Here is a 111870-nt window from a genome sequence, read left to right as displayed (position 1 = left end):
TGTTAAGCCTGCCGCTAGCGTTCATCCTGAGCCAGGATCAAACTCTTCATTGTATATTTTAAATAATATTAATGAATAAGTTTCAAAAGAATTTGTTCTAAACTAATAGAACGTGGTTATTCTACTCTTATTTACGCTGTCAATTTCAATATTTTCAATGAACGTGTCGAGTCGACACACACAAGTATCTTTCAACTTATTAATCTTCTCAGACTTCTTTTGTAGAAATGTTAGAATCGAACTAACTGATTTTTAGCTTAAAAATCATTCCAAAATTTCTTGATCGTTTTGCTTTAATGTATTTCTTAAAGCGGTTGCAAATATACATCTTTTAATTTGTTTTAAACAAGCTAAATTTAACTTATTTTTTACATTTTATTAATGTGATACTTACCGATATTTTAATGAGCTTTTGTTAACTTTTAAACTTATGTTTTTCCGTTAGCGGTTGCAAATCTACGCCCTTTTATTGGAACAGCAAGTACCTTTTTTTATTTATTTTTAAAGTATTTTATTAATAACTGATTTTCAAAGAATTAAACCTTAATTATTATTTATCATAAACAAAATTTGAACGACATTATAGACAAAAATATAATAATCAGTGAAAAAATAGGTTCGCTTATAACAAAAATTAATTTCCCCGTTTTTAACTCTTATTACTATCGGCACGAGCAAGATGCTCGCGATAGCGTATAAAAAACGAAACTAAATAGCTAAAAACAAACACAGTAAATAGACTTAGCCCCGATTGAAGCTTTGTTTGAGCTCTTTTTTTGATTTTTCTTCAAAAAAAAGCGAGTGCGGAAAGCGGGAAATAGCTCCAAATTATTCCGAATCATTAATTATGGAAGGGAAAAGTATCGGTGCAATTCTTTTTATCGGAACATACAAAATAGACGAAGACAAACTCTTTTCACTCAAAAAAGGAAGCGTATTATTAACCTTTCCAAAGAAAATAAACAAAACACTCAAAAGTAAACCTATTTTTAATCCGCCAAAAATACCACCAACAAACTTATTTAAAAGACCTAATGATGCAAAATCAGCAACTTTTGTTAAAAATTTACCCAACAACGAAATAATAACCAAAATTAAAATAAAAGTAATACCAAAAGAAAATAAAGAAATATACTCAGAATCCCAAGAAACACGAGAAACTAACCAATCAGAAACAAAATAAGAAAAATGAAGTGACCCATAAACTCCTCCAATCAAAGCAACCAACGAAGCAACCTCAACAAATAAACCCTTCAGCAAACCTCGAACAAATCCAAAAAGTAATAAAGAAGCAATGATAATATCAAAAATATTCATAAAATATAAATTTAAAAAAAAATTAGCAACAATCAAATAAAGCATCACCAAAAATTATACTCCAAATATACACAACTCAATCGTATCTTTGCAAACTCAAAATAAATACTCATGCACAAAGAAAGTAAACTAAAAGAAAAATGGAGTTTTATAATCAAAAATTTATCAAGCCAATTTGCCGATGGAGATGAATTAAATATAGACGCCGTTATCTACTTAATTGGCGTGCAAGAACTAGGACAAGGAAAACGTAACTTTAAAAAAGATGAAAAAGTAAACCTAATGCACATCGCTATTTGTAAACTTTTAGAACCTTACGGATACTACGAATTCGACTTCTTTGACCAAGAAGGATGGCCTCACTATAAAACACTAACAGCACTGCCAAACCTAAAACCCGGAGAACAATCCGTACTAATTAAAGAAGCTATTATTAACTATTTTGAACAAATAGAATTCTTTAAATAACTCGTTGTCAAGCTCTATAAAAATTTAAAAATATCAACAAATAACTTCACCAAAAAATAAGAACAAAATAATAGCAAAAATAAACACGGTACACTTCTTGCAAACCTCTACCTAAATGATTAGTTTTATTTTTTTAAATCAATTCAAAATAACGTGCAAAATAACGTTCAAAAATAAATATTCAAAAATAAAGAATTTAAAATAATGATGAAAAAATTACTAGCAATATTTGTATTAACAACTTCCATAGTTAGCGCGCAATATACCGTAAAAGGAACAATGACGCCTCCTGAAAAAAGTGATTGGGTTTATTTACATAAATTACAAGGAGCAAAATCGAAATTTATAAGCAATACAACAATCAAATCAAATACCATCGTTGTAGGCGGTGAAAAACAAGTATTAGGAAAATTTGAATTTACATTGCCAGAAAATGCAACTCCTGGTGTATACAGAGCAACATACAGAAATAAAGGTAACGGTTTTGTCGATTTTTACTTCAATAAAGAAAATATTGAATTTATTTTTAACCCAAAATATCCTGAACAATCTGTAGTTTTTACCGCATCTAGAGAAAATAAACTCTACAACGAATACTTGCAAGCATACGCATTAGTGCAAAATAAAATTGATGAAAATCAAGTAGCGTACATCAAAAATGGAAACAAAGAAACCAAAAAAGCATACAGAAATGATGTAAAAAAACTAGAAGACATTCAAGAAATTTATGAAAATAAATCCGAAGGAATGTTAGTACATAATTTTATAAAAGCATCACAACGTTATAATCCATCGAGTCCTATGGATAATATGGATGAATATCTTTCATCAACTGTTCATCATTTTTTTAAATATATCGACTTTAAAAATGATGCCTTATACAATTCTTCTTTCTTAGTCGATCGTATTGCCGATTATGTTTTTTATTTAAACTTTTCAGAGAATCAAGTATTACAACAAAAATTGTTAAAAGAATCGATTACAAAAGTAATGGACGAACTTCCGAACGTAAAATTAAAAAAAGCCGTTACCGAATTTCTAATTACTTCTCTAGCCGATAAACGAAATGGTGAAGTGGTCGATTGGGTATTTGAAACCTATTATGATAAATTACCTGAAGAAGAAATTGATGAAAAATTCAAAAAAGAAAAAATACAATTATTACGTGCTACTATCGGTAGAATAGCACCCGATTTTTCATGGAAAGAAGAAGGTAAGGATTTTAAATTATCAACCTTAAATGATGCTGAGCAATATTTATTAGTTTTCTGGAGTACAAGTTGCCCGCATTGTACCAAAGATATTCCTAAATTGCATAATTATATAAAGGAAAAACATGAAGAAGTATCTGTAATTACCTTTGGAATCGAAGATACCGAATTAGACTGGAATGAATTTATTAAAAACCTTCCGTACTCGCACAATGCTGTTGGAACGCATCCTACGTATAAATTTGATAACGAAACAGTTCGTAAATATAATTTATTAGGAACACCTACTTATTTTGTTTTAGATAAAGATAAAAAAATTGTTGCAATGCCAAATCAATTGGTAGATGTTAAGAATTATTTTGATAAAGAAAAAGAAAATCAGCAAGAACAAGACAAAGAACAAGACGAAAATGAAGATGAAGATGAAGATGAAGATGAAGATGAAGAATAAATACTTCTAAGTTATTCATTTAAGTTATTTCTGATAAAAAAACACCCTCGATACTTAATATCGGGGGTATTTTTTTATCAGAAATATAAAAAAGCATCTTCTATGTGTTCTATTTTGAAAGTGTTGTTTGTTTGTAAAATACCGATAATATCAAATCGAATTTCGAGGTCTATATTTTTTTGATGCACATAATGATTCATCGCATATACCAATAATTTTATTTTCTTCGGATTTACAAAATCTTGAGGATTTCCAAAATAAGTACTCGACCGTGTTTTAACCTCAACAACGACTAAAACAGCCTCTTTTTCAGCAATAATATCAACCTCTGCTTTTTTATATCTATAATTTTTTTCAAGGATTTTATAACCATTTTTCTCTAAATATTCAATAGCTAATTGCTCTCCTTTTTCGCCAAGTTCGTTATGTTGTGCCATTATGCTAGCATTATTTGAATTTTAGATGTACTATTTTATGTTGAGTAGTTACAGCAACCTTTCTCCCCATAATCAACGCTCTGTTATCGGGTTCATGACCTGCAGGAAAATTAAATATAACAGGAATATCTTTAGGAATCACCTCTAAAATTAATTGCTCGATAGCACTTCCCCAAGATGTTGAATTTTTCTTGATTTTAGTCATATCGCCCACAATAACACCGCTTACTTTTGTAAAATATCCTGCACGTTTTAAACTTTGTAACATTCTATCAATCGAATATTTGTACTCGCCTATTTCTTCAATAAATAACACTTTATTTTCTGTTGATAATTGACTATCTGAGCCTAACATCGATGTTAAAATAGCAATATTTCCACCGACTAATTCCCCTGAAAATTTTTGATTATTTTTAATATTTCTATTATATTTTGATGCTGTAATTTGATATGATAATTTTTCACCAAACAATACTTTTTTAAGCGATGCAATACTTTTTGCAATTACTTCGGGTTTATCTTGCAAACTTGTTCCCATAATTCCGTGAATCGTTTCCACGCCTAAATTATGAATATGATTATGAAAAGCAGTAATATCAGAATAACCAATGACCCATTTTGGATTTTCAATAAATTTCGAAAAATCTAATTTATCTAAAATTCGAACAGAACCATAACCACCACGAGCCGCCCAAATAGCTTTAATATTCGGATTATCTAACGCATCTTGAAAATCTTGACAACGTTCTTCATCCGTTCCCGAAAAATGATTTTCTTGCTTAAATAAATTATTTCCGTACACAACTTTTAATCCCCAACTTTGGGCAAGTTTTTTAGCTTTATCAATAACATTTTTTCTATTTTTTAAAATTCCCGCAGGCGCAACAATTGCAATCGTGTCGCCTTTTAGTAAAGATGGCGGCGTTATTAAATTCATAGTTGGTGTTTGTGAAAAAGCGACTGAAATCATTAGTAAAAAAGGAAGTATTATTATATTTTTCATCAAAATTTAGCCTGTTTTTTTAAAATTATTTTAATATTGATTTTTTAAAAAGGATAATCTATGTAAATGTACCTATTTTATAACAGTTTAAAAAATTGCTTTTTCGTACTTTTGTACTTTAATTTTAGGATAAATTTAGCATAGAAAAATGACTACACCAAAAAGATATACAGTTACAGCAGCATTACCTTATACAAACGGCCCTATTCACATTGGGCATTTAGCAGGTGTTTATGTTCCTGGAGATATTTACGCACGTTTTTTACGTGGAAAAGGAAAAGATGTTGCTTTTATTTGCGGATCTGATGAGCACGGTGTAGCAATACCAATGCGTGCAAAAAAAGAAGGCGTTACACCACAACATATTATTGATAAATATCACGGAATTATTAAAAAATCATTTGTTGATTTTGGTATTTCTTTTGATAATTATTCTCGTACTTCTTCGGAAATTCATCATAAAACAGCTTCTGATTTTTTCATCAAACTATATAATGATGGCGAATTTATTGAAGAAGTTACCGAGCAATTATACGATGCAGAAGCAAATCAATATTTAGCCGATCGTTTTGTGGTTGGAACTTGCCCAAAATGTGGGAATGAAGAAAGCTACGGAGATCAATGTGAAAAATGTGGAACAAGCCATAATGCTACGGATTTAATCAATCCTAAATCGGCAATTACGGGAAATATTCCTTCTTTAAAAGAAACAAAACACTGGTTTTTACCTTTAGATAAACACGAAGATTTTTTACGTAAATGGATTTTAGAAGGTCATAAAAGTGATTGGAAACCAAACGTTTTAGGGCAATGTAAATCTTGGATTGATGACGGATTACGTCCTAGAGCCGTAACTCGTGATTTAGACTGGGGAATTCCTGTGCCTGTAAAAGGTGGTGAAGGAAAAGTATTATATGTTTGGTTTGATGCGCCTATCGGTTATATTTCATCAACCAAAGAATGGGCTGCTCGTGAAGGTAAAAATTGGGAAGATTATTGGAAAAAAGATGATACTAAATTAGTACATTTTATCGGAAAAGATAATATTGTATTTCACTGCCTTATTTTTCCTGCGATGTTAAAAGCGCACGGTGATTTTATTTTACCAGAAAATGTACCAGCCAACGAATTTTTAAATTTAGAAGGTAATAAATTATCGACTTCTAAAAACTGGGCGGTTTGGTTACACGAATATTTAGAAGATTTCCCGAATCAGCAAGATGTTTTACGTTATACTTTAACCGCAAATGCTCCTGAAAGTAAAGACAACGATTTTACTTGGAAAGATTTTCAAGCAAAAAACAATAATGAGTTAGTAGCAATTTTCGGAAACTTTATAAACCGTGTAGTTGTTTTAACAAATAAATATTACGAAGGAAAAGTGCCAGTTGCTGGTGATTTATCAGAAGTTGATGAAGATACTTTAGCTACTTTAAAAGAGTTTCCGAATGTAATTGCGAAATCAATTGAACGTTACCGTTTTAGAGAAGCTTCTCAAGAATTAATGAATTTAGCGCGTTTAGGAAATAAATATTTAGCTGATGAAGAGCCTTGGAAAATGATTAAGGTTGATGCAGAACGCACCAAAACAATTATGAATGTAGCGTTACAAATTGCTGCTGGATTATCAATTTTATCAGAACCTTTTTTACCTTTCACTTCAACAAAGTTAAAATCAATTTTAAATATTGATACCACTTTAACTTGGAATGATGTATCAGAAAAAGAAGTTTTAATTCAAGAAAATCATCAAATTAATGAAGCAGAATTATTGTTTTCTAAAATTGAAGATGTTGAAATTGAAAAACAATTAGCAAAATTAGAAGCTACTAAAAAAGCAAATGAAGCTGAAAACAGAGTTCTTGAGCCTCAAAAAGAAACCATTGAATTTGATGATTTCACAAAAATAGACATCCGTGTAGGAACTATTACAGCAGCAGAAAAAGTAGCAAAAACTAAAAAATTATTAAAACTTACTGTTGATGTTGGGCTTGATACTAGAACAATTGTTTCGGGTATTGCTGAAAGCTTTAAGCCTGAAGATATCATTGGACAACAAGTTTCTGTAGTTTGTAATTTAGCACCACGTAAATTAAAAGGAATAGAAAGTCAAGGAATGATTTTAATGATTGATACTCCTGATGGTAAACTTGCCTTTGCACAACCTTCAGAAAAGGTAACAAACGGAGAGTTTATATCTTAAATAAAAATAACATTTTAGTATATTTGAAACCTCACTTTTAAAAAGTGAGGTTTTTTTTATTTCAAACAACTACGCTATGCAACTCATCAATTATATAATTTCTCGCTGTAAAATTTCTTTAAAATCGATTCAAAGTACTATTGAATTATTAAATGAAGATTGTACTATTCCTTTTATTGCTCGTTATAGAAAAGAAAAAACTGGTAATTTAGATGAAGTTGAAATCGGCTTAATAGTCGAATTAAAAGAGCAATTTGAAATCCTTGAAAAGAGAAAAAAAACAATCATCAAAGCCATTGAAGAACAAGATGCTTTAACCGATGAACTAAAAAATAAGATTGATAAAACAGAAAGCATTACTGATTTAGAAGATATTTATCTTCCTTATAAAAAGAAACGAAAGACAAAAGCCGAAACTGCTCGTAAAAATGGATTAGAACCTTTGGCAAAAAGGATAATGAGTCAGCGTATAAATGACTTAGAATTTACAGCATCAAAATATAAAAACAACGAAGTTTCATCCGAAGAAAAAGCCTTAGAAGGCGCACGTCATATTATTTCAGAATGGATAAATGAACGCACCGATGTTCGAAATAATATCCGTAAAGAATTAGCACGTTTTTCTGTTATCAATACTAAAGTTGTAAAAACAAAAAAAGAAGAAGAAAACGCTCAAAAATTTAAAGATTACTTTGATTGGAATGAAAGTTTTAGTAGAATCCCTTCACATCGATTTTTAGCTATTCTTCGTGCCGAAAAAGAAGGTTTTATCAGAATAAAAATTGATATAGATAACGAAAGAGCAATTCAAAAAATAGAAAATAGTGTTATTCGTTCTCGAAATAACTGTAGTGAACAGCTTGAAATCGCTATTTCCGATGCTTATAAACGTTTATTATTACCCGCTTTAACAAATGAAGCAATGGTAATTGCTAAAGAAAAAGCGGATGAAAGTGCCATAACTGTGTTTACAAAAAACTTACAACAACTTTTATTAAGTGCTCCACTGGGCGAAAAGCGAATTTTAGCAATTGACCCAGGTTTTCGCTCGGGTTGTAAAGTTGTATGCTTAAATAAACAAGGCGATTTATTACAAAACGAAACTATTTATCCACACGCACCGCAACATAAATCTGACGAAGCAATACAAAAAATAAGTGCTTTAGCTGAAAAATATAACATTGAAGCCATTGCAATTGGTAACGGAACTGCATCGAGAGAAACGGAACAGTTTATCAAAAAAATAGCTTTTAAAAATAATATTTCAGTTTTTGTTATTAGTGAAGCTGGAGCATCTATTTATTCGGCTTCAAAAATTGCTAGAGATGAATTTCCTGATTACGATATTACCGTTCGTGGTGCAATTTCTATTGGTCGTAGATTGGCTGATCCGCTTGCGGAATTGGTTAAAATTGATGCAAAATCGATTGGTGTAGGACAATATCAACATGATGTAGAACAAGGAAAACTAAAAAAATCATTAGATACTGTTGTTGAACATTGTGTAAATAAAGTAGGCGTAAATATAAATACGGCGAGTGTTTCGTTATTGAGTGCTGTTTCGGGAATTGGAATAAAACTAGCCGAAAATATTGTAAATTATCGAAATGAAAATGGTGCTTTTAAAAACAGAACTGCTATAAAAAAAGTTCCTCGTTTAGGCGGAAAAGCTTTTGAACAATCCGCAGGTTTTTTACGTATTAAAAATGGCGATAATCCTTTAGATAATTCGGCTGTTCATCCCGAACGTTACGCGTTAGTCAAACAAATGGCTAAAGATTCTGGCAATAAAATTATCGATTTAATAGGAAATAACTCGGTTTTAAAACAGTTAAAATTACAACAATACGTTACCGATTCTTACGGATTACCAACGCTTCAAGATATTGTAAAAGAATTAGAAAAACCTGGCTTAGATCCTCGAGAAAAAGCAAAAGAATTTAGTTTTAACGAACATGTTAAAACAATTGATGATTTAAAAACAGGCATGATTCTTCCTGGAATTATTAACAATATTACAAATTTTGGTTGTTTTGTCGATATCGGAATTAAAGAAAGTGGTTTAGTTCATGTTTCTAATCTTTCAAATACTTTTGTGAAAGATATAAATGAACATGTTACTTTAAATCAGCATGTACAAGTAAAGGTTTTAGAGGTCGATGTAACAAGAAAACGCATTCAATTATCTATGAATTTCTAATATCATAAAAATAAAAAAGCAAGGGGTTTTAACCCCTTGTGAACTAAATTCTTATATTATTAACATTAAACCGTAGAACCTAATAATTGTGTTGCTTCTAAAACAATCATATACGCTTCTGGATCGTGTTTTTCAACTAAATTTTTCAGTGTTACAATCCTGTTTTTATTGATGGATAAAAAAATTATATTTCGCTGATTAGTTTGCGATAAATCATTTCCTTCAATCAACGTTCCTGAAACTCCCATTTTTGCAGCGATTATCTTCTTTAATGCTACTAAATCTTCCGAAGCAATATGTACAATTTTATTCTGTTTACGTCCCGTAAGCACTAAATCAATAAATTTACTAGCTACAAAAATACTTAACATCGCCCATAAAGCCAATTCTAAATCTTTAAAAACAATTGCCGATAAAAGCACTACAAAAATATCTAAAGTCAAAATTACCGTACCAGGTTTAAAATGATACTTATCCTTTAAAATACGGGCGATAATAGCACCTCCTCCAGCAGAAGCATCTCCTTTAAAAATAAGCCCAATTCCCGAACCAACACATAATCCTCCGTAAATTGTAGCCAATAATGTATGATCACTTAACACAGGAAAATGTATTATTTCTCTAAGAAAATCAATATATATAGCTAAAGAAACGATAGAAATCATCGTGCGAAATGCAAAGCGTTTTCCAATATATTTTACACTTATTAAAAGTAATGGCGCATTGAGGACTAATAACAACATTCCTATCGGAATATTTGACATATAATTCAACACAATCGCCAAACCTGAAGTTCCTCCTGTTGCAATTTTATTTGGAGCTAAAAATCCAACAACACCAATTGCTAAAACTAAACTTCCACTAAGTATAAAAAAATAATTTTTTAATTCATTTTTCAACTTTTTAGTATTCATGTTTTATCTTTTTTAATCTTTAATTTTACGATTTACTATTTTGTAATCGGCAAAAATACCTCTAAAATTAAAGATTACAGATGTTTTTAATGTTATTAATTTAGATAAAAAAAGATATCAAATTATAGGTAATATCGTATTTTAAAAGCTTAAAAAAGTATCCCAAATGATTCTTTTTATGCGTCATTTTTAAGTATCTTCAAAAAATATTATTTATCATCTAATAATACTAATTCATTTATTACAACTTCAGTCATATATCGTTTTTCGCCTGCGGGTGTTTCATAAGAACGATACGTTAATTTTCCATGAACCAATACTTTTCTTCCTTTGGTTACATATTTTTCAATGATTTCAGCAGTTTTATTCCAAGCAACGATATTGTGCCATTGTGTATCTTTAATTTTTTCGCCTGTCGAATTTTTATAAATTTGATTCGTTGCTAATGAAAATTTAGCTACTTTTTTTCCACTTTCTAAGGTGATAATTTCAGGATCTTTACCTAAATTACCTAATAATTGTACATTGTTTTTTATGGTATTCATTTTCTTTATTTTTAGTTGTTTTTATATAATTTTATAATGACACTGCAAAGATGAAATAGCTTGTAAATTAAAATCGGTTGGTAAACAATTGTTTTCGTTTGTAAACAGATGTAAATGAATGTAAACGAATAGAATCATTTAATAATTTTAAAGATATCGTAATCAATGTATTATTTTTATTGATAAAAAAATGTATGAAAAACAGCCAAGAAAACAGAAAATGTCTAACTTGTAACGAAAAAGTAGTCGGTAGAATTGATAAGAAATTCTGTTCGGATTATTGTCGAAATAGTTATAATAATAACGTACATAAAGACAGTAAAAACTTAATTAGAAATACGAATAATCGGTTGCGTAAAAACTACAAAATATTAACTGAGCTAAATATTTCGGGTAAAACCAAAGTTAGCAGACGTACATTATTTGATAAAGGTTTTGATTTTAAATTTATCACATCATTATATGTTACCAAAACAGGAAATACCTATTATTATGTTTATGACCAAGGATATTTGATACTAGAAAATGAACTTTTCTTGCTAGTAAAACAAGATTAAAAGATTTAAAAAGAAGCCTATAGCCTGTTTAAAAATTAAAAAACTATCAATTTGAGTGATTTTTTTCCTTCAAAAAAATTGTATTGAGAACTTTTTCAGCATAAAATCAATCAAAATTTATCAACATAAAAGAATTCAAATTCTCGATACAATTTTAATTCCTTTTAGTCATTAAAATCATTCGAATTGACAAGAATTATCAAAAAAAGCCTTTAACAATGAATTTGTTAAAGGCTTTTTTTAACCTGAGCTTAAAGCTTCAAGTAAAACAGTAAGTAAAATAGCGTATTAATGAATTTTAGAAACACGCAATGTATTTACCATTCCTTTAGCTTGTACGGGCATTGACGATAAATTAATCATAAAATCGCCTGCTTTTACAAAGCCTTTTTCTTTGGCTATTTCATTAATATCTTCTAAAGTATCATCGGTACTTAAATCTCTATCATAATAAAAAGCACGAACTCCCCATAAAAGATTTAATTTTCCTAGTATTCTTTTTTCTGATGAAAATGCTAATACGTGCGATTTTGGTCGCCAAGCAGAAACCTGAAACGCCGTATAACCACTATTTGTTAAAGTTGTTATTGCAGAAGCATTCATATTATCTGCCATTAACGCAGCGTGATGACATATTGATTTTGTGATAAATCTATTGGTACGAATATGTGGTGCTTCTTGTGGCACTTTAATTAAATCTGAAAATTCAACACTTCCAATAATTTCGGTCATTTTTTGGATAACGCGTAAAGGATGTTTTCCTACGGATGTTTCTCCCGAAAGCATTACAGCATCTGCGCCGTCTATAATTGAATTTGCCACATCATTTACTTCGGCTCTTGTTGGAACAGCATTTTCAATCATGGTTTCCATCATTTGTGTCGCAATAATTACAGGAATTCTTGCTTGTTTCGCTCTTCGAACTAACATTTTTTGAATCAATGGAACATCTTGCATCGGAACTTCTACGCCTAAATCACCACGAGCGACCATTAGTCCGTCACAATATGGGATTAAAGCATCAATATTTTCAACAGCTTCTGGTTTTTCAATTTTAGCAATTACGGGAACTCTATAATCAGAATTTTGATCAATTAAATCACGTAACATTCTTAAATCTTCAGGATTTCTAACAAATGATAATGCGATCCAATCTACTTCTTGTTGTAAAGCAAAAATTGCATCTTTTTTATCTTTTTCTGTTAATGCGGGTAATGAAATGTTCGTATTTGGTAGATTAACACCTTTTTTTGAATTTAAAGCGCCACCTACAAGTACTTTGGTAACTACTTCTGTTTTTTTATCGGTAGCAACTACTTCAAATAATAACTTACCATCATCAACTAAAATATGTTCTCCTACTTTTACATCTTTAGGAAAACGCTGATAGGTCATAAAAGCTTTTTCTGTTGTTCCTATGCATTCTTCAGTGGTAAAGGTAAAAGTAGCACCTGCTTTTACTTTTACAGCATCATTCATCACGCCAACTCTTAATTTAGGTCCTTGTAAATCGGCTAAAATAGCTAAGTTATAACCATTTTCTTCATTAATTTCTCGTATTTCACGGATACGTTGTTTTACATTATCGTAATCTGCGTGCGAAAAATTAACTCTAAAAACATTAACTCCAGCTGCTGCCATTTTAGCTAAAATTTCTTTGGTATTGATTGCAGGTCCTAGCGTGGCTACAATTTTCGTTTTTTTGTTGTGTGGCATAATTTAAAATATTAAAAAATCTTTCGATTTTAAGGATTCAACCTCACTGTTATATGAGGTAATAATATATTTAAGCTTATATTTAAAGCACAAATAAGCATCGTAACAATTATTTGTTACAAGCTAAAGTACTGAATGTATCTAAATATTATGTAAATTTTATAAAAACCTTTTGCAGAAAATGTTAAGATTCTTCCATTTGAGTTTGCATGGCAAAATAGACTCTTTTAGCAGCAATTTCTTGTGCTTTTTTCTTCGATGTAGCTCTTCCTTTACCCATAATTTTGTCATCAACACTGAGTGTTACAGAAAAGTATTTTTTATTTTGATTTCCAGAATCTTCGAATGACTCGAATTTATATTTTTTCTTATTTTTCTGGCACCACTCGATAACATAACCTTTATAACTCGATATTTTACCTTCTAAGCGTTCAATATCAACATAAGGCAATATCACCTGTTCATAAATAAACTGATGACAATAATTATAGCCTCTATCTAAATAAATAGCGCCAATTAAAGCTTCAAAAATATTTCCGTAAAGATTATTACTAATATGCTCTTCAGCCATATTACTTTTTACGAATCGTATTAAGTCTAAATCTTTACCTAAGGTATTTAAATGCTCTCTACTCACTACTTTAGAGCGCATTTGTGTTAAATATCCTTCATCTCCTTTGGGGACTTTTTTATATAAATAAGAAGCCATTACAGAACCTAACATGGCATCACCTAAAAACTCTAAGCGTTCGTAATTAATAGGGATTCCTTTTCTATCAATAAGTTTTAAGGACCTATGTGTAAACGCTTTTTTATAATGAGAAAGCTTTATTGGTTTAAAATTAAGCAGTTCTTTTAACTCGTAGTAAAGATTTTTATCCTCTTTACTTGCGGGTTTAATAATACTACGAAAAAAGTTCATACGTGATTAATCTAGTTTTCTAAAAACTACACAAGCATTATGACCTCCAAAACCAAAAGTATTACTCATCGCAACTTTGATTTCTCTTTTTTGCGGTTTATTAAGTGTTAAATTTAACTCAGGATTAATATTTTCATCCACATTAACATGATTAATTGTTGGTGGTACAATACTATGTTCCATCGCTAAGATAGCAGCTATTGATTCAATAGCTCCAGCGGCACCTAATAAATGCCCTGTCATTGATTTTGTAGAATTTATATTGATATTCTTTGCGTGTTCTCCAAAAACTTCAGAAATCGCTTTTAATTCCGCAACGTCTCCTAAAGGTGTAGAAGTACCGTGGGTATTAATATGATCTACATCTTCTGGTTGTAAACCTGCATTTTCCAGACAATTTTTCATTACAGCAATAACGCCAATTCCTTCAGGATGTGGTGCTGTCATGTGATAAGCATCTGATGACATACCGCCACCTAAAACTTCAGCATAAATTTTAGCGCCACGCGCCTTTGCGTGTTCATATTCTTCTAAAATAATTGCACCTGCTCCTTCTCCTAAAACAAAACCATCACGTGTTGCGTCAAAAGGTCTTGAAGCTGTTTCTGGACTTTCATTATTTGTAGAAAGTGCGTGCATTGCATTAAATCCACCGACACCTGCGTATGTAATAGCGGCTTCACTACCACCTGTTACAATGACGTCACAGTATCCTAGGCGAATATAATTTAAGGCATCAATCATCGCATTTGCTGAAGATGCACAAGCAGATACCGTTGTATAATTAGGTCCCATAAATCCATGTTTAATAGAAATGTGTCCTGGTGCGATATCAGCAATCATTTTAGGAATAAAAAATGGATTAAATCTTGGTGTACCGTCTCCAGTAGCAAAATTCATTGCCTCGTTTTGAAAAGTTTCTAAACCTCCAATACCAGCTCCCCAAATTACGCCTACTCTTAGTTTATTGATTTTATCTAGATCTAATTTTGAATCTACAATAGCTTCATCAGAAGCAACCATTGCATATTGCGTAAATCGATCCATTTTACGTGCATCTTTCCTGTTAATGAAATCTGTTACGGTAAAGTCTTTTAACTCACATGCAAAACGAGTTTTGAACTTGGCAGCATCGAAATACGTTATAGGCGCTGCTCCGCTAACTCCGTTAACTAAGCTATTCCAATATTCTTCTTTATTATTTCCTATTGGCGTTAATGCGCCAAGTCCAGTTACTACAACTCGTTTTAATTGCATATGAATTTTATATAATTGTTATTTTTTAGCTTCTTCAATATAGCTAACTGCTTGTCCAACAGTTCCAATGTTTTCTGCTTGATCGTCTGGAATTTGGATATCAAATTCTTTTTCGAATTCCATGATTAATTCAACAGTATCTAAAGAATCTGCTCCTAAATCGTTTGTGAAGCTTGCTTCGTTCGTTACTTCGTTATCGTCTACTCCTAACTTGTCTACGATAATTTCTTTTACTCTTGATGCTATGTCTGACATAATTTGTTTGTTTTAAAATTTAAAGTCGAGGCAAAAATACAAATCTTAAGTATTAATTCTAACTTTTGCTCGAAAATGTGGTGTTTTTAATGAAAAAAAAATGAATCTTTTGCTACAAACACCGTCATTGTTAATAATTATTCTTTTTTTTGTAGTAACAAAATAATTTATTTTCCTATGAAACGCATCGTAATTCTTGCTTCTGGTTCGGGTAGTAATGCCGAAAACATTATAAAATACTTTCAAAACAGCAAAATAGCTAATGTTACTCATGTGCTATCTAACAATGAACATGCCAAAGTTTTTGACCGATGTGAACGTTTACAAATTGACGCCTCATTATTTGATAAAGAGGCTTTTACAGAAGATGACACTGTTTTATCTTTTTTACAAGTAGAAGCTGACATTATTATACTTGCTGGCTTTTTATGGCGAATTCCTGCCAACATAGTGGCAGCATTTCCGAATAAAATTATTAATATTCATCCTGCTTTATTGCCAAAATACGGTGGAAAAGGGATGTATGGTATGAATGTTCATAAAGCTGTTAAACAAAATAACGAAACTCAAACTGGTATTACCATTCATTATGTGAATGAAAATTATGACGAAGGTACGATTATTTTTCAAGCAAAAACAACTTTACTTCCTTCGGATTCTGCAGAAGATATTGCCGCTAAAATTCATTTATTAGAACAAGAACACTTTCCACGAGTTATTGAAGAAGTAATATCAAAAAATGGCTAAAAAAAAATATTACGTTGTTTGGAAGGGTAAAAAAACAGGCATTTATACTTCTTGGAATGATTGTAAAAAACAAATCACGAATTTTCAAGGAGCACAATACAAAGCTTTTGTCGATGAAAAAGAAGCCAAAATAGCGTTCACCAAAAATTATAACGATTATAAAGGAAAAGACACCAAGAAAGTTATTTTATCTGATAAAGAAAAAGCAAGCTACGGAACACCTATTTTAGAAAGTATTTCTGTGGATGCTGCTTGTTCAGGAAATCCTGGTGCGATGGAGTATCGGGGTGTTTTGACTAAAAGTAAAAAAGAAATTTTCAGATTAGGACCTTTTAAAAAAGGTACGAATAATATTGGCGAATTTTTAGCCTTAGTTCACGGAATTGCCCTTTTGAAAAATAAAAAAATGGATACCTATCCTATTTATTCCGATTCTAGAATTGCCATGAGTTGGGTTCAAAAAAAACAATGCCGCACTAATTTGACTTTTGATCAAAACAATCAAGAAATTTTAAATTTGATAAAACGTGCCGAAAAATGGCTCAAAGAAAATACCTATACAAATCCAATATTAAAATGGGAAACCAAAGCTTGGGGCGAAATACCTGCCGATTTTGGTAGAAAATAACAAAAAAATAACCAAGTATCTAGATACTTGGTTATTAACAATTTATTAACAATAAAAAACTATTTAAAACTATCTTATTTATAACTATTTAATCGCCATTTTGGTTTCTTCTTTCCAAGTTTGCACACCTGCAATTACGTTATTATTGTAATCGATTTCTTTTAATCCATCGGCTTGCCACATAAACCATTTTCCTGATTTTTTCCCTTCTTTATAATGTGCAATAGCAGTCTTGTTTCCTTTTGTATCAAAAGAAATCCAAGTTCCTTGTAATTTTTTATATTTAAAGAAACCTTGTTCTTTTACTTTTCCATCTTTATAAAAATAAGTCGCTTTTACTAAATCTCCTTCTTTTTCAAATGTTACTTCTGTGTTCTGAGCTTGCAATAATGATATCGATAATATGCAAACAACTAATATAAATTTCTTCATGTCTGTTATATTTTAAATTAATACTCTCTTTTTGATGTTACAAATATACAATAAATTTTACACAAACCAAACATTTAAGTAACAATTACATAACATTAACTTAACATTAGGATTTCAAACGAACTTTTAACTACTTTCAACTAAAAGATATATCAGCTGAAATTACTATATTTACGAGAGTATTAACCTTTTAACAAAAAAAAATATGGCGGTAATGAAAGTAATTGAAGTATTATCTAATTCTGACAAAAGTTGGGAAGATGCAACAAAGAAAGCAGTAAAACAAGCTTCTAAATCGGTTAAAAATATTAAATCGGTATTTGTACAATCGCAAAGTGCTGTTGTCGAAAATGATGAGGTTACCGAATTTAGAGTAAACTTAAAAATTACTTTTGAAGTAAAGTAATTGTATAAAAACGAACTACTATAAAGCGATTTTGTTAAAACAATATCGCTTTTTTTATTTGATTGTAAACAAGCAATACTAATTGCTTACTCTTTTTTAAACCAAATCGAATTTACATTCAACTTTATATTTTACATTTACACTCGAATTAAAAAAATCAAAAAAAAATTAAAAAAATGGAACAAAACATTGAAAAATTAAAAGACCTCTTATTTGAATATGGTCCTAAAGTAATTTCAGCATTAATTATTTTAGTTGTTGGACTTTGGATTATTAAAATGATAACTAAAGGTGCTAAACAATTAATGGTTAAGCGTAATTTAGACGAATCTTTACAAGGATTTTTCGGAAGTTTAATCGGTTGGGGGTTAAAGATATTTTTATTTATTACCGTTGCAGGACAATTAGGAGTTGAAACGACTTCGTTCGCTGCAATCATCGCTGCCTTAGGTTTAGCAATTGGTATGGCATTACAAGGAGCATTATCTAACTTTGCTGGTGGTGCATTAATTATGGTTTTCAAACCGTTTAAAATTGGTGATTATATTGAAGCACAAGGTGAACAAGGTACAGTTAAAGAGATTCAAATTTTTACAACAAAATTAAATTCTATTGACAATAGAGAAATAATTGTTCCTAACGGAATATTATCAAACGGAAATATTGTTAATTATTCTTCGGAAGAAAACAGACGTGTTGATTTAGTTTTTGGTGTCTCTTATGATGCGGATATCAAAGAAACTAAAAATGTATTATTAAGTGTTTTAAACAACACGCCATATACTTTAAATACTCCTGCACCAGCAGTTATGGTTAGTGAATTAGCCGATAGCTCTGTAAATTTCACCACTAGAACTTGGGTAAAATCTGCTGATTATTGGAATGCTCATTTTCATATTATTGAAAACGTAAAAATAGCATTAGACAAAGCTGGTATCGAAATTCCATATCCTCATGCTGTTGAAATTCAAAAAGAAGCTTAAACTTTCTTTTTTTCAGGAATAGCAATAAAATCTTTTAAATAAAAAGGTTCAAAATAAGCGACATCTTCGGTGTCGCTTTTTTGGTATTTACCAAAACTTAAAACTGCCATTTCTTTGGATGATGGAAATTTATCTTCTATAAATATAGCATTTTCATGTAAAATAATGTCTTTACATTTTGATGCTCCATCGCCTAAAAAATAAACTTTTCCTTGTGATAATTCTTCTTTAAAAGAATTTTCATCAATAATTTCGGCTTTAATTTCTCGTATTTCTTTATATTTTGAATCATAAACTGCCGAATATACTTCCATTCTTCGAGCATCTAACATCGGAATAATAAGACCGTCATCAACAGAAATATAATGTGCTAATGAATGTAAAGTTCCAATAGAAATCAAGGGTTTATCAATCGCAAAACACATTCCTTTGGCCGCTGAAACGCCAATACGAAGTCCGGTATAAGACCCTGGTCCTTTACTGACAGCAACCGCATCAATATCCTTAGATGTTAAATTTGCTTCTTTTAAAATCTCCTGAATAAAAGGATGTAATTTTTCAGCATGCGAATAATTTCCATAATTTAATTCTCTAATTGTGATTATTTGACCATTTTTAGCCAAACAAACCGAACAATTTTTGGTTGCTGTTTCTATATTTAAAATTATTGCCAATTGAAGTAGGTTTATTTATTTATTTTATTTTTTGCAAAGATACCGTATAAACAAAAAATCATATGATTAATCAACAATCGATTCTCCAAAATAAAATTTTAAGACCTTTGTTTTAAAGATATAATCGTATTTAGCGCGTATCATAGCACTTTTAGCATTAACAAATCGATTGTGAATTTGGTCGAAATCAACTTGTGTTATTGCCCCGTAATCATAACGAGTTTGTGCGTTTTTTAAGGCTTCTTTTTGTGCTGATAAAGATATTTCTGAAGCTTCAAAACTTTTTGCAGCCGCTTTTGCATCTAAAAAAGATCTTGCTATTTCTTGTTCTAATTGTAATTTTTCACGTTCCAAAACAAACTCACGTTGTTGTTTATTGATGAATGCTTTGGCAATGTTATTTTTAGTTTGAAAACGGTTAAATATTGGAATATTCAACGACAACGCAAGCATATAACTTACATTATTTTCTAATTGAGTTGAAAAACCATTCGGAATTGAAGTTACAGTATTCGTTACAGGATTTCGTTGTAAAAGTACATCGGGTTCACCAAAAACAGTAAAATAAGACGTACTTGTATTTGCCGAATACGTAAGCGTTGGCAAATAAGCACCTTTTGCTTTTTTAATCGCTAAAGTTTCATTTTCGATATTTAACAATGCTTTTTGTATTTCAGGTCTGTTTGCTACGGCTTTTGTAAACACTTCTTTTGCAGAATCATACAGTAAAATTTTCGAAGGATTTTCGATATTGATAGTAGCAATATCAAAGGCATCTGAAGAAACCTGAAGTAATTGTGCCAAACTTAATAACGCAAAATTTAAGGTGTTTTCTTGTGTTACCAACTTTTGAACATCATTTGCAACCGTAGATTCCGCATTTAAAACAGCTCCTTTGGCTACTGCTCCTGCGTCAAATTTTATAGTGATATTTTTAAATTGTTGTTTACTGATAAGAATTTGCGCCTTGGCTACCGCTAAATTTTCTTTAGCAAATAAGACATTTAAATACGCATTAACAACGTTTAAAGAAATATCATTTTCAATTTTAGCCAATTCTAAATCGTTACTTTTTACGGCTAATACAGCTTGTTTTTTAGTATTAAGATTTCTAAATCCATTAAAAATAGTTCCTGATGTTGCCAAGCCAAAGTTTGTAACGTACCTATCTTGACTGGTATTCACACCATTAAGGCCTGATGATAATCCAAAAGTACTACGATGCGAATTTTCAAAACCTAAATTTGGCAGAAAATTTCCTTTAGCTATTTCAACATCCATTTTTGCCGATTCAATAGCCGATTGCTGTTGTTTCACAGAAATATTATGTGATAATGCTTGTGAAACACATTCTTTAAGCGTCCATTTTTTTTGAGAAAAACCGACAAATGAATTGCATACAACAAGTAAAAAGACTAGAATTAAAGTAGGTATTTTCAACATAATTGTTTTTTAGTTTTTTATTTAAAAAATAACCTTTTAAAAATCTTAAAATAATCTTTATAAGATATTTAAATGACAAGCTTCGATGACAAGACGACTAAAAACAAGTTTTGTTACAAAAAAATAATTTTATCAGTAATTAATTTTTCGCACCTTTTTTATGTCGATAAATAAAATAAAATAACACGCCTACCAAAATATACGGAAACACCATTAAATAGGTAATTCCATTATTAACGCCTTCGGCAACGGTTTCATTACCGCCTTCTACCACTGCTTTACACATCGCACATTGTGCATTGACATCCACAGAAATACTCAATACTAAAATCACTAAAATTATTAATCCTTTTTTATACATAATATGGAGATATCATTAAATATACAACAACTCCCGTTACGGCAACATATAGCCATAATGGAAACGTAATTTTTGCTATTTTTTTGTGTTCTGGAAAATTACCCAAACGAGCTCTCATAAAGGTAATCAAAACAAAAGGAATTACAATTATTGATAATATAATATGCGTTATCAGAATAAATAAATAGATATATTTTAGTATTCCTTGCCCTCCAAATGAGGTCGAATCGGAGGTCATATGATACGCCACATACATCACCAAAAACAATGCAGAACACGCAATTGCCGTGGTATTTAACTGTTCATGTAATTTTTTGTTTCCCTTTTTTATAGCGATTACCGATGCGATTAATAAAACGGCTGTCAATGCGTTGATACTTGCATATATTGGCGGTAAAAAAGATAACGGTTCAACATTCGGGATTTTAACACCAAATAAAATCGCCACAGCGATTGGCACTAAAATAGAAACAAGGGTAATTAATTTTTTATATTTTTGTTCTGCTGTATTCATCTTTACTATTCTTGTTTGATATTATCTTAATCCTTGAGTAATAATTTAATATCTTGTTTTAATTCTTTGATTTGATTTCCAAAACCGTGTTCATCTAAAGCTCGATAATACATAATTGGATTTCCATATTCATCGTAGCGAGAGCGGATAATTCCATTTTTATCAACCAAAGCAAATAAACCTGAATGTTCAAAACCACCGTGTGAAACCTCTCCTTTTCCTACAAATAATTTAAATCCTTCGTTGGATAAATCATAGACAATTTCTTCAGATTTCCCTGTTAATAAATGCCAATTTTTATGATTGATACCATTTTTAAGGGCATATTTTTTTAATTGTTTTGGAGTATCAATCTCTGGTGTGATTGAAAAAGAAGCAATTCCAAAGTTTGGATTTCCCATAAATTCGTTTTGAATTTCGACCATTCGAGCATTCATAATAGGACAAATACTTGGGCAAGTTGCAAAGAAAAACTCAACAACATAGACTTTATTTTCAAAATCTTTATTGCTAATTGTTTTTCCATCTTGATTGATAAACTCAAAATCAGGAACTTTCGTAAAGGTATGTAAATCGGCCGTTTGAAAATGTTTTACAATTTTTGGCACTGAATAAATACCAAATAATAAAATAATAAACGAAATTCCAACGTATGAATAGTTATTTTTTTTCATTTGAAATGCTATTTGTTCTTCGGTCTTCACTACTATTATTTTTCTTCAATGCCATTTTGTATTCTACTAAAACAACGCTGATATCATCAATCATATCATTTTTAAGTTCGGCTACCGACCTCATATTGTATCCGAATAAATGTTGATTTTCTAAACTTTTAATGGTTGATTTTCCTCTTCTTAGATTCAGTTCTTTATCAATAATATAAGCTTTTGGCGAATGACCATTTTCATCTAAAGAGGTTCCTGTTTTAAAACTTTCATGTAAAGCTTCCATTTCTTCTGATGAAGTAAAAACAAAGTTCCATCTACTTAAATCGGTATTAACACCTAGCATTTTTTTCAAGTCTTCTACGGCTTGTTTTTGATTTTTATCAACTAGAGAAATCATTTGAAAACTTACATAATTCGAAAACTTCGTATAAATTTTTTCTTTTAAATTATAAACTTCTCCTTTTACTAAGTTGATATCATTTCCTAAAAAAGTAACTACAGTAACTCTTTTATCAAAAGAAATCGTTTTATCAATTAACGAAATATCAATAACATCTTTAGAAACTATCGGAAGTTTTCCAAAATTATGCGTTCCTAATTGTAACAAAATATAAAACAATAATGGCACTATAAATAAGGCAAATAATACCGTGAATTTTTTAATTTTTTTCATTTTTAGTGTTAATTTAAGAGCTAGTTTCAGTGCTAATTAAAGTAAAAAAAAGGTGGTTAAAACCACCTTTTTTTTTGAAATATTTTATTTGATTACCATTTTACTAATGGTGCTAATGTTTCATGCAAATAATCTCCTTCTATCAAGATAATAAATAATACATAAGAAACTAAAAATACAGCAGTCCAAACAATTGATCTTCTAAACCATGTTTTTTCGCCTTCTAAGTGCATAAATGCCCAAGCAATGTAATATGCTTTCACCAATGTTAAAATGATAAATAACCAGTTTAACCAACTCGTTCCTAAACCGTGTAAATGCAATGCGTCTGGTTTTACAATACCAAAAGCTACCTCCACAGTTGTTATAATTGTTAAGATTGCTAAAACAACCCAAATTCTTTTTTTATTTGATTCGTGTGCGTGCGCCATTTTAATGTCGTTTTTTAATTATACTAAGTAGAAAAAGGTAAATACAAATACCCAAACTAAATCTACGAAGTGCCAATATAAACCTACTTTCTCAACCATTTCATAGTGTCCTCTACGTTCATACGTACCGAGTACAACATTGAAAAATATAATAATATTTAGGATAATTCCTGACAACACGTGAAAACCGTGAAACCCTGTTATAAAGAAAAAGAAATCAGCAAAAATAGGATTTCCATATTCATTTTCATGTAAATTAGCGCCTTCAACAACCTTTGTTATTAGGGGTAATTTTGCTAAACTTTCTTCTCTTGATAAAACTATTTTTTGTTTTGTTTCAAGATTTAATTGTTCTGTTCTTATTAATAAAGAAGGATCCGCTTTAAAAGCTTCTTTAATTTGTGCTACTGAATACTGTGAAACAGTTGCTTCTTTTTCAAACCATAATCCATTTTTACGAGTATGCTCAATTCTTTCGTCTTTTCTTGGCGAATGCACAAAATCAGCTAAAGCGATTTGATGACCGTCTTTTACAAACTGTAAAATATGATTATTGGTTGTTTTCACAGCTCCGTAAGAACCGTTGATAAAATTTTTCCATTCCCAAGCTTGTGAGCCTACGAAAATAATACCGAAAATAATCGTGGCAAACATATACCAAGCAACCTTTTTTTGTTTCTTTTGATGACCAGCATCAACCGCTAATACCATTGTTACTGACGATATAATCAGAATAAAGGTCATTAAAGCTACATAATACATGGGTGCATGCACACCATGTAGCCCTGGAAAGTGTGTAAACACTTCATCGGCAATTGGCCATGAATCAATAAATTTAAAACGAGTTAAGCCATAAGCGGCTAAAAAACCCGAAAAAGTTAATGCATCAGAAACGATGAAAAACCACATCATCATTTTACCATAACTAGCGCCAAATGGTTTCTCACCACCTCCGCCCCAGGCTTCTTTCTTATCAGAATTTACAGCAATATTTGCTTCCATAAATCTTTTTTTGTTAATTTTTGTTAAAACAGTGTGCCAAAATTACGCATTTTTCATCATCTTATGAAATAGAAAAAGAAAAATAGATAAATCCATAAAACATCTACGAAATGCCAGAAGATCCCACCTAACTCAAAGCCAAGCATATCAGCTGCTGAATATTTCTTTTTAAAATGATTATAAATAACGACCAATAGCACAATTATACCCGCTAAAAGGTGCAATATATGCATAAATGTTATCCCTAAAATAAAAGAAGTCGATACCGTACTCTCAGGTCCTGTAAAAAATAATCCGACTGCTTTTAATTCATTAAAACCGACATATTGAAACCAAACAAAGCCCAAACCAAGTAATAAAGTAGCCAATAAAAGTGCTAATGAACCTTTTAAATTATTTTTCTTTAATAGTTTTTGAGATAAAATTAGCGTAACACTACTCAATATAATTAAAATAGTACTCGTATAAAATGCTTGTGGCAAATCAAAAGTAACCCAATCATCTCGTTTCATACTTACTACGTAAGCACTGGTTAGTCCTGCAAAAAACATCACCATACTAATCATGGAAACCCATAACATTGGTTTTGCTGATTTTCGTTTTCCTGCCGTTAATTCCTCTTGTAAAGTTTGTGCGCTCATTTTTATTTAGTGTAAAAATTTATCGACCACATAAATTATGGGTACGATGGTGATATAAAAAACACTGGCTAACATTAATTTTCGTGCGTCAGTATTTTCTGATGATTTATATAATTGAAAAGCGTAATACAACATCAACATTCCTAATGCCAAAATTAACACGGCTGTTAATGGATAAATATAAAAATTACCTGTTACTTTTAAAACGGGAGCTACCGACATTAAAATCATGATACAGGTATAAAAAATTATTTGCACAACAGCTCCTTTATCTTTTTTATCCATAGGAAGCATGTGTAAACCTGCCTTATTATATTCTTCAAATTGCAACCAGCCAATTGCCCAAAAATGTGGAAATTGCCAAAAAAATTGAATCATAAATAAAAAGCCTGCTTCAATACCAAAATGACCTGTTGCCGCTACCCATCCTAACATAAAAGGGATAGCTCCTGGAATCGCCCCTACAAAAACTGCCAAAGGCGTTACTGCTTTTAAAGGTGTATAAGCACTCGTGTACAAAAATATAGAAACGGCACCAAATAAGGCACATTTTGGATTAATACTATATAAAATTCCGATACCTAAAATAGTAAAAACACTAGCAATTAGTAATGCAGTACTAACTTTCATTCTACCTGCTGGTAAAGGACGATTTTTTGTACGTTGCATTAAGGCATCGATATCTTTTTCAATTACTTGATTAAAAGCATTGGAAGCACCAACCATTAAATAGCCACCAATGGCGAGCAATAAAACAATATAATAATCAATTGTTTCAGCTCCTAATAAGTACCCTGTAATGGAAGTAAAAACAACACTGATAGATAACCCGACTTTGGTTAATTGCTTAAAATCGTTAAATACTGATTTTAAAGAAGCTGTTGTATGATCGGTTGCGATGGATTTCAATATTAGTTTTATTTTTTGCAAAGATATTTCTTTCTTTGTTCAATGACAATAAAAAAAAATAGTTATCAATTTTTGATGAAATTAAAAAAAAATGAGAAAAAAATGAAAAAAGTTTTTTTTATCTAAAAAAAGGTTATAGATTTGCACCCGCATTGAAACATATGCAAAACGATCTTTAAAATAATTTTGACTACGCGAAAGTAGCTCAGGGGTAGAGCATCACCTTGCCAAGGTGGGGGTCGCGGGTTCAAATCCCGTCTTTCGCTCTGAGACTTTCTTAAAAAAATATACCAATTTTGATTGTAAAAACAATCAAAACACGCTGAAGTGGTGGAATTGGTAGACACGTTGGACTTAAAATCCAATGGCCCTTGGGCCGTGCGGGTTCAAGTCCCGCCTTCAGTACTAAACCTCGCTTTTATTAGCGAGGTTTATTTTAAGAAAGAGTCAAAAAAATAATTATAAAAATCCACTTGCTGAAGTGGTGGAATTGGTAGACACGTTGGACTTAAAATCCAATGACCCTTGGGTCGTGCGGGTTCAAGTCCCGCCTTCAGTACTAAGCCTTAACATTTATTTGTTAAGGCTTTTTTATTGCCTTTTATTTTCCTTCAAAAAAATTATCTCGAGAATTTTTTAGAGCCTATTTAAAAATTAAACAACCTGTCAGTTCGAGTGATTTTTTTCCTTCAAAAAAATTGTATCGAGAACTTTTTTAGTATCAAAATCAATCAAAATTCATCAAGATAAAAGGAATTCAAATTCTCGATACAATTTTAATTCCTTTTCGTCATTAAAATCACTCGAATTGACAAAAATCATCATAAAAAAAAGGAATAACTACGGCAAATTAGGATGAGAAACTGAAATAAAATCCCTTTGACGCATTTTTATTTTTAGAACAAGGGGTTTTAACCCCTTGTCATACCTATTTTGACGTTACAAAAATTTTTGGAATAAAATTTAAACAAGCTCTTAATTTCATCTAAAAAAAATATACTGGCAAAAAATGACGGCAAGGGGTTAAAACCCCTTGTTAAAAGGAAGTAAAAATGATAAAAATTATCATAAAAACTAAAAACTTTAGCAAATCAGGATGCGAACCTGAAATAAATTTAGGTTGACGGATTCAATACTTTTTTTTAACAGTTTACTTATTTGATCCTATAAAATTCATATAATTTTAAATAGGCTTAAAAACTAAATGTAAATTTGTTAGCGAAAATCAACAATCATCAACAGAAAATGAAAAAAAAACAACTACAAGAAACCAAAGCATATTTAATCGCTAACGGAATTATAAATCCTGAAATAGGAATCGTACTAGGAACTGGATTAGGACAATTAATCAACGAAATTGATATTGAAAAAGAAATTTTATATACTGAAATCCCACATTTCCCACAAACAACTGTAGAATCACATTCAGGAAAATTAATTTACGGAACGTTATCTGGAAAAAAAGTACTCGTAATGGCAGGACGTTTTCATATATATGAAGGGTATAATCTTTGGGAAGTTACTTACGGAATTAGAACAATGCACGATTTGGGAATTAAAAACTTATTAATTTCAAATGCCGCTGGAGCAATAAATCTTACTTACAAAAAAGGCGATTTAATGCTTTTAGAAGATCATTTAAATTTACAAGGTGGTTCTCCCCTTGCCTTTAAAGGCGCAAATAACTTTGGAAATATTTTTGCTGATATGCTACAACCCTATGCTAAAAAAATCAACGATTTATTTAAAGAAATTGCCATTGAAAACAACATACAATTACATCAAGGAACATACGCAAGTGTTGTCGGACCTCAACTAGAAACCAAAGCAGAATATCGAATGTTACAAATTTTAGAAGCCGATGCCGTGGGCATGAGCACCGTACCTGAAGTAATTGTTGCCAAACAATTAAACCTTCCCTGTGCTGCTATTTCGGTTTTAACAGATGAATGTAATCCTAAAAATTTACATCCCGTAAATATTACTGAAATTATTTCCGTTGCCAAAAAAGCAGAACCAAAAATGATTATATTATTTAAAGAAATACTCTATAAATTATAAAAAATTAATGATTATAAAAATTAGCCCTCGCCTTTTAGTGAGGGTTTTTTGTTTACTTAAATTAACTTGTTAACTAAGTTGATTTAAATTAACTTAGCTAACAAGTACAAGACCATATTTTTTAAACACCTAAAATTAAAAAAAATGAGCATTACAAATTTTGATACACTTTCTGAAGCAGTCGATTATTTAACAAAAGAAGGATTTACAGAAGACTTTAAAGCTATGGAAAACAATATCATCGCACTTTATTCAAAAAAAGAATTCAACCCAGAAAATCTTAAAATAATAAGTAAATATCGATTTGAAGGACTCAGTGACCCTGATGATGAAACTGAACTTTTTGCCATTATTGCAAATGATGGTACAAAGGGAACTTTAGTAATGTCTTATGGCGCTAAACATAATCAAAATGTCGAATTAATTAAAAAAATAAAAATATAAAAATGGCTTTTGTAGATTATTATAAAATACTTGAAATAGAAAAAACAGCTACAGATAAAGATATTAAAAAAGCATATCGAAAATTAGCTCGAAAATATCACCCTGATTTAAATCCTAATAATAAAGAAGCTGAAATAAAATTCAAAGAAATTAATGAAGCCAACGAAGTATTAAGTAATTCTGAAAACAGAAAAAAATACGACAAATACGGAAAAGACTGGGAACACGGAGAGGCTTATGAAAAAGCAAAACAACAACAAACATATTCAAATTCAGAAGGAAATAGCCAATACAGTAATCAAGATTTTTCGGACTATTTTAATACAATGTTTGGTCAAAGAAATACATCAAACAAACAAGGAAATCGAGGCTTTAAAGGACAAGATTTTAACGCCGAACTTCACTTAAATTTAGAAGATGTTTATCAAACTCATAAACAAGTATTAACCGTTAATAATAGTAAAATAAGACTTTCTATACCTGCAGGTGTCGAAAATGGTCAAGTAATAAAAATAAGCGGAAAAGGAGGTGCTGGTATAAACGGTGGACCAAATGGCGATTTATACATTACCTTTTCTATAAAAAACCACACAAAATTCAAAAGAGAAAGTAACAATCTTTATACTACTGTCGATTTAGATGTATATACCGCTATTTTAGGTGGTGAAATAACAGTTGATACTTTTAATGGAAAAGTAAAATTAAAAATTGCTCCTGAAACACTAAATAATACCAAAGTGAAATTAAAAGGAAAAGGATTTCCTGTCTATAAAAAAGAGGGACAATTTGGTGATTTAATAATTACTTATGCCATTAAAACACCTACAAAATTAAACGATAAAGAGAAAGAATTATTTTTAGAATTACAAAAATTAAGATAAAATGCCTACACAAAATTTAATACCTATCGAAAAAATTTGTTCACACTACAAAATTGAATACTCATTTTTTAACACTTTAGTTGAGGTTGGTCTTGTAGAGGTGAAAATTTATGAAGAAAACACTTATATTTATCAAGATAAAATTGGTGATATTGAAAAAATAATACGTCTTAACACCGAACTAAATGTAAATATCGAAGGGATTGATATTATTTTAAATCTTCTAAAAAAAGAAGTAAGATTACAAGAAGAAGTAACAACTCTGCAAAACAGGTTACGTCTGTATGAGAACAATTAAATTATTAAAATGCATGTCGAATAGTTAACAATGCAACACAGAAAAAGAAATAAAAGTTTAGGTTTAGCGGAATTAATTGCCATTGCCCTAGGCGGAATGGTTGGTGGTGGGATTTTCACAATACTTGGAATATCAGTAGCAATGATAGGTAATTTAACGCCAATTGCCATTATTATTGGAGGACTTATTGCAACCTTGGCGGCGTATTCGTATGTTAAATTAGGAGTCTATTATAAAGATGAAGGCGCTACCTATTCGTTTTATAAAAGAACGTATCTTAATTCTGATTTTTCGGCATCGGCAATTGGCTGGTTTATAATTTTTGGATACATTAGTACCTTAGCTTTGTATGCTTATACATTTTCATCGTATGCAATTAGTAGTACCGCTTTTGCTGATAATATTTGGGCTCGAAAAGCCATTGCTATTGGAGTTATCGGGCTTTTTAGCTTGATAAATACTTGGAGCGTAAACGGAATGGGCAAAATTGAAGATCTTATGGTCTATACCAAATTGATTGTTTTAGTTATTATTTCAGTGGTTTTAATGCAAAATGGTACGACAGATTTCAGTACTTTTATAGATAATATGGCGTTGGATGCTCAAAATGCGGGCGTATTTTCTATTTTGATAGTTGCTTCTTTAACCTTTGTTTCTTATGAAGGATTTCAGTTAGTAATTCATGCGATGGACGAAATGAAAAACCCTGAAAAAAATATTCCAAGAGCCATTTATTCGGCTATTTTTTTAGCAGTTTTAATTTATCTCGTCATTTCTTTAGGCGCTTTATTTGCCATTTCCACGGAAGATCTTATTAAAGATAAAGAATATGCACTTGCTTCTGGAGCAGGAAAAATACTAGGAAACACAGGAACAAATCTTGTTATTTTAGGCGCAATTTTAGCTTCAAGTAGTGCGGTAAGTGGTACTATTTTTGGTGCTTCAAGGCTGATGTCGGTAATTGCTAAAGACGGTTATTTTCCAAAATTTATTAGTATCCGAAAAAATAACAGCCCACAAAATGCCATTATAACCTTGGCGTGTTTGGCTAGTTTTTTAGTAATACTTGGCGGTTTAGAATTAATTCTTGAATTTGGAAGTATTACCTTTTTATTGGTGTCGTTATTAATGGCAATTGCCAATTTTAAAATAAGAGATAAGACTAATTCTTCTACTTTTTTAACAATATTAGCTATTATTGGTTTAGCCGTTGGCGGATTTCTTATTTTATATTATGAATTTACCAACAAATGGGAACAAATGATTATTATTTTAGTACTGTATATCCTGTTAGCCATTGGTGCTTGGGCATTTTCAAAGAGAAAAATTAATAAAGAAACATCAAAACTATGCAAATAACGTAGCAAAAGCTTCTTCAATTTTACCGACTAAAAGCAATTTTATCGAGTGATTTTTTGAAGATATTTTGTTATATTTTGATGCTACTAAAGTTTTATAGCCTAATTTTTCGGCTTCTAAAATACGTTGGTCGATTCTTGAAACAGGTCTTATTTCTCCTGATAAACCAACTTCGGCAGCAAAACACACATTAGGGTTTATTGCCATGTCTTGGTTGGAAGAAATAATTGCGGCAACAACGGCTAAATCAATTGCGGGGTCATCTACACGGATTCCTCCGGTAACATTTAAAAACACATCTTTGGCGCCTAATTTAAAACCTGCTCGTTTTTCTAAAACAGCCAAAATCATGTGTAATCTTTTTAAATTATATCCTGTGGTAGAACGCTGTGGAACTCCATAAACGGCGGTACTTACCAAAGCTTGAATTTCAATCATTAACGGGCGGATTCCTTCTAGGGTTGAAGCAATTGCGGTTCCGCTTAAATCGGCATCTTTTTTAGATATTAATATTTCTGATGGATTAGAAACTTCTCGCAATCCTGTGGATAGCATTTCGTAAATTCCTAATTCGGCAGTTGAACCAAATCGGTTTTTTTGAGAGCGTAAAATTCTATACGTATGATTTCTATCGCCTTCAAATTGTAAAACAACATCGACCATGTGTTCTAAAATTTTGGGTCCTGCGATATGCCCGTCTTTGTTAATATGCCCAATTAATAAAACTGGTGTTCCTGTTTCTTTGGCAAATTTTATAAGCTCTGCCGAGGTTTCTCGAATTTGAGAAACACTTCCTGGTGATGCTTCAATAGTATCGGTATGTAGGGTTTGAATAGAATCGATAACCAATACATCGGGTACTACTTCGGCAATGTTTTTAAATATTTTTTGGGTGTTGGTTTCTGTTAAAATTAAACAGTTTGAATTGCTTGCTTCTAAGCGTTCGGCACGCATTTTTATTTGCGATTGACTTTCTTCTCCTGAAACATACAGTACTTTTTGAGGAATATTCAACGCTATTTGTAGCAATAATGTTGATTTTCCAATTCCTGGTTCTCCTCCTAATAAAACAACGGCTCCTTTTACAATTCCTCCGCCTAAAACGGTGTCTAATTCGGTGTTTTTAGTAGCAATACGTTCTTCAGAATTTAGCTGAATATCTTGTACTTTTAAGGGTTTTGAAACTGTTTTCCCTATATTTTCAGGGGTTTTCCAAGTTCTTTTTTCTTCTTTTTGAATTACTTCTTCAACAATGGTATTCCATTCTTTACAGGTATTGCATTGCCCAGCCCATTTTGAATGTTGTGCGCCACAGCTTTGACAGAAAAAAGTCGTTTTTATTTTTGCCATTGGAAGTAATTTGAAGGTTTTTTAAAAAATCTTATTAATCGTATTTAACCAAGATTCAAAGTTACAAACTAATCGTTAGATATGAAGCGTTGTTTTTTAAAAGCTTGTTTAATTTTGATGTAAGAATTTTACTCGAAAACTGCGTTAGCGATTGAATGGCATGTTTGAGTAATGAAAGCGCGATCTGCAAGGGAACGCCCAAAAAATTATTGTTATTTCTTGTTCTTATTATAAAGTGGTAAAAATAGAAATGCCAAGCCTCCGAAAATAATAATCATAGCGGTTTGAGCTGTCCACATAATCCACCCGAAAGCGGTTGCGGGTTCTGCTGATATTCCAAATAATGCCAGTGCTCCTGCTACGGCAATTGGATATAAACCGATGCCTCCATTGGTGGCTGCAATGCTAAATCCGCCTGCGATAAAACCAATTAAAACACCGCCTAAAGGAACTTCTAAGCCGTCAATAGCGGGAATGGTTGCCCAAAACATACACACATACATTGCCCAAATAAACACGGTGTGGAATATAAATGCCCACTTGTGTTTCATTTTAAAAATGCTGGTTACGCCTTCGACTAAGCCTGAAATAAAGCTTTTAATTTTTAAACCAATTCCTGATTGTGCTTTTTTTACATAACGAGTTATTGCGTAAAAAATAAGGGCTAAAACACTTAAAATAATGACGATTCTTAGCGGGTCAAAATTTTTGGTAAGCAGGTTATAAATAAAATCGAATTGCAGGAAAAGCGTAATAGTAACAATGCTTAACATCATAATTACATCGGCAATTCTTTCGGCTACAATGGTTCCGAATCCTTTTTCAAAAGGAATATCTTCGTAGTTTGCCATTACCGCTGCTCGAGAAACTTCACCCGCTCTTGGCAATGCTAAATTAACTAAATAACCGACCAAAACGGCTAAAGTGCTATTGCCAAAATCAGGTTTATATCCCATTGGTTCTAACAGAAATTTCCATCTGTAGGCTCTTGATAAATGGCTTAAAATTCCAAAAAATAAGCCCAAGGCTATCCAACTGTAATTGGCGTCTTTAAAATATTGAACTAAAACATCTAACGAAATTTTAGAAACAGAATACCAAACTAAAAAACCGCCCAAAATGAGCGGTAATATAATTTTTAAAGCTTTTTTTAAATTCAAAATGTAAGAATCTAGGTAAGTGTATTGTCGGCTTCGTTAGGAAAAACTAAAGAAGGTGTAAATTTCTTTGCTTCTTCTAATTCCATAAACGCATACACGATTAAAATTAACACATCGCCTTTGGCTACTTTTCTGGCTGCAGCACCGTTTAAGGTGATTTCACCGCTTCCTCTTGGTCCTGGAATGGCGTATGTTTCTAAACGTTCGCCATTATTGTTATTCACAATTTGAACACGTTCGCCTTCGATAATTCCTGCAGCATCCATTAAATCTTCATCAATGGTAATGCTTCCTATATAATTTAAATCGGCACCTGTAACTTTTACGCGGTGGATTTTAGATTTTACTACTTGTACTAACATAATTGCAAAAATATGTTTTTAATGATTAATGATTTGTTTTTTAATAGCTTTTTGTTGATTTTTATTTTAATCGGATGTTGTCTATCAACCGAATATCGCCTGCAAAAACAGCGATAAAGGCACGACATTGACAATTAGTTTCTTTATTTTTTACTGTTTCTAATGTTTTTTCATCAGCAATAGTAAAATATTCTAACACTAATAACGGATGTTTTTTAAACTTTTTATCGACCCATTTTGTTAATTGTTCTGCATTTTTTGTGCCAAATTTTTTCTTGGCTTTTTTTAGAGTTCTATAAATAAACGGTGCAACCTCTCGGTATTCTTCGGATAAACGACTATTGCGAGAACTCATCGCCAAACCATCTTCTTCCCTAAAAATAGTACAGCCTTTTACTTTTACAGGAATCTTGTATTTTTTAACCAGTTTTTTGATAATTTGTAATTGCTGAAAATCTTTTTTACCAAAATAAGCCGTATTTGGCGTTACTATTTCAAATAATGATTTTACAATAGTTCCTACGCCATCAAAATGTCCGGTACGAAATTTCCCTTCCATTTGATGCTCTAATCCATCAAAATTAAAGGCATCAGCAGTTATGTTATCGTCATAAATTTCAGCTACTGACGGCAAAAATAACACCTCACAATCGACACTTTCTAAAAGGGCAATATCTTGGTCAATAGTTTTTGGATACTTCGCCAAATCTTCTTGGTTATCAAACTGCGTAGGATTTACAAAAATACTCACTACCGTAATGGCATTGTGCTGTTTTGACTTTTTTATCAGCGATAAATGTCCTTGATGCAAAGCGCCCATCGTAGGTACAAACCCTATTGATGTATCCGCCTTTTTAAGGCTCGCTAAATATTCTTTTAATGCTGATTTGGTTTTATAAATTTTCATGGTCTTATAGTTGGAAAAGGTGCAAAATTAGCAATTTAACATCATTATAGCATAAATTTTCGTATTTTTGCTTCTTTAATAAAAGAGACAGATTTAATGAAGGATAAGAGAATATTATATGTTTCATCGGAGGTAATACCTTATTTACCTGAAACAGAATTATCGTCTACTGCATTTAATGTTGCTAAAAACGCACATTCTAAAGGAGTTCAAACCCGAATTTTTATGCCTCGCTACGGGGTAATCAATGAACGAAGGCATCAATTACATGAAGTTATTCGTTTATCTGGTATGAATTTAATAATTAACGATATGGACATGCCATTAATTATTAAAGTCGCTTCAATTCCTAAAGAAAGAATGCAGGTATATTTCATTGATAATGAAGAATATTTTAAGCGTAAAGCGGTATATTCTGATGAAGATGACAACTTATTTAGCGACAATGACGAACGTATGATTTTCTTCGCAAAAGGAGTTATCGAAACTGTTAAAAAACTAAACTGGGCACCTGATGTTATTCATATTCATGGTTGGCTAGCCTCTTTACTTCCTTTATATTTAAGAGAATTTTATAAAGAAGAACCATTATTTACCGAAAGCAAAATTGTAACTTCGATTTATGAAAATAATTTTGATGGAGAATTAAATCCTGAATTGGCAAATAAAGTGCGTTTCGATAAAATTGACGAATCAAAAATTACAACGATTACCACACCAAATCAAATCAATATCTTAAAAAGTGCTATTGAAAATTCTGATGCGATTGTAAAAGGTAGTGAGGTGTTACCTGATGAAATTAATGATTTTATCGCTGAAAAATGTACCAAAGTTTTAGAATTTCAATCGGAAGAAACTTTAGCAGAAGCATATTTAGATTTTTACAAAGAAAACGTTTTAGAAATAAGCGAATAAATTTTACAAATGATTAGAAAAATTGGTATTTTAGGCATCAGCTTGCTGTGTTTGGCAACGATTATATCGTGTGAAAAAGATTTTAACGAAATCGGAGGTCAAGTTGTTGATAATACAAAGTTTGAAACAGGGGAACTCTTAATTGATGTAACTATCAATCCTGTTGATATCACACATGTTAGTGCCGACAATATTGGTACTGGTACAGCCACTGTAAATCAATATTTATTAGGAGTTTACAACAATAAAGACAAAAATTATAAAGGGATTACAGCAGGTATTGTTAGTCAATTAAATTTACTGACAAACCCAAAAACTGCCGATACACAAACAGCTCGCAAAACAGGTGAAATTGACTCGGTATTTGTATTGGATAAAGTGCTTCTTAAGTTGCCATATATCGCTACTAATATCACGAGCCAAAATGATGCAAAACCAACTTTTCAATTAGAAAATGTTTTAGGAACAACCAATACGCCGACATCATTAAAAGTTTTTAGAAATGAAACTTATTTAAATTCATTAGATCCAAAAAATCCAGCGAATCAAAATAGTTTTCAATCGGATGCGAGCTACCTTACTTCTGATTTATTAAATGAAAATCCAGCATTTTCTTTTATCCCAAATCCTATAGATACTGTTTTTAAAATAACACGACACTATAGCGATGGTCGCACTTTTAAAAGTGATGTAAAATTAGCCAATAAAGCTCCTTTTATCGCAATTCCATTAGATAAAAAGAAAATGAAAACGCTTTTTTGGGATAAATTTCAAAATAAAGAATTTTCTTCTAACGCAAATTTTAAAAACTATTTCAGAGGACTTGTTCTTGAAGCATCAGGAAACGATGGAGCTTTAATTCCACTTAATTTATTAGGAACAAATGCTTCAGCTACGCTAGATTTTCATTATACTATTACCCGATTCGAAAAGAAAGAAGGACAAAACGATTTAATATATAAAGATACCGTACCAAGTACTTATTCTTTTGCTTTATCAGGCGTTAGCAATAGTATTTACAAGATGACTCCTGCTCAGAAAGAAACCCCGAAAAATAATATTGCCATTCAAGGAACAGCAGGTAAAATGGGACAAATAAATACTATTGATGCCTCAAAATTAAACGAATTAAGAGCTAATAATTGGTTAATCAACGATGCTTCTTTAACTTTTTACGTCAATCAAAATATCGATTCAAATACAGAAGAAGTACCAGAACGATTATTTCTCTATCAAGAAAATGCCAGTAAAAAGGCATCACAAATAAGTGATGCTTATAAAGATACCAATAATTTTGGCGGGTTTTTAGAACTATCAGAAGATAAAAAACCTGAAAAATATACCTTCAAAATAACAACGTATATTGCCGAATTATTAAAAGCAACAACGACAGATATTGCTCCTTTATTTTTAAAAGTATATAATAATCCAACTGATAATGCTATCAAAAATAATGCACTCGATATAGTGGTGAAAGATTATAACTGGAATCCTAGAGGCGTTACCTTATTAGATGGAAATAAAACAGTAAACGGTGCAAAAAGAGCCGTTTTAAAAATATCATATTCAAAAGAAAAATAAGATAAAAATTTTAAAGAAAAATAAAAAATCACTATGTGTGGAATAACAGGATATATAGGACATAGAGACGCTTACCCAATTGTTATTAATGGGTTAAAGCGCCTAGAATACAGAGGCTACGATAGTGCAGGAATTATGATGTATGATGGTGAAAACATTCACTTATCAAAAACAAAAGGAAAAGTTGCTGATTTAGAAATCATTACCAATAATGACGAAAAAAGAAAAAAAGGAACTATCGGAATCGGACACACACGTTGGGCTACTCACGGAATCCCTAACGATGTAAATTCACATCCTCATGTTTCGCAATCTGGAGATTTAGTAATTGTTCATAACGGAATTATTGAAAATTACGACACCATAAAAAAAGAACTTATAACAAGAGGATATACTTTTAAAAGTGATACCGATACTGAAGTATTAGTAAATCTTATTGAAGAAGTTAAAAAAACAGAAGGTTGTAAATTAGGAAAAGCAGTTCAATTAGCACTTACAAGCGTTATTGGTGCCTACGCTATTGCTGTTTTTGATAAAAACAAACCAAACGAACTAATTGTAGCACGTTTAGGAAGCCCAATTGCTATTGGTGTTGGCAAAAATAACGAAGAGTTTTTTATAGCTTCGGATGCTTCTCCTTTTATCGAATATACCAAAAATGCTATTTATTTAGAAGATGGTGAATTAGCGATTATCAAAAAAGATAAAGGAATCAAAATTCATAAAATTGAAAATGACAAAGAAATTGATGCTACCATTCAAAAACTTCAATTAAGCTTAGAGCAAATTGAAAAAGGTGGTTATGAGCATTTCATGTTAAAAGAAATTTACGAACAACCAAAAGCAATTATCGATACGTATAGAGGACGAATGTTAGCCGATAAAGGCATTATTCGTATGGCAGGTATTGATGATAATTTATCAAAATTTACCAATGCAAGCCGAATAATTATCGTTGCTTGTGGTACTTCTTGGCATGCTGGTTTAGTTGGAGAATATCTTTTTGAAGATATGGCACGTATTCCTGTAGAAGTAGAATATGCTTCTGAATTTAGATACCGAAATCCAATTATTAACGAAAATGATGTGGTAATTGCTATTTCTCAATCAGGAGAAACTGCCGATACTTTAGCAGCTATTAAATTAGCAAAATCAAAAGGTGCTTTCGTTTTTGGAATCTGTAATGTGGTAGGTTCTTCTATTGCTAGAGAAACACACGCAGGTGCTTATACACACGCTGGTCCAGAGATTGGTGTTGCATCAACAAAAGCATTTACGACACAGATAACAGTATTATCATTAATTGCGTTAAAATTAGCACAAGCAAAGGGAACGCTATCAAAACCTGCGATAAATACCTATTTACAAACCTTACAACAAATTCCTGCGCAAATAGAAACCTTATTAAAAGCTGATGCGCAAATTAAAGAAATTGCAAAGGTTTATAAAGATGCTAAAAACTGCTTGTATTTAGGTAGAGGATATAATTTTCCTGTAGCCTTAGAAGGTGCTTTAAAGCTAAAAGAAATTTCATATATTCATGCAGAAGGCTATCCTGCTGCCGAAATGAAACACGGTCCTATTGCATTGATTGATGAAAATATGCCAATTTTTGTAATCGCTACCAACAAAGGACATTATGAAAAAGTGGTGAGCAATATTCAAGAAATAAAATCGAGAAGTGGTAAAATAATCGCCATCGTAACCGAAGGAGATACTACGGTAAAAGAAATTGCAGATCACGTGATTGAAATTCCTGATACTGAAGAAGCTTTTACACCATTATTAACTACGATTCCTTTTCAATTATTATCGTATCATATCGCGGTATTATTAGAAAAAAATGTAGATCAACCAAGAAATTTAGCGAAATCTGTAACTGTTGAATAAACAGTTTTTATTTTGATTATAAAGCAAAAAATTCCGAGATATTCTCTCGGGATTTTTTTTTGCTTTATTTTTCTATTTCTATTGATTTTTCTGATGCTATTTTATTTTGGATAAATGTAAGATATACAGGGAAATGATCAGAAAAACCTCCCTGATACCAAGGACCAATATACGTTCGAAATGGACTGTTTTTAAATTTTCCTTTATAAAATCGCATCCATTTTTTATTTAAAATCCCTGCTCTTAAAAAACGGTGCTTACTTTTATGTATATCAAAAAAATCTTTAGAAAAAATGATTTGATCGAATAAATGCCATTTTTTATAGTAAGTTAATGTGCCTTTTCCTTTTTCAAATAAAGGTTTCATCGGATTATATAAATCATCGGTAACTAAAAATTCACGAACACTTCTACTTGTTGGATCATCATTAAAATCACCCATAATAATAAACTTTGGATTTGCTTCTTTTGCCTTTATTTCAGCCAATACTTTACGCACGTGTTTTGCTGCTGCTATACGATTTTCAGTGGTTTCTTCCTCGCCATCTCTTCTTGAAGGCCAATGATTGACTAAAACGTGTATCAATTCGTTATTTAATTTACCTTTTACAACCAATACATCTCGGGTATAATCGACCTCACCTTCTTTATCTGTTAAATATAACGGGAATTTATCCGAAGAAAGAACCTCAAAAAAAGCAGGATTATAAAGTAATGCCACATCAATACCTCGTTCATCAGGAGAATCGAAATGAACATAGCGATACGCGTACTTTGAAATATTTTTATGATGTGTTAAATCTTTAATTACTTTGGCGTTTTCAACCTCCACCAAGCCAATTAACACAGGAGGAATTGCCGATTGATTGCTTCCTATTTGTTTTATAACATCCGTTATTTGTTTTATTTTCTGTTGATATTTTCTAGCATTCCATTTCCGCCTACTCGATGGTGTAAAATCATCATCGGCTGTTTTTGGATTATCAACAGTATCGAATAAATTTTCAACATTATAAAAAGCAATCGTAATTATATTTTTTCTTTTAGACATAGGCATAGCGTACAAATGAAATAAGTATTCATTGAAATATTTATGAAATTTTACCCGAAAGTACGCAATAAAAAAACACGCTATATAAATAGCGTGTTTTTAAATATTATAAAAAAGAATATACATCTTCTATGAAAAGAAACGATTATACAACTCCTTGATCTAACATTGCATCGGCAACTTTTACGAAACCAGCAACATTTGCTCCTTTTACGTAATCTACAAAACCATCAGCTTGCGCACCATATTCAACACAAGAAGCGTGAATATCATTCATAATTGCTTTTAATTTTGCATCTACTTCTTCTCTTGTCCAGTTGTAACGTAATGAGTTTTGGCTCATTTCTAATCCTGAAGTTGCTACTCCACCTGCATTCGATGCTTTTCCTGGTGCAAATAAGATTTTTGCATTTTGAAAAACTTCAATAGCTTCTGGTGTAGAAGGCATATTTGCTCCTTCTGCAACACAAATTACGCCGTTTGCAACTAATGTTTTTGCTTCTTCACCGTTTAACTCATTTTGAGTTGCACATGGTAAAGCGACATCACATGTAACGCTCCAAGGTCTTTCTCCTGCAAAGAATTTTGCATTTGGATATTTCGTTACATATTCGCTAATTCTAGCTCTACGAACATTTTTAATATCCATAACGAATGCTAATTTCTCAGCATCAATTCCATCAGCATCATAAATATATCCTGAAGAATCTGATAACGTAACTACTTTTGCGCCTAATTCAGTTGCTTTTTCAGTAGCATATTGTGCAACGTTTCCAGAACCTGAAATCACAACAGTTTTACCTTCAAAAGAATCTCCTTTTACTTTTAACATGTTTTGAGCAAAATAAACATCACCGTAACCTGTTGCTTCTGGGCGTATTAAAGAACCACCCCAAGAGGCACCTTTACCAGTTAAAACTCCAACAAATTCGTTACGTAATTTTTTATATTGACCGAACATAAATCCGATTTCTCTTCCTCCAACACCAATATCTCCCGCAGGAACATCGGTATTAGCTCCAATATGACGGAATAATTCCGACATAAAAGCCTGACAAAAAGCCATTACTTCTCTATCAGATTTTCCTTTTGGATTAAAATCAGAACCTCCTTTTCCTCCACCCATTGGTAAAGTAGTTAACGAGTTTTTGAATACTTGTTCGAATCCTAAGAACTTTAAGATTGATAAGTTTACAGACGGGTGAAAACGTAAACCACCTTTGTAAGGTCCGATAGCCGAGTTAAACTCTACTCTGTACCCTCTGTTTACTTGTGTTTCTCCTTTGTCATCAACCCAAGCAACTCTAAACATTAAAGTTCTTTCTGGTTCAACCATTCTCTCTAACAATTTCTTTCCCTGATATTTAGGGTTGTTTTCAATAAATGGAATAACAGTTTCTGCTACTTCGTGTACAGCTTGTAAAAATTCTGGTTCATTAGCATTACGTTCTTTAACGTAATCCATAAAAGCATTTATTTTAGATTCCATAATCTAGTTGTATTATTTGTTGTTGTAATTTATTTTTAAATAATTCCGCTACGCAAATATAATTAAATTACAATCTGTTAAATTTAAATAACTAAAAAATTAACTAATTTTAGTATTTATTTATCAAAAAAACAGTAAAAAGAGTGTACAGGAAATTATCACTTACAAAAAGCGATTTATACTATTAAGTTTTGTTATTTTTTTGATGCTATATTTTATACTGATAGTTATTGCATAAATTTGATATAAAAATATTAAATTTGCATTCAAATTTTGGACAGATACAATGTTAGATAAGGTAAAAGAATTGATTGGTGATGTAAAGGCTTTTCAAGCAACTTCAAAAGAAGAAGTTGAGACTTTCAGAATAAAATATTTAGGAAGTAAAGGTTTATTGAAAGATTTATTTCTTGAGTTTAAAAATGTTGATGCAGCAATGCGTAAAGATTTTGGACAGGCATTAAACAACTTAAAAAAATCTGCAGAAGATAAAGTAACGGAATTAAATGATACTTTAGAAAGTGCTGTTGAGCATGGAAATTTTTATGGTGATTTAACGCGTCCATCAGAACCGATTAATTTAGGTTCTCGTCATCCGATATCATTAGTGAAAAATCAAATTATTGAGGTTTTTAATAGAATTGGATTTACCGTTTCTGAAGGACCAGAAATTGAAGATGATTGGCATAATTTTACGGCGCTAAACTTACCAGAATACCATCCAGCACGTGATATGCAGGATACTTTTTTTATCGACAAAAATCCTGATACTTTATTAAGAACACATACTTCATCGGTACAGGTTCGTTATATGGAAAATAATACGCCACCTATCAGAACTATTTCGCCTGGGCGTGTTTTTAGAAATGAAGATATTTCATCAAGAGCGCACTGTATTTTTCATCAAGTAGAAGGTTTGTATATTGATACAGATGTTTCTTTTGCCGATTTAAAACAAACGCTTTTGTATTTTACCAAAGAGATGTTTGGAAAGTCAAAAATTAGGCTAAGACCTTCTTATTTCCCGTTTACAGAGCCAAGTGCTGAGGTAGATATTTACTGGGGATTAGAAACAGAAACCGATTATAGAATTACTAAAGGAACAGGTTGGTTAGAAATTATGGGCTGTGGAATGGTAGATCCGAATGTATTGAAAAATGCCAATATTGACCCTACAAAATATTCAGGATACGCTTTCGGAATGGGAATTGAACGTATCGCCATGTTATTATATCAAATCCCTGATATTAGAATGTTTTACGAAAATGATAAACGTTTTTTAGAGCAGTTTAAATCAGTGATATAAATACTATTAAAAATAATACAAAAGTTGAAAAGTTAAGAATCCGTTCTACTTTTCAACTTTTTACATTTAACACACATACAAAATGAGAAAAGATATAAAAATACCAGGAGTCATGGATGTAGAAATTGCCATCACTTTAGAAAAAAATCCGCAAGATAATTTAGAGGAATGGAGCGTTTATATTATCAACAAAAAAGAGGTTGATTTAGAAATGGTCGTTATTGTTTCACAAGGATTTTCTGAAACTAAAAAAACCTCTTTATTCCGAAGAAAAATTGACCTTTTAAAAGCGAAATCATTTTCTAAATTTGAAATAATGCAACCAGAATTATTTGCTTTAGACAATCAATTTCAAGTTACTTTTTTCGAAAATAATATTTTACACGACAAAACATTTATCTTCCAAGAAGGAACAATTCAAAAAGGTTTTTTTAGACATATCGACCTTTTAAATAAAGAAGGTGTTGTTTGTAAATAATTATTTTCAAAAAACAATTACGCCATTTTTTCTTCCTAAAATAAATATATATCGTTCTTTAAAAACGATTAATTATATCTTGAAATGCAACAAAATCAAATAAATATTATTCTCACAGGCAGTACAGGAACATTAGGATCTCAAGTTTTATATGAACTCTTACAACAAGAAAATATCAAACATATATTTCTTCCTGTAAGAGAAAAAAATGGAAAATCGGCATTAGAAAGAATTCAAAAAATAGTAAATAGTGATGCTTCTCCATCATTTATTTCTGAAAATAAAAAATTAATCGCTCAAAAAATTAAAGCTTTAGAGATGGTTTCGTTTTTTAAACCTGAAACTTTTTTATCTAAAGATGAAACCAATTTTTTTATTCATTCCGCAGGAAGTGTCAATTTAACCACCGATAAATCACAACGAGATGTTGTTTTTAATGGTGTTTATCAATTTACAAAAGAGGTATTTAATACCTTTTCTTCCTTTATTACAAAATTCACGTATATAAGTACGGCGTTTAGTATCGGTAATATTGGCGGATTAATTGATAATGATTATCACGCTACAAAGAAACCGAAATACCGTAATTTTTACGAAGAAGCAAAACACACTACCGAGAAATTTTTGTTGAAAAAAGGAAAAGAAAATAATGTCGCTATACAAATATTAAGACCGAGCGTTTTAGGAGGAAATATTTTTAAAAATTCGCCTTATTTTATTTCAAATTACATGGTTTATTATCTTTTGGGGAAATTTTTTTATAAAAGCCCTTTAGCCGATAATCCTATCAGAATTGCCACCAACTTTAAAACAGGATTGAATATTATTCCTGTCGATTATGTAGCTAAAATAATAGCTAATGTCTATCGAAAAGAAATAGTTCAACTTAATATTGTGCATTCTAAAAGCACCAATATTGTTACAGGAATAGAACGAATTTTAAAAACAGTAGATTTCAATAATTTTACTTTTTTAAATACCTCAACAACAGAAGTATCCGTAGAAAATAAAAATAGATTAGAGCAAGTTTATTATAAAACTATTGGATTGCACTTAAATAAATACCTGATTTCTGAACCTTACGAATACGATACAAGCTTGTTAGCATCAATCTTACCGATACCAAAATATAATACCGAAGATTATTTAGAAAATACGATTAGCTATGCTAAATCAAAAAATTTTAAAGGAGAAGATTGGTAAGTTTTTAAACCTATTTTAAATTATTAAAAAAGCTCTAAAAAGCTATTTTAAATAATTCATATTATTCATTTCACTAAAAAACAATCGTTATGTTTACAGAAATTCAACATATAGTCGCCACATTTTCAGCATGGATTTGGGGAATCCCCTTATTAATATTGTTAATCGGTGGCGGATTATGCTTATTTATATATTCAGGCTTAGTTCCGTTTAAATATATGGGACACGCCATTGCCATTTTAAGAGGAAAGTACGACAAGCAGAATTCTCCTGGCGATTTATCACATTACGAAGCCCTATCATCGGCTATTGCGGCAACCGTTGGAATGGGAAATATCAGTGGAGTAGCCATTGCAATTTCCATGGGAGGACCAGGCGCCATTTTTTGGATGTGGATTAGTGCTTTTGTAGGAATGGCAACCAAGTTTTTCACCTGTAGTTTGGCAATCATGTACCGAGGAAAAGACGAAGAAGGAAACACAAAAGGTGGACCGATGTACGTAATTACAGAAGGTTTAGGAAAAAAATGGAAGCCTTTAGCTATCTTTTTTGCAACCGCAGGTTTAGCAGGAACATTGCCCGCTTTTCAAGCAAATCAATTAACACAAACCATTATTGATGTTTTTGATGTAAACGAATCGAATGAATTTGTGGCAAAATTATTAATAGGAATTGTCATTGCATTTATTGTGTCTAGTGTAATTTTTGGAGGAATTAAACGTATCGGAAAAGTAGCGGGAAAATTAGTTCCTATTATGGTGGTGGTTTATTTAGTTACTGTTTTATCCATTCTACTTTTAAAAATCGAAGAGATTCCGAATATTTTTTCATTAATACTTTCAGATGCTTTTTCAGGAGAATCTGTTTTAGGAGGTGCTTTAGGAGCGTTGATAATAACAGGAGTAAAACGAGCAGCATTTTCTAACGAAGCAGGTTTAGGAACGGCACCAATGATGCACGGAACCGCCAAAACAGACGAACCAATTAGAGAAGGATTAGTAGCCATGTTAGGACCTGCGATTGACACTTTATTAGTTTGTACGTTAACAGCCTTGGCAATTTTATCATCAGGAATATGGAAAGGGTTTGATGGTAACGGTATTTCAATGACATTAGTCGCCTTTGATTCGGTATTACCATATCATTTAGGAAGCATCATTTTAACCATTTGCGTCTTAATTTTCGCCTTCTCGACCCTATTTACTTATTCATTTTACGGTTATAGCTGTTTAAGTTATTTAACCAATTCAAAAACGGGTAAATATTACAATCATTTTTACATTTTTGTCATAGTAGTTGCCTCGGTTATAAAGTTAGATTTTGTAATTAATTTAATGGATAGCGCCTATGCTTTAATGGCGATACCAACGGTAATTTCAACGCTTTTATTAGCGCCAAAAGTTAAAAAAGCAGCTAGTATTTATTTTGATAAATTAAAATCAGGTGCTTTTGATTAAGTGTATTTTCTTGATTATTTTTTAAAATTTCACCCAAAAATACCAATCATAATTTATATATATGATTGGTGTTTTTTTTTGAAGCTATTTCCCGCTTTCCGCACTCGCTTTTTTTTGAAGAAAAATCAAAAAAAGAGCTCAAACAATTGCTTCAATCGGGGCTAGGAATTTGTGCTATTTTTGATTATTTGTATTTTATAATTAAGAGATTGTTTAAATTTCATCTAAAAAAAATATCAGAAGAAACAAGAAATCGCATCGGTCAACCTGAATTTATTTCAGGTTCGCATCCTGATTTGCCTTAATTCTCCTGTTGATGCGATGCTGAAATAAATTCAGCATGACGTTTATCTTTAAAATTTAAACAAGCTCTAAAGTTTCAGTCTCAAAAACCAATCCTTCAAAACCAGTATTCATAAAATTTCGGATATTTTGATGATCGGTTGCTGTTGGGTTTTCTAAAACATCAATAAAATAATATTGTGCAAAACAAGCCAAGGTTTCTTCTTTGCTTAATTGCTCTTTAATAGCAAAAGAAAGCACTTTACACGAACCTAAATTTTGAGTACTCGTATTTTCTAAATCGCCATTTTTAAATGCTGATGGTGTAAAATTGTAGTTTTCTTCAATAACGTTCATCGTATCTGAAAATTGAATGTTTTTAGGCGTATTTTTTAACGTATTTTTAAATTCTTGTAATGTCATAATTATAGATTTTAATTATCATATTGATAAAAAAGAACTACAAAAAAACAGTATCTGAGCTTAAAAAACTAAATAATAGTAATTTTTTACATACTAACAATTATCGTTAGATTTGCATATCTAAAATTCTAGAAATGTACAGAACGCATACTTGTGGCGAATTAACAGCCTCGCATATTAATACTGAAGTAACCCTTTCTGGTTGGGTACAAAAATCACGTGATAAAGGTTTTATGATTTGGGTCGATTTACGAGATCGTTACGGAATTACGCAATTAATTTTTGACGAAGAACGTACTTCTAAAGATTTAATCGAACAGGCAAAAACCTTAGGACGTGAATTTGTAATTCAAGTTACAGGTACTGTTATTGAACGAGAATCTAAAAATAAAAACATCGCTACTGGTGAAATTGAAGTGTTGGTTACTAAATTAGAAATTTTAAACCAAGCAAAAACGCCGCCTTTTACTATTGAAGATAAAACAGATGGTGGTGAAGATATCAGAATGAAATATCGTTATTTAGATATTCGTCGTAATCCTGTAAAAGATAGTTTGATTTTCAGATCAAAAGTATCTATGGAAGTACGTAAATATTTATCTGACCAAGAATTTATAGAAGTTGAAACGCCTTATTTAATCAAGTCAACTCCTGAAGGAGCGCGTGATTTCTTAGTGCCTTCTCGAATGAACGCAGGGCAATTTTATGCCTTACCACAATCGCCTCAAACCTTCAAACAATTATTAATGGTTGGTGGAATGGATAAATACTTTCAAATTGTAAAGTGTTTTAGAGATGAAGATTTACGTGCCGACCGTCAGCCAGAATTTACACAAATTGACTGTGAAATGGCTTTTGTTGAGCAAGAAGATATTTTAAATATTTTTGAAGGATTAACACGTCATTTATTAAAGGAAATCAACAATGTTGAAGTTGATAAATTCCCAAGAATGTTATATGATGACGCAATGCGTTTATACGGAAATGATAAACCAGATATCCGTTTTGGAATGGAGTTTGGCGAATTAAACGAAGTAACACAACATAAAGATTTTGGCGTTTTTAATAGTGCTGAATTAGTGGTTGGTTTCGCTGTTCCTGGAGGAAATAAATTCACAAGAAAAGAAATAGACAATATCATTAAATGGGTAAAACGTCCTCAAGTTGGCGCTTTAGGAATGATTTATGCTCGTGTAAACGAAGATGGAACATTCAAATCTTCTGTCGATAAATTCTATGATCAAGAAGATTTAGCGAAATGGGCAGAAATTACAGGTGCAAAAGCTGGTGATTTAGTGTGTGTTTTATCTGGAGATACCAATAAAGTAAGAGCCCAATTATCGGCTTTAAGAATGGAATTAGCAGAACGTTTAGGTTTAAGAGATCCTAAAGTATTTGCTCCGTTATGGGTTATTGATTTCCCATTATTAGAATTAGACGAAGAAACTGGGCATTATCATGCAATGCATCACCCGTTTACATCGCCTAAACCAGGGCAATTAGAATTGTTAGATACAGATCCTGGAGCAGTTAAAGCAAATGCTTATGATTTAGTGTTAAACGGAAATGAAATCGGTGGAGGTTCTATCAGAATTCATGACAAAGCAACACAAGCGATCATGTTTAAACATTTAGGATTTACCGAAGAAGAAGCAAAAGAGCAGTTTGGTTTCTTAATGGATGCTTTTGAATATGGCGCACCACCACACGGAGGTTTGGCTTTCGGATTAGATAGATTGGTTGCTATTTTAGGCGGACAAGAAACGATTCGTGATTTTATCGCTTTCCCTAAAAATAACTCAGGGCGCGATGTAATGATTGATGCTCCTGCTGCTTTAAATGATGCACAATTATCAGAATTAAGCATTAAATTAGATTTGAAAGAATAAGATTTAATACTCTTTTTTAAATATATTAAAAATCCCGTACTAATTTTAGTACGGGATTTTTTGTTGGATTTTAGATACTCTTCTTTTTTAAAGAACTATTTCAAAACAACCGCTTTTTCAATAAGAACATCAAAAACATAGCCAGCTCCGAAATCTTTATTCAAAATAACAGTTCCTTTTAGCGTAATAATATCACCAATTTTTACGCTTTCATTGCTGGTAACGGTAATATCATATTGCCCATTCCCTGTTGTTCCGTCTTGTAAATGGATGAAATTAACACCCATAATTCCATTATTTACCTTTACAGCTTGTCCTTTGATACTAACTTCTTTATTCTGATACGCTTTTGGATTTTCAAAAAGTTGTGCAATTCGTATTCCATTAGTTGCTTTTTCTATATTAATTTTTGATTTTCCTGTAGTAGCATTTTTCTTAATCGTTTTATTCTTGATATTATTATTGATTTTCTTTTTTTCATCTCGAATACCTTGTGCAAAAATAACACGATCAAAAGTTCGCTTTAAGGTTTTACTTTCAAAATTTCTCATTTCCATTCCACCATCATAATAATAAGTAGCGCCTATTTTTACTTGTTTTCCAGGAACGGCAATCCAATATTGTTTTCCTTCTTCTTTCTCTTTTTCTGAAACTTTCAAGTAAACATAACCTCCAGCATCTATTTTTTCAAGTACAACCACTTGATGTGTATTTGAAGACATTACTTTTTCTTCTGTATTTTTTTCTACAACAACTTTTTCTGTTATAGATTTTGGCGTTATAGCTGTTGTATTTTCTGAGTTTTTACACCCTATTAAAACACTTGTTATTACTAAAAAAATTACGGTAAAATACTTCATTATTGTTGTTTTATTTTAAAGATAAAATTACAGTTTTTCGCTAAAATTAAGCTGATTTTACTAAGAGATTTTTCATTACTTTTATCTTACAGAAAAACCTACAAAATAAATGAACGACAAACTACACCATCAAATTATAGATAATTACGATACCTTAAAATATGCCTTATTAAAAGCACAAACTTTTGATGAATCTCATTTTGGTTTTCCTGAAATTTATTATAAAATAATGGAAACCGATGCGCAAAGAGTCAACGCATTTAAAAAAGCTTTTGAGCTAAATAACAATTTTAAAGATGCTGTTGTTTGTGAAATTGGCGTTGGTACTTTGCCACTAACAAAATTGTATATGCCACACGTTAAAAAGGCGTATTTAATTGAAAACAATCCCGATTTAATCCCTTTTATCAACAAAGAAATTGAAAAATACGATTGGAAAGATAAAGTAGAAGTTATTTATGCCGATGCACTTACCGTCAATTTACCCGAAAAAGTTGACCATATTATTGGTGAATTAATGAGTATTTATTGTGCTAATGAATTTCAAGTGCAAATTTTTCAGCATATGCGTCAGTTTTTAAAATCGGATGGTAAATTATTCCCGAATAGAATTGTGAATTTCGCAAGATTATGCGAGGCTGAAATAGATGAAAATGTACACCATTATCCTGTAATGTTTACAAGGCATCAGCCGATGTTTTTATCGCAACAATTTTTAGCCAATGAAATTGAATTATTAAAAGAGAAAAAAGAAGGTGTACATTTAAGTTTTTCAGTTCCTGCTTTATTTTCGGGAACTATTAATGCTTTGTATTTAGAATCGTATGTAGAAGTTACAGAAGGTGCTAATTTTACAGGAACAGACAGTTTAATGCCTCCTACGGTTTTAAAAACCACCAATACTTTAGAAGTTAAAGCAGGCGATTTAATACACATCGATTTTAGTTTTAAATACGGCGATTCTCTTGATAAAATTAGCTGTATGCTTTCTTAATTTTTTAGTAAATATTATTTATTAAGATACGATTTCAATATCAAAACCAATAATATCTCTAACGCCTTTTTCAGCTAAATTTATCGGCTGAATAGGCGTTACATAATGCCATAAATCAGTTCCGAATTCTTTTTCTTCACCAGTATCTGCTTGAAATGCAAATTCTCCCGCTTCTAAAATCGTATTAAAAATCAGTTGTTTTTTTTCTGAAATAGCTTCAAAAATTTGAGTTTCTCCACCTAAAATATTCGTTCTGTTGATAACCAAGGCAGACACAATATATTTTGCACCATCTTCATGAACACCTTCTGGAGAGTTTTCTCCTTTTATCTGAACATCAGAAATTGTGCGCATAAAATGACTCGTAACTTTTATCTTTTGAGTAGTTGGATGAATTTCACTTATCAAAAGAAATACTTGTTTTAAAAGGCTTTTAAATAATTCATTTTCTACGGATGCTTTTGATGCTTGTTTAAAAACACGTTTCCATACTCTAAAATCAGATACATCTTGTTTAAATGATTTTGCTTCAATACGTTTTATAAGTAAATTATCAATTTGTTTTTCTGCGGATTTTTCTACGGATTTCTCAACTGTAAAAGAAGAAATATTTCGTTGTCTTGTAATTTTAGAAAGGATTAAAAATTCTTTCTTTTGATTTTCTAATAATGTATCAATCCAAGGATTTAAAACACTTTTTGGTAACTTTCCTTCAAAATAATCTTGATGTATTTTTTCTAAAGAAATTCTATCTTCTATAAAAATAGACTTTAAAAATGCCATTTGATTGTTTTTAACCAAATACACATCATCCATTAAATCAGTATCAAAAAAAGGTTTAAAAGATGCTATAAAATCGGCTTTATTGATGGCTAAATCAGTTAACGAACCAATACGAATTGGCGCTTTTATAGTTCGTTTTAATCTTGCAGATATCTCTTTTTCTGTAATCATTTTATAATACTTCTTCGGCTTCTTGAAACATCAAATATTTTTCCACTGTTTTATTTACTGGCGGTATATCTTGTTCAACAATGGTGATTAATAATTCTTTTGTTATGGGAGCAATTGCAATAATTCTGTTTGCTTGATATTCAATTATTTTTTCAAAAAGATTTCTTGCTATACGAGCATTTCCAAAATTTTTATCCTTTTTTTCATAGAGTTTTTCAAAGATAAATAAGAGTTTTTCTTTGGCATCAGCAGCTAAAACAAAATCGTTATTTTTACAAAAAAGCTCAAAAATAGCGACCAATTCTGTCGGTTTATAATGATCAAAAGTAAAATACCTATTAAAACGAGATTGTAACCCTGGGTTTGAATTGATGAAACTTTTCATTTCATCTGGATATCCAGCTACAATAACCACCAATTCTTTTCTGTGGTCTTCCATTTTTTTTAGCAATACTTCAATTGCTTCATTTCCAAAATCTTTTTTAGCATCTTTCGCCAACGCATATGCTTCATCAATAAATAAAACACCATTTAACGAAGCGGTTACAATTTCTTCAACTTTTAAAGCCGTTTGTCCAACATAACCCGCAACCATTCCGCTTCTGTCAGTTTCTATTAAATGTCCTTTTTCTAAGTATCCTAAATGTTTGTATATTTTAGAAATTAAACGTGCTACCGTAGTTTTTCCTGTACCTGGAGGTCCCATAAATACAGAATGCAACGAATTATTTACACTTTTTAATCCTTCGGCTTCTCGTAATTTTTGAACCTTTAAAAAATTCGATAATTCAGCAATTGCACCTTTAATATTATCTAAACCTACCAATTGATTCAATTCCTCTAAAACTTCTTCTAAAGTTTCATTTTCATCAATTTCAACCTCTTTTACGCCTTGTAATTTTTCCTTCGGATGCTGTAATTTATCGTTTATCTTTTTAAGAATTTCTTGTTCTTCTTCAGATACTGTTCCATCTGCTTTTGCAATTAAAGAAGCAATTCGATATAAAAAAGCAGCTGAATTTGAAAAATGTGGATTCTTTAATCGCTTTAAAATTAGCGGTAATAAAAACTCATTTTTGTAGGTATCTCCTAAATCAAAAAGAGTGGCTTCTTTTATAATTTCGATATTTTTATCAAAACTATCCGAAGCAACAAATTCATTTATTCGGGCAATACTCAAACTACTTATAATATCCTTTCCTTGTAATTTTTCAAACAAAAAAGCCAATAAAAACTTAATTCTTAGCGTTGCTACTTTATTTTCTTCACTTGTTAAATTACAAACCTTATTAAATACTTTAATAATATCTTGTAGTATAATGTGTTCGGCGGTAAATTTTACGGCATCATCGGTTTTAGTTACGATGTCATTAATTACTGTTGAAAACCGTTTGTTATTATTTAAATCGTCTGCTAAATTTTGAATTTTATCACCTTCATTTTTTAAAATTTCTAAAAAAGAAGCATCAATATCAAAATTAGTAGCACTACTTTCTTTTTGATTTACAAAGCGTTTAAACTTATCAGTAAAAGAAGCTAAATTTTTCTTTTCTTCATTTACTGATAAACCTAAATCACTCACCAAATTTCTTACTAACGATAAATGTTCTTTATCAAAAAAAAGAAATTCGTCATTTTTTAAAGCCGCAATTTCTAATAAATACGTGTTGCTTTTTGTATGAATATGTTTTGAGGTAATTACAAAATCGAAATTATTGCTATCTTTCTTTGACGAATAAAGCAATAATAAATCTTCATCTTTAATTTTCAGTTTTGAAAAATCCGCAGAAATAGCAATTATTTTTAAAGGATTTACTAATTTCCCTTTAAAGAAATAAGGCGTATCTTTTGAAGATAACTTCTTAAAAAACAGGTCGATTATTTTATACGATTTTGTACTATTCATAGACTATTGATTATTAATTTTCTGAATCTATTGCCATCATTGCATCTTCTACTTGATGTACTAAATGATCAAAATGAGGCAATCTTTTAGTTTCTCTATTTCGTTGAAAAGGCAAATCGACATTAATATGTTTTACAAAATTTGACGGTGCGTGTTTCATGATATAAATATCATCGGCTAAATACACGGCTTCCTGAATATCATGCGTTACAAACAAAATAGTTGGGCTAAATTTCTCCCAAATATTGATTAATAAATCTTGCATTTGTAACCTTGTTTTAACATCTAAAGCTCCGAAAGGCTCATCCATCAATAAAATTTCTGGATTCGACATTAAACTACGTGCAATTGCTATTCTTTGTAATTGTCCTCCTGATAAATTCGGATATTGCGCATACTTTTTTTGATGCCCATCTAAACCTACTAATTGAATCATTTCCATAGCACGTTCATCACGTTCTTTTTTAGAAATCCCTTCAAATTTCAATGCCAAACCAACATTATCTAAAACGGTCATCCAAGGTAAAGAAGAGTATTGCTGAAAAACCATACTCACCCTATTTTCTTTGCTAACAGGTTGCCCTTTTACCAAAACACTTCCTGATGTTGGTTGTTGTAAACCTGCAATATATCTTAATAAAGTAGATTTTCCACAGCCCGACATTCCTAAAATAACGGCAAATTGCCCTTGCATTGGTTTGTCTTCAATTAGCAAATCTAAATTTTGAATAATTTTAGTTTGCCCGTTATTATACGACTGCTCAATATTGCGTAATTCGATAAGATTAGCTGCCTGTTCGTTATCTGTAAATAGTAAACTCATAGTTAACGTTTGTTTTTATTAATGTGTTTGTAAGGAAACAATAGTTTATCTATAATTACAAATAATCGGTCTTGTATTACTCCGATAATAACAATGATTATTAATATTGCAAACGCCTTATCTATTCTACTTTGTCTTTTTGCTGTCCAAATTAATTCACCAATTCCACCGCCTTTATTTAGCATTTCTACAATGGTAATATATGTCCACGAAATAGCAGTTAAAACTCGAATATCATCAATTAATTTTGAAAACACATACGGCATATATACCGATTTTATGGTTTGCCATGGTGTTGCTCCTAAAGTAAAAACAGTGTTTAAATATACTTTTCGAACTTCATCAATACGTTGAACTACAACAGGAATTAAATAAACTATAATACCAAAAGCTAAAAAACTGACTTTCATTTGACTTCCTAAACCGAGCCACATAATAAAAATCCCTGTTACAGCTGTTAGCGGAATAAAACGATATGAATCAATTATTTTGCTAAACAAACCTCTAAAAAGCGGAATTAATCCTAAAAGAAAACCAACAGGAATTGCAATAATAATTGCTAATAAATATCCTAAAAGATTTAATTTAATTGATAAAAAAGTATTTCCAATAACATCATCATCTTTATTTAATTCAGGAAAAGCTTTGATTACTTTTATTGGCGAAGGTAAAATAGGATATACTTTGTTTTTAACTAAACCGTACTGTGTTAGTTTTTCAATACTTTTTGTTTCTAAAAGTGTGTAATTAGCTACTAAAAGTGAATCGCTTTCGTAGTATTTTCTATTTTCTTCGGATAAAGAAATAGGTGAGATCGTGTCGTTTTGGGTGATGATAGTTTTAGATAAAACTTCCGCTAATACAAACCAAAACAAAATAAGAATTACGCTTCCCAAAATGGTTAGCGTAATTTTTTCTTTCGATGTGAGTTCTCCTCGTAACTCAAATAATTTTTTATAGTTCATTAGTCTACAACTAATTCAAAATCGGTTCTTCTATTTTTTGCTTGACAATCTTTATTCTGATTTCTCTCGCAACCAGCAATTGGTTTATCAGGACCATTTCCTAAAATGATAAATCTATTTTTAGGCATATTATGTTGATCGATTAAATAATTAGCAACCGACTGAGCTCTTCGTCTAGAAAGCAAAACATTAGAACTTCTTTTTCCAACATTATCTGTATTTCCTTCAATACGGATGCGTGTATTTGCAAAGGCTTTTGCTATTGGCGTAAATTGTACATCTATTAATTGCTTTGCATTATCGCTTAAAATAAACTGACCAGTTCTAAAACTGATACTTACTTTTTTTGATGATAAAGATGCTTTTTTAGTTAATTTATCATTAGCTACAGAAAATTGTTTTTCTTTTTCTGAAACATGATTTGCACCAGTTAAAGAAGTTGTTTTTGTTACTAAATCTTTTGTAGAAAGTAATCTCCAACTTTTTGCACCTGAAGTATTGTATCCTAAATTTTGATACTTTACTTTCATTTTATTATATAAATTCTCTCCTGTTACACCGTTGTAATTATTATTTAATCCGAAGAAATTTTGATTATCTCCATGGGTCGCTAAACGTACATTATTAATCGCATCATAACAAAAATCTTCTGGTTGCGATAAACCTTCTGCTAAAATTTTAGCGGCTTTCTTTTTATTAGCATCCGAATTATTAAGTTCAGAAGCTCCAATCATCCAACCTTCGTATAATTCTCTTAATTGTTCTTTATTGTTTTCGATAAAATCTTTTTTAGCGACAAAAACATCAGCAATAATATGTGTTGCATTTTTAGTACTTTCTAAAACGCTAGCTCCTGCAACTTTTTTAATACAATCAGCATCATCAGGACTCCAAACAACAGCTGCATCTACAGTTCCACTTTTAAAAGCATCGGCAGCATCAATAGCACTTGGTACTTCTATAATTTTAACATCTTTTACACTGATATCTCCTGCTTCTAGTAACCAAATTAAAAACGAGTGCGATGGTGTCATTGGTGCTACTGCAATTTTCTTCCCTCTTAAATCGCTTACTTTATTAATTCCTCTACGTGCAACAATTGCATCTCCTCCACGACTCCAATCTGCTTGAAAAACAACTTGAGGTTGATATTGCGATAATCCTGCAACTTCGGTAGGAAAAGCATCAATAGTTGCCCACATTAAATCGATATCGCCATTTTTAAAAGCATCACGAGAAGCATCAAAATCATCAATTACTTTAAAATTTACTTTAAATCCGTAATCTTTATAAAATCGAGAATTTGTATTTGCTTTAAACCCTTCATTAAAATATTGTCCACCTGCATAACCTCCCCAAGTAACAACTCCGATATTTAAGACATCTTGATATCCTTCTTTGGTTTCTGAACTATCATTAGCAGTTACTTCATTTATTTTATCTTTAATTTTTGGATCTCTTAATTTATTTAGTAAGAAATAAACACCGCCAATAATTACTGCAACGATTAATATTTTGGATAATGGAGTTAATTTTTGTCCTGCCATAATTTTTATTTTAATATTATTTTTTAATTATAAATATTTAAAAGTTGAATAAATCTGAATATTGATTGTTATGATTTTTAGTTTGCTTGAAAGTTGGTGCATCTAAATCGACACTATGGCTATCGTTTACTAATAAATCTTTTTGATTTCCAAGGATTAAAGAAACACCTTCTTTTTCCCATTTATCTAATAATTCTAAACCTTCTTCTTCAAAAATTCCGTTTTGTAAATCGATAGAATCCATAAAACCGTTTGACATTTCCATAAAACGTTCCATTTCACCAATTTTCATGCTCACATCATCAGCAATTGCTTCTAAAGCTCTATCGAACATTTCTTTTTTATCGTTGTTACCTGAAATAATATTCATTGCCGATTTCATAGCGGAATGACTCGCACGTATTGCTTTACGTTCTTGTTCTTTGACCAGTACTTGGTCTTCAATATCTTCTACTAAAATTTCAGAATTTTCATACATTTTTGTTAATACTCTGTATAAAATTTCCATTTTTCTGTACAACTCATCTAGCTTTAAATTAGATTCTCTTAATCTCCCTGCTTTACGAGATTTCAGAATCATAATTCCTTTTTTATCTTTCTCTTTTGCCGCACTTGCAAGCTTTAAATTGTTATTGATATTCTTTTTATTCTCATTCATTATTTGCTGTAGCCTTCTCATTTGACCTTTTAAAACAGCAATTTGTTTGTTCATTTTCTTTAAGTTATCTTTTAAATCATCAATATAACTTTTTAAAATTCCTATCGGATCAATCAAAATAAACAAACCTGTAATCCATCGCATAAACGATTTGTACATGTAAAAAATAAGGTTACGCATTTTAGGATCTAAAATCATATAAATTAACGCTCCTAAACCTGCTAAAAGTAATCCTAAATGTAAGGTGTTTTCAACAATATTAATAAGATAAGGCAATGCTTTGTATAAAAAATACATACTCCCTCCTGCTAATAAAGCTGTAAAAAACATTCCTGTTTTTCCTTCTGGTTTTTCCCAAAAAGATTTGGGTGTAAAATTTTCCATTCTTTTATTTTATGTATTCTTTTATTTTTTGAGCATCTTGCTCTATTTGTGTTCTTAAATGCAAATAAGAAATTTTAAAATCATTTTGAGTTTTAGTAATCTTATGACTACTATCAGCTATCAATTTTTTTAATTCTTCTATTTGATTTTGATGCGTTGTAATTTCGTTTGTTAACTGCTTTATTTTTGCTGATTTTTCGTTAACAACCGCTTCAAACTGGGTAATTTCCTTTTGTTTATTTCCTACTTTAGCGACCAATTGCCCTTCAAAAGCTTTTGTAAAAGTTTTATTTTCAGTATCTAAAACGCCTATATAATGTTTTATAGTTTCTAATAAAGTCTCTAAAGTTGCGCCCATTGTAGAAGCTGCCGCATAGGTTGAACGGTATTTTGTAGCCTCGTCCATTGGAATTTTATCTAAAGCTTTTAAGGCTTTTTTAAACTCTAAATAATCAAAACCATCTAAATTATTGTTTTCAATTGCAGCTAATAATTTTTCTACAATAGCATTATCAACACTACCAGTAGCATTAAAATTTATAGGTGCTGATTTATTTATAGTACTTACTTTTTCCGCTGATGTTTTTGGTATTTCTTTTGAAACTACCTCCTTTTTCTTCTCTTCTTTACTTTCATCTTCAGTAAAAAATAGCGATTTTAAATTTTTTAACATAGTTACTCTAGTTTTAACAAATTTAAAAAAATTAACCAACTAAAAAGCCTTTATGTTCCTTGATTACTTTACCAACTTATTCCATCCTAATTTTAAAACTACTAATAAGACTAAAAATATAGCTATAAGCTGTGTAAAACTACCAATAAAGAAAACTCCTATAATTGCTTTTTGAATAAAATATGTAATTAAAAAGGTGATAAATAAGATGATAAACAGCCCTGATAATTTATCAAAACCAGGGATTTCTTTTAAAGGAAGTGTTTTTTTGATAATTAAAAACAATAATATCATGGCTATTATCGGTAAATAATACGTAACTAATTGAAGTTGCATTAAATTTTTACGCAAAAAGAAAAAGTTATAAACAACTAAAATAATACTTAAAAGACCTGGTATCGCTATAGCGTATATTAAAACGCTATACACATATAAAATTGGCGATTTAGGACGAATCATATTTGAAAATAAAAGTCCTATTAATATTATTACAAACAACAATATATAATAATTAAGAATATTACCCGAATTGGTGGTAAGTATGTTTATAAGATCGTATACCGTCATGTTTTTTCTTCTTTTATAGCTGACTTACAAATTTAGAAGAATAATAGTATTGATTCAGTTTTTATCTAAAAAATATCAGAAAACGAATAATAAGAGTCTTTATATGCGTGTTTTTTCCTTTTGATGACATCAAAAATTGGTGTAATTATAAAGGTTTACATTTGATGTGAAATTCAAAATGATACGCTATGGAATTTTTATACTTTATAATACCCTTACTCTGTTTTTATTTTATCAATAAAAATATCAACAAAAAATTTGAAGAACTCAATAAAACAATTACAGATTTACAAAAAGAAATTTTTTCAAAAAATACGGTTGTAGCTAATAAAAATATAGCATCCGAAGAAGAAAAAATCATAATTCCTAAAGTAACTAAAACAGTAAATCCAATAATTCCTACTCCTAAAAAAGAGGAAATTATAATATCTTCTGTTACTAATTCTTTAAAAACAAAACCTATTTTAGAGGATAAAAAAATAATAGAAAAACCAATTAAAGAGAAAATAAAATCAATTCCTAAAAAATCATTTTTTGAAAGATTTAAAGAGAAAAATCCTGATTTAGAAAAGTTCATCGGTGAAAATCTGATTAATAAACTTGGAATCTTAATTTTAGTCTTAGGAATTAGTTTTTTCGTGAAATATGCCATCGATAAAGATTGGATAAACGAACCTGCAAGAGTTGGAATTGGTGTTTTATGTGGTTCATTAATTATGGCAATTGCACATAAATTAAAGAAAAATTACACCTCTTTTAGTTCTGTTTTAGTTGCGGGAGCTATTAGTATTTTTTACTTTACTATTTATATTGCTTTTCATGAATATCAGTTATTTAGTCAAACTGTAGCTTTTGCTATTATGACGGTAATAACCATTTTTAGTACGCTTGTTGCGGTTTCTTATAATCGACAAGAACTCGCTGTTTTATCCTTAATTGGTGGATTTTCAGCTCCATTTATGGTAAGTACGGGAGAAGGTAATTATGTCGTGTTATTTACTTACATTGCTATTTTAAACATCGGAATATTAGGAATTTCTTATTTTAAAAAATGGCGAATTTCAACAATATTATCTTTTATATTTACAACAATATTATTCGGAAGTTGGTGTGGTTTAAAAATAGGTAGCAATACATTTTCACACACAGGAGCTTTAACTTTTGCAACCTTATTCTATTTTATATTTAGTATTACAATTGTTTTGAATAACCTTAGAAATAAAGGTGTTTTTTCTACGATAGAATATTTTATTTTAGTAGCAAATACCTTTGTGTTTTTCGGATTAGGAATGTTAATTTTAAATGATTTAGAATCAAATTTAACAGGATTATTCACCTTATTATTGGCACTTTATAACATTGCTTACGCTACTGTTTTATATAAAAAATTCGGATTAGATAAAAACGCTATTTATCTATTAATCGGACTTGCTTTAACTTTTGTTACGTTAACAATTCCAATTCAATTTGAAGGTAATATTATTACTCTTTTTTGGGCTTCGGAAGCTGTTTTATTATTTTGGTTATCTCAAAAATCAAAAATAAACACCTTTAAAATTGGTGGATTTATAATACAAGTTTTAACACTTATCAGTTTATTTTTAGATTGGGATAAATACAGCTTTACAAAAGATTTAAACGTCATTTTAAATCCGTTATTTATTGCAGGTTTAGTAGTTAGTTGTTCGTTATTTTTAACGTATTGGTTATTAAAAAAAGAGAAAGAAGTCGTTATAAAATACTTTTCTATAAATATTAATTCTTATCGAAATATCCTTTTAATAATTACAATTTTAATAACCTATTTTACGGGTATTTTAGAAGTAAATTATCAAGCTTATCAGTTTTTAAAGAACACTTTTTCTGCATTCTCTTTTCCTGTAACATATCATTTTATATTTATTACGATCGTATTATATATCGCACCAATATTAAAAAATAAAAATATTTCAAAAGGAATTTTGATTGTAGGTCTTATTTCAACAGTACTTTATATTATTAATTTTTACAAATTACCAGCAAACGAATTAATTGAAAACTTCGTAGAAAACACTGATACAAACTATGCTTTTTACTTTCATTACATTATTTTAAGTTGTTTAATTTATTTTGGATATCAACTATATAGTGCATCCGATTTATTATTTAAGATAAAACCAAAACAACGTAAATGGTTGCCTTGGATATTTACTTTTGCCATTGTATATATTTTAAGTAATGAAATAATGATACATGGTTTACATCTTTCAAATTCTGTTGATACAGTAGCTTTATCTGAAAAATTCCCTGAATCAGAAAATGATTTTTACGCTAAAAGTAATTTTGTACACAGCCAAATATCAGCGACAAAAACACAAATTATTAAAATAGGATATCCAATACTTTGGGGAGTTTTTTCTTTTATATTTTTAATTATTGGGATAAAAAAACAATGGAAAAATTTACGAGTAATAGCACTTTCTTTACTTGGATTCACTATTTTGAAACTTTTTATCTACGATATTAAAAATGTTTCAGAAACAGGAAAAATTATTGCTTTTATATTATTAGGAGTTTTAATATTGATAATTTCTTTTGTGTATCAAAAATTAAAAAAATTAGTTGTTGATGAAACCACCGAAAATAAAAATACAGATGATGAAATATAGTTTATTAATTACCTTTTTTGTTTCTCTTACTACTTTTGCTCAAAATTATACAGGTAGTATTAATTCGATAAATGAAAACGGGTTACATAAAATAATGCTACCAATAAAAGTTAGAGCTGTTAGCAATGAAAATTACAATTTTTTACGAATTAAAGATTCATTAAAAAAGGATATTCCGTATGTTTTAATTTATAATAATGATAAAAAATTCTCAACTTTTGAGCAACTTAAAATAGCATCAAAAAATGTTATTAAAGATTCTGTAACTTCAATTGTAATAGAAAATAAATCCGCAGAAAAAATAGCTAGTATTACACTTAAAATCGCCAATACAAAAATCAGAAAAAGCTATAATGTCTACGGAAGTGACAATGGTTCTGAATGGTTTGGATTAATTTCTAATCGTATTTTATCGCCTAAAAACGCACCTAAAAAAACAGCTTCAGGAAAAATATTTTTAGAGCAAACTATTAATTTTCCTTTAAATACCTATCCTTTTTTACGCATTAATTTTGATGATAAAAACTCCTTACCCATAAATATTTTGGAAGCTGGAGTTTATAAAAGTGAAATTTTTACTCAAAATGCTATTCAGATAAATCAATACAAACAAAAAGCTATTTCTACCGAAAAAAAGAAAAAGGTTACACAACTTAAATTTACGGCTGAAAATTCACATAAAATAAATAGTATTTCTTTTAAAATTGATTCCGATTTTTTTCTAAGAAATGCTAAAATTCTTGTAAAAAGAGAACGAAAAATTAAAAAACGTGTAGAAACTTATACAGAAACTATCGCTTCTTTTCAGTTAAATTCTAAAAATAAAAACTCATTTACTTTTAATAATTTAAATGAAAAAGAGTTTATTATCGAGATTCAAAATAAAGATAATCCTGATTTAGCAATAGAAAATATTCAGTTATTTCAGAAGCCAATTTATTTAATTGCTAATTTAAAGAAAGCAAATAATTACAACATAATAGTTGATGCTACCTTAACAAAACCGTCCTACGATTTAGGAAATTTCATTTCATCGACAACAAAAAACATAGCAGAAACAAGTATTACATCATTTTCTAAAAACAAAAGTAAAACCGTATTTCCTAAAAACACCCCTTTTTGGCAAACCACTATTTTTATGTGGATTTGTATTGTATTAAGTGGTGGTTTTATTATTTATGTTGCTTTTTCTTTAATAAAAGATATTGGTAATCAAGAAAATAATTAACTTTTTAAGACTTTACCTTTAAAATAACAACTTAAAAACAATTAAAACTCTACGTTAATAAAACACGTTATTGTTGATGATTTCAAGTACTTTTGCTGTAGCTATTTGCCTCTTACAAAATGAAATTCCCGAAATTTAAAAAAGCGTTTACCAAATTTTTAATTTGGCGCACCAAGAATATTTCTCAACGTCAATTTATTTATATTTTAACCATTCTTATTGGTTTTTTATCAGGTATTGGCGCTATTGTTTTAAAAAACTTAACACATTTTTTTCAACATTTATTAGAAGGAAATTTAGTGCGGTATTACCACCATGCGTTTTACTTTGTTTTTCCTATTATCGGTCTTGGAATTGTGTATTTAACCATTAAATATATTATCAGAAATAAGGTTAGCCACGGTATTCCATCTACACTTTTTGCAATTTCTAAACGCAAAGGAATTATGAAACGATATCAAATGATTGGTTCTGTTTTAACAGCCCCAATTACCGTTGGTTTTGGAGGTTCGGTAGGGCTTGAAGGACCAACCGTAGCAACAGCTGCGGCTATTAGTTCTAATATTTCTCGATGGCTTCATTTAAATCAAACAACCCGAACTTTATTAATTGGCTGTGCAGCAGCAGGTGCAATGTCTGCTATTTTTAAAGCACCAATTGCCGCCATTATTTTTGCCATTGAAGTTTTCAGTTTAGACTTAACAATCGCTTCGATGTTGCCTTTATTGTTAGCCTCTATTTCGGCAATTATAACCTCTTATTTCTTTTTAGGATCAGATGTATTACTTCCTTTTAAAATCGAAGATATTTTCACTATAAATGACGTTCCTTTTTTTATTTTCTTAGGAATTGTAACAGGCGTAACTTCCATTTATTTCACTGAAGTTTATGACCGTATTCATAATTTTTTTGACAAAATAGATTCTCCAATAAAAAGGTTTTTAATTGGAGGAATTGGGCTTGGAATTTTACTTTATTTTATTCCGCCATTATACGGAGAAGGTTTTGATACCATCAATAATTTAATCAACGGAAACCCAGAAAAGGCATTGCAAAACAATTTTATAAACCTAGACTTAACAAATGTTTGGATCGTTATATTATTGCTTTTAGGGTTGGTGTTTTTTAAAGTTATTGCCAGCGCATTAACTTTTGGTGCAGGAGGTGTTGGTGGTATTTTTGCGCCCTCCTTATTTATGGGAAGTATTGTAGGAAATGTGGTTGCTAAAACAATTAATAGCAGCGGTTTTTTTAACAATGCTGTTTCTGAAAGTAATTTTACATTGGTCGGAATGACGGGTTTAATGGCAGGTGTTTTACACGCTCCGCTTACCGCTATTTTTTTAATTGCTGAAGTAACAGGCGGTTACGAACTCTTTATTCCATTAATGATAACAGCAGCAATTTCTTATTCAATTACCAAATATGTCCATCCGCATTCGGTGTACGCAATGGAATTAGGCAGAAAAGGGGAATTAATTACTCATAATAAAGACCACGCCGTTTTAACGCTAATGGATATGGATACTGTTATTGAAAAAAACTTTGTTACCCTGCATCCTGAAATGAGTTTAGGAGCTATTGTTCATAAAGCTGTTGTAAAATCTAACCGAAATATTTTCCCTGTAATTAGCGAAGAAAACAACAAATTATTAGGCATTATTTTAGTAGATGATATAAGACCAATTATGTTTGATCAAACGCTTTACGATGCTGTTTTTGCCAGAGAATTAATGCACAACCCTCCAGCAGTTATTAACATCGAAAAAGATAAAATGACCGATATTATGCAAAAATTTCAAAAAAGTGGCGCTTGGAATTTACCTGTTATAAAAGAAGATAAATATTATGGTTTTATCTCGAAATCAAAATTATTAACCGTTTATCGAAATAAATTAATTGAAGTAACAGCTTAAAAAAATAACCAAGGTAATTTCAACAATATTTCCCTAAATATAATTCAGTTTTATTGCTGATAAAATTACCTTGGCGACTCTTTGTTTCTATTTCATCCTTTATAAATATACCTGAATTGTTAAAGAAATCATGGTGAAAATTGTTAAAATAATAACCAAAGGAAGTGCAAATTTCAGCCATCTATCATAACCAACTTTTACAATTGCCAAAGAAGCTAAAATTAATCCTGTTGGGTTGATAAACGAAAATAACCCCATTCCGTATAAATAAGTATTGACAATAATTTCACGTCCAATACCAACCGTATCGGCTAGTGGCGACATTATCGGCATGGTTAAAACCGCCATTCCTGACGAACTTGGAATAAAAAATGATAAGCCCGAATAAATAAACAATAACACGTTTGCAAAAATTCCTTTTGGCATTCCTGTAGTAAATTCACTAGCATTTTGTAAAATAGTATCGCTAATTAATCCTTGTTCCATCAATATTGAAACCCCTCGTGCGATTCCAATAATAAACGCAACACCCAACAAATCATTTGCGCCTTTTATAAAGGTTGTTACAAAATTTTCCTCCTTCATTTTGGCTAAAAAACCAATAAGGATTGCCCCTACTAAAAAGACCACAGTCATTTCTTCAAACCACCATTCTAAACGAGAAACTCCGTAAATCATTACTACAAAACAAAGCGTAAAAACAGTTAATATAATACGCAATCTTCCTGTTAAAACATGGGTATCAGAAGTACTACTTCCAAAGATATTTTCAATCATTTCTTTTTGATCGTAAATAATTGATTTTGTAGGATCTTTTTGAACTTTATTGGCATAACGTAAAATATAAATAACACAAATAACAATTCCACAAACCAGCATTAATAACCTTCCTGTAAAACCTGTTGTCCAGTTAATTCCTGCTGCATCCGAAGCAATAATAACACTAAACGGGTTTACTGTTGAACACATAGTTCCAATAGACGAACCTATATAAACACAGGCTAAAGCAACAATAGCATCGTATCTTGCCGCCAAAAATATAGGAATTAAAATCGGGTAAAAAGCAATGGTTTCTTCTGCCAATCCGAAGGTAGTTCCACCCGCGGCTATTAAACTTGTTACCACAAAAATCAACCAATATTCTTTCCCTTTTAATTTTTTTGCCAGCCATGCAATTCCTGCATCAAAAGCACCCGTAAAATTCATAATTCCGATAACACCTCCTAAAATTAACACAAACAAAATAATGTCTGACGATTGGGTAATTCCTCTTATTGGCGATTTAAAAAAAGCCAAAACTCCTTGAGGTTGCGCAGGTAATTCGGTGTAAGTTCCTGGCACACTAATCGGTTTAGAAATATCGCCTTTTGTAAATTTTTCTAAAGGAATTTTAATCCCTAATTCCGCTAATGATTCTTGGGTTGCAGGAAGTGTTTTTTGCTCTTCTAAATGTGAATATGTAAACGAATTACTACTTTTTTGATACTGCAAAGTATCAAATTTACCCGCAGGAATAAACCAAGTTAAAAGTGCCACCAAACCAGCTATTAATAACAAAATAGTATGTGGTGTCGGAAATTTAATATTTTTCAAAATGTAAAATTTTTTTTTTGATAAAAGTAAAACAAATTCAAGACACAGACAGCCCTTGATTAAATAAATAATTATAGAACAAAAACTATAAAAAAGGTTTTTTCAAAAAGTAAAACAAAAATTAAATTTCGCTTAAAAAACATACCTTTACATTTACATTTTATCTTAAAAAATTTTCATGGAAAACTCATTTAACAACAAAATTCGCGTAGGGCAATTATCAGCAACAGACCGCGTTTCTTTTTACAAAAAAACATACGCACACGTTGGTTTAGGCGTATTATTATTTATCTTTTTTGAATATTTATTATTGCAAAACGCCAGCATTGTCGAATTTGCATTATCAATGACACAAGGCTACAAGTGGCTGTTATTGCTCGGTGGTTTTATGCTAATAACCAATTATGCCGAAAGCACCGCCTTAAAAACAACTGACAAAAACTTACAATATTTAGCCTATTCCGGCTATGTATTTGCCGAAGCATTTATCTTTATTCCGTTAATTTACATGGCAATTTCATACACCAATAATTTTGAAATTATCAAGCAAGCAGGAATTGTAACCCTAGGATTATTTGCAGGAATTTCATCAATTGTATTTATCACCAAAAAAGATTTCTCCTTTATAAAAGCAGGTTTAAGCATTGGTTTTTTCATTGCCATTGCCTTATTAATTGCAGGAACATTATTTGGTTTTAACCTTGGTTTATGGTTTTCTGTAGGAATGTGCGTACTAGCTGCGGGGTCTATTTTATACCAAACCTCAAACCTTGTTCACAAATTTTCTACTGATGACTATATCCCTGCCGCCATCGGATTATTTGCTTCTTTAATGCTGTTATTTTGGTATGTTTTACAAATTTTTATGTCGAGAGATTAAAAGAACTATAAAAATTATTTGAAGCTATTTCCCGCTTTCCGCACTCGCTTTTTTTTGAAGAAAAATCAAAAAAAGAGCTCAAACAATTGCTTCAATCGGGGCTAGGAATTTCTGCTTCATTTTATATCTAGATAATATATAATAAAAAACACCTCACAGAATTTAAAAATCTGTGAGGTGTTTTAATATATAAAACTCAATTATTAAAAAAAAGAAATTAACTCAACATCATTTTGGCTCTTTTTACAGAAGCTACTAAAACGTCGATTTCTTGTTTTGTATTATAAAAAGCAAACGATGCTCGAACCGTTCCAGGGATTCCGTAAAAATTCATAATCGGTTGCGCACAATGATGCCCAGTACGAACGGCAACGCCTAATTTATCTAAAATTGCCCCTACATCATACGGATGAATTCCTTCTAAATTAAAAGAAATTACAGCAACTTTATCGCTTGTTCCGTAAATTTTTAAGCCTTCAATTTTTTCTAATTCTTGTGTTCCGTAGGCTAATAATTCGTTTTCTTGTTTGGCGATATTTTCAAAACCTATTGAATTTAAGTAATCTATTGCCGCTCCAAAAGCAATTCCACCGCAAATATTTGGCGTTCCTGCTTCAAATTTATGAGGCAATCCTGCGTAGGTTGTTTTTTCAAAAGTTACAGTTTCAATCATTTCGCCACCTCCTTGATAAGGCGGTAATAATTTTAACAATTCCTCTTTTCCGTACAATACACCAACCCCTGTAGGTCCACACATTTTATGTGCCGATGCTACATAAAAATCAGCATCTAAGGCTTGTACATCTGGTTTTATATGCGGTACTGCTTGCGCTCCATCAATTAAAACATAGGCACCGAATTTATGTGCAGCATGAATAATTTCTTTAATCGGATTGATAATTCCTAAGGCATTTGAAACATGATTACAAAACACTAATTTAGTGTTTGCATTTAATAATTCATGATATATATCCATGCGTAAAGAACCATCTTGGTTCATCGGAATTACCTTTAAAATAGCCCCCGTTTTTTCACAAAGCATCTGCCAAGGAACAATATTTGAATGATGCTCTAAAGACGATACAATTACCTCATCTCCTGCTTTTAAAATAGCTGAAAAACCCGAAGCAACCACATTAATACTATGCGTTGTTCCTGCGGTTAAAATAATTTCATACGAATGTTTAGCGTTAAAATGTTGTTGCACTTTTAAACGCGCTTCTTCATATTTATCGGTAGCTTCTTGGCTTAACGTATGCACGCCTCGATGAATATTTGCATTGTAATTTGAATAATAATCAACAATAGCATCAATAACAATTTGTGGCGTTTGAGAAGTTGCTCCGTTATCAAAATATACTAATTTTTTTCCGTGAACCTCGCGGTTAAGAATCGGGAAATCAGCTCTAATTTTATCTACAATAAACATAAAAAATAATATTTGTAACAAAGGTAGCAGTTGTATTTCAATTACAAACATCAATCAATTAAATTCTTACATTTGTTAAAACTGTTTTTTATGAAAAATTTAAAGAAAATCGTGTTATTCATCACTTTTTTTAGTGTTTTAGCACTTGGCGTTCTTGTTTATTTAAATTATCCGAAGTTAAACATACTAGCAGGATATTCGGCTAAAAACACCGCTTCCTCCGTTTTTTTGGCGGGTAGAAGTTTAGAATTTACCGATAAAAACGACAATAATTTTTCGCCAATAAATTTAACTTCGGATGAAATAAATATCGAGGAAAAATCGGCAACAGGTTCCGTTTTTGGTTTATTAACCCGAAAAGCCGTTTATCGTGAAGGTTTAGGCGCTGTTTTAATTAATGATGATTATGATATCACTAAAAAAACACCCATTCCAAAACGTAGTAAACCCGATAATACTACGCCTTTTCCGTACGGAAATGCCAATCAGAAAGACAGCATTTTTAAGAATATCAACTATAAAAAAATAGCTAAGATTATTGACACTCTTTTTGATGCAAAAAACAAAACACGATCGATTTTAGTAATTTATAAAGATCAAATTATTGCCGAAAAATATGCCGATGGTTTTGATAAAAACTCCAAACAATTAGGTTGGTCGATGACTAAAAGCATTGTCAGTACGATTGTTGGAATTATGCAATGTCAAGGCAAAATAAATATAAATGCTGCTAATTTATTTGAAGAATGGCAAAACGATGAACGTAAAAACATTGCGCTTCATAATTTATTACAGATGAATTCAGGCTTGGCTTGGAAAGAAGATTACAACAGCATTTGCGATGCTACAAAAATGCTTTTTCTAGAAAATGACATGACTAAAACACAATTAAAAAAGCCTTTAACATCAAAACCAAACGAAAATTGGAATTATTCATCAGGAACAACCAATTTAATTTCGGGGCTTATCCGCAGTAAATTTAGCACACATCAAGCATATTTAGAGTATTGGTACAGCGCTTTAATTGATAAAATCGGCATGAATTCAATGCTTATCGAAACTGATGCAAATGGTAGCTTTGTAGGTTCATCTTACGGCTGGGCAACCACTAGAGATTGGGCAAAACTCGGGCTTTTATACTTACATAATGGTCAGTGGAATGGCAAACATCTTTTTGATAAAGATTGGGTAGAGTACGCCACTACGCCTACCCCAACTTCCGATAAGCAATACGGTGCGCAAATTTGGTTAAATGCAGGCGGGAAATATGCTGATGTTCCTAAAAATATGTATTCTTTTAATGGGTATAAAGGACAGAATGTGTTTATTTTGCCCACTGAAAATTTGGTCATCGTTCGTACAGGATTGACCAAAAATGCCGATATGAATCTATTTTTAAAAGAAATAATAGCTTCAATTAAAAAATAACTAAAATAAATTAAAAAATAAATATGAACCCTTATTATTACGTACTTTCCATAAACGGATTTTTATTCTTATTCAGTATTATCTTTTATTTTTTCCCACCTAAAAAGATAAATTTAATCTACGGATACCGAACCAATAAAACCATCAAAAATGATACAATTTGGCAATTTGCCAATAGCTTTTTTACCAAACAATTTTTAATATATTCGAGTATTTCATTGGTGGCATCGTTAATTTTTGTTTCTTTAAATAAAACCATCAGCTGGCAACCTATGGCGATTATGTTATTGTCGTTAGCGGTATCGGTAATTAAAACAGAGCAAGAAATTAGCAAGAATTTTGATGACGAAGGAAATAAATTGAAGTAGCTTATAAAAAAACTGTTTTTATCTTTGGATAAAGTTATCTATTTAGCTAACTTTGTTTTAAATCAAAAGACTATTATAATTGAGTAATTTTAACAGAGAAATAGTATTTTATGAAAGTCACTTTATAGATTTTTACAAGAAACAATCACTTATTGTTAGAAAGAAAATTGACTGGACACTTTTAATATTAAAACAGACAAAAATTGTTCCCGAAAAATTCTTTAAACACCTAACCAATACCAATGGAATTTGGGAAGTGAGAGTTTCAGCAGGAAATGGAATATTTAGAATTTTCTGTTTTTTTGATAATGGAAATCTAATTGTTTTATTAAGTGGTTTTCAGAAAAAAACACAAAAAACACCCAAAAAAGAAATCAAAAGAGCAGAAAGACTTAAAGACCAATATTATGACAACAAATAAAAAAATAACCTCATTTGACGACCACTTAAACCAACAATATGGAAATCTTGGAACAGGAACTAGAGAAGTATTTGAAGAAGAATTTGAAACTTTTAAAATTGGCGTTTTAATACAAGAAGCTAGAAAAAAACAACACCTTACCCAGCAACAACTAGCGGAAAAAGTAGGAACAACAAAAAGTTATATTTCTAGAATAGAAAATAATGCTAGTGATATTAGGCTTTCAACATTAATGAGAATAATTCGAGAAGGATTAGGTGGAAGCTTAAAATTATCACTAGATATTTAAAATAAATAATGCTGTTTTTAAACGTCCTTTCTAATAAATAAAAAAGGACGTTTAAATTAGCTAAACTCACATTACTTATACTCCTCTTTTAACAAGATAACATCATCTATAATTTTTTGCATATTTTCTTCTTTTGTGCCGTCATACATGCCTCGAATTTGTCCTTTTTTATCGATTAAAACAAAGTTTTCGGTATGTACAAAATCTTGTTCTCCGCCATCGCCTTCATCTAAAACAGCAAAATAATGCTTACGGGCTAAGTCATAAATATGCTTTTTATCGCCAGTAGTTACATTCCATTTTCCATCGATAACACCTTTTGCATCAGCATATTTTCGTAATTGCGGAACGCTATCCATTACAGGGGTTACCGAATGCGATAAGAACATAATGTCGTCATCATTTTTAAAATTCTCTTGCAATTCACTCATATTATATGCCATCAAAAGACAAATTGTTTGGCATCGGGTAAAAAAGAAATCAGCGATATAAATTTTATCTTTATAATTGGCATTGGTAATTATTTCACCATTTTGATTGATGAGTTTAAAAGCGCCAATCTTATGATTTTTTGATTTTGAACGCACTGATGTATCTACCAATCGAGGGTTGATATCCGCAGGATTGTAAACAGGCAATCTATCCTCTACTTTTACCAAATGATAAAAAACAGGAACACCTATCAAAGAAAAAACAAGTAAAAAAAGCAGGGTACTTTTTGATTTTTTAAAGAATTTTAAGTCCATTGTAATTGAATTTTCAATCAAATTCAAATCAAATTTAAATTGAATTCCACTGATTTTAAACAAAAATACGACTAAAAACAAGGTTTTTATAGCTTCTACATCAAAATTTTGTTAAAACAAAACCGCATCGATACCACAAACTTTTACAACCGTATTGAAAAACGTACATTTGTCCAATTTTTAAATTTAGATACACACCTTTATGGAAATTTTAATAAAAGCAGTACAATTTATTTTGAGTTTATCACTCTTAATTGTTTTACATGAATTAGGACATTTTATTCCTGCCAAAATATTTAAAACCAAAGTTGAAAAATTCTATTTATTTTTTGATTATAAGTTTTCTATCTTCAAAAAGAAAATAGGCGATACTGTTTATGGAATCGGCTGGATTCCACTTGGAGGCTACGTAAAAATAGCGGGTATGATTGACGAAAGTATGGATACCGAGCAAATGAGCAAACCTGCACAACCTTGGGAATTTCGGTCAAAACCAGCATGGCAACGTTTAATTATTATGTTAGGTGGAGTTACGGTAAACTTTATTTTAGGGATTGTAATTTACATTTGTTTGATGTATGCTTATGGTGAAAAATTTTTACCAAACGAAAATCTTAAAGATGGTGTTTGGGTACAAAGTCAATTAGGAAAAGATTTAGGTTTACAAACTGGTGATAAAATCCTGACTATTGATGGAGAAACTATTCAAAAATTTAAAGACCTTCCGCTAGAATTTATCAACGGAAATAACTACACGATTAACAGAAATGGAACTATTCTTGAGAAAGAAATTCCTACCGATTTTATTTCAAAATTAATGGACAGGGATAAAAATGCAGGAAGTTTTATCAATATTCGATTGCCACTGATAATTGCTCAAATCGCCAAAGATTCACCAAATATTAATAGCGGTTTACAAGCTAAAGATATTGTTATCGCAATAAACGGCGTTACAATAAGGTATTTTGATGAAGCTCAAATCGAATTAGAAAAAAATAAAGGACAAGCAATTGATATCATCGTAAAAAGAGGTACTGAAAATGTAACGATTCCTGTGAGAATTAGCGAAAAAGGAAAGCTAGGCGTAAGTTTAGGACAAGTATCCGTTAAAGATTTAGAGAAATTAGGCTATTATCAATTGGCAGAAAAAAACTATTCGATTGGCGAAGCAATTCCTGCAGGAACTGTAAAAGCATGGACAACCGTTACAAGTTATGTAAAGCAATTGAAGAAGATTTTTAATCCAAGTACAGGAGCTTACAAAGGTTTGGGTGGTTTTATTTCAATCGGAAGTATTTTTCCTGCCGAATTTAGCTGGGAAGTTTTTTGGAATATCACTGCTTTCTTATCAATTATGTTAGGAGTTATGAACTTATTGCCAATTCCAGCTTTGGATGGAGGTCATGTCGTGTTCACTTTATGGGAAATGATTACGGGTAAAAAACCTGGAGATAAATTCTTAGAATACGCACAACTAGTTGGTTTTGTTTTACTGATAACATTATTGTTATTTGCCAACGGTAATGATATTTTTAGGACATTTTTTAAGTAAAATAGAATTCATAAAACACAAATAATAATACAAAAAAAGCATCGTAAAATTTACGATGCTTTTTTTTATGAATTTTAGAGAATCTTATTTAAACAAACTACTTATTTAAGTTTTCGGAAGCACGTTTTTCTAATTCAGCCTGAAATTCTTCCATTACTGGTTTTACGGTACTTTCAGGAATTTCATCAACTTTGATGTATAATAAACCATCAATGGCATTATTAAATTTTGGATCAACATTAAAAGCGACTAAACGTGCATTTTGCTTTACATATTTTTTGATAAGTACAGGCATACGTAAGGCTCCTGGTTCAATTTCGTCAATAATTTTATCAAATTTTTGCATATCGGCTTTTGTGGCATCGAATACAAAATCTTTATCGGCATCTTTTAGTTTGACTTTAAATTCTTTCTTTGGATAAATATATTGTGCTACATACGGATCATAATAATGAGATTTCATAAATTCAATCATTAACGACTTGGAAAATGCCGAAAATTGATTGCTAATACTCACACCTCCCATTAAATATTTATATTCAGGATATCGTAATGTTACGTGTACAATTCCTTTCCAAAGCAAGAATAATGGCATTGGTTTTTGCTGATAATTTTTAGCAACAAAAGCTCTTCCAAGTTCCATAGTACTTTGCATCATGGTATATAATTCTGGCTCAATTCGGAACAAGGTGTGTATATAAAATCCGTTGATTCCGTATTTTTTATAAATATCTTTTCCCAATCCCATTCTGTATGCACCGACTAATTCATTTGCTACGGTATCCCAAAGAAATAAATGGTGATAATATTTATCAAATTTATCTAAATCGATGGTTTTATTAGTTCCTTCGCCTACTTCTCTGAAGGTAATTTCTCGTAATCTCCCAATTTCGTGTAACACATTTGGAATTTCTTTAGCGGTTGCGAAAAAGACTTCATAATTTTTACTTTCTAGCAATCGGCTTCCTTTTTCTCGTAAAGAATTTACTTCTTTTAGGAATAAATCGGGAGTTCTTTGTGCTGTTATTTTTTTAACTTTCTTCGGAATTTTTAAATTTTGCGAGGATAGTATTTTTTGTGATGCTTTTTCAAAAGGATTGGCAAGCATGTATGTTTTTTTCCTGATAAATTCATAGAAAGTAGGAATATCTTTAAATTCCTCTTGATCTTTTACGGAAATTGGTTTTCCGATACGAACTTTTATGATTCTATTTTTTTGCGAAATTACTTCTGAGGGAAGTTTTGCGGTTCTTAATGTTCCACTAACTTTGGATAATAAGTAAAATAAGCGACTATTTTTGGCATGAAAATAAATAGGAATTACGGGTACTTTTGCTTTTTTGATTAAGCGTACGGCGCCTTCTTCCCATGGTTTATCGACCATTAATTTACCATCACGATAGGTAGAAACTTCTCCTGCGGGAAAAATCCCTAATGGTTTTCCTTCTTTTAGATGTAATAGTGCATTTTTAATTCCTGCAATGCTCGACTTTGCGTCCTTTCTATTTTCAAAAGGATTTACAGGCATGATATACGGTTTTAATGGCTCAATTCTATGTAATAAAAAGTTAGCAATAATTTTATAATCGGCTCTTTTTTCGATGAGTAATTTTAATAATAAAACACCATCGATTCCGCCTAGCGGATGATTCGAAATGGTAATAAAAGCGCCATCTTTAGGGATTCTTTTTAAGTCATCTTCAGGGATTTCAAATTCAATTTTGCAATCTGCTAAAACGCCGTTTAAAAATTCTAAATCAGTTTTATTTTTATTATTATCATAAATTTTATTAATAGCAGAAATGCGTAAAATTTTCATCAAGAGCCACCCTGTAAAAGTTCCGATGACTCCTAATTTATCTACTCCAATAACTTTCGCAATTTCTTTTGATGTAACTATTCCCATTAATTCAAATTTGACATAAATGCAAATATAACTGAATTTTGTTAGCTTTACGTTTTTTATTGTATTACCAACTGGGCTGTTTCGGTGTTTATTTGTCGAATAATTGCGGTTCCTTTTTCACGTATTTTTTGAAGTGCTTTTTCATCAAAATGACGAATTGTATATAGGGTTACATCTTTATAAACTTTAATGATAAAGGTTGATTTTAAGTCTTGATAAAAGCTATCAAATGTATTGTATTTATCTTCGATACACACTGAAAAACTGATTGCTGAGTTTTGAATTAGGTTTACTTTTAATTGATATTCGTCTAATTTTTCAAAAACATGGCTAATATTACTTTCGACCATAAAGGAGAAATCTTTGGCTGAAATTGACACCAAAATTTGATTTTTCTTTACAATAAAACACGGTATTTCAGGATTAATTTTGGTTCCTTTTCCCACGCAAGTTCCTTTGTTTGATATATCTTCAAAAGAGCGTACAAAAAGAGGAATATTTTTTTGTTCTAAAGGTTGAATTGTTTTTGGATGAATTACAGATGCGCCATAAAAAGCCATTTCAATAGCTTCGGTATATGAAATTTCGTGTAATAATGTTGTTTTTGAAAACACTCTTGGATCGGCATTTAAAACGCCTGCGACATCTTTCCAAATCGTTACGCTTTGGGCGTTTAAACAGTATGCAAATACGCCTGCGGTATAATCAGAACCTTCTCTTCCTAGCGTTGTTGTTGCCGTAAAGTTTTGATTACCTTCCACTATATCTGACGCTGTTTTAAGTGATGTACTTCCTAAAAAACCTTGGGTAATATAGATGGTATTTTCACTGATATTTTTATTTATTTTTTGAGTAATATTTTGAGAAGTTAATTCCCAATTAATTTTTGCGTCTCTAAAATTGGCATCTGTTTTGATACATTCTCGAACATCTATCCATTGATTTTTAATATCAATTTCTGATAAATAGGCACTTACAATATGGGTGGATAATAATTCACCAAAACCGACGATTTGGTCATATACATAATTGTAATTTTTCGAATTATTTTGAATCATAAAACCACTTAATTGGGCGAATAAAAAATCGACTTTATTAAAAATTTCATGATTTTCTTCAAATAAATCAGTTATTATTTCATGATGAAAATCTTCCACAAAAGAAATTGCTTCTTTTAAATTATCTTCTGAATTTTCTTGTTGATAAAAATAAGCGTTGATAATTTCTTCAAAAGCATTGGTCATTTTTCCCATCGCCGAAATAACGACTAAAACATTGTTAAGTCCTTGACTTCTTAAAACTCTTGCTACATTTTTTACACCATCGGCATCTTTTACCGATGCGCCTCCAAACTTAAATATTCTCATTACAAAATTGTGTTAAACTTTCGGTATCCATTTGGCAAACTCGCCATTGTTCATAAACTGTTGCGCCTGTATTTTTATAAAATTCGATCGCATTTATATTCCAATCTAATACTTCCCAAGAAACTCTTTTAAAGTCATTTTCTTGTGCATATTTCATCACGGAACCGTATAATTTTTTACCTGCTCCGATGCCTCTTTTATCTTGTGTAACCATTAAATCTTCCAAATGAATTGATTTTCCTTTCCAAGTTGAATATCGCTGATAAAAAAGTGCCATTCCGATAATTGTTCCATCAAGTTCTTGAGCTACAAAGGTTTTAAACTTCGGATTTTCAGAAAATCCATCAGCAATTAAAATTTCCAAATTAATTGCTACCGCATCAGGTTCTTTTTCAAAAACAGCTAATTCAACAATTAAATTCAAGATGGATTGTGCATCTTTTTTTACGCCTTCTCTAATTATAAAACTCATTACTTCTATTTTAAGCAAAGATAATTCTTAATATATCTTGCTAAAAAACAAATAGAAAATTAAAACACATCATTTGTATTTGTTAAAAATTTTAAAATAAAAAATTATTGTAAAACCGTAAAAAAGTTGGCATCTTTGTAAAGAACACAAAAATTTGACATGAACAACAAGCACATGACTCTAGGAGAGTTTATTATTGGATATCAAAAAGATTTTAAATACTCTTCTGGGGAATTATCTCGTTTAATCAACTCGATTCGCTTGGCGGCAAAAGTGGTTAATCACGAAATTAGAAAAGCTGGTTTAGTAGATATTACAGGCGCTTCTGGCGATGTAAATATACAAGGAGAAACGCAACAAAAATTAGATATTTTAGCTAATAATCTTTTTAAACAAACACTTATCAACCGTGAAATCGTTTGTGGTATTGCCAGTGAAGAAGAAGATGATTTTGTAATTGTAGAAGGGCAAGAAAAAACAAACGAAAACAAATATGTTTTATTGATGGATCCTTTAGACGGTTCTTCAAATATTGATGTAAATATATCGGTAGGAACTATTTTTTCTATTTACAGACGAATTTCTCCTGTAGGAACGCCTGTAACCAAAGAAGATTTTTTACAAAAAGGAAGCGAACAAGTAGCCGCTGGTTATGTGGCTTACGGAACTTCTACGATGTTAGTTTTCACCACAGGAAATGGTGTAAATGGTTTTACGTTAAATCCTGCAATTGGAACCTTTTATTTATCGCATCCAAACATGCAATTTCCAGAAATTGGTAGAATTTATTCGGTAAGTGAAGGCTATTTTACGTATTTTCAAGAAGGAATGAAACGCTTTTTAGTGCATTGTAAAGACCTCAATCAAGCTGATAATAGACCGTATACAGCGCGTTATGTTGGCTCGTTAGTAACCGATTTTCATCGAAATATGATAAAAGGAGGAATTTATATTTATCCTTCAACAACCATTACGCCTAACGGAAAATTACGTTTATTATACGAAGGAAATCCAATCGCTTTTATCTGTGAACAAGCAGGTGGAAAAGCTACCGACGGATTTACAAGAATTATGGATATAAAACCATCAGAATTACATCAACGTGTGCCTTTTTTCTGCGGAAGCAAGCAAATGGTCGAAAAAGCAGAAGAATTTATGAGTGAATTTTCTGCGGATGCAAAACCAATCTATTAAAAAATAATAAACTATAATTTTTATTTATAGTAAAATCAATTTAGAATAAGGGAAACAGTTGTTTCCCTTATTTTTTTGGGTTAAATTTACATCAGTAAAAATAAATAATTAACTCATTAAAAAACGTACAATTATGGCTTTTGATTTACCAAAATTAGGATATGCTTACGATGCATTAGAACCAAATATTGATGCACGAACTATGGAAATTCACCATAGCAAACACCATAACGGATATACTACTAAATTAAACGGCGCAATTGCTGGAACTGATTTAGAAGGGAAATCTATTGAAGATATTTTAACAAATTTAGATTTAACTAATGCTGGAGTTCGTAATAACGGTGGTGGTTTTTACAATCACTCTTTATTCTGGACGGTATTAAATCCTGAAGATAGAGGGAATTTATCTGGAGAATTAAAAAAAGCTATTGAAGCTGAATTTGGTTCAAAAGAAGCTTTTATCGAAGCTTTTTCTAAAGCAGCAGCAACACAATTTGGTTCAGGTTGGGCTTGGTTATGTGTTCAAAAAGGCGGAAAATTAGAAATTTGTGCTACGCCAAATCAAGATAATCCATTAATGCCTGGAGTTGCTTGTGGAGGAACGCCAATTTTAGGATTAGACGTTTGGGAACACGCTTATTACTTAAATTACCAAAACCGTCGTCCTGATTATATTGATGCTTTCTTTAAAGTAATCAACTGGAATGAAGTAGAAAGAAGATTTGCGGAAGCTAAATAATTAGCCTTTATTTTGATAAAATAAGCAAGTAATTTTTTACAGATAACTTCTTATGAATCATCATAAATATGTAACATAGAAAATCCCGAAATTTTAAATAATTTCGGGATTTTTTATGTTTTTAAAAAAGATAAATTAAACTAATTTAACCAACGCCATAATAACACCTAAATGGATTCCTTCATGTAAATTATTAAAAGAAATCGCCGTTTCGATAGTATCTAGGGTAAACCCTAAACTTGTTTCATAGGCGGTATATTCTTTGAAAATACCCGCTTCAAAATCTTCTTGTAAGGTATCTGGCAAGCCGATAAATAATTCTTTTACTTCTTCTAACTCTTCTTCTGAAAATGTTTGTGTAGGAAAAGTTCCTTTTCTATAATTTTCAATTAATTCATCAGCGACTAAACAATTTAACCCTGATAATTTATAGTGTAATAATTGTTGTGTTACCACTAAATGAGCAACATTCCAAGCAATATTATTACTAAATCCTTCTGGGATTTTATGTAATTGTTCTATGGATAAATTTTCAATTTTCTTTAAAACTACTGCTCTCGATTTTCTTAAAATTTCAAATTGCGTATTCATTTTTCTACTTATTTTAGCGTCGTTCAAAGATAATTATTAAACCATCGAAACCATGAAGAAAGTATATTTTTTACAAACCTGTGATACTTGCAAACGCATTTTAAAAGAAGTAAATCTTGAGGGATTTGAAAAACAGGAAATAAAAACAAATAAGATTACTGTAAATCAACTAGAAGAAATGCGAAAATTAACCGATAGTTATGAAAGCTTATTTAATAAACGAGCGAGATTATACAAAGAAAAAGACTTGAAAAATAAAGAAATTAGTGAAAATGAATATCGTGATTTTATTTTAGAGGAATATACTTTTTTAAAGCGTCCTGTTTTTATTGTTGATGATAAAATATTTATCGGAAATAGCAAAAAAGTAATTGAAACTTTAAAAGAGGCTGTAAATTAATGTTGTAAATAATTCACAAATATAATAAACCAAAAAAGTTTCATAATCTTACCGATTATGAAACTTTTGTTGGCCCACCAGGACTCGAACCCGGAATGTCTGCACCAAAAGCAGATGTGTTACCAATTACACCATGGGCCATTTAATAAGTTTGCAAATATAAAAATAATTTTTATACTTTAGTAATTTTCTGGACCTAACTTACGTTGTTAAAAAACACTTAGTTGGCCCACCAGGACTCGAACCCGGAATGTCTGCACCAAAAGCAGATGTGTTACCAATTACACCATGGGCCAATTACTTATTGCGGGTGCAAATATAACACATTTTTTAATTTGAACAAATTTTTTTTATTATTTTTCATTTAACATAATTTTATAGCACTGAGTAAGAAGCCATATCTGTTAAAATTATATTTTTGTTTTTGTTGAAAAATGAAGAGTTATTAATACTTTCGTAGTTTAGTATAAATCAAGAATCATCAGAACAATTATCGCACCAACTATGACCGAATTTAATTATAAAAAATGGAACACAATTTTAGGTTGGTTTTCATTTGCCGTGGCACTGATTACCTATACGTTAACCCTAGAGCCAACGGTTAGTTCGTGGGATTGTGGCGAATATATTTCTACGGCGGTAAATTTAGAAGTTGGGCATCCGCCAGGCGCTCCTTTGTTTCAGATGTTAGGAGCTTTTTTCGCCATGTTTAGTAATGATCCTAGTCAATGGGCTAAAATGGTTAATTTTATGTCGGGATTGGCAAGTGCATTTACCATTTTATTCCTGTTTTGGACAATTACCAATTTAGCTAAAAAAATAGCACTCAAAAATGGAAAATTCAGTAAAAATGAAGCCATCGCCGTTTTAGGAAGTGGACTCGTTGGCGCTTTAGCCTATACTTTTTCGGATAGTTTTTGGTTTAGTGCCGTGGAAGGCGAAGTATATGCGATGTCCTCATTTTTAATGGCATTATTATTCTGGTTAGGACTCCGATGGGAAGATGAAATAAATACTCCAAGAGGACATAAATGGCTAGTAATCATAAGTTTTGTTATTGGATTATCGTTTGGAGTGCATATTTTATCGCTCTTAGTGATTCCATCAATTGTGATGTTATATTTCTTCAAAACCTATCAAAATATCACCCTAAAAACAACCGCCGTTGCTACTTTAATTTCGATACTTGTACTTGCTTTTGTTTTTAAATTCTTATTTCCATTTACCCTTAAATTCTTTAGTATTTCTGAATTGTTTTTTATCAATCAAATAGGATTGCCTTATAATTCAGGAACTATTCTTGCTGGAATTGTTTTAATCGGCTTGTTTTTCTTCGGATTAAATTACACCCGTAAAAAGAATTTAGTAATGGCAAATACCTTAGTATTGTCGATACTTTTTATGATGATTGGTTTTTCATCTTGGTTAATGTTGCCAATTCGTGCCAATGCCGATACGATTATTAATGAAAATAATCCATCGAGTGCACAGGAGTTATTAGCCTATTACAACCGTGAACAATATGGAGATGCCAATGTTTTTTATGATAATTATTATTCGGTTTCTTATGATAGAACACAAGATGCCGAGCAACCTTTTAAGGATGATAAACCAAAATATGAAAAGATAAACGGAAAATATGTTATTGTCAATAAATACAAAAATATAATCCCTAATTATTCAAGTAAACACAAAGGATTTATCCCAAGAATGGTAAACCCTGCTTCCGAGCAACATTACAAACGAATTGCAGGAATCCCAGCACGAAGCAAAAGACGACCAACGTTTTTAGAAAACATAAAATTCATGATTGATTATCAATTTGGATATATGTACGGGCGTTATTTTATGTGGAATTTCGTGGGAAGACAAAACGATGCCCAAGGACATTTAGACGTTGAAAATGGAAACTGGTTAAGCGGTATCGATTTCATTGATGAAATTCGCTTAGGTTCACAACAAAATTTACCTGATGATATCAAAAATAATAAAGGACGTAATAAATATTTTTTCCTGCCTTTGATTTTAGGACTAATCGGCTTAATGTATCAATCAAAAAAAGATAAAAAGAATTTATATACCCTTGCTTTATTTTTCGCTTTTACAGGTTTTGCCATTATTTTTTACACCAATCCAAGACCTTTTGAACCTCGTGAACGTGATTATGCCGTCGTTGGTTCATTTTATGTGTTTGCCATCTGGATCGGTTTTGGCGTATTTGCGTTGTATGATTATCTAAAAAATTATGCCAACAAAAGAACCGTTGCTATTGGAGTTTCGGCAGTTTCATTATTGGCTGTTCCCGTATTGATGGGCGTTCAAAATTGGGATGACCATGATAGAAGCGACCGTTATATCGCGCAATTAAACGCACAAACTTATCTGGAGAGTTGCGATCCAAATGCGATAATTTTTACTATCGGAGATAATGATACATTTCCACTTTGGTATATGCAACAAGTCGAAGGCGTGCGTCGGGATATTAAAATTATAAATACAAGCCTTTTTCAAACCGATTGGTATATCGACCAAATGAAAAAGAAAACCTACGATGCCGAGCCAATTCCATCGCAATTAACACACGATCAATATAAATATGGAACGCTCGATATTGCCTATCATATTCCACATCCACGATTTAAAGATTCTATCATGTCGCTTAAAAACTTTATGCGATGGATGCAAAGTAGCGATAATCAAACCTATTATATTGATGAAGAAAATGATGTTAAAGAAAAATTTTATCCCACAAACAGAATTCGAATTCCTGTTAATAAAGAAAATGTTTTAAAAACAGGGTTGGTCGCTCAAAAAGATGCCGATAAAATTCTTGATTACATCGATATTACTGTTGATAAGCAAGGTTTGACTAAAAATCGAATTTTAATGCTCGATATTTTGAATAATTTTCAGTGGAAACGTCCAATTTATTTTACAGGTGGTGCCAATGCCGATGAAGAATATATTTGGTTAAAAGAGTATCTACAATTAGATGGAATGGCATATAAATTTGTGCCGATTAAAACATCAAACAAAGGAAAATCAATGTTTGCAATGGGACGCATCGACCCTGAAAAAATGTATCAAAATATTCAAAAATGGGATTGGAAAACTATCAATAATGGAAAAATTTATTTAGATGAACAAAGTAAACGCAATGCCATTTCGATGCGTAATAATTTAATGCGTTTATCCGAAGCATATTTAGCCAAAAAAGATACGGTAAAAGCCAACGAAATATTAAATTTATCTTTGGAAAAATTACCAATTACACAATTTGAACATTATAGTATTTCGTTAGGATATCCTGAATTATATTATCGCATAGGCAACCTAGAAAAAGCACGTGAAACTGCCGAAACACTTATTGATGTTTTTCAACAAAAATTAAAATATTACAGTACTTTCAAGGATAGTAATATCGATTTAATTCTAGATACTTTAGAAACTAATTTATACTTGTATCAGAATGTAATTCAGCAAATTACAAAACATGAACAAGATATCGAATATGGTAAAAAAGCTTTTGAAGGATATTTAAATCACGCTCGTTTATTCAAACATTTAATGGCAGATGAACAAGAATCATTTCCTCAAAAATCAGCAAATGATGACACAGAAAACAATAACTAAATTAATATTCTAATCTTATAAAAAAAGGCGTTATATTTTATAAATAATGCCTTTTTACTTTTTTATTAAAAAACAAAATCGCAAAAAGTTAAAAATATTTTTGCACCAAACCGATAAGCGTATTCGCATCTTGCTCGCCAGTTTGTCGCCATTGTATTTCGTTATTTTTATAGATGATAAAAGTCGGATTGCTTTTAATACGCAAAGCATTGGTAAGCGTTTGATTTTGATGCGTATCAATTTTGATAACCTTTGCCTTATCGCCTAAAGCCGCCGCAACATCTCGAAGTATTTCTAAGCGAGGTTCTAAGTCATTTAAGCCTGCATAAAAATCAATTAAAACAGGTTTATCAATATTTATTAGTTCTCCAAATTTAGCCATATTTCATAGTTTTAAGTTTTTTTCTTAGATTCTATTATTATTTTTAATTTTTTAGTTCACTTATTGATAAGTCCTTGAAATTTACCATTTTATTTTCAAACTGTTGTCAAATTTGACCTAAAAAACACAAAATATTAAACTTTTTTTAACTCGATTACAGTAATTTCTGGCCAAATCCCTACTCTTCCTGGAAAAGCATGATAGCCAAACCCTCTATTTACATTTATATAGCGTCCAAATTCTTGATACAAACCAGCCCATTGTTTATAGACATATTGTGATGGACTCCATTTTATCCAACCTGGAATTTCAATGCCAAATTGCAATCCGTGGGTGTGTCCGCTCAAGGTTAATTGATAATTAAAAGCATCTTTTTTAACCTTACTTTCCCAATGACTTGGGTCGTGTGTCATTAAAATTTTAAAATCTTCTTGCTGAATTTTTGCAGATGCTTTTTCTAAATCGCCCGCTTTATTAAAGCCTCTCCCCCAGTTTTCAACGCCGACCAAGGCTATTTTTTGTCCGTCTTTTTCGATATAGCGATGCTCATTTAAGAGTAAATCAAAGCCTATTTTAGGATGTAATTCTTTTATCGCCTTAAAATTTGCTATTTTATCTTCGGAATTTTTCCAGCTAGAATAATCACCATAATCATGATTTCCTAAGACCGAATATTTCCCAACAGGCGCTTCTAATTTTTGAAATATGTCAATCCAATCATCCATTTCATGGGCAAAATTATTGACCAAATCACCTGTAAATAAAATTATATCGGATTTTTGCTGATTTACCAAATCAACTGCATACCTTATTTTTTCTTTATTGGTAAAACTTCCCGAATGAATATCCGTAATTTGAGTAATCGTAAAACCATCAAAAGCTTCGGGTAAATCTTTAAAATTCAGCTCATAGTTAAGCACTTTATAATTATATTTCCCTTTGAAAATTCCATATAATAATCCCGATAATGGAATCGAAGCCATTGCCAAGGCTAATTTTGCGATAAAAGTTCTTCGCCCTGCCAAATCTTTGGTTTGAGAAGATGAAAAATATGAAATTCCCTTTTGAATCCATCGAAAAAAATCTTCGCCTAACAATACCAATAACATACATAACTTCGGAAGTAATACCACTAAAAGAATGCCCAAAGCAACCTGAAATTGTAAGGTTTGTCCCGAACTTCTATCCGAAGAAAGTACCACATAAAAAAAATGAGCATAGGCTAAAAAACCAATACACAACCAACCATAGCGAATAAACTTGTTTTTAGTGATTGTTTTTATCGCCTGAAAAGCATACGCTTCAAAAATAATAACAACCAATACTATAATCAAAATTGAAACCAACCATCGAGACATATTAAATATATTTTAAAGTAACACAAAGATAGCTTGATTATTGAAAATCAATTAAAAATCAACTAAAAATCAATTTTTAACGTCTTGTTAAAGTTTCGTAGCTTTACTCCCGAAATTACGCTCACTATTTTAAGGCGATTTTCTTTCAAAAAAGACATATTTTAATACACTTCAACAGGCTTAAAAAAAACTCATGGCAAATCAAAAAAGACTTTTTTTACTCGATGCTTTCGCTTTAATTTTTAGAGGATATTACGCATTTATAAAAAATCCACGGATTAACTCTAAAAATATGGATGTTTCCGCCGTTTTAGGCTTTACCAATTCGATGTTAGATGTTATCAAACGAGAACGCCCCGACCATTTAGCCGTGTGTTTTGACCGTGGCGGTTCGGTCGCTAGAACAACCGCTTTCCCCGACTATAAAGCCAACAGACAAGAAACTCCTGAGGCCATTAAAATTGCCATTCCGTATATCGAAAAAATGCTAGAAGCGATGAATATTCCTGTAATTGTAAAAACAGGATATGAAGCCGATGACATTATAGGAACGCTCGCAAAAAAAGCCGAAACAGCAGGTTATCAAGTTTTTATGGTAACCCCTGATAAAGATTTTGCACAATTAGTTTCTGAAAATATTTTTATATACCGTCCTCGTTTTGGAGGCGGATACGAAACTTGGGGAATTGCCGAAGTTCAAGAAAAATTTGGGGTAGAACGTCCTGAACAAGTGATCGATTATTTAGCCATGATGGGCGATGCCGTCGATAATATTCCTGGATTACCTGGCGTAGGAGATAAAACCGCTAAGAAATTTTTAGCCCAATATGGCTCTATGGAAAATCTGCTAGCAAATACCGCAGATTTAAAAGGAAAAATGAAAGAAAAAATAATCGAAAATGCAAAACTTGGTCTTTTATCCAAAGAACTTGCCACGATTATGTTAGACGTTCCTGTCGAATTTCATGAAGAAAATTTTGAAATGTGTCAGCCAAATATTCAAGCAACTGCCGATATCTTTAATGATTTAGAATTTCGACGTTTAGCAGACACCTTTGTTCGAATATTTACCGCCGCTGTTCCTGTAAAAGCAGGTGAAAAAGCATCCGAAGAAAATATAGCGAATAAACAAGAAACAAAAAATATTCCTGTTACAAATACAACAGGACAATTTGACTTATTCGCCACTCCTGGAACAGGAACAACCAACCAAGAAACTACCATTTCAGGCTTCAAAACCATTGAAAATACACCGCATTTTTATCAACATATAAATTCTCCACTAGCAAGAAAATTATTAGTATCTAAATTAATGCAACAAAAATCGGTATGTTTTGATACCGAAACCACAGGCTTAAAAGCCTTGGAAGTTGAATTAATCGGAATTTCATTTTCTTGGGAAAAAGGAAAAGGATATTATGTCTCTTTTCCAGAAAATCAAGAGGAAACAACCGCTATTTTAGAAGAATTTAAACCGTTTTTTCAAGCATCAACCATTGAAAAAATTGGACATAATTTAAAATATGACCTCAAAGTTTTATCAAATTATAAAATTACCGTTAAAGGAAAATTATTCGATACCATGATTGCGCATTATTTAATTAATCCTGATATGCGTCATGGAATGGATATTTTAGCCGAAACCTATTTAAACTATAAACCTGTTCCAATTATAGAATTAATTGGGAAAAAAGGGAAAAATCAACTGTCGATGCGAACTGTTGAAATCGAAAAACAAACCGAATATGCTGTTGAAGATGCCGATATTACCTTGCAATTAAAAGAGCATTTTACAAAAGAGCTAGAAAGCGGAAATGTAACCAAGTTATTTAATGATATTGAAACGCCTTTAGTCTCGGTTTTAACAGCCATGGAAATTGAAGGAATCAACTTAAATGTGCCATTTTTAAAAGAACTTTCTGTTGATTTAGGCAACGATATTGAACGTTTAGAAAAAAATATTTACCAGCAAGCTGGCGAAGAATTTAATATCGGTTCTCCAAAACAACTAGGAATTGTTTTGTTTGAAAATATGAAATTGGTCGAAAAACCGAAAAAAACAAAAACAGGACAATATTCAACCGCCGAAGATGTGCTTTCCTTTTTAGCAAAAGACCATCAAATTATTCGAGATATTCAAGAATATCGCCAATATAAAAAATTAAAAAGTACCTATGTTGATGCTTTGCCCAACGAAATAAATTCAAAAACAGGACGTATTCACACCTCGTATGCACAAGCCGTTGCATCCACAGGAAGATTAAGTTCTAACAATCCGAACTTGCAAAATATTCCGATTCGTACCAAAAGAGGACAAGAAATTCGAAAAGCTTTTATCCCAAGAGATGAAAATTATGTGTTATTAGCCGCCGATTATTCTCAAATTGAATTGCGAATAATCGCCTCATTAAGCCAAGAAGAAACCATGATGGAAGCCTTTAAAAATGGCGAAGATATTCATGCTTCTACGGCATCAAAAGTTTTTAATGTTCCTTTAAATGAAGTAACTCGGGAACAACGTAGCAACGCAAAAACGGTCAATTTTGGTATTGTTTATGGGGTTTCGGCATTCGGATTGAGCAATCAAACCGATTTATCTCGAAAAGAAGCCAAAGAATTAATTGATACCTATTATGAAACCTATCCGAAGTTGAAAAATTACATGGCAAAACAAGTCGATTTTGCACGTGATAATGGCTATGTAGAAACGGTTTTAAATCGTCGTAGATATTTAAAAGATATCAATTCTAGAAACGGAATGGTGCGTTCAGGAGCGGAAAGAAATGCTGTAAATGCCCCAATTCAAGGAAGTGCCGCCGATATTATCAAACTCGCAATGATTACTATTTATAAGCGATTTGAAAAAGAAAATTTTAAATCGAAAATGCTTTTGCAAGTACATGATGAACTGGTTTTTGACGCTCATAAAGATGAATTAGAAATTATCAAACCAATTATTAAACAAGAAATGGAAAATGCCTTTAAAATGGAAGTTCCGTTAGATGTTGAAATCGGAATTGGTGAAAATTGGTTGCAAGCACATTAAAAAATATTAAAATATTAAGGAAGCAAAAATGGAAGTAGATTTTATAGAGAATATCAATGGTTTTGATGAAAATGTAGTGCGTTTATACAACTTCAACAAAGCCGAAGCAATTAAATTTAGCGCATTGCTTCAAGAAACAATTATTGAAAAAAGACAAAAATTAAACCTCGCTGAAATTGATTTTATTCAAACCAAAAATTGTAATTTAATCTTCGGTTTATTCAATTCTGATGAAGGAATTTTAACCAAAGATAATCAGACATTTTTTTGCGTACTCACCCTTGAAGGGTTTGAAAATATGTTGAAATTAATAGCACCATTTTGCCAAAAAGAAACTAGAAGTTATCAGTATTTATATGATATTGATAATCCAACAGAATTATTATTTTGCCCAAGTGCAAGTGCATATAATGAGTAACAAAAAAAACCTCAGATTAATTTCTGAGGTTTTTTGTTATTTAATAATAAATACTTCATTCATTTCCCAATTGGCTCGTAATTTGAAGCTGTTTTTAAAATAAAGTATTGGTTCAGGTTGTTGTTTTAATAAAAAATTTCCTGTATCCCAAATAGTGTTTTTATTTTTATCGATAATAGCTCGAACCGTATATTCTTTAGGCGGTAATAACTCAAAAATTACTTTTTCAGATGAAGAAATATACTGTGTTTTTAGCACTTTCTTTTTTTGTAAAAGTTGAATAATTACAGGAAAATTTGTTTGTTTTTTGATATCTAAAATAATACTTCCGTACTCTTGAGCGCTACGTGTTTTAAATTGATATGTTAACGTATCATTGCTAGTTTCATATATATCGGTAAATCCTTTTGGCAAAACACCAAAAGTATAGCTAGTTTCTGGTGTTTTATCAAACAAAACCGATAACTTATTGATTGCTTGTTTTTTAATTTTAAAATCAACTAAAATAGTGTCTTTATTTTCTAATGAATTTAATGAAGTTAACGAAAATTTTGAGGCATCAAAAGTTACAATCGGATTATTAGTTTCTAAAAACAAGGTATCTTTTAAATGTAAAACACTTTTTATTTCTGATAAAATAACTAAAGAATCGATTTGTTTTTTACGAAAACGCACTGTTATAGTGTCTTTTAAATTATTTTTAAAGTTATTTTTAAAGTTATTTTTAAAGTTAGCTTTTAAATTATTTTTATTACTTACAATAAAAGTTAAAGAATCTTGTTGGAGTGGCGTAAACCAATAATTTAAGGTGTCTTTATCTTTTTCGTATGCCGAAAATGCTTTAAAAGAAGCAGGAACTTTTGATAATAATTCGACTTTTAAGGCTTCTTTTTGTCCTTCATATCCGAATTGAATTTTTCCTTTTGAAACTTCTTTTCCTCTTTTAAATTGATAAGATGGCACTTCTTTAAAAAGTGTTATCGGACTTGAAATTAAGGTGTCTTTTGGCAATGAAATCGTGTCTTTATAAAAACCTATTTCATCGGTTTTACTACTGAAAATATAATCGCTTGATGTTTCTTTTAACGCCAATAATAAATAGTTTCCTGCTTGTAAATTGGTGAATTTAAAAGTAGTGGAATCCAACGTACTTGTTACGTAATTTGGCTTTTTTTTGTAGATAATCGAATCGTTATAAATACTATCGAAACGATATAATAAAACGCTACTATTTTTTAATTTTTTAGTAGATAACATTCTTCTTACCGAACCTTTTAATGTTAAAGAATCAATAAAACTTCCTGTAGAAAACACGTATTTAAAACTTTCTAAAGCATTATTTTCGTTATTATCTTGTACCGAATTTCCAAAATTAAACGTGTACGTAGTATTGGTTTTTAGGGTATCTAAAATTTTAATATTGATATATTTACTTGGTGTTCCTTGGGGCGTTATAATAGGTGGATATTTCAATGGAGGAGAAACGACTAATTGCTTGGTTAAATCCTTTAAAACAACGTATTCATTAAATTGAATTTTAATGTTTTTTGCCTTAAAATGAGTCGTTTTATGCGGTGGTTTTACCGTCATCATAATGGGTGCTTCCTCATCTTTTGGACCTCCTTCAGGTCTTCCTTTTCGAGCACAACTCATCAGGATACTCACAACTAAAACGACTAAAAATAATGTCTTATTTTTCACAAATTGATTCTTTAAATAGAACATCAAAAGTACTAAAATAACACTAACAAAAATTAGTCTTTTTGAACACTCGCCATAGTTGCAATACTGATACGAATATTTTTGGTAACCGATAACGCCTGACAACACGCCACTAAAGTTGCGCCTGTGGTCATTACATCGTCAATTAATAAGATATGTTTATCTTCAAAAAAAGTAGTATCTGTTAGTTTAAACGTGTTTTCGATGTCCAAAAATCGCTCGAAACGACGCTTAGTTGTTTGCGTTTTTGCCGAACTTACTTTTATTAAAATATCAGGTTGATACACAATATTTAAAATAAGTCCTAACCTTTGTCCAAACATTGTCAGCTGATTATAGCCTCTTTTTTTTAATTTTGAAGGATGAATCGGTACAGGAATTATACAATCAACATCCTTAAAAATAGCCGTTTTTTTTAAATGCTCTCCAAACCAATTCGCTATAAAAACGCCAATTGCTGGCTGATTTTTATATTTTAACTCCTGAATTATTTTTTGTCCAATTCCTAATTTCTGATAATACATAAAAGAACGTACATTTTCAACCTGATATTTCCCATAAAAAGGAAGTAATAAACTACTGTTTATAGGAAGATTATCTTCAATAAGTGGCAAATTATGATGACAAAAAACACATAAATACAGTTGTTTTTTCAGTAACATATCAGAACAATTGACACATAATTTTGGATAAAATAAATAGAATATATCTTTTAAATAGTGCATCTTTACCAGCGATATTTGAATAGGAAATATACAAAAAAAAACATTATATTATTTTGAGTAAAAAATTTAACTTCTTTAAAGAAGCGGTCAAAAATTACAAAACATCAGGCACCGTTGCCCCTAGTTCTAAGTATTTAGCAAAGAAAATGCTTCGGAAAATTAATTTTGAAACAGCAAACGTTCTTATAGAATTAGGCCCAGGAAATGGTGCAATCACCCATAGTATTTTAGAAAAAATTCAACCAAATGCCGTGCTTATCTGCTTCGAAATTAATGATGCTTTTTATCTAGAATTGAAAAAAATAAAACATCCGCAATTAATCGTGCTAAAAGCATCCGCAGAAAAAATAACAACCGAAATTCAAAAACTCGGCTACAAAAAAGTAAATCATATCATTTCTAGCCTGCCACTTACCATTATTCCTGCTGAAATATCAACCACTATTCTAAAGGAAAGTTTTCAAATATTAGAAAAAAATGGGCTGTTTATTCAATATCAATACAGTTTAAGCTACTATAAAAAATTGAAAGAATTCTTCGGAAACAACATAAAACTAAATTTTGAATCTCGTAATTTTCCACCCGCTTTTATTTACGAATGTTTAAAAAAATAGTACATTAACCAAATTATTATCAAAGTAAGAAAAAAATTATAGCAAAAATATTACCACAAACTTACTTAATTCATAAAAAAAAATAATAATTCATAAACAAAGACAAAAATAAAAGAATAAAAAACATATAAATACAGCCCTAATCACTCCCCATTATTATGACACTACAACAAAAAAAAAGCGCCCTAATTGTTATACTTCTACTATTAACATTAGGTTTAACACTTTTTTCACTTCAAAAATCAAGTCAATATAGCGATCTTCAAAAAGTATTTCATAATGAAAAAACTGCGTTAGAAAAGGAATTAGACCAAATGATTAAAGATTATACTGATGTTGTTGGTCGAAAAAAACATATCTCCAAAAAATTGCAAACTGAAATTGTAAAAATGAAAAAGTTGCAAGAAGAAATAAAAAACTTAAAAGCAACTAATTATAATACAATCGCAAAGTACAAACAGAAAATTATCCGCTTACAACAAGAAAATAAAAAATTATTCCTACAAGTAGATTCCCTACACACCGAAAATCAATTATTAATTATCAAAAATAAAAATACCAGCGATATTTTAGCTCAAAAAGAAACCATTAATACCTCTTTATCTGAAAAAAATGACGCACTAAAAGAAAAAGTAGCCCTTGGTAGTATTCTTAAAACAAGTACAATCAACGTAGTGGCAATGAAAGAACGCAATAGCGGGAAATTAACATCCACTTCAAGAGCTAGCAGAACCGATGCTTTTAGAATTAATTTCGATTTATTGAAAAATCTCGTCGCCGAAGCAGGTGAAAAAACCGTGTTTATTCAAATCATAAATCAAAATAACAACGTAATTGCTCCTAAAGGAATTTTAACATTAAATGACGGAAATCAAATCCAATATTCCGATACCATAAAAGTAAATTATACCAATGACACCTTAAGTTTAGTATCGCTAATTTTAGTCAATAGAACCGATATCATCAAAGGAAAATATACCATAAGTGTCTTTGTCGATACCGCATACGCAGGAACAACAACCTTTAATTTACGATAAATAATAAAATTAATTTAAAAATAAAACAACCCTAGTTTAAATACTTATTTTATTTTTGTAAGATGGCAAAACAAGAAGATCAATTTAAAAAAGTAATATCACACGCAAAAGAATATGGTTATGTATTTCAATCTTCTGAAATTTATGACGGATTAAGTGCGGTGTACGACTATGCTCAAAATGGCGTTGAGTTAAAAAAAAATATTAGAGATTATTGGTGGAAAGCAATGGTGCAAATGCACGAAAACATTGTAGGAATTGATGCATCTATTTTGATGCACCCAAACACATGGAAAGCCTCTGGGCATGTCGATGCGTTTACCGATCCGTTAATTGATAATAAAGATTCAAAAAAACGATACAGAGCCGATGTTTTAGTAGAAGATTATTGTGCTAAAATTGAAGCTAAAATTGACAAAGAAGTTGCAAAAGCTCAAAAACGATTTGGAGACTCTTTTAATAAAGATGAATTTTTAGCAACCAATGGACGTGTTTTAGGCTATCAAGAAAAAATTAATACCATTTTATCTCGCTTAGGAAAATCTTTAGAAAAAGAAGATTTAGCCGATGTAAAATTATTAATTGAAGAATTAGCCATCGCAGACCCACTTACTGGTTCTAAAAATTGGACAGACGTTAAACAATTTAACTTAATGTTTGGGACAAAATTAGGCGCTTCTGCAGAATCTGCAATGGATTTATATTTACGTCCAGAAACAGCACAAGGTATTTTTGTAAACTTCTTGAATGTGCAAAAAACAGGAAGAATGAAAATTCCTTTCGGAATCGCACAAACAGGAAAAGCATTTCGTAATGAAATTGTAGCTCGTCAATTTATTTTTAGAATGCGTGAATTTGAACAAATGGAATTGCAATTTTTTGTAAAACCTGGAACGCAAAAAGAATGGTACAACACGTGGAAAGAAACCCGCTTAAAATGGCATTTATCGTTAGGAATGGGCGCAGAAAATTATCGTTTTCATGACCACGAAAAATTAGCACATTATGCCGATTCGGCAGCTGATATTGAATTTAAATTTCCCTTCGGATTTAAAGAATTAGAAGGAATTCATTCTCGTACCGATTTCGATTTAAAAGCACATGAAGATTTTTCAGGAAAGAAATTACAATATTTCGACCATCAAGAAAATAAAAGCTATACGCCTTATGTCGTAGAAACTTCTATCGGATTGGACAGAATGTTTTTAGCTGTTTTTTCAAATTCGCTACAAGAAGAAACCCTAGAGAACGGAACAACCAGAACCGTATTGAAATTACCCGCAGTTTTAGCACCTGTAAAAGCCGCTATTTTACCACTAGTTAAAAAAGATGGTTTGCCAGAGGTTGCTCGTGAAATTATGCACGATTTACAATGGGATTTTAATGTTTCTTATGATGAAAAAGATGCCGTTGGTCGTCGTTATCGTCGTCAAGATGCCAATGGAACACCATTCTGTATCACCGTAGACCACGATACCTTACAAGATAATATGGTTACCATTCGTCATCGAGATACCATGGAACAAAAAAGAGTGCCTATTTCAGCATTGAAAAATATTATTGAACAAGAAGTTGCCGTGAAAAATTGGTTGCAAAAAATGTAAAGATACGCTCAATTAAAAATAACATATAATCAAAAATCCTATCATTCATAAGATGATAGGATTTTTATATTTTTGTCAAAAGTATCTTCCAAAATTAAAATCAAACTAAAATTAAACTAATGAAAACAATCCTAAAAATATTATTCATCATCTTTTTACTTTGGATGCTTACAGGTGCCTATTTTTTAAATACAGAACACCTAAAAGCACCAATTATAATGGGACTTGGCGTGTTATATATGGCATTTATATTGATGCCCTTATTTATTTTTTATCGCTATAAAGATGGAAAATATAAAAAATATGTCATCAATACAGGACAACAAGTAAAAACTACTCAAAAGACAACAGAAAAAATATCAGAAAAATAAAAAAAGTTAAATAAACAGTATCGAAGCTCTTTTACAAAACGTATTTTTGCTCAAATTTATTATCTTGAAAATTATCCATTCCATTTTTGATTTTAAACCAACTCAAAAAACAATTGTAACTATTGGAACTTTTGATGGCGTACATATCGGACATCAAAAAATAATTCGAGAATTGGTTGCCGAAGCAAAAGATTTTGATAAAAAATCAGTGCTTTTAACTTTTTTTCCGCATCCAAGAATGGTATTGCAAAAAGATGCTACTATCAAACTTATCAATACCATTGATGAACGTGCCGAACATCTTGAAAAATTAGGACTCGATTATCTAATTATTCACCCGTTTAGCAAAGAATTTTCAACACTTACAGCACTCGATTTTGTACAGAATATCTTGGTAAAACAATTTAATACTTCCAAATTAATTATCGGATATGACCATCATTTTGGTAAAAATAGAGAAGGAAATATTACCCAATTAACCGAATATTCGCATTTATACGACTTTACAGTCGAAGAAATTCCTGCACAAGATATTGACCAAGTTTCCGTTAGTTCTACCAAAATTAGAAAAAACTTAGCCGATGGACACTTAAAAACTGCCAATAATTATTTAGGATATCCATTTTCTTTATCAGGAAAGGTAGTTCAAGGAAAACAATTAGGTCGGAAAATCGGGTTTCCTACCGCAAATATCGAAATTCCTGAATCCTATAAATTAATTCCGAAAAAAGGCGTGTATGTTGTTAGCGCAATCATTCAAAATAATACCGTTTTTGGAATGATGAACATCGGAAATAGACCAACCGTTCATGGAAAAAATCAAACTATTGAAATCCATTTCTTCGATTTTAAAACCGATTTATATCATCAAAATATAACCGTCGAATTATTGTACTTTTTAAGAGAAGAACAAAAATTCGATTCGCTAAATGATTTAGTTATCCAACTTGAAAAAGATAAAAATACAAGCCTCGAATATCTGAAAAAATAAACTTGAAAAATTACGCCAAAAGCTACGTTAATAAGAACGCCCTCCCTGAACATCTAAATTAAAAATAACTTTTAAGCGTAATTTCGGGGGAAATAAGACCATTTACACTTCTTTTTTAAAGAATTTCTATCGAAAAATATAATTTTATTTAAAATAAAAAGTTGCGTTAAGAGCTAAATTTTAATATACACCCTTCACGATATAAAAAATAACAAGATAACTCTTAGACGCAACTCTTAGATAATCTTAAGTAATCTTTAAAAAAATATTTAAAGCAAATTTAAAGCATTGGTACTAGAGTCAAATGACATAGTTGTCATTATATTTTAAGATGTTTTTAAGAATTTTATGTCAAAAAATGATACTCTCCAAAGAAGAGATAATCCTAAAAAAAATGGTGCTTTGTCTTAAAATATTACGTGATAAAAATGGAATTAGTTCTAATGATTTTTATATTGATACAGGTATTCATTTAGCTAGAATTGAACAAGGAAGAACCAATATAACCATACTCACACTCGAAAAAATATGCGATTACTTCAATATAACCATGTTAGATTTTTTTATCATGCTCGAACAAATTTGAACAAATCAGCAAAAAACATCACTAAAAAACAGGTTGTTTAATTCTACGGCTTCTTATATCTTAGCAATTCTTAAAAAAGATAAAAGATGTTACAGGTTCAGTTTATTAGAGACAACAAACAAGTTGTTTTAGACGGTTTAGCAAAACGTAATTTTGCCAATGCCGAAACAATTATTAATCAAGTATTAACTTTTGATGAAACACGTAGAGCTACGCAGGTTTCTTTAGATAATGTATTAGCTGAATCAAACAAAATATCCAAAGAAATTGGTGGTTTCTTTAAAACAGGCGAAGTTCAAAAAGCCAACTTATTAAAAGAAAAAACAGGGCAATTAAAAGAAGAATCTAAGCAATTAACCGAAGCATTAAATAACGCCAGTAATTCATTACAAGAAGTATTATATCAAATTCCGAATATTCCGCACGCATCAGTAAAAGCTGGAAAAAGTGAAGAAGACAATGAGAAAATTTTTAGTGAAGGAATTATTCCTGATTTAGGTGAAAACGCTTTACCTCACTGGGAATTAGCCAAAAAATATGATATCATCGATTTTGAATTAGGAACAAAAATTACCGGTGCAGGTTTTCCTGTTTATAAAGGAAAAGGCGCTCGTTTACAACGTGCTTTAATCAACTATTTTTTAGATAAAAATACTGCTGCAGGTTATAAAGAAGTACAAGTTCCGCATTTAGTGAACGAAGCTTCAGGAATCGCCACAGGACAATTGCCAGACAAAGAAGGGCAAATGTATCATGCAACTGTTGATGATTTATATTTAATCCCAACGGGAGAAGTGCCGATTACCAATATCCACAGAAATGATTTACTAAAAGAAACCGATTTACCGATTAAATATACAGGTTATACGCCTTGTTTCCGTAGAGAAGCTGGTAGTTATGGTGCACACGTTCGTGGATTAAATCGTTTACATCAGTTTGATAAAGTAGAAATTGTTAGAATCGAACATCCTGATAATTCGTACCATGTTTTAAGCGAAATGGTTGAACATATTAAAGATATTTTACGTGATTTGAAATTACCATATCGAATTTTACGTTTATGCGGTGGCGATACTGGTTTTACATCAGCATTAACTTTCGATTTTGAGTTGTATTCTACAGCGCAAGAACGTTGGTTAGAAATTAGTTCGGCTTCAAATTTTGAAACATATCAAGCAAATCGTTTAAAATTACGTTTTAAAAATAAAGACGGAAAAAGTCAATTTGTACACACTTTAAATGGAAGTTCTTTAGCCTTGCCAAGAGTTTTAGCAGGAATTTTAGAAAACTATCAAACAGCCGACGGAATTAAAATTCCAGATGCCTTAGTACCTTATTGTGGTTTTGATAAGATTGACTAAATTTAATTATAAATAGGATTCCTTTAAAATAAAAGGATTAAAAAAACTATCAGAATAAATCTGATAGTTTTTTTAATCCTTTTCTCTTTCTTTAATCTTTTTTTCTTTCTTTTTCAGAATATTTTCCCAAATAAATGTTAAATTCTTTTACAAATATACAAGGACTTTCTTTACTTAAAAAGGGGTTTACCGCAATAAAAAACGCAGATTACCGCAATATTCTAATCTAAAACACCTAATTCTTTTGCTTTTAATACTAAATCAGTATTATTATGCGCTTGTAAATCTCCTCGGAGTTTTGCTAATTTGGCTTCTATTGATCTTATTTTAACTAAAGATCCATCTGTTTTTTTTATAAATCCTTCTAAATTTATAATTTTAGCATGTTTTGGCAATTCTTTTAAAATTTGAATAGCAACCTCATCCATTTGAATTTCAATTAAAGCTCTTTTTAATAATTTCTGATGTATTTCATGTGTATAATACACCTCTCCTTTTACTATTTTTTTAATAGCAAATGTTAATTCATCTGTATTACAATTTCCTTTTAAAATATACGCACTAGGATTTAAATTATGGATAACATTAAAAACCCGATTGGTTTCAGAATGCCCTGTAATAACACCTGTTTTAATATCAATATTTTCTTTTTGAAGAGCTTTTATCAAAGCTTCGCCACCATCTAATGCCGTACTTCCTGCTGTATCATCGAAACTTAAATCAGTAAAAACAATATCAAAAGGCGTGTTATGAATTGCTGTTTTTATTTTAGAAAAAGCTTCATCGCAACAATTAGTGGTTTCTATAACTAAATTATTAATATTTTTTAGGCAGGAAAGTATGCCTTCGAGTATTAATTGATGATCATCAACTAAGAGTATTTTTATTGGTCCAAGCATTTAGGGGGATTTGAATAGTCGTTAAGGTTCCAACGCCTACCTCACTTTTTATATCTAGAGTTCCGTTTAACTCTTCAATACGTTCTTGTAGATTTTGTAAACCAATTCCTTTTTTGTTGATCTTGGCATCAAAACCAATACCATTATCTTCCATTTGCAAAAATACATGATTCTTATGCATCACAAAAGTTATTATTACTTTACTCGCTTTTGCATGTTTTTTACAATTCTGTATTGTTTCACGGATACTTAAATACAACAATCTGTTAATAGCATCATTTAGTGCTTCCCAGTTATTTTCTTGTAAACCTGTAACGGTTATTCTAAAATTGAGTTCAAAATAATCACTTACTAAATTAATTACTTGGTCTTTAAAGGACACTTTACCAAAACTAACACTACTTAATTGATGTGATAAATTACGTACATTTTCTTTTACGTCATCTAACTTTTGAGCTTCATCCAATAAGTTTGATTTCTTTAATTTTTGATGTAATAAACGTAAATCTCCTGCAACTTCGTCGTGTAATGATTTTGCAATTTGTTGTCGTTCATCTTCTCTAGCGGTTATTCTTTCTAATTGCGCTTGATATAATAGTTTTCTTTTTCTATAAAAATAAAATAAAACACTGCTCATAAATAATAATAAACCAGTCGCCGCAACTAATCGACCAATAGTTCGTTGTTGTTTATGATATACTATTTCTAGTTGTTTGCTTTTATTTTCTGTTTTTAAAACCGTATTTTCTTTTTCTTTTTTATCAGTTTCATACCTAATTTTAGCAAACTGATTTTTTAATCGACGTTCTTTTTCAAATAAACTGTCGTTAAGTTGTATATATTCTTCTAAATATTTTTTAGCTTCTTGTCCTTTATTAAGGTCTGATAAAAGTTTTAAACATTCTAAGACGATTTTATTATTTCTTGTTTTTCTAGCTAATTTTAAACCAATATTTGCATGTTTTTCTGCTAGTATATAGTTTTTGTTTTTGATATATGCTTCTGTTAAAAAAGCATGAGAAAAACTTTCTGCGTATGAGTTTTTAAGTTTTTTTCGACCTTCTAAAACTATTTTATAACCTTTTATTGCTTTTTTTGTATCGCCTTGTAGAAAATAAATTGAAGATAAGTTACCTAAAAAAGATTGATAATTTTTAGGATATTTTATTTCTAAACTATCTGTATCTAAACCTTCTTGAAATAAAGAAATTGCTTTTTCATAATTACCTTGATCTTTATAAGTCATCCCTATATTATTCAAAAGGTTTAAGTAATTTTTTTCTCTTTTGCGTTTTATCTTATTGTACTTCGCGATATTCTGTGCTTTATGATAATAGGCTCGGGCTTCTTTTGGTCTTTTTAAACTCGCTAAGGCATTTCCTAAGGTTTGATATAACGAAATTAAAACGCGATATTTCTTCAAAGGTTCTACATATTTTAAACCTTCAACCGTTGTTATTTCACAGCCTAAAAAGTCGAGTTCTTTTACCTGAATAATTGCCATAGACAAAAGCCTTCTGCCTATTTCGGCAGAATCTTTTAAAGCGACAGATATATTTTTTGATTTATGATAATAGTAAAAAGTACTATCTAAATTATTTTTTATTTTATGGTTTAAAGCGGCAAAATGATATGCTTTTGCCAAAGAGAAAGAGTCTTTTTTTATACCATAGTGTTTTAGTAATTTATTTTTTGAGAATGTTAAACCTAAGGTGTCTTTACTAAAATAACTTTGTTTACCATAGGCTATGCTTGTTTTCTTTAAAAGGGAATCTTTCTTTAAATCATTTGAAAGTATCACTGCTTTTTTAAGGTATGATAACTTCCTTATTCCTTTTGCATTGTTTAAATAAAAAGAAATAGAATCTTTTTGCTCTTGAGAGCAAACAAAAAAGGCAGTAAGTAGTAAGAAAAAAACAAGAATTTTTTTCATAAGATAAAAGAGTTCTCTATTTTAAGTAAGATACAATATTTATTTTTCAGAAAAAAAACTAAGACATTTTATAATCAGCAAAACGAAAAGTACCAAAAAATAAAACAAAAAGTACATTTTTTCACCAATTTAATACACCTTTAAATAGTGATTAAGCACCTTTTAATCACTATTTAAAAATGTTAATTACACTACTCAATCATTAATAAATCAGGTTTATAAATATCAGCTACTACCATAGATGGCTCAAAAGTCGATAAACTTTCATCCTGAGCATTCTTTATTATAATTCCGTTAGATATATCATCCAAAGCTTTACTCATAAGATTTAAGCCCATTGGTTGCAGTTTATCTCTCCATAATCTACTGGAAGCTACTTTTAATTTTAAGCTAAAATATTTAGGGTGTAATATTGTAAAATCTTGGTAAGCAATATCGCCTCTATCAATTCCAGAATTTAACCAAAATACTGTTCCTCCAGTAACAGACTCCCGCATCTTAATTGCCCACTGTACGGCACTTTTACCTCTATGTAATGGTAATAAACTTGGATGATAACCTATCCAGCCTAATTTAGCCTTGTAACGAGTTCTTTTACCCACATAGTCAAATGAATGGGCGGTAATCCCTAAGTCCACACCTTTAGGAAAAGTATCTCCATTTAGCATTCCCGCAGGAATTATCGGGATTTCATTTTTAGCCGCTAAGGGCTTTATATACTTATCGTCTAAAGGGCAACAAACACCCACAACATTAAATCCTTTTTTTAAGCATATGCTTAAAATCATTTCAGCAAAATACTTTTGACCGCTTATAAATACGTTAAAACGTTTCTCCATTTCCTAAAAATTTAAATCCTTGAATTGCTCTAAAATGACCACCATAGCCACCACCTTTAAATGCACCTTTTTTAGCTGTTTTTGCTATGCTCTCAATAGAGCGTTTTTTATTAGCACCATAAAGCTTAGCACTAGTTTGTTGCCATTTAGCAGAAGAACGCAAATAATTTGCAAGTTGCGGATGGCTCGTGTGAAAAAATGTATGAAAATTTTTATTTCTACGCCCATAGCCATCTAAATGGTATTGCATTATTTGGTTTAAAAAGGCAGTTCCAACTCCTGCACCTTGCCACTCGGGCATTACAACAAGCCTTGATGCCCTATAAGCATTTGCCGTAAATAAAGGCATCACAGCCACATGACAAACAAGCTCGCCGTTTACTGTTCCAACAAAATACTCCGCACATGGTGGGTGTTTTAAGTCTAAATAATAATGYTCTTTAAAATACTTCCAGTAAGTTCCGTTTGTCTTGAAAATATCAAGTTTGATTTTTGGTCGTTCGGAAATAGATTTTTTTTTTTAAGCTCTTGCGTTGTTGTGTTATAAACCCAGTCAGGTTGTAGCCATTCAATTATATCATAATGTGGGCTTAATAAAACTATTTTTTTCCCTTTATTACGCCTCCAACCTTTAGCAAAAGCTAATGCGCCAATCTTAGCTATTTGCCTATCTACAACGCTTGTAAATTCATCTACAACAACTTCATCTGGAGCATCAATAATTAACCTTGCCATTCCTGCTCTAAATTGTTGCCCGTTAGAAAGTACGTTAAATGGTTTTAGCCAACTCGGAACATCTCCAAGACCAACACTAGCTAATGCTGCGGTTACTTCTTCAAAACTTCCGTCTGGAGCAATACAATCTATAATTGGTTTACTATTATCCCAATCGGCATAAGGATTGTAAATCTTATTTTCCTTAAAAAATGATTTCCCAAGCGAGGTTTTCCCTGTTCCACTTGCGCCAATAATAAGACCAATTTGCCAATCATCATTATCAATTGGTATTTCTGCGGTGTGTTTCCATGTGTCCGCCTTATCAACGTTAAATAAACTTTTTACTCTTAAAGCTCTGTAGCTTTCAAAATCTTTTGTTTTGTGATTTACTTCTATTTTCATAATTATACGTTTACTAATCTTATTTTTAATCCTAGTTTTTTCATCTTGCTAAATAGCTCTTTTTGTTCCATTTCTGATTCTACAAGTAGAATAACTCCAAATTGTGGCTTGTAGTTAAATTTATTTTTAATCATATATAACACTTACTTTAATTAATATTCTTACTTTTGTGTCTCCTACAGTATTATTTTAAACAAGCAAAGCCCAATTAGAAGACTTATGTCCTCCAACTGGGCTTTGATGCTAAATTAAATTACTGTAGGAAAGTATTTATTTTGTTGGGGGACTTTTTATATCCCCATTTTGTTTCTTTTTCTTTTGATGATTTTATTACTGTTTTAGGACGTAGGTTGCTGTTAGGTCTTTTTTCCAATCCAAATCACTCGGTATTACGCCGTTTAATTTATCTAATTGTGTTTGATTTACGTAAATTATTGTTAGGTTTGGGTTGCTGTAGCAATAGAACCTATTCAACGCTATATTTTTACTTACATCTAATTCTGGTAATTGGGTAAAGGTGCAATGTATATAAGTTATCCTAATATTTTTAGTTACATCTAGTGTCGTAAGTTGGTTACTACCGCAGGATAAAACACGTAAATTAACATTTTTTGATACATCTAGTTTTGTTAATTGCATATCGCTGGAAAGTATACGAGTCAAACCCCTACTAGATTTAATCGTAACAGTTTCACTCCCTGTATTCCCACTAAAATCAATTACAGGTGTACCCTCTCCATCTCCAACTCCGTGATAATAAACATTACCTAAAGCATACCATTTAATAAGTCTCTGACTTCCACTAGGATAAAAACTTTCAGCAAAATAAACCTTCCAATCACTCGCATTACTCGTAGTAACCATAGTAATTTCTTGCCCCCCATACCTCCTTGAACTACTCATTCCCATAATTACGCTCTAATTAATTGCCCGCAAACGAAATACTCATTTGCGCCTGTTTTGGTTATTTCTACCATTGAATTTTGCCCATCAAATTCGAGTGTATCATTGATATTTTTTAATTCATTTGCGCTTCCTGATGTAGCTACTTTGCACGTTCCTGTTCCTTTGTAGAAATACTGCGCTTTGTCGCCAATTCGTGGAAATGAAGCGGTGTTTAGAATAATTTCAGTATTTGCATTATCTAACGGTACTATATCGCCAATATCCGAAGCTTTTGCCGTGTAGCTTGTTACTGATGATAGTGGTGCAACGGTTTGTTTTGGTTGTACGTTTTCAAGTAAAGCAATCTTTTTGAAGCCTAAAGAGACACCTTCTTTTGAATACGATTGAATATACAAACCTTCTCCGTGTGATTTTTTCCAAAAAGTAAATGCCCTTTCTTTTGAACTACCAAACCCAAAATGAACGGACGATCCCCACTGATAAGGAAACCCACTACTTCCGCCAGTGTTTGAAATCATTTGTATCCCTGTCTTTCCATACGTAAACGAGGCTGTTGCATTATTTTTATTAAAAGTAGTTAGTCTACTTATGAAGTCAGAAGCATTTTTACCTTCTAAAGTCTTTGCGTTTATTTCTAAAACATCTACATCAGTTTTTTTTAAGCTCTCTTTTGTGAATATCTTTTCAAAACCGTTTGAAGTACCATTTGGAGCATACGACTGGTAATGCAATTCATTATTAAAGTGGTTTTTCCAAAAAGTAAACGCACGCCTTTCGGATGTAGTAATGTCTGATGTATTTCCGAAGAAAAAATGAACAGATGCTCCGTATTCCTCAGGAAAACCAGTTGAACCTTTTGTGTTTGAAATTAATGAAATTCCAACACCTTTTCCTCTAGGAAATATCCCGTCTCCTGTTTCTCTATTTATCAATTTCTGACTACTAATAAACGCACCATTTACCTCGTCTTTTAATTGATATTTATCATCGTGATTATGATTAAGCAGACCAATATTCTTTTGGGCAATTTTTTGTTGTTCTTCGGATAAATTTTGAAAAACAACATAGCTCACTTTATTTGCTATTGAAGTAATTAAAGCATTATCGGCAGTATTCATTTCAGCTAATAATTCCTGAATAGAATTAATTTCCGTATCTGGATTATTCAATAACATTTGAACAACTTCATTCATTGCTAGTAAAAGAGCGTTGTCAGATTCCTGTTTATTGTAAACATCTTGTTTAGCTACGTAATAACTTGGTGGTTTATCGCCAAGTTTTAACGAGTTTACGGAAGTTCCTGTTTTATCCAATTTACCGTTCCAATTTTCACGGTCATTTTCCGAAGGATGCAATATTTCATCTTGTAAATGCGTATTAAACGCTTGTTTATCCGCCTTGGCTATTAACAATTTATTTAAACCCTCAATATCTTGGACACTAATATTTTCATCAATCCAACGAATCCATTTAAAGAAGTTATAAAATTGTTGTTCAGAAGGTTTGTCGTGTGTTTCAAACCATTTTTTTACGTTCTCTTGATGTTTCATTATCCTATAAATTGAATTGGTAACGCCACAATGTATGGCGGTAAATTGTTATGAGGTTTATTGTTTCCTTCAGAATCTGTTGTAAAATGATGAATATGACTTCCTGAATCTTTTATTAAACCATTACCGCTAACAAATTCACGTTTCCAATCTTGTCCTGAAAAATTCGATTGCCCATTAGAATTACCTAAAATTGAGCCCGTTTTACCTCCTCCAGAACCGTCCATTACATCATGATTATGACTACCAGCAGAACGTGTTCGCCCTTCATGTTGATGACTTGGCAGTTCAGAAGTTGTTAGTTGATGTGTTTTTTCACCGCCTTTTTTACCGATGCTATTAAATTCTGTTTGATTAGCATCGTACCCAACGAGCATACGCCCTAAAATATTATCAGTTCCGTTTTGTCCGTTAGCGATAAACCAACCTCTTTGCAATTCTGCTTGAGTTACACTTGTACCAACGTATTTTATTTCTTTGAAAATTGGTTTAATTTCTGCTAATTCTTTTTCTAGTTTTTTTACTTGATTTGATAAAACTATTAAGTTATCAATATGCTTAAAATCACTCCAAGGAATCGAATTTCCTGAAACTCCAAAAGTTGCATAGCGAGTAAAATAAACAGGTTTTTCGGTTTTATCTTCAAAAGTTGCTTTTGTTTCTTCTTGAATAATGACAACACTATTTTGCTTTATACCGCCACGGAATTCTAACAATTCGCCTTCTAAATAAATAAAACCGTTTGTTATTTGGTTTCCAACAACTTCACATCCACTGATAATTGTTTTATCACCTGCCAAAAACCCAAAAGCATTAAAAATCTGCCATGCTTTTTGCATTTCTGTAAGCGTATTTGTTTCCAAAGGAAAACCGCCATTTTGTTGAAAATCAAGATAATTCATATCGCAATTATTTTATATTTTTTTGTTCCTTTTTTGAATATTTCAATCCACTTTTCGAGTGCTATTTTTCTTGATTTTACAATGCTATCTGGTACGTAAACAATAAAATCAATTCCTGTATCGGCATAATCAGTTTTATCATTTATAAAAAGTTTACCAAGAAATACAGGTTTTTGTTCCGCCCGTGTATAAATATAATGTCGCTCAAATTGATTGCCATCGCCAATTTGTATCCTGCGTAATTCCTTATCAAAAACATCATTTAAAGCTTTACGTAAATAACATCTTTGCCCATTATGATTTAAAATAAATTTATCAGCAACCCGCATTTTTAAAAACTCGCCGTGTAAATTAGCTACTGGAGATACGAGCGTTTTTATAAAACCAATCATTTTTGGTTTGCGTAAATCGGTGGGTAATAAAAGTATTGCCCATTTATAAAAATCAATATTATACCACATAACTAATGTTTTCAAAAGTTTCAATTTCGAAATAACCACTTGCGGGTATTTTGCTAACTTCAATTAATTGTGGTGTTCCGTGTGTATCTTTTGAAGCGTCTAAAGAGCTACTTTTTACCTCCACAATATGTGCGATTTTAACGCCTTTAATTGCTTGTAATTTATCGACCATTGTTTGCAATATTAACTCGCCATCAAAAGGCAATTCTTTCATAAACTGCTGTAAAGCTTCCTCAATTGGCTTATTTCCGTGTAAAATTGACATACCAGTTTCATCTAAAACTAAGGCATCTCTATAAATTTTTAAGGTTAAAAATAGTTTATCCGCTAAATGATTTATAACGGTAATATCATCTCCAGCAAATTTAATTTCTTCAAAATATTGCTCTAAAGATTCTTCTTGTTGTGGCGTAATTCTTGAAAGTTTTCCGTTTATTTCCGTGGCGACTTTTATAACAATTGTTCCTGGTACTTCACCATCATTTGCGGTGGCATATTTTATAATTTTTGAAGCGTCTATTTCTTCGGATGTTGCTGTTTCATTTTGAAATTTATCGGTATCGGCAATTAAATCAAAACCATTTTGAAAAGCCAATGCCATAATTCTGTACCATGGCAATGTTCCTGCTTTTTCGTGTGCCAATCTATAATCGATGTACTTTCGGTGGGCATCAAAATAGCTTCGTAAATCTTGAAAACAAAAAGCCACGATAAACAAAAACAAATTCCAAATAGATACTTTGCTAGTACTATTTAAGTCTTTTAAGGAACTTTCATTTTCCTTAATGGCTATCATTTTAGCTTTAATTCCTTGTACTTTCATGGTCTTTTTTAAGTCTTTTTTGAATTATTCCTGAGCTTTAGCTCACTTTAAAATCAATTCCAATTGCCCAGCATCCGATGCCTTCACAACCTGTAATTACATCAATATTAGTTTGTGTTAATGCCGTTGCAGGAAGTATTTTTTTTGCTTGATAATAGTTTAAATGGTCTTTATTATAAATAACATTTTCAGGAATAATAATTTTATCTCCAGTTTCAATAACCTCGCTTGGTGCTTTATGATTCGCTTTTGCAATTAAAGAGGCATTAACCGCCAATCCTGTTGTTAAGATTGCGATATCTAAAAAAGATTGTTTATTGAGTGCTATTATTTGCATCTTTAAGTTGCTTTTTTAACAATTTGTTTTCAGTGTCTTTTTCTCGTAGCTCTCTTTTTAAAGAAAGTATAAATTTGTTTTTTAGCTTTATCTCATCTTCTAACAAGTTATTTTTTCGTTTATAAGAAGACTCTAGTTGGCTCATTTCTTCGGTCATCATTTGAAACTTTCGTTCCCATAACTGAGAAGTTTCTTGATATTTTTTTTCGTATCGAATCGGTAAATCATCTAGCGCTGCTTTATACATATCAATAACCTTAGAGCCGTTATCAATTTCTTTGCTTTCAACATCCGCCTCAACACCTTTTGTAATAGCCTTGTTTTTTCTTCGTTCCAAAATTGCCATTCCAACTCCTCCAGCTCCTAAAGTGTAACCCAATATTTCGCCTATATTTTCTTGTATAAAACTTACCATTAAATTTTAATTTTCAGGTTTTCAAAACCTCCAGTTAAATCAATCGTTGGATTTTTATAACCAACATATTCTAGTTGCATCTTTAAATTTCGTTTAAATTCAATTTCAGAAACATTGGTTTTTATATAATTAATCGCACCAAAACCAACTAAAGGAAATTCTTTAAACTCGCCTTTATTAGAAAGTAAAACAATTTCAACGTTTTGTTGATCCGATTTTCCAATCACAAAATCACCGTTTTCAATCGCTAAGTCACCATTTTCATCAAGTAATAAATCCATAATTATTATTTAATTATACCTGTTCCTGTTATCGGTCCACCTGTGGCACTAGCTCCAGTAACGGTGGTAGTTCTACCAATAACAAAATCGTTAATTGCTTTTGCTTCTTTAAGCGCCATTTCTTTGCGTGCTACTTCGGGTTTTATCGTTGGGTTATTCGAATATTCTTCACGGATTTCAAATAATTTATCGGCTAATTGCTTTTGAGTGCTAGGCATTATTTAAGTACTTTATTAAAACGTTTTTTTATGGCATTCATCGCAGGAACATTAATTGTATTTCCTTGGATAACTAAAATTTTATTTAGCTCATCAATTAAATCATTGACAATTGTTTTAAAGGATTCTCCTTTATTACCAACGGATAAACCTTGTTTATTACAATCAACTTCAAATTCATCAATTTGAATAGTAACACGGTCAATTTCGGTGTATTTTATAATGGCTGTTTCTTGCGGATTATTTTCAATTTCAACAACTAAAACCTCCGAGTTTATTTTTGGATATACAATAAAAGAACTTTCAAAATCGCCAACAACGGCATTTAAACGCACGTCTAATAATTCAGATAAATGTTCTCTTTCAACGGTGCAAGTAGTTTCTGTAATTTCAGTTACTTTGCCGATACTTGTTTTTAAAGCCTTTTTAGAAACCGAATTAATAGCCCGAACAAACTCCTCCATGATATTTTTGTTAAAAGCCAAACGCTTATAATTACTATTGAAATTTTACCCGCAGAAATCCAAAGTTTTTGCCACCAGCTCAATTGTTTTTCAATAATTTTAGCGGGCAGTGTTATTGTTTTAATTTTGCTTATTTGCTCTTGAATATGTTGTTCTTTCCATTTTACAAATAGCTTCTGGGCTTTAGCTTTGCAACTCACACTTAAAATATTATTTTCTAAATGTACCCTTGGAGGCTTTAAAATTTCTCCTGATATTTCCTTTGGAATTGCTGAATTATAATAAAAATTGCTTTTTTTATTTTCTTCTTGAGAAACAAGTATCGGATTATTATTAATACATTTAATGTAAGCGAAATAAAAAGAGCTATCTTTTTTGGTTGAAAAAATAGTATCTCTCAATATTTCTTTTATATTTTTTTTAGATTCAATACTTGTGTTTTCAATAGGTGGATTAATCGTTTTACAACTTATTAAACAAACTATTAAAAGCATACTTAAACAATATTTAAACATCATTTTATTTGATTTTAAAGGATACCTTATTTGTTCGTTTGTATCCGTCAGATTTATTAATATTTACAATAACACTCTCCACAAAAAGAGTCATATCTCGATGTTTGTCTGGATAGTTTGGGTCTGTTAATTTCATGCTATCTCCAGCATTTGTAAAAGGAATTGCCCAACTATCTAATGCACCACCGTAACCTGTATAAACATGAGCGTCGTGTATTTTATGCACCCATTCTTTTACTTCATTTTCTGATAAATTTAAAGGCAAATGCAATGTTCTATGATCGCCACTTGTATCGCCATATTCATAGGTTATCTTTTTAGAAGTTCCTGTTTGATGACTAATCGCTTTATAAAATCGTTTCCGTTGCTCTTTCGTTTCATATTTTAAACTGTTAGAATTTCGGATATTTTTACCAAAAACAAAATCATGCGATACTGCGGGTTTAAAATCAACGGTAAGCCCTGCGGTTAAAACTTTATTCTTAAAATAACATCGAATCCCATATTGTTGCTTGAGTTCTTCAATAACTTTATAAGGCGTTGCATTTTCAATCATAAATTTACCAAGAGGCATATTTAAAGCTTCAATTTCATAGGCTGGAGCGATAAACTTTAACAAATCTTCTAAGGTTACTGAAGCGAAAGTTTTATTTATTTTTTCTTTCTTTTTCAGTTGATACATTTCATCTTCACAGATTAAAAGCAACGGAATTTCTGCACCAATTTCATCAATATAACCTTCAAATTCTACTTTTAACTCGTCGTTATATCCAGCTTCTATTTTAATAGTATCGCCTGATTTTATGATTTCGAGCAAGTTCTTTTGTGCCAATGATACATTTTCGCCATTTTCCTGTGCATTTTTAAACGCTCTAGGAAGTGTAATTTTAGCGGTATCTGAAAACTTTTCAATAGTATTTTCTATATAAATAGACTCTACAACGCCAAATTGTATTGCTTCATTAATCGTGATTTTTACGGCAATATTATAATACTGATAATTCATTTTACATCGGATTTAATAGCGTATAATTAACTCCTTTTATGCTTTTAGCCGATAAACTAATTTGCACGGTATCGGCAAAACCTTCTACTGGCGTTATTGAAACGGCGGTTAAATAAATACTATCAATATCTTTGTCATAAAACTGTTCACCATAAACTTCAATAATATCATTATGCTCAAAAAAACGAGCTAATAAATCTATTTTATATGAAGGATATTCACGGTTATCAACATCTATTAAAATACCTCGAATATCAATAGACCACGGTTTTGTGCCCCAACGTTCAACAACAACGCTATCACTTCCTGATGCTTCCGTTTCAATTAAATTTTTCTCTCGAGAAAAACTTACCATTAACGGCGGTGCGTATGTATTGGTGTTTTTACCAGTAAGCATTTCGCCAAATAACAATTCTTCGCCTGCATATTTAAAAGTGATATTTTCGGCGTCTGAACAAGCATCGTTATAAAATTCAACATCATACTTATTATCTTCTTTAATAAGTATTGCTTTGTTTAGTAATTTGCTAATTGCAACCGCTCCAAAAGCGGCTGCATAACGAGCCGCTAAATTTATAACAATGGCTTCTCCGTTATTCATTTGTTTTAATTGTTAAAATACCTTGAGTTGATAACCAGTTTATTTGTGCCCATTTTATAGCCCAAACATCATCCGTTAATTTTTCAGGAAAAGGGATATGTAAAAAATGACTAATCAAAGCATCCGCCTTAAAATATAAATCGAATGCTTCTTCTTCGTTAAGCCTAGAACATCGCTCTAAACTTTCCCAAACTTTCCCTGGCGTATTGGAATTAAATCCATTAATAAACCCGCAACGGCATAAAACAATCCGTCATCGTTTACCACTTCCTCTTTACTTGTTAGCAAACAATTTTTAACTAAAATTTCTTGTCCTTTTTTTGGATCAGATTGCATGAATTTCATCGTTTGCCCCACAACGCTACGCTTTGGAATAATTGCCAATACTTCCAGCTCGTCAATATTAAAATCGTCTAATGGTAAAATCAACGATTTTAATTTGTCGCCGTGTTCTTTTTTTAGCGTTTCTTTTACTTCTTTACTAACTTCTTTTAATGC

112 protein-coding genes and 5 tRNA genes are annotated in these 111870 nt (G+C 31.0%); 48 read left to right on the top strand and 69 right to left on the bottom strand.

Features of this window, described 5'->3' with window-relative positions:
- Nucleotides 1-828 precede the first annotated feature (828 nt).
- The gene (locus tag L0U77_RS10205; RefSeq protein WP_101918659.1) at nt 829-1317 is read right to left on the bottom strand and encodes a CvpA family protein; all 489 of its coding nucleotides are present in this window, start codon (nt 1315-1317) and stop codon (nt 829-831) included.
- A 111-nt stretch (nt 1318-1428) separates the two neighbouring features.
- Between L0U77_RS10205 and L0U77_RS10200 the strand changes: the two genes are divergently transcribed.
- On the top strand, nt 1429-1785 hold the full coding sequence (locus tag L0U77_RS10200) for a hypothetical protein (RefSeq protein ID WP_101918332.1): 357 nt from the start codon (nt 1429-1431) through the stop codon (nt 1783-1785).
- A gap of 204 nt (nt 1786-1989) precedes the next feature.
- Nucleotides 1990-3447, top strand: coding sequence for a TlpA family protein disulfide reductase (locus L0U77_RS10195; RefSeq protein WP_233901134.1), 1458 nt, complete (start codon nt 1990-1992; stop codon nt 3445-3447).
- A 77-nt stretch (nt 3448-3524) separates the two neighbouring features.
- Here L0U77_RS10195 and L0U77_RS10190 read toward each other — a convergent pair whose 3' ends face one another.
- Nucleotides 3525-3884: a YraN family protein gene (locus L0U77_RS10190; RefSeq protein WP_233882980.1), complete on the bottom strand. Its 360-nt coding sequence runs from the start codon at nt 3882-3884 to the stop codon at nt 3525-3527.
- Nucleotides 3885-3894: 10 nt separating this feature from the next.
- The gene (locus tag L0U77_RS10185; protein WP_233901133.1) at nt 3895-4887 is read right to left on the bottom strand and encodes a S66 peptidase family protein; all 993 of its coding nucleotides are present in this window, start codon (nt 4885-4887) and stop codon (nt 3895-3897) included.
- A gap of 148 nt (nt 4888-5035) precedes the next feature.
- Here L0U77_RS10185 and metG point away from each other — a divergent pair, with 148 nt between their 5' ends.
- Both metG and L0U77_RS10175 read left to right on the top strand, forming a co-directional pair.
- Nucleotides 5036-7090 carry a methionine--tRNA ligase gene (gene metG, locus L0U77_RS10180; RefSeq protein WP_233901132.1) on the top strand — a complete coding sequence of 685 codons (2055 nt, stop codon included), beginning with the start codon at nt 5036-5038 and terminating at the stop codon, nt 7088-7090.
- 76 nt (nt 7091-7166) lie between these two features.
- Entirely contained in the window at nt 7167-9290 is a 2124-nt protein-coding gene (locus L0U77_RS10175) for a Tex family protein (protein ID WP_233901131.1), read from the top strand.
- A 65-nt stretch (nt 9291-9355) separates the two neighbouring features.
- On the opposite strand, the gene L0U77_RS10170 is transcribed toward L0U77_RS10175, so the two are convergent.
- Both L0U77_RS10170 and L0U77_RS10165 read right to left on the bottom strand, forming a co-directional pair.
- A complete protein-coding gene (locus L0U77_RS10170) occupies nt 9356-10204 on the bottom strand; it encodes a YitT family protein (RefSeq protein ID WP_233882987.1) in 849 nt (282 codons plus the stop codon).
- A 209-nt stretch (nt 10205-10413) separates the two neighbouring features.
- The gene (locus L0U77_RS10165; protein ID WP_233898019.1) at nt 10414-10749 is read right to left on the bottom strand and encodes a single-stranded DNA-binding protein; all 336 of its coding nucleotides are present in this window, start codon (nt 10747-10749) and stop codon (nt 10414-10416) included.
- A 194-nt stretch (nt 10750-10943) separates the two neighbouring features.
- On the opposite strand from L0U77_RS10165, the gene L0U77_RS10160 reads away from it, so the two are divergent.
- Nucleotides 10944-11306: a hypothetical protein gene (locus tag L0U77_RS10160; protein WP_101918342.1), complete on the top strand. Its 363-nt coding sequence runs from the start codon at nt 10944-10946 to the stop codon at nt 11304-11306.
- Nucleotides 11307-11594: 288 nt separating this feature from the next.
- Here L0U77_RS10160 and pyk read toward each other — a convergent pair whose 3' ends face one another.
- The 4 genes from pyk to L0U77_RS10140 form a co-directional block, all read right to left on the bottom strand.
- On the bottom strand, nt 11595-13022 hold the full coding sequence (gene pyk, locus L0U77_RS10155) for a pyruvate kinase (RefSeq protein WP_101918343.1): 1428 nt from the start codon (nt 13020-13022) through the stop codon (nt 11595-11597).
- Between the two features lie 184 nt (nt 13023-13206).
- Nucleotides 13207-13944 carry a ribonuclease III gene (gene rnc, locus L0U77_RS10150; protein WP_233861796.1) on the bottom strand — a complete coding sequence of 246 codons (738 nt, stop codon included), beginning with the start codon at nt 13942-13944 and terminating at the stop codon, nt 13207-13209.
- Nucleotides 13945-13950: 6 nt separating this feature from the next.
- Nucleotides 13951-15201 (bottom strand): beta-ketoacyl-ACP synthase II, encoded by a 1251-nt coding sequence (gene fabF / locus L0U77_RS10145; protein ID WP_101918345.1) that lies wholly within the window; start codon nt 15199-15201, stop codon nt 13951-13953.
- A gap of 18 nt (nt 15202-15219) precedes the next feature.
- Nucleotides 15220-15456 (bottom strand): acyl carrier protein, encoded by a 237-nt coding sequence (locus tag L0U77_RS10140; RefSeq protein WP_101918346.1) that lies wholly within the window; start codon nt 15454-15456, stop codon nt 15220-15222.
- 177 nt (nt 15457-15633) lie between these two features.
- Between L0U77_RS10140 and purN the strand changes: the two genes are divergently transcribed.
- Both purN and L0U77_RS10130 read left to right on the top strand, forming a co-directional pair.
- Nucleotides 15634-16203, top strand: coding sequence for a phosphoribosylglycinamide formyltransferase (gene purN, locus L0U77_RS10135; protein WP_233882989.1), 570 nt, complete (start codon nt 15634-15636; stop codon nt 16201-16203).
- Nucleotides 16196-16831, top strand: a complete 636-nt coding sequence (locus L0U77_RS10130; protein WP_101918348.1) for a ribonuclease H1 domain-containing protein — start codon at nt 16196-16198, stop codon at nt 16829-16831. The genes purN and L0U77_RS10130 overlap by 8 nt, the downstream gene beginning before the upstream one ends.
- Nucleotides 16832-16915: 84 nt before the next feature.
- On the opposite strand, the gene L0U77_RS10125 is transcribed toward L0U77_RS10130, so the two are convergent.
- Nucleotides 16916-17263, bottom strand: a complete 348-nt coding sequence (locus L0U77_RS10125; RefSeq protein ID WP_233901130.1) for a toxin-antitoxin system YwqK family antitoxin — start codon at nt 17261-17263, stop codon at nt 16916-16918.
- A gap of 205 nt (nt 17264-17468) precedes the next feature.
- On the opposite strand from L0U77_RS10125, the gene L0U77_RS10120 reads away from it, so the two are divergent.
- Both L0U77_RS10120 and L0U77_RS10115 read left to right on the top strand, forming a co-directional pair.
- Nucleotides 17469-17669, top strand: a complete 201-nt coding sequence (locus tag L0U77_RS10120; protein ID WP_101918350.1) for a dodecin family protein — start codon at nt 17469-17471, stop codon at nt 17667-17669.
- Between the two features lie 176 nt (nt 17670-17845).
- Complete coding sequence (locus L0U77_RS10115) at nt 17846-18652, top strand: mechanosensitive ion channel family protein (protein WP_101918351.1); 807 nt, start codon at nt 17846-17848, stop codon at nt 18650-18652.
- Here L0U77_RS10115 and tsaB read toward each other — a convergent pair.
- The 10 genes from tsaB to cyoE form a co-directional block, all read right to left on the bottom strand.
- The gene (gene tsaB / locus L0U77_RS10110; protein ID WP_233901129.1) at nt 18649-19326 is read right to left on the bottom strand and encodes a tRNA (adenosine(37)-N6)-threonylcarbamoyltransferase complex dimerization subunit type 1 TsaB; all 678 of its coding nucleotides are present in this window, start codon (nt 19324-19326) and stop codon (nt 18649-18651) included. The genes L0U77_RS10115 and tsaB overlap by 4 nt on opposite strands.
- Nucleotides 19327-19392: 66 nt before the next feature.
- Complete coding sequence (locus tag L0U77_RS10105; protein ID WP_233901128.1) at nt 19393-20769, bottom strand: TolC family protein; 1377 nt, start codon at nt 20767-20769, stop codon at nt 19393-19395.
- A gap of 139 nt (nt 20770-20908) precedes the next feature.
- The gene (locus L0U77_RS10100; RefSeq protein ID WP_193700219.1) at nt 20909-21130 is read right to left on the bottom strand and encodes a hypothetical protein; all 222 of its coding nucleotides are present in this window, start codon (nt 21128-21130) and stop codon (nt 20909-20911) included.
- On the bottom strand, nt 21123-21644 hold the full coding sequence (locus tag L0U77_RS10095) for a DUF420 domain-containing protein (RefSeq protein ID WP_101918355.1): 522 nt from the start codon (nt 21642-21644) through the stop codon (nt 21123-21125). Before L0U77_RS10095 ends, L0U77_RS10100 begins: the two co-directional genes overlap by 8 nt.
- Before the next feature lie 26 nt (nt 21645-21670).
- A complete protein-coding gene (locus L0U77_RS10090) occupies nt 21671-22318 on the bottom strand; it encodes an SCO family protein (protein ID WP_101918356.1) in 648 nt (215 codons plus the stop codon).
- The gene (locus tag L0U77_RS10085) at nt 22305-22985 is read right to left on the bottom strand and encodes a hypothetical protein (protein ID WP_233901127.1); all 681 of its coding nucleotides are present in this window, start codon (nt 22983-22985) and stop codon (nt 22305-22307) included. The genes L0U77_RS10090 and L0U77_RS10085 overlap by 14 nt, the downstream gene beginning before the upstream one ends.
- Before the next feature lie 92 nt (nt 22986-23077).
- Nucleotides 23078-23416: a cytochrome C oxidase subunit IV family protein gene (locus L0U77_RS10080; protein ID WP_101918358.1), complete on the bottom strand. Its 339-nt coding sequence runs from the start codon at nt 23414-23416 to the stop codon at nt 23078-23080.
- 18 nt (nt 23417-23434) lie between these two features.
- Nucleotides 23435-24418 carry a cytochrome c oxidase subunit 3 gene (locus tag L0U77_RS10075; RefSeq protein WP_101918359.1) on the bottom strand — a complete coding sequence of 328 codons (984 nt, stop codon included), beginning with the start codon at nt 24416-24418 and terminating at the stop codon, nt 23435-23437.
- Nucleotides 24419-24474: 56 nt separating this feature from the next.
- Nucleotides 24475-25059, bottom strand: coding sequence for a cytochrome c oxidase subunit 3 (locus L0U77_RS10070; protein ID WP_101918360.1), 585 nt, complete (start codon nt 25057-25059; stop codon nt 24475-24477).
- 6 nt (nt 25060-25065) lie between these two features.
- Complete coding sequence (gene cyoE, locus L0U77_RS10065; RefSeq protein WP_101918660.1) at nt 25066-25971, bottom strand: heme o synthase; 906 nt, start codon at nt 25969-25971, stop codon at nt 25066-25068.
- Between the two features lie 191 nt (nt 25972-26162).
- Between cyoE and L0U77_RS10060 the strand changes: the two genes are divergently transcribed.
- The 8 genes from L0U77_RS10060 to L0U77_RS10025 all read left to right on the top strand — a co-directional run bounded on the left by L0U77_RS10060 (nt 26163) and on the right by L0U77_RS10025 (nt 31011).
- Nucleotides 26163-26234 (top strand) — tRNA-Gly (locus L0U77_RS10060).
- Between the two features lie 55 nt (nt 26235-26289).
- Nucleotides 26290-26373 (top strand) — tRNA-Leu (locus tag L0U77_RS10055).
- A 70-nt stretch (nt 26374-26443) separates the two neighbouring features.
- Nucleotides 26444-26527, top strand: a tRNA-Leu gene (locus L0U77_RS10050).
- A gap of 686 nt (nt 26528-27213) precedes the next feature.
- Nucleotides 27214-28029 (top strand): purine-nucleoside phosphorylase, encoded by an 816-nt coding sequence (locus tag L0U77_RS10045; RefSeq protein ID WP_101918361.1) that lies wholly within the window; start codon nt 27214-27216, stop codon nt 28027-28029.
- 144 nt (nt 28030-28173) lie between these two features.
- A complete protein-coding gene (locus L0U77_RS10040) occupies nt 28174-28473 on the top strand; it encodes a phosphoribosylpyrophosphate synthetase (protein WP_233897499.1) in 300 nt (99 codons plus the stop codon).
- A gap of 2 nt (nt 28474-28475) precedes the next feature.
- Nucleotides 28476-29354: a DnaJ C-terminal domain-containing protein gene (locus tag L0U77_RS10035; protein WP_233897500.1), complete on the top strand. Its 879-nt coding sequence runs from the start codon at nt 28476-28478 to the stop codon at nt 29352-29354.
- A 1-nt stretch (nt 29355) separates the two neighbouring features.
- Nucleotides 29356-29652: a chaperone modulator CbpM gene (locus L0U77_RS10030; protein WP_233897501.1), complete on the top strand. Its 297-nt coding sequence runs from the start codon at nt 29356-29358 to the stop codon at nt 29650-29652.
- Between the two features lie 30 nt (nt 29653-29682).
- Nucleotides 29683-31011, top strand: a complete 1329-nt coding sequence (locus tag L0U77_RS10025; RefSeq protein ID WP_233897502.1) for an APC family permease — start codon at nt 29683-29685, stop codon at nt 31009-31011.
- On the opposite strand, the gene radA is transcribed toward L0U77_RS10025, so the two are convergent.
- The 4 genes from radA to panC all read right to left on the bottom strand — a co-directional run bounded on the left by radA (nt 31000) and on the right by panC (nt 34790).
- Nucleotides 31000-32361, bottom strand: coding sequence for a DNA repair protein RadA (gene radA / locus L0U77_RS10020; RefSeq protein ID WP_233883007.1), 1362 nt, complete (start codon nt 32359-32361; stop codon nt 31000-31002). The genes L0U77_RS10025 and radA overlap by 12 nt on opposite strands.
- A gap of 212 nt (nt 32362-32573) precedes the next feature.
- Nucleotides 32574-33521, bottom strand: a complete 948-nt coding sequence (locus L0U77_RS10015; protein ID WP_233897503.1) for a lysylphosphatidylglycerol synthase transmembrane domain-containing protein — start codon at nt 33519-33521, stop codon at nt 32574-32576.
- Between the two features lie 11 nt (nt 33522-33532).
- Nucleotides 33533-33883, bottom strand: a complete 351-nt coding sequence (gene panD, locus L0U77_RS10010) for an aspartate 1-decarboxylase (protein WP_058885987.1) — start codon at nt 33881-33883, stop codon at nt 33533-33535.
- 61 nt (nt 33884-33944) lie between these two features.
- Entirely contained in the window at nt 33945-34790 is an 846-nt protein-coding gene (panC, locus tag L0U77_RS10005) for a pantoate--beta-alanine ligase (RefSeq protein WP_233883009.1), read from the bottom strand.
- A gap of 96 nt (nt 34791-34886) precedes the next feature.
- On the opposite strand from panC, the gene L0U77_RS10000 reads away from it, so the two are divergent.
- From L0U77_RS10000 to glmS, 3 genes are read left to right on the top strand one after another with little or no spacing between them, the layout of a single operon-like run.
- Complete coding sequence (locus L0U77_RS10000; RefSeq protein WP_101918367.1) at nt 34887-35705, top strand: glycogen/starch synthase; 819 nt, start codon at nt 34887-34889, stop codon at nt 35703-35705.
- A gap of 9 nt (nt 35706-35714) precedes the next feature.
- Nucleotides 35715-37286, top strand: a complete 1572-nt coding sequence (locus L0U77_RS09995; RefSeq protein WP_233897504.1) for a DUF4270 family protein — start codon at nt 35715-35717, stop codon at nt 37284-37286.
- A gap of 33 nt (nt 37287-37319) precedes the next feature.
- Entirely contained in the window at nt 37320-39176 is a 1857-nt protein-coding gene (gene glmS, locus L0U77_RS09990) for a glutamine--fructose-6-phosphate transaminase (isomerizing) (protein WP_193700220.1), read from the top strand.
- A 64-nt stretch (nt 39177-39240) separates the two neighbouring features.
- On the opposite strand, the gene L0U77_RS09985 is transcribed toward glmS, so the two are convergent.
- Together L0U77_RS09985 and gdhA are read right to left on the bottom strand one after the other, a co-directional pair.
- Entirely contained in the window at nt 39241-40227 is a 987-nt protein-coding gene (locus L0U77_RS09985; protein ID WP_233901126.1) for an endonuclease/exonuclease/phosphatase family protein, read from the bottom strand.
- 145 nt (nt 40228-40372) lie between these two features.
- Nucleotides 40373-41716, bottom strand: a complete 1344-nt coding sequence (gdhA, locus tag L0U77_RS09980; protein WP_233861778.1) for an NADP-specific glutamate dehydrogenase — start codon at nt 41714-41716, stop codon at nt 40373-40375.
- Between the two features lie 286 nt (nt 41717-42002).
- On the opposite strand from gdhA, the gene pheS reads away from it, so the two are divergent.
- The 4 genes from pheS (at nt 42003) to L0U77_RS09960 (ending at nt 46160) form a co-directional block, all read left to right on the top strand.
- Nucleotides 42003-43022 carry a phenylalanine--tRNA ligase subunit alpha gene (gene pheS, locus L0U77_RS09975; protein WP_233883017.1) on the top strand — a complete coding sequence of 340 codons (1020 nt, stop codon included), beginning with the start codon at nt 42003-42005 and terminating at the stop codon, nt 43020-43022.
- Between the two features lie 82 nt (nt 43023-43104).
- Nucleotides 43105-43500, top strand: a complete 396-nt coding sequence (locus L0U77_RS09970; RefSeq protein ID WP_233897506.1) for a hypothetical protein — start codon at nt 43105-43107, stop codon at nt 43498-43500.
- A gap of 84 nt (nt 43501-43584) precedes the next feature.
- A complete protein-coding gene (locus L0U77_RS09965) occupies nt 43585-44703 on the top strand; it encodes an SDR family oxidoreductase (RefSeq protein WP_233901125.1) in 1119 nt (372 codons plus the stop codon).
- An 89-nt stretch (nt 44704-44792) separates the two neighbouring features.
- Nucleotides 44793-46160, top strand: a complete 1368-nt coding sequence (locus L0U77_RS09960; RefSeq protein WP_233883021.1) for an alanine/glycine:cation symporter family protein — start codon at nt 44793-44795, stop codon at nt 46158-46160.
- Nucleotides 46161-46520: 360 nt separating this feature from the next.
- Here the strand turns inward: L0U77_RS09960 and L0U77_RS09955 are convergent, their stop codons facing one another.
- The gene (locus L0U77_RS09955; protein ID WP_233901124.1) at nt 46521-46865 is read right to left on the bottom strand and encodes a HopJ type III effector protein; all 345 of its coding nucleotides are present in this window, start codon (nt 46863-46865) and stop codon (nt 46521-46523) included.
- 134 nt (nt 46866-46999) lie between these two features.
- On the opposite strand from L0U77_RS09955, the gene aspS reads away from it, so the two are divergent.
- On the top strand, nt 47000-48754 hold the full coding sequence (gene aspS / locus L0U77_RS09950; protein WP_233901123.1) for an aspartate--tRNA ligase: 1755 nt from the start codon (nt 47000-47002) through the stop codon (nt 48752-48754).
- A gap of 95 nt (nt 48755-48849) precedes the next feature.
- Here aspS and L0U77_RS09945 read toward each other — a convergent pair whose 3' ends face one another.
- Nucleotides 48850-49614, bottom strand: coding sequence for a hypothetical protein (locus L0U77_RS09945; protein ID WP_233883026.1), 765 nt, complete (start codon nt 49612-49614; stop codon nt 48850-48852).
- A gap of 109 nt (nt 49615-49723) precedes the next feature.
- Here L0U77_RS09945 and L0U77_RS09940 point away from each other — a divergent pair, with 109 nt between their 5' ends.
- Nucleotides 49724-50608 carry an rRNA adenine N-6-methyltransferase family protein gene (locus L0U77_RS09940; RefSeq protein ID WP_233901122.1) on the top strand — a complete coding sequence of 295 codons (885 nt, stop codon included), beginning with the start codon at nt 49724-49726 and terminating at the stop codon, nt 50606-50608.
- A gap of 21 nt (nt 50609-50629) precedes the next feature.
- Here L0U77_RS09940 and L0U77_RS09935 read toward each other — a convergent pair whose 3' ends face one another.
- The 8 genes from L0U77_RS09935 to L0U77_RS09900 form a co-directional block, all read right to left on the bottom strand.
- A complete protein-coding gene (locus L0U77_RS09935; protein WP_233901121.1) occupies nt 50630-51562 on the bottom strand; it encodes a 2OG-Fe dioxygenase family protein in 933 nt (310 codons plus the stop codon).
- 1 nt (nt 51563) lies between these two features.
- A complete protein-coding gene (locus tag L0U77_RS09930) occupies nt 51564-53468 on the bottom strand; it encodes an AAA family ATPase (RefSeq protein ID WP_233901120.1) in 1905 nt (634 codons plus the stop codon).
- A gap of 13 nt (nt 53469-53481) precedes the next feature.
- The gene (locus L0U77_RS09925) at nt 53482-54291 is read right to left on the bottom strand and encodes an ABC transporter ATP-binding protein (RefSeq protein WP_233901119.1); all 810 of its coding nucleotides are present in this window, start codon (nt 54289-54291) and stop codon (nt 53482-53484) included.
- 2 nt (nt 54292-54293) lie between these two features.
- A complete protein-coding gene (locus L0U77_RS09920) occupies nt 54294-55256 on the bottom strand; it encodes an ABC transporter permease (RefSeq protein ID WP_233899910.1) in 963 nt (320 codons plus the stop codon).
- Nucleotides 55256-56803, bottom strand: coding sequence for a phosphate ABC transporter substrate-binding/OmpA family protein (locus tag L0U77_RS09915; RefSeq protein WP_233901118.1), 1548 nt, complete (start codon nt 56801-56803; stop codon nt 55256-55258). The genes L0U77_RS09920 and L0U77_RS09915 overlap by 1 nt, the downstream gene beginning before the upstream one ends.
- A 37-nt stretch (nt 56804-56840) precedes the next feature.
- Nucleotides 56841-57845: a PspA/IM30 family protein gene (locus L0U77_RS09910; RefSeq protein WP_058886015.1), complete on the bottom strand. Its 1005-nt coding sequence runs from the start codon at nt 57843-57845 to the stop codon at nt 56841-56843.
- Between the two features lie 4 nt (nt 57846-57849).
- The gene (locus tag L0U77_RS09905; RefSeq protein ID WP_233901117.1) at nt 57850-58518 is read right to left on the bottom strand and encodes a hypothetical protein; all 669 of its coding nucleotides are present in this window, start codon (nt 58516-58518) and stop codon (nt 57850-57852) included.
- Nucleotides 58519-58581: 63 nt separating this feature from the next.
- The gene (locus L0U77_RS09900; protein ID WP_233901116.1) at nt 58582-59085 is read right to left on the bottom strand and encodes a hypothetical protein; all 504 of its coding nucleotides are present in this window, start codon (nt 59083-59085) and stop codon (nt 58582-58584) included.
- A 188-nt stretch (nt 59086-59273) separates the two neighbouring features.
- On the opposite strand from L0U77_RS09900, the gene L0U77_RS09895 reads away from it, so the two are divergent.
- The 3 genes from L0U77_RS09895 (at nt 59274) to L0U77_RS09885 (ending at nt 64877) form a co-directional block, all read left to right on the top strand.
- Nucleotides 59274-61733 carry a DUF2339 domain-containing protein gene (locus L0U77_RS09895; RefSeq protein WP_233901115.1) on the top strand — a complete coding sequence of 820 codons (2460 nt, stop codon included), beginning with the start codon at nt 59274-59276 and terminating at the stop codon, nt 61731-61733.
- Entirely contained in the window at nt 61693-62961 is a 1269-nt protein-coding gene (locus L0U77_RS09890) for a hypothetical protein (RefSeq protein WP_233901114.1), read from the top strand. Before L0U77_RS09895 ends, L0U77_RS09890 begins: the two co-directional genes overlap by 41 nt.
- A 119-nt stretch (nt 62962-63080) precedes the next feature.
- On the top strand, nt 63081-64877 hold the full coding sequence (locus L0U77_RS09885; RefSeq protein ID WP_233883053.1) for a chloride channel protein: 1797 nt from the start codon (nt 63081-63083) through the stop codon (nt 64875-64877).
- Nucleotides 64878-64976: 99 nt separating this feature from the next.
- On the opposite strand, the gene L0U77_RS09880 is transcribed toward L0U77_RS09885, so the two are convergent.
- A complete protein-coding gene (locus tag L0U77_RS09880; RefSeq protein WP_233897520.1) occupies nt 64977-66470 on the bottom strand; it encodes a YfcC family protein in 1494 nt (497 codons plus the stop codon).
- A 178-nt stretch (nt 66471-66648) separates the two neighbouring features.
- Here L0U77_RS09880 and L0U77_RS09875 point away from each other — a divergent pair, with 178 nt between their 5' ends.
- Entirely contained in the window at nt 66649-67350 is a 702-nt protein-coding gene (locus L0U77_RS09875) for a Bax inhibitor-1/YccA family protein (RefSeq protein WP_101918390.1), read from the top strand.
- A gap of 217 nt (nt 67351-67567) precedes the next feature.
- Here L0U77_RS09875 and L0U77_RS09870 read toward each other — a convergent pair whose 3' ends face one another.
- Nucleotides 67568-68779: an aminotransferase class V-fold PLP-dependent enzyme gene (locus L0U77_RS09870; protein ID WP_233897521.1), complete on the bottom strand. Its 1212-nt coding sequence runs from the start codon at nt 68777-68779 to the stop codon at nt 67568-67570.
- A gap of 90 nt (nt 68780-68869) precedes the next feature.
- Here L0U77_RS09870 and L0U77_RS09865 point away from each other — a divergent pair, with 90 nt between their 5' ends.
- The 4 genes from L0U77_RS09865 to L0U77_RS09850 all read left to right on the top strand — a co-directional run bounded on the left by L0U77_RS09865 (nt 68870) and on the right by L0U77_RS09850 (nt 71285).
- Nucleotides 68870-70207, top strand: a complete 1338-nt coding sequence (locus L0U77_RS09865; protein WP_233901113.1) for a serine hydrolase domain-containing protein — start codon at nt 68870-68872, stop codon at nt 70205-70207.
- 23 nt (nt 70208-70230) lie between these two features.
- Nucleotides 70231-70575 carry an SdpI family protein gene (locus tag L0U77_RS09860; RefSeq protein ID WP_058886025.1) on the top strand — a complete coding sequence of 115 codons (345 nt, stop codon included), beginning with the start codon at nt 70231-70233 and terminating at the stop codon, nt 70573-70575.
- A gap of 79 nt (nt 70576-70654) precedes the next feature.
- Complete coding sequence (locus L0U77_RS09855; protein ID WP_233897523.1) at nt 70655-70996, top strand: type II toxin-antitoxin system RelE/ParE family toxin; 342 nt, start codon at nt 70655-70657, stop codon at nt 70994-70996.
- Complete coding sequence (locus L0U77_RS09850) at nt 70983-71285, top strand: helix-turn-helix domain-containing protein (protein WP_233897524.1); 303 nt, start codon at nt 70983-70985, stop codon at nt 71283-71285. The genes L0U77_RS09855 and L0U77_RS09850 overlap by 14 nt, the downstream gene beginning before the upstream one ends.
- A gap of 71 nt (nt 71286-71356) precedes the next feature.
- Here L0U77_RS09850 and L0U77_RS09845 read toward each other — a convergent pair whose 3' ends face one another.
- Nucleotides 71357-72031: an SCO family protein gene (locus L0U77_RS09845; RefSeq protein ID WP_233901112.1), complete on the bottom strand. Its 675-nt coding sequence runs from the start codon at nt 72029-72031 to the stop codon at nt 71357-71359.
- 202 nt (nt 72032-72233) lie between these two features.
- Here L0U77_RS09845 and rseP point away from each other — a divergent pair, with 202 nt between their 5' ends.
- Nucleotides 72234-73583, top strand: a complete 1350-nt coding sequence (gene rseP, locus L0U77_RS09840; protein ID WP_233901111.1) for an RIP metalloprotease RseP — start codon at nt 72234-72236, stop codon at nt 73581-73583.
- 97 nt (nt 73584-73680) lie between these two features.
- On the opposite strand, the gene L0U77_RS09835 is transcribed toward rseP, so the two are convergent.
- The 3 genes from L0U77_RS09835 to L0U77_RS09825 are packed head-to-tail and all read right to left on the bottom strand — an operon-like array spanning nt 73681 to nt 77328.
- Nucleotides 73681-75489, bottom strand: coding sequence for a GNAT family N-acyltransferase (locus L0U77_RS09835; RefSeq protein WP_101918395.1), 1809 nt, complete (start codon nt 75487-75489; stop codon nt 73681-73683).
- Nucleotides 75490-75545: 56 nt separating this feature from the next.
- Nucleotides 75546-76856 carry an aspartate kinase gene (locus tag L0U77_RS09830; protein WP_233861745.1) on the bottom strand — a complete coding sequence of 437 codons (1311 nt, stop codon included), beginning with the start codon at nt 76854-76856 and terminating at the stop codon, nt 75546-75548.
- A complete protein-coding gene (locus L0U77_RS09825) occupies nt 76843-77328 on the bottom strand; it encodes a GNAT family N-acetyltransferase (protein ID WP_101918397.1) in 486 nt (161 codons plus the stop codon). Before L0U77_RS09825 ends, L0U77_RS09830 begins: the two co-directional genes overlap by 14 nt.
- A 159-nt stretch (nt 77329-77487) precedes the next feature.
- Between L0U77_RS09825 and fbp the strand changes: the two genes are divergently transcribed.
- Both fbp and L0U77_RS09815 read left to right on the top strand, forming a co-directional pair.
- Nucleotides 77488-78522 (top strand): class 1 fructose-bisphosphatase, encoded by a 1035-nt coding sequence (gene fbp / locus L0U77_RS09820; RefSeq protein ID WP_233861743.1) that lies wholly within the window; start codon nt 77488-77490, stop codon nt 78520-78522.
- Between the two features lie 133 nt (nt 78523-78655).
- On the top strand, nt 78656-79264 hold the full coding sequence (locus L0U77_RS09815) for a superoxide dismutase (RefSeq protein ID WP_101918399.1): 609 nt from the start codon (nt 78656-78658) through the stop codon (nt 79262-79264).
- Nucleotides 79265-79399: 135 nt separating this feature from the next.
- Here the strand turns inward: L0U77_RS09815 and L0U77_RS09810 are convergent, their stop codons facing one another.
- Nucleotides 79400-79855, bottom strand: a complete 456-nt coding sequence (locus tag L0U77_RS09810) for a DinB family protein (RefSeq protein WP_101918400.1) — start codon at nt 79853-79855, stop codon at nt 79400-79402.
- Nucleotides 79856-79907: 52 nt separating this feature from the next.
- On the opposite strand from L0U77_RS09810, the gene L0U77_RS09805 reads away from it, so the two are divergent.
- The gene (locus L0U77_RS09805) at nt 79908-80255 is read left to right on the top strand and encodes an arsenate reductase family protein (RefSeq protein WP_233897528.1); all 348 of its coding nucleotides are present in this window, start codon (nt 79908-79910) and stop codon (nt 80253-80255) included.
- Between the two features lie 69 nt (nt 80256-80324).
- On the opposite strand, the gene L0U77_RS09800 is transcribed toward L0U77_RS09805, so the two are convergent.
- A tRNA-Gln gene (locus tag L0U77_RS09800) sits at nt 80325-80396 on the bottom strand.
- A gap of 83 nt (nt 80397-80479) precedes the next feature.
- Nucleotides 80480-80551 (bottom strand) — tRNA-Gln (locus L0U77_RS09795).
- A gap of 208 nt (nt 80552-80759) precedes the next feature.
- Here L0U77_RS09795 and L0U77_RS09790 point away from each other — a divergent pair.
- A complete protein-coding gene (locus L0U77_RS09790; protein WP_233901110.1) occupies nt 80760-83888 on the top strand; it encodes a DUF2723 domain-containing protein in 3129 nt (1042 codons plus the stop codon).
- An 88-nt stretch (nt 83889-83976) separates the two neighbouring features.
- On the opposite strand, the gene L0U77_RS09785 is transcribed toward L0U77_RS09790, so the two are convergent.
- A complete protein-coding gene (locus tag L0U77_RS09785) occupies nt 83977-84270 on the bottom strand; it encodes a thioredoxin family protein (RefSeq protein ID WP_101918403.1) in 294 nt (97 codons plus the stop codon).
- Nucleotides 84271-84404: 134 nt separating this feature from the next.
- Nucleotides 84405-85628, bottom strand: a complete 1224-nt coding sequence (locus L0U77_RS09780) for a metallophosphoesterase (protein ID WP_193700241.1) — start codon at nt 85626-85628, stop codon at nt 84405-84407.
- Between the two features lie 193 nt (nt 85629-85821).
- Between L0U77_RS09780 and polA the strand changes: the two genes are divergently transcribed.
- On the top strand, nt 85822-88674 hold the full coding sequence (gene polA, locus L0U77_RS09775; RefSeq protein WP_233901109.1) for a DNA polymerase I: 2853 nt from the start codon (nt 85822-85824) through the stop codon (nt 88672-88674).
- Between the two features lie 28 nt (nt 88675-88702).
- Nucleotides 88703-89092 carry a hypothetical protein gene (locus L0U77_RS09770; RefSeq protein ID WP_101918406.1) on the top strand — a complete coding sequence of 130 codons (390 nt, stop codon included), beginning with the start codon at nt 88703-88705 and terminating at the stop codon, nt 89090-89092.
- A 36-nt stretch (nt 89093-89128) separates the two neighbouring features.
- On the opposite strand, the gene L0U77_RS09765 is transcribed toward L0U77_RS09770, so the two are convergent.
- Nucleotides 89129-90793, bottom strand: coding sequence for an Ig-like domain-containing domain (locus L0U77_RS09765; protein WP_233861737.1), 1665 nt, complete (start codon nt 90791-90793; stop codon nt 89129-89131).
- A gap of 53 nt (nt 90794-90846) precedes the next feature.
- On the bottom strand, nt 90847-91539 hold the full coding sequence (locus tag L0U77_RS09760) for a ComF family protein (RefSeq protein ID WP_101918408.1): 693 nt from the start codon (nt 91537-91539) through the stop codon (nt 90847-90849).
- A 53-nt stretch (nt 91540-91592) separates the two neighbouring features.
- On the opposite strand from L0U77_RS09760, the gene L0U77_RS09755 reads away from it, so the two are divergent.
- From L0U77_RS09755 to serS, 7 genes are all read left to right on the top strand, one after another.
- Complete coding sequence (locus L0U77_RS09755; RefSeq protein ID WP_101918409.1) at nt 91593-92153, top strand: class I SAM-dependent methyltransferase; 561 nt, start codon at nt 91593-91595, stop codon at nt 92151-92153.
- A gap of 158 nt (nt 92154-92311) precedes the next feature.
- Nucleotides 92312-93190 (top strand): hypothetical protein, encoded by an 879-nt coding sequence (locus L0U77_RS09750; RefSeq protein WP_233861735.1) that lies wholly within the window; start codon nt 92312-92314, stop codon nt 93188-93190.
- A gap of 62 nt (nt 93191-93252) precedes the next feature.
- Nucleotides 93253-94794, top strand: coding sequence for a glycine--tRNA ligase (locus tag L0U77_RS09745; RefSeq protein ID WP_233897535.1), 1542 nt, complete (start codon nt 93253-93255; stop codon nt 94792-94794).
- Between the two features lie 119 nt (nt 94795-94913).
- Nucleotides 94914-95165 carry a hypothetical protein gene (locus tag L0U77_RS09740; RefSeq protein WP_233901108.1) on the top strand — a complete coding sequence of 84 codons (252 nt, stop codon included), beginning with the start codon at nt 94914-94916 and terminating at the stop codon, nt 95163-95165.
- Between the two features lie 64 nt (nt 95166-95229).
- Nucleotides 95230-96156 carry a bifunctional riboflavin kinase/FAD synthetase gene (locus L0U77_RS09735; protein ID WP_233897537.1) on the top strand — a complete coding sequence of 309 codons (927 nt, stop codon included), beginning with the start codon at nt 95230-95232 and terminating at the stop codon, nt 96154-96156.
- Nucleotides 96157-96514: 358 nt separating this feature from the next.
- Complete coding sequence (locus L0U77_RS09730) at nt 96515-96742, top strand: helix-turn-helix domain-containing protein (RefSeq protein ID WP_159459605.1); 228 nt, start codon at nt 96515-96517, stop codon at nt 96740-96742.
- 86 nt (nt 96743-96828) lie between these two features.
- On the top strand, nt 96829-98103 hold the full coding sequence (gene serS / locus L0U77_RS09725; RefSeq protein ID WP_193700246.1) for a serine--tRNA ligase: 1275 nt from the start codon (nt 96829-96831) through the stop codon (nt 98101-98103).
- Between the two features lie 221 nt (nt 98104-98324).
- Here serS and L0U77_RS09720 read toward each other — a convergent pair whose 3' ends face one another.
- From L0U77_RS09720 to L0U77_RS09630, 20 genes are all read right to left on the bottom strand, one after another.
- Nucleotides 98325-99002, bottom strand: coding sequence for a response regulator transcription factor (locus tag L0U77_RS09720; protein WP_233861726.1), 678 nt, complete (start codon nt 99000-99002; stop codon nt 98325-98327).
- Nucleotides 98971-100935: a tetratricopeptide repeat-containing sensor histidine kinase gene (locus L0U77_RS09715; protein ID WP_233901107.1), complete on the bottom strand. Its 1965-nt coding sequence runs from the start codon at nt 100933-100935 to the stop codon at nt 98971-98973. Before L0U77_RS09715 ends, L0U77_RS09720 begins: the two co-directional genes overlap by 32 nt.
- 191 nt (nt 100936-101126) lie before the next feature.
- Nucleotides 101127-101774 carry a formyltransferase family protein gene (locus L0U77_RS09710; RefSeq protein ID WP_193707940.1) on the bottom strand — a complete coding sequence of 216 codons (648 nt, stop codon included), beginning with the start codon at nt 101772-101774 and terminating at the stop codon, nt 101127-101129.
- Complete coding sequence (locus tag L0U77_RS09705; RefSeq protein ID WP_233901135.1) at nt 101758-102252, bottom strand: GNAT family N-acetyltransferase; 495 nt, start codon at nt 102250-102252, stop codon at nt 101758-101760. Before L0U77_RS09705 ends, L0U77_RS09710 begins: the two co-directional genes overlap by 17 nt.
- The gene (locus L0U77_RS09700; protein WP_233901106.1) at nt 102198-102893 is read right to left on the bottom strand and encodes a hypothetical protein; all 696 of its coding nucleotides are present in this window, start codon (nt 102891-102893) and stop codon (nt 102198-102200) included. The genes L0U77_RS09705 and L0U77_RS09700 overlap by 55 nt, the downstream gene beginning before the upstream one ends.
- Before the next feature lie 330 nt (nt 102894-103223).
- A complete protein-coding gene (locus L0U77_RS09695) occupies nt 103224-103796 on the bottom strand; it encodes a hypothetical protein (RefSeq protein WP_233901136.1) in 573 nt (190 codons plus the stop codon).
- Between the two features lie 8 nt (nt 103797-103804).
- Entirely contained in the window at nt 103805-105349 is a 1545-nt protein-coding gene (locus tag L0U77_RS09690; protein WP_233901105.1) for a hypothetical protein, read from the bottom strand.
- Nucleotides 105349-106251, bottom strand: coding sequence for a phage baseplate protein (locus L0U77_RS09685; protein ID WP_233901104.1), 903 nt, complete (start codon nt 106249-106251; stop codon nt 105349-105351). Before L0U77_RS09685 ends, L0U77_RS09690 begins: the two co-directional genes overlap by 1 nt.
- Nucleotides 106248-106712, bottom strand: a complete 465-nt coding sequence (locus tag L0U77_RS09680; RefSeq protein WP_233901103.1) for a hypothetical protein — start codon at nt 106710-106712, stop codon at nt 106248-106250. Before L0U77_RS09680 ends, L0U77_RS09685 begins: the two co-directional genes overlap by 4 nt.
- A complete protein-coding gene (locus L0U77_RS09675) occupies nt 106702-107535 on the bottom strand; it encodes a nucleotidyltransferase (RefSeq protein WP_233901102.1) in 834 nt (277 codons plus the stop codon). Before L0U77_RS09675 ends, L0U77_RS09680 begins: the two co-directional genes overlap by 11 nt.
- 37 nt (nt 107536-107572) lie before the next feature.
- Entirely contained in the window at nt 107573-107872 is a 300-nt protein-coding gene (locus tag L0U77_RS09670; protein WP_233901101.1) for a hypothetical protein, read from the bottom strand.
- Nucleotides 107850-108287 (bottom strand): hypothetical protein, encoded by a 438-nt coding sequence (locus L0U77_RS09665; RefSeq protein WP_233901100.1) that lies wholly within the window; start codon nt 108285-108287, stop codon nt 107850-107852. Before L0U77_RS09665 ends, L0U77_RS09670 begins: the two co-directional genes overlap by 23 nt.
- Complete coding sequence (locus L0U77_RS09660; RefSeq protein WP_058884452.1) at nt 108287-108568, bottom strand: hypothetical protein; 282 nt, start codon at nt 108566-108568, stop codon at nt 108287-108289. Before L0U77_RS09660 ends, L0U77_RS09665 begins: the two co-directional genes overlap by 1 nt.
- 5 nt (nt 108569-108573) lie before the next feature.
- Nucleotides 108574-108786, bottom strand: a complete 213-nt coding sequence (locus L0U77_RS09655) for a hypothetical protein (protein ID WP_233901099.1) — start codon at nt 108784-108786, stop codon at nt 108574-108576.
- On the bottom strand, nt 108786-109250 hold the full coding sequence (locus L0U77_RS09650) for a hypothetical protein (protein WP_172505903.1): 465 nt from the start codon (nt 109248-109250) through the stop codon (nt 108786-108788). Before L0U77_RS09650 ends, L0U77_RS09655 begins: the two co-directional genes overlap by 1 nt.
- Entirely contained in the window at nt 109202-109768 is a 567-nt protein-coding gene (locus tag L0U77_RS09645; RefSeq protein WP_233901098.1) for a hypothetical protein, read from the bottom strand. The genes L0U77_RS09650 and L0U77_RS09645 overlap by 49 nt, the downstream gene beginning before the upstream one ends.
- A gap of 1 nt (nt 109769) precedes the next feature.
- Nucleotides 109770-110771, bottom strand: a complete 1002-nt coding sequence (locus L0U77_RS09640) for a hypothetical protein (RefSeq protein WP_233901097.1) — start codon at nt 110769-110771, stop codon at nt 109770-109772.
- Nucleotide 110772: 1 nt separating this feature from the next.
- Nucleotides 110773-111372 carry a DUF6046 domain-containing protein gene (locus L0U77_RS09635; protein WP_233901096.1) on the bottom strand — a complete coding sequence of 200 codons (600 nt, stop codon included), beginning with the start codon at nt 111370-111372 and terminating at the stop codon, nt 110773-110775.
- Nucleotides 111365-111490 carry a hypothetical protein gene (locus tag L0U77_RS11880; RefSeq protein ID WP_256363414.1) on the bottom strand — a complete coding sequence of 42 codons (126 nt, stop codon included), beginning with the start codon at nt 111488-111490 and terminating at the stop codon, nt 111365-111367. The genes L0U77_RS09635 and L0U77_RS11880 overlap by 8 nt, the downstream gene beginning before the upstream one ends.
- A gap of 59 nt (nt 111491-111549) precedes the next feature.
- A partial coding sequence (locus L0U77_RS09630) for a hypothetical protein (protein WP_233901095.1) occupies nt 111550-111870 on the bottom strand: 321 nt, incomplete at its 5' end.

It is taken from the genome of Tenacibaculum piscium (genome assembly GCF_021390715.1).
Lineage (GTDB): Bacteria > Bacteroidota > Bacteroidia > Flavobacteriales > Flavobacteriaceae > Polaribacter > Polaribacter piscius.
This window is presented reverse-complemented; position numbering and strand designations above follow the sequence as displayed.

Coding starts and splice junctions, on each gene's coding strand:
- L0U77_RS10205 (WP_101918659.1), bottom strand. CDS start 1,317: ATGAATATTTTTGATATTATCATTGCTTCTTTATTACTTTTTGGATTT.
- L0U77_RS10200 (WP_101918332.1), top strand. CDS start 1,429: ATGCACAAAGAAAGTAAACTAAAAGAAAAATGGAGTTTTATAATCAAA.
- L0U77_RS10195 (WP_233901134.1), top strand. CDS start 1,990: ATGATGAAAAAATTACTAGCAATATTTGTATTAACAACTTCCATAGTT.
- L0U77_RS10190 (WP_233882980.1), bottom strand. CDS start 3,884: ATGGCACAACATAACGAACTTGGCGAAAAAGGAGAGCAATTAGCTATT.
- L0U77_RS10185 (WP_233901133.1), bottom strand. CDS start 4,887: ATGAAAAATATAATAATACTTCCTTTTTTACTAATGATTTCAGTCGCT.
- metG (WP_233901132.1), top strand. CDS start 5,036: ATGACTACACCAAAAAGATATACAGTTACAGCAGCATTACCTTATACA.
- L0U77_RS10175 (WP_233901131.1), top strand. CDS start 7,167: ATGCAACTCATCAATTATATAATTTCTCGCTGTAAAATTTCTTTAAAA.
- L0U77_RS10170 (WP_233882987.1), bottom strand. CDS start 10,204: ATGAATACTAAAAAGTTGAAAAATGAATTAAAAAATTATTTTTTTATA.
- L0U77_RS10165 (WP_233898019.1), bottom strand. CDS start 10,749: ATGAATACCATAAAAAACAATGTACAATTATTAGGTAATTTAGGTAAA.
- L0U77_RS10160 (WP_101918342.1), top strand. CDS start 10,944: ATGAAAAACAGCCAAGAAAACAGAAAATGTCTAACTTGTAACGAAAAA.
- pyk (WP_101918343.1), bottom strand. CDS start 13,022: ATGCCACACAACAAAAAAACGAAAATTGTAGCCACGCTAGGACCTGCA.
- rnc (WP_233861796.1), bottom strand. CDS start 13,944: ATGAACTTTTTTCGTAGTATTATTAAACCCGCAAGTAAAGAGGATAAA.
- fabF (WP_101918345.1), bottom strand. CDS start 15,201: ATGCAATTAAAACGAGTTGTAGTAACTGGACTTGGCGCATTAACGCCA.
- L0U77_RS10140 (WP_101918346.1), bottom strand. CDS start 15,456: ATGTCAGACATAGCATCAAGAGTAAAAGAAATTATCGTAGACAAGTTA.
- purN (WP_233882989.1), top strand. CDS start 15,634: ATGAAACGCATCGTAATTCTTGCTTCTGGTTCGGGTAGTAATGCCGAA.
- L0U77_RS10130 (WP_101918348.1), top strand. CDS start 16,196: ATGGCTAAAAAAAAATATTACGTTGTTTGGAAGGGTAAAAAAACAGGC.
- L0U77_RS10125 (WP_233901130.1), bottom strand. CDS start 17,263: ATGAAGAAATTTATATTAGTTGTTTGCATATTATCGATATCATTATTG.
- L0U77_RS10120 (WP_101918350.1), top strand. CDS start 17,469: ATGGCGGTAATGAAAGTAATTGAAGTATTATCTAATTCTGACAAAAGT.
- L0U77_RS10115 (WP_101918351.1), top strand. CDS start 17,846: ATGGAACAAAACATTGAAAAATTAAAAGACCTCTTATTTGAATATGGT.
- L0U77_RS10105 (WP_233901128.1), bottom strand. CDS start 20,769: ATGTTGAAAATACCTACTTTAATTCTAGTCTTTTTACTTGTTGTATGC.
- L0U77_RS10100 (WP_193700219.1), bottom strand. CDS start 21,130: ATGTATAAAAAAGGATTAATAATTTTAGTGATTTTAGTATTGAGTATT.
- L0U77_RS10095 (WP_101918355.1), bottom strand. CDS start 21,644: ATGAATACAGCAGAACAAAAATATAAAAAATTAATTACCCTTGTTTCT.
- L0U77_RS10090 (WP_101918356.1), bottom strand. CDS start 22,318: ATGAAAAAAAATAACTATTCATACGTTGGAATTTCGTTTATTATTTTA.
- L0U77_RS10085 (WP_233901127.1), bottom strand. CDS start 22,985: ATGAAAAAAATTAAAAAATTCACGGTATTATTTGCCTTATTTATAGTG.
- L0U77_RS10080 (WP_101918358.1), bottom strand. CDS start 23,416: ATGGCGCACGCACACGAATCAAATAAAAAAAGAATTTGGGTTGTTTTA.
- L0U77_RS10075 (WP_101918359.1), bottom strand. CDS start 24,418: ATGGAAGCAAATATTGCTGTAAATTCTGATAAGAAAGAAGCCTGGGGC.
- L0U77_RS10070 (WP_101918360.1), bottom strand. CDS start 25,059: ATGAGCGCACAAACTTTACAAGAGGAATTAACGGCAGGAAAACGAAAA.
- L0U77_RS10045 (WP_101918361.1), top strand. CDS start 27,214: ATGAAAAAAAAACAACTACAAGAAACCAAAGCATATTTAATCGCTAAC.
- L0U77_RS10040 (WP_233897499.1), top strand. CDS start 28,174: ATGAGCATTACAAATTTTGATACACTTTCTGAAGCAGTCGATTATTTA.
- L0U77_RS10035 (WP_233897500.1), top strand. CDS start 28,476: ATGGCTTTTGTAGATTATTATAAAATACTTGAAATAGAAAAAACAGCT.
- L0U77_RS10030 (WP_233897501.1), top strand. CDS start 29,356: ATGCCTACACAAAATTTAATACCTATCGAAAAAATTTGTTCACACTAC.
- L0U77_RS10025 (WP_233897502.1), top strand. CDS start 29,683: ATGCAACACAGAAAAAGAAATAAAAGTTTAGGTTTAGCGGAATTAATT.
- radA (WP_233883007.1), bottom strand. CDS start 32,361: ATGGCAAAAATAAAAACGACTTTTTTCTGTCAAAGCTGTGGCGCACAA.
- panD (WP_058885987.1), bottom strand. CDS start 33,883: ATGTTAGTACAAGTAGTAAAATCTAAAATCCACCGCGTAAAAGTTACA.
- panC (WP_233883009.1), bottom strand. CDS start 34,790: ATGAAAATTTATAAAACCAAATCAGCATTAAAAGAATATTTAGCGAGC.
- L0U77_RS10000 (WP_101918367.1), top strand. CDS start 34,887: ATGAAGGATAAGAGAATATTATATGTTTCATCGGAGGTAATACCTTAT.
- L0U77_RS09995 (WP_233897504.1), top strand. CDS start 35,715: ATGATTAGAAAAATTGGTATTTTAGGCATCAGCTTGCTGTGTTTGGCA.
- glmS (WP_193700220.1), top strand. CDS start 37,320: ATGTGTGGAATAACAGGATATATAGGACATAGAGACGCTTACCCAATT.
- L0U77_RS09985 (WP_233901126.1), bottom strand. CDS start 40,227: ATGTCTAAAAGAAAAAATATAATTACGATTGCTTTTTATAATGTTGAA.
- gdhA (WP_233861778.1), bottom strand. CDS start 41,716: ATGGAATCTAAAATAAATGCTTTTATGGATTACGTTAAAGAACGTAAT.
- pheS (WP_233883017.1), top strand. CDS start 42,003: ATGTTAGATAAGGTAAAAGAATTGATTGGTGATGTAAAGGCTTTTCAA.
- L0U77_RS09970 (WP_233897506.1), top strand. CDS start 43,105: ATGAGAAAAGATATAAAAATACCAGGAGTCATGGATGTAGAAATTGCC.
- L0U77_RS09965 (WP_233901125.1), top strand. CDS start 43,585: ATGCAACAAAATCAAATAAATATTATTCTCACAGGCAGTACAGGAACA.
- L0U77_RS09960 (WP_233883021.1), top strand. CDS start 44,793: ATGTTTACAGAAATTCAACATATAGTCGCCACATTTTCAGCATGGATT.
- L0U77_RS09955 (WP_233901124.1), bottom strand. CDS start 46,865: ATGACATTACAAGAATTTAAAAATACGTTAAAAAATACGCCTAAAAAC.
- aspS (WP_233901123.1), top strand. CDS start 47,000: ATGTACAGAACGCATACTTGTGGCGAATTAACAGCCTCGCATATTAAT.
- L0U77_RS09945 (WP_233883026.1), bottom strand. CDS start 49,614: ATGAAGTATTTTACCGTAATTTTTTTAGTAATAACAAGTGTTTTAATA.
- L0U77_RS09940 (WP_233901122.1), top strand. CDS start 49,724: ATGAACGACAAACTACACCATCAAATTATAGATAATTACGATACCTTA.
- L0U77_RS09935 (WP_233901121.1), bottom strand. CDS start 51,562: ATGATTACAGAAAAAGAGATATCTGCAAGATTAAAACGAACTATAAAA.
- L0U77_RS09930 (WP_233901120.1), bottom strand. CDS start 53,468: ATGAATAGTACAAAATCGTATAAAATAATCGACCTGTTTTTTAAGAAG.
- L0U77_RS09925 (WP_233901119.1), bottom strand. CDS start 54,291: ATGAGTTTACTATTTACAGATAACGAACAGGCAGCTAATCTTATCGAA.
- L0U77_RS09920 (WP_233899910.1), bottom strand. CDS start 55,256: ATGAACTATAAAAAATTATTTGAGTTACGAGGAGAACTCACATCGAAA.
- L0U77_RS09915 (WP_233901118.1), bottom strand. CDS start 56,803: ATGGCAGGACAAAAATTAACTCCATTATCCAAAATATTAATCGTTGCA.
- L0U77_RS09910 (WP_058886015.1), bottom strand. CDS start 57,845: ATGGAAAATTTTACACCCAAATCTTTTTGGGAAAAACCAGAAGGAAAA.
- L0U77_RS09905 (WP_233901117.1), bottom strand. CDS start 58,518: ATGTTAAAAAATTTAAAATCGCTATTTTTTACTGAAGATGAAAGTAAA.
- L0U77_RS09900 (WP_233901116.1), bottom strand. CDS start 59,085: ATGACGGTATACGATCTTATAAACATACTTACCACCAATTCGGGTAAT.
- L0U77_RS09895 (WP_233901115.1), top strand. CDS start 59,274: ATGGAATTTTTATACTTTATAATACCCTTACTCTGTTTTTATTTTATC.
- L0U77_RS09890 (WP_233901114.1), top strand. CDS start 61,693: ATGAAACCACCGAAAATAAAAATACAGATGATGAAATATAGTTTATTA.
- L0U77_RS09885 (WP_233883053.1), top strand. CDS start 63,081: ATGAAATTCCCGAAATTTAAAAAAGCGTTTACCAAATTTTTAATTTGG.
- L0U77_RS09875 (WP_101918390.1), top strand. CDS start 66,649: ATGGAAAACTCATTTAACAACAAAATTCGCGTAGGGCAATTATCAGCA.
- L0U77_RS09870 (WP_233897521.1), bottom strand. CDS start 68,779: ATGTTTATTGTAGATAAAATTAGAGCTGATTTCCCGATTCTTAACCGC.
- L0U77_RS09865 (WP_233901113.1), top strand. CDS start 68,870: ATGAAAAATTTAAAGAAAATCGTGTTATTCATCACTTTTTTTAGTGTT.
- L0U77_RS09860 (WP_058886025.1), top strand. CDS start 70,231: ATGAACCCTTATTATTACGTACTTTCCATAAACGGATTTTTATTCTTA.
- L0U77_RS09850 (WP_233897524.1), top strand. CDS start 70,983: ATGACAACAAATAAAAAAATAACCTCATTTGACGACCACTTAAACCAA.
- L0U77_RS09845 (WP_233901112.1), bottom strand. CDS start 72,031: ATGGACTTAAAATTCTTTAAAAAATCAAAAAGTACCCTGCTTTTTTTA.
- rseP (WP_233901111.1), top strand. CDS start 72,234: ATGGAAATTTTAATAAAAGCAGTACAATTTATTTTGAGTTTATCACTC.
- L0U77_RS09835 (WP_101918395.1), bottom strand. CDS start 75,489: ATGGGAATAGTTACATCAAAAGAAATTGCGAAAGTTATTGGAGTAGAT.
- L0U77_RS09830 (WP_233861745.1), bottom strand. CDS start 76,856: ATGAGAATATTTAAGTTTGGAGGCGCATCGGTAAAAGATGCCGATGGT.
- L0U77_RS09825 (WP_101918397.1), bottom strand. CDS start 77,328: ATGAGTTTTATAATTAGAGAAGGCGTAAAAAAAGATGCACAATCCATC.
- fbp (WP_233861743.1), top strand. CDS start 77,488: ATGAACAACAAGCACATGACTCTAGGAGAGTTTATTATTGGATATCAA.
- L0U77_RS09815 (WP_101918399.1), top strand. CDS start 78,656: ATGGCTTTTGATTTACCAAAATTAGGATATGCTTACGATGCATTAGAA.
- L0U77_RS09810 (WP_101918400.1), bottom strand. CDS start 79,855: ATGAATACGCAATTTGAAATTTTAAGAAAATCGAGAGCAGTAGTTTTA.
- L0U77_RS09805 (WP_233897528.1), top strand. CDS start 79,908: ATGAAGAAAGTATATTTTTTACAAACCTGTGATACTTGCAAACGCATT.
- L0U77_RS09790 (WP_233901110.1), top strand. CDS start 80,760: ATGACCGAATTTAATTATAAAAAATGGAACACAATTTTAGGTTGGTTT.
- L0U77_RS09785 (WP_101918403.1), bottom strand. CDS start 84,270: ATGGCTAAATTTGGAGAACTAATAAATATTGATAAACCTGTTTTAATT.
- L0U77_RS09780 (WP_193700241.1), bottom strand. CDS start 85,628: ATGTCTCGATGGTTGGTTTCAATTTTGATTATAGTATTGGTTGTTATT.
- polA (WP_233901109.1), top strand. CDS start 85,822: ATGGCAAATCAAAAAAGACTTTTTTTACTCGATGCTTTCGCTTTAATT.
- L0U77_RS09770 (WP_101918406.1), top strand. CDS start 88,703: ATGGAAGTAGATTTTATAGAGAATATCAATGGTTTTGATGAAAATGTA.
- L0U77_RS09760 (WP_101918408.1), bottom strand. CDS start 91,539: ATGCACTATTTAAAAGATATATTCTATTTATTTTATCCAAAATTATGT.
- L0U77_RS09750 (WP_233861735.1), top strand. CDS start 92,312: ATGACACTACAACAAAAAAAAAGCGCCCTAATTGTTATACTTCTACTA.
- L0U77_RS09745 (WP_233897535.1), top strand. CDS start 93,253: ATGGCAAAACAAGAAGATCAATTTAAAAAAGTAATATCACACGCAAAA.
- L0U77_RS09740 (WP_233901108.1), top strand. CDS start 94,914: ATGAAAACAATCCTAAAAATATTATTCATCATCTTTTTACTTTGGATG.
- L0U77_RS09730 (WP_159459605.1), top strand. CDS start 96,515: ATGATACTCTCCAAAGAAGAGATAATCCTAAAAAAAATGGTGCTTTGT.
- serS (WP_193700246.1), top strand. CDS start 96,829: ATGTTACAGGTTCAGTTTATTAGAGACAACAAACAAGTTGTTTTAGAC.
- L0U77_RS09720 (WP_233861726.1), bottom strand. CDS start 99,002: ATGCTTGGACCAATAAAAATACTCTTAGTTGATGATCATCAATTAATA.
- L0U77_RS09715 (WP_233901107.1), bottom strand. CDS start 100,935: ATGAAAAAAATTCTTGTTTTTTTCTTACTACTTACTGCCTTTTTTGTT.
- L0U77_RS09710 (WP_193707940.1), bottom strand. CDS start 101,774: ATGGAGAAACGTTTTAACGTATTTATAAGCGGTCAAAAGTATTTTGCT.
- L0U77_RS09695 (WP_233901136.1), bottom strand. CDS start 103,796: ATGAGTAGTTCAAGGAGGTATGGGGGGCAAGAAATTACTATGGTTACT.
- L0U77_RS09690 (WP_233901105.1), bottom strand. CDS start 105,349: ATGAAACATCAAGAGAACGTAAAAAAATGGTTTGAAACACACGACAAA.
- L0U77_RS09685 (WP_233901104.1), bottom strand. CDS start 106,251: ATGAATTATCTTGATTTTCAACAAAATGGCGGTTTTCCTTTGGAAACA.
- L0U77_RS09680 (WP_233901103.1), bottom strand. CDS start 106,712: ATGTGGTATAATATTGATTTTTATAAATGGGCAATACTTTTATTACCC.
- L0U77_RS09675 (WP_233901102.1), bottom strand. CDS start 107,535: ATGAAAGTACAAGGAATTAAAGCTAAAATGATAGCCATTAAGGAAAAT.
- L0U77_RS09670 (WP_233901101.1), bottom strand. CDS start 107,872: ATGCAAATAATAGCACTCAATAAACAATCTTTTTTAGATATCGCAATC.
- L0U77_RS09665 (WP_233901100.1), bottom strand. CDS start 108,287: ATGGTAAGTTTTATACAAGAAAATATAGGCGAAATATTGGGTTACACT.
- L0U77_RS09660 (WP_058884452.1), bottom strand. CDS start 108,568: ATGGATTTATTACTTGATGAAAATGGTGACTTAGCGATTGAAAACGGT.
- L0U77_RS09655 (WP_233901099.1), bottom strand. CDS start 108,786: ATGCCTAGCACTCAAAAGCAATTAGCCGATAAATTATTTGAAATCCGT.
- L0U77_RS09650 (WP_172505903.1), bottom strand. CDS start 109,250: ATGGAGGAGTTTGTTCGGGCTATTAATTCGGTTTCTAAAAAGGCTTTA.
- L0U77_RS09645 (WP_233901098.1), bottom strand. CDS start 109,768: ATGATGTTTAAATATTGTTTAAGTATGCTTTTAATAGTTTGTTTAATA.
- L0U77_RS09640 (WP_233901097.1), bottom strand. CDS start 110,771: ATGAATTATCAGTATTATAATATTGCCGTAAAAATCACGATTAATGAA.
- L0U77_RS09635 (WP_233901096.1), bottom strand. CDS start 111,372: ATGAATAACGGAGAAGCCATTGTTATAAATTTAGCGGCTCGTTATGCA.